Source organism: Candidatus Pelagibacter sp. PS_34 (assembly GCF_059417845.1).
In genome coordinates this window covers 698845-812572 of sequence record NZ_CM182068.1, presented here as the reverse complement: position 1 = coordinate 812572, position 113728 = coordinate 698845, and the positions used below count along the sequence as shown (strand labels likewise).

The 113728-nt window shown below is 29.9% G+C and carries 132 protein-coding genes and 3 tRNA genes (2 of these 135 running past the window's edge); 91 read left to right on the top strand and 44 right to left on the bottom strand.

What is annotated here, in order from left to right; genetic code table 11:
- Positions 1-1012, top strand: partial view of a peptide chain release factor 2 gene (prfB, locus tag AC5SL3_RS04420; protein ID WP_494578783.1) — the 3' portion only. 38 nt of this gene lie to the left of the window's left edge; only the last 1012 of its 1050 coding nucleotides appear in the window; the start codon falls outside the window, past its left edge; its stop codon occupies positions 1010-1012.
- Positions 1012-3204: a hypothetical protein gene (locus AC5SL3_RS04415; RefSeq protein ID WP_494577627.1), complete on the top strand. Its 2193-nt coding sequence runs from the start codon at positions 1012-1014 to the stop codon at positions 3202-3204. Before prfB ends, AC5SL3_RS04415 begins: the two co-directional genes overlap by 1 nt.
- Here the strand turns inward: AC5SL3_RS04415 and tyrS are convergent.
- Positions 3201-4430, bottom strand: coding sequence for a tyrosine--tRNA ligase (gene tyrS, locus AC5SL3_RS04410; RefSeq protein WP_494577626.1), 1230 nt, complete (start codon positions 4428-4430; stop codon positions 3201-3203). The genes AC5SL3_RS04415 and tyrS overlap by 4 nt on opposite strands.
- Positions 4431-4474: 44 nt before the next feature.
- On the opposite strand from tyrS, the gene AC5SL3_RS04405 reads away from it, so the two are divergent.
- Positions 4475-5602 (top strand): anhydro-N-acetylmuramic acid kinase, encoded by a 1128-nt coding sequence (locus AC5SL3_RS04405; RefSeq protein WP_494577625.1) that lies wholly within the window; start codon positions 4475-4477, stop codon positions 5600-5602.
- Between the two features lie 2 nt (positions 5603-5604).
- Here the strand turns inward: AC5SL3_RS04405 and AC5SL3_RS04400 are convergent, their stop codons facing one another.
- Positions 5605-6261, bottom strand: a complete 657-nt coding sequence (locus AC5SL3_RS04400) for an alpha/beta hydrolase (RefSeq protein ID WP_011281905.1) — start codon at positions 6259-6261, stop codon at positions 5605-5607.
- Positions 6262-6397: 136 nt separating this feature from the next.
- Here AC5SL3_RS04400 and AC5SL3_RS04395 point away from each other — a divergent pair, with 136 nt between their 5' ends.
- The 9 genes from AC5SL3_RS04395 to AC5SL3_RS04355 are packed head-to-tail and all read left to right on the top strand — an operon-like array spanning position 6398 to position 12791.
- Positions 6398-6823, top strand: a complete 426-nt coding sequence (locus tag AC5SL3_RS04395; protein WP_006997175.1) for an RrF2 family transcriptional regulator — start codon at positions 6398-6400, stop codon at positions 6821-6823.
- Between the two features lies 1 nt (position 6824).
- Positions 6825-8267, top strand: coding sequence for a Fe-S cluster assembly protein SufB (gene sufB, locus AC5SL3_RS04390; RefSeq protein WP_006997174.1), 1443 nt, complete (start codon positions 6825-6827; stop codon positions 8265-8267).
- Positions 8267-9001: a Fe-S cluster assembly ATPase SufC gene (sufC, locus tag AC5SL3_RS04385; protein WP_494577623.1), complete on the top strand. Its 735-nt coding sequence runs from the start codon at positions 8267-8269 to the stop codon at positions 8999-9001. Before sufB ends, sufC begins: the two co-directional genes overlap by 1 nt.
- Positions 9002-10246, top strand: coding sequence for a SufB/SufD family protein (locus AC5SL3_RS04380; RefSeq protein ID WP_494577622.1), 1245 nt, complete (start codon positions 9002-9004; stop codon positions 10244-10246).
- Positions 10243-11460 (top strand): aminotransferase class V-fold PLP-dependent enzyme, encoded by a 1218-nt coding sequence (locus AC5SL3_RS04375; RefSeq protein ID WP_494577620.1) that lies wholly within the window; start codon positions 10243-10245, stop codon positions 11458-11460. The genes AC5SL3_RS04380 and AC5SL3_RS04375 overlap by 4 nt, the downstream gene beginning before the upstream one ends.
- Positions 11460-11930 carry a Fe-S cluster assembly sulfur transfer protein SufU gene (gene sufU / locus AC5SL3_RS04370; protein WP_018413975.1) on the top strand — a complete coding sequence of 157 codons (471 nt, stop codon included), beginning with the start codon at positions 11460-11462 and terminating at the stop codon, positions 11928-11930. Before AC5SL3_RS04375 ends, sufU begins: the two co-directional genes overlap by 1 nt.
- Positions 11931-11933: 3 nt before the next feature.
- Positions 11934-12230, top strand: a complete 297-nt coding sequence (locus AC5SL3_RS04365; protein WP_011281910.1) for an iron-sulfur cluster assembly protein — start codon at positions 11934-11936, stop codon at positions 12228-12230.
- On the top strand, positions 12230-12562 hold the full coding sequence (locus AC5SL3_RS04360; protein ID WP_006997168.1) for a HesB/IscA family protein: 333 nt from the start codon (positions 12230-12232) through the stop codon (positions 12560-12562). The genes AC5SL3_RS04365 and AC5SL3_RS04360 overlap by 1 nt, the downstream gene beginning before the upstream one ends.
- A 58-nt stretch (positions 12563-12620) precedes the next feature.
- The gene (locus tag AC5SL3_RS04355) at positions 12621-12791 is read left to right on the top strand and encodes a hypothetical protein (protein ID WP_006997167.1); all 171 of its coding nucleotides are present in this window, start codon (positions 12621-12623) and stop codon (positions 12789-12791) included.
- A 6-nt stretch (positions 12792-12797) separates the two neighbouring features.
- Here AC5SL3_RS04355 and glnA read toward each other — a convergent pair whose 3' ends face one another.
- A complete protein-coding gene (gene glnA, locus AC5SL3_RS04350; protein WP_011281912.1) occupies positions 12798-14204 on the bottom strand; it encodes a type I glutamate--ammonia ligase in 1407 nt (468 codons plus the stop codon).
- A 146-nt stretch (positions 14205-14350) separates the two neighbouring features.
- On the opposite strand from glnA, the gene AC5SL3_RS04345 reads away from it, so the two are divergent.
- The 3 genes from AC5SL3_RS04345 to AC5SL3_RS04335 are packed head-to-tail and all read left to right on the top strand — an operon-like array spanning position 14351 to position 15872.
- Positions 14351-14830, top strand: coding sequence for a YbaK/EbsC family protein (locus AC5SL3_RS04345; RefSeq protein ID WP_271617001.1), 480 nt, complete (start codon positions 14351-14353; stop codon positions 14828-14830).
- Positions 14827-15711, top strand: a complete 885-nt coding sequence (locus tag AC5SL3_RS04340) for a DMT family transporter (protein WP_271498882.1) — start codon at positions 14827-14829, stop codon at positions 15709-15711. The genes AC5SL3_RS04345 and AC5SL3_RS04340 overlap by 4 nt, the downstream gene beginning before the upstream one ends.
- Positions 15708-15872, top strand: a complete 165-nt coding sequence (locus AC5SL3_RS04335; RefSeq protein WP_494576323.1) for a hypothetical protein — start codon at positions 15708-15710, stop codon at positions 15870-15872. Before AC5SL3_RS04340 ends, AC5SL3_RS04335 begins: the two co-directional genes overlap by 4 nt.
- Here AC5SL3_RS04335 and AC5SL3_RS04330 read toward each other — a convergent pair.
- The 3 genes from AC5SL3_RS04330 to AC5SL3_RS04320 all read right to left on the bottom strand — a co-directional run bounded on the left by AC5SL3_RS04330 (position 15869) and on the right by AC5SL3_RS04320 (position 18643).
- Entirely contained in the window at positions 15869-16414 is a 546-nt protein-coding gene (locus AC5SL3_RS04330) for a hypothetical protein (RefSeq protein ID WP_494577618.1), read from the bottom strand. The two genes, AC5SL3_RS04335 and AC5SL3_RS04330, sit on opposite strands and share 4 nt — an antisense overlap.
- Positions 16415-16563: 149 nt before the next feature.
- Positions 16564-17922, bottom strand: coding sequence for an aminomethyltransferase family protein (locus AC5SL3_RS04325; protein WP_494577617.1), 1359 nt, complete (start codon positions 17920-17922; stop codon positions 16564-16566).
- On the bottom strand, positions 17915-18643 hold the full coding sequence (locus AC5SL3_RS04320; RefSeq protein WP_494577615.1) for a methylenetetrahydrofolate reductase: 729 nt from the start codon (positions 18641-18643) through the stop codon (positions 17915-17917). The genes AC5SL3_RS04325 and AC5SL3_RS04320 overlap by 8 nt, the downstream gene beginning before the upstream one ends.
- Before the next feature lie 101 nt (positions 18644-18744).
- On the opposite strand from AC5SL3_RS04320, the gene AC5SL3_RS04315 reads away from it, so the two are divergent.
- Genes AC5SL3_RS04315 through AC5SL3_RS04285 form a run of 7 tightly spaced genes read left to right on the top strand, consistent with a single transcriptional unit; the run spans position 18745 to position 22766 of the window.
- The gene (locus tag AC5SL3_RS04315) at positions 18745-19938 is read left to right on the top strand and encodes an aromatic ring-hydroxylating oxygenase subunit alpha (RefSeq protein ID WP_494577614.1); all 1194 of its coding nucleotides are present in this window, start codon (positions 18745-18747) and stop codon (positions 19936-19938) included.
- Between the two features lies 1 nt (position 19939).
- Entirely contained in the window at positions 19940-20347 is a 408-nt protein-coding gene (locus AC5SL3_RS04310) for a P-loop nucleotide/nucleoside kinase family protein (protein WP_494576315.1), read from the top strand.
- Positions 20347-20721 carry a cytidyltransferase gene (locus tag AC5SL3_RS04305; RefSeq protein ID WP_494577612.1) on the top strand — a complete coding sequence of 125 codons (375 nt, stop codon included), beginning with the start codon at positions 20347-20349 and terminating at the stop codon, positions 20719-20721. The genes AC5SL3_RS04310 and AC5SL3_RS04305 overlap by 1 nt, the downstream gene beginning before the upstream one ends.
- Positions 20705-21490 (top strand): enoyl-CoA hydratase, encoded by a 786-nt coding sequence (locus AC5SL3_RS04300; protein WP_494577610.1) that lies wholly within the window; start codon positions 20705-20707, stop codon positions 21488-21490. The genes AC5SL3_RS04305 and AC5SL3_RS04300 overlap by 17 nt, the downstream gene beginning before the upstream one ends.
- Positions 21490-21927: a CoA-binding protein gene (locus AC5SL3_RS04295; RefSeq protein WP_494577609.1), complete on the top strand. Its 438-nt coding sequence runs from the start codon at positions 21490-21492 to the stop codon at positions 21925-21927. The genes AC5SL3_RS04300 and AC5SL3_RS04295 overlap by 1 nt, the downstream gene beginning before the upstream one ends.
- The gene (locus tag AC5SL3_RS04290; protein ID WP_271626194.1) at positions 21928-22347 is read left to right on the top strand and encodes a YeeE/YedE family protein; all 420 of its coding nucleotides are present in this window, start codon (positions 21928-21930) and stop codon (positions 22345-22347) included. It abuts the gene before it with no gap.
- Complete coding sequence (locus tag AC5SL3_RS04285; protein ID WP_271626195.1) at positions 22344-22766, top strand: DUF6691 family protein; 423 nt, start codon at positions 22344-22346, stop codon at positions 22764-22766. Before AC5SL3_RS04290 ends, AC5SL3_RS04285 begins: the two co-directional genes overlap by 4 nt.
- Here AC5SL3_RS04285 and AC5SL3_RS04280 read toward each other — a convergent pair.
- Complete coding sequence (locus tag AC5SL3_RS04280) at positions 22724-22921, bottom strand: hypothetical protein (RefSeq protein WP_006998027.1); 198 nt, start codon at positions 22919-22921, stop codon at positions 22724-22726. The genes AC5SL3_RS04285 and AC5SL3_RS04280 overlap by 43 nt on opposite strands.
- A gap of 38 nt (positions 22922-22959) precedes the next feature.
- Between AC5SL3_RS04280 and AC5SL3_RS04275 the strand changes: the two genes are divergently transcribed.
- Genes AC5SL3_RS04275 through AC5SL3_RS04250 form a run of 6 tightly spaced genes read left to right on the top strand, consistent with a single transcriptional unit; the run spans position 22960 to position 29811 of the window.
- Positions 22960-23529 carry an NAD(P)H-dependent oxidoreductase gene (locus AC5SL3_RS04275; RefSeq protein ID WP_006998028.1) on the top strand — a complete coding sequence of 190 codons (570 nt, stop codon included), beginning with the start codon at positions 22960-22962 and terminating at the stop codon, positions 23527-23529.
- Positions 23474-23974, top strand: coding sequence for a hypothetical protein (locus AC5SL3_RS04270; protein ID WP_027307056.1), 501 nt, complete (start codon positions 23474-23476; stop codon positions 23972-23974). The genes AC5SL3_RS04275 and AC5SL3_RS04270 overlap by 56 nt, the downstream gene beginning before the upstream one ends.
- A 59-nt stretch (positions 23975-24033) precedes the next feature.
- Positions 24034-26466, top strand: coding sequence for an FAD-dependent oxidoreductase (locus tag AC5SL3_RS04265; RefSeq protein ID WP_271487213.1), 2433 nt, complete (start codon positions 24034-24036; stop codon positions 26464-26466).
- Positions 26466-27215 carry an electron transfer flavoprotein subunit beta/FixA family protein gene (locus tag AC5SL3_RS04260; RefSeq protein ID WP_494577607.1) on the top strand — a complete coding sequence of 250 codons (750 nt, stop codon included), beginning with the start codon at positions 26466-26468 and terminating at the stop codon, positions 27213-27215. Before AC5SL3_RS04265 ends, AC5SL3_RS04260 begins: the two co-directional genes overlap by 1 nt.
- Complete coding sequence (locus tag AC5SL3_RS04255) at positions 27215-28168, top strand: electron transfer flavoprotein subunit alpha/FixB family protein (RefSeq protein ID WP_271627271.1); 954 nt, start codon at positions 27215-27217, stop codon at positions 28166-28168. The genes AC5SL3_RS04260 and AC5SL3_RS04255 overlap by 1 nt, the downstream gene beginning before the upstream one ends.
- A 23-nt stretch (positions 28169-28191) precedes the next feature.
- Entirely contained in the window at positions 28192-29811 is a 1620-nt protein-coding gene (locus AC5SL3_RS04250; RefSeq protein ID WP_018414289.1) for an electron transfer flavoprotein-ubiquinone oxidoreductase, read from the top strand.
- Here the strand turns inward: AC5SL3_RS04250 and AC5SL3_RS04245 are convergent, their stop codons facing one another.
- Positions 29812-30030 carry a hypothetical protein gene (locus tag AC5SL3_RS04245; protein ID WP_494577605.1) on the bottom strand — a complete coding sequence of 73 codons (219 nt, stop codon included), beginning with the start codon at positions 30028-30030 and terminating at the stop codon, positions 29812-29814.
- Positions 30031-30133: 103 nt separating this feature from the next.
- Here AC5SL3_RS04245 and AC5SL3_RS04240 point away from each other — a divergent pair, with 103 nt between their 5' ends.
- A complete protein-coding gene (locus AC5SL3_RS04240) occupies positions 30134-31093 on the top strand; it encodes a MarR family transcriptional regulator (protein ID WP_494577604.1) in 960 nt (319 codons plus the stop codon).
- On the opposite strand, the gene AC5SL3_RS04235 is transcribed toward AC5SL3_RS04240, so the two are convergent.
- The 3 genes from AC5SL3_RS04235 to hisI all read right to left on the bottom strand — a co-directional run bounded on the left by AC5SL3_RS04235 (position 31090) and on the right by hisI (position 32863).
- The gene (locus tag AC5SL3_RS04235; RefSeq protein WP_494577602.1) at positions 31090-31935 is read right to left on the bottom strand and encodes a bile acid:sodium symporter family protein; all 846 of its coding nucleotides are present in this window, start codon (positions 31933-31935) and stop codon (positions 31090-31092) included. The genes AC5SL3_RS04240 and AC5SL3_RS04235 overlap by 4 nt on opposite strands.
- Before the next feature lie 85 nt (positions 31936-32020).
- The gene (locus AC5SL3_RS04230; RefSeq protein ID WP_494577600.1) at positions 32021-32395 is read right to left on the bottom strand and encodes a DUF2237 family protein; all 375 of its coding nucleotides are present in this window, start codon (positions 32393-32395) and stop codon (positions 32021-32023) included.
- On the bottom strand, positions 32396-32863 hold the full coding sequence (gene hisI / locus AC5SL3_RS04225; protein WP_026362735.1) for a phosphoribosyl-AMP cyclohydrolase: 468 nt from the start codon (positions 32861-32863) through the stop codon (positions 32396-32398).
- Between the two features lie 77 nt (positions 32864-32940).
- On the opposite strand from hisI, the gene folE reads away from it, so the two are divergent.
- The 3 genes from folE to AC5SL3_RS04210 are packed head-to-tail and all read left to right on the top strand — an operon-like array spanning position 32941 to position 35461.
- Positions 32941-33549: a GTP cyclohydrolase I FolE gene (gene folE, locus AC5SL3_RS04220; RefSeq protein ID WP_271627265.1), complete on the top strand. Its 609-nt coding sequence runs from the start codon at positions 32941-32943 to the stop codon at positions 33547-33549.
- Between the two features lie 20 nt (positions 33550-33569).
- Complete coding sequence (locus AC5SL3_RS04215) at positions 33570-34571, top strand: oxidoreductase (protein ID WP_494577598.1); 1002 nt, start codon at positions 33570-33572, stop codon at positions 34569-34571.
- Entirely contained in the window at positions 34571-35461 is an 891-nt protein-coding gene (locus AC5SL3_RS04210) for a LysR family transcriptional regulator (RefSeq protein ID WP_271479778.1), read from the top strand. The genes AC5SL3_RS04215 and AC5SL3_RS04210 overlap by 1 nt, the downstream gene beginning before the upstream one ends.
- Here the strand turns inward: AC5SL3_RS04210 and AC5SL3_RS04205 are convergent, their stop codons facing one another.
- Positions 35462-36895, bottom strand: coding sequence for a helix-turn-helix domain-containing protein (locus AC5SL3_RS04205; protein WP_494577596.1), 1434 nt, complete (start codon positions 36893-36895; stop codon positions 35462-35464).
- 111 nt (positions 36896-37006) lie between these two features.
- On the opposite strand from AC5SL3_RS04205, the gene AC5SL3_RS04200 reads away from it, so the two are divergent.
- From AC5SL3_RS04200 to AC5SL3_RS04155, 10 genes are all read left to right on the top strand, one after another.
- Positions 37007-37174: a hypothetical protein gene (locus AC5SL3_RS04200; RefSeq protein WP_018414280.1), complete on the top strand. Its 168-nt coding sequence runs from the start codon at positions 37007-37009 to the stop codon at positions 37172-37174.
- Between the two features lie 65 nt (positions 37175-37239).
- Positions 37240-38517 (top strand): isocitrate lyase, encoded by a 1278-nt coding sequence (gene aceA / locus AC5SL3_RS04195; RefSeq protein ID WP_494577594.1) that lies wholly within the window; start codon positions 37240-37242, stop codon positions 38515-38517.
- 435 nt (positions 38518-38952) lie between these two features.
- A complete protein-coding gene (locus AC5SL3_RS04190) occupies positions 38953-39972 on the top strand; it encodes a Fe(3+) ABC transporter substrate-binding protein (RefSeq protein ID WP_011282242.1) in 1020 nt (339 codons plus the stop codon).
- A gap of 74 nt (positions 39973-40046) precedes the next feature.
- Complete coding sequence (locus AC5SL3_RS04185) at positions 40047-41663, top strand: ABC transporter permease (RefSeq protein WP_011282241.1); 1617 nt, start codon at positions 40047-40049, stop codon at positions 41661-41663.
- 4 nt (positions 41664-41667) lie between these two features.
- Entirely contained in the window at positions 41668-42726 is a 1059-nt protein-coding gene (locus AC5SL3_RS04180) for an ABC transporter ATP-binding protein (protein WP_018414277.1), read from the top strand.
- A 19-nt stretch (positions 42727-42745) separates the two neighbouring features.
- Complete coding sequence (locus AC5SL3_RS04175; protein WP_011282239.1) at positions 42746-43444, top strand: AzlC family ABC transporter permease; 699 nt, start codon at positions 42746-42748, stop codon at positions 43442-43444.
- Positions 43444-43761 carry an AzlD domain-containing protein gene (locus AC5SL3_RS04170; RefSeq protein ID WP_018414275.1) on the top strand — a complete coding sequence of 106 codons (318 nt, stop codon included), beginning with the start codon at positions 43444-43446 and terminating at the stop codon, positions 43759-43761. Before AC5SL3_RS04175 ends, AC5SL3_RS04170 begins: the two co-directional genes overlap by 1 nt.
- Positions 43731-44678, top strand: a complete 948-nt coding sequence (locus AC5SL3_RS04165; protein WP_494578781.1) for a DMT family transporter — start codon at positions 43731-43733, stop codon at positions 44676-44678. Before AC5SL3_RS04170 ends, AC5SL3_RS04165 begins: the two co-directional genes overlap by 31 nt.
- A gap of 44 nt (positions 44679-44722) precedes the next feature.
- Positions 44723-45091, top strand: coding sequence for a thioredoxin family protein (locus AC5SL3_RS04160; RefSeq protein WP_271499634.1), 369 nt, complete (start codon positions 44723-44725; stop codon positions 45089-45091).
- Positions 45092-45230: 139 nt separating this feature from the next.
- On the top strand, positions 45231-45656 hold the full coding sequence (locus AC5SL3_RS04155) for a SprT-like family protein (protein WP_494577591.1): 426 nt from the start codon (positions 45231-45233) through the stop codon (positions 45654-45656).
- A gap of 9 nt (positions 45657-45665) precedes the next feature.
- Here the strand turns inward: AC5SL3_RS04155 and AC5SL3_RS04150 are convergent, their stop codons facing one another.
- The 3 genes from AC5SL3_RS04150 to AC5SL3_RS04140 are packed head-to-tail and all read right to left on the bottom strand — an operon-like array spanning position 45666 to position 48989.
- Positions 45666-46679, bottom strand: a complete 1014-nt coding sequence (locus AC5SL3_RS04150; RefSeq protein WP_494577589.1) for an MBL fold metallo-hydrolase — start codon at positions 46677-46679, stop codon at positions 45666-45668.
- A 39-nt stretch (positions 46680-46718) separates the two neighbouring features.
- Positions 46719-48035 (bottom strand): MATE family efflux transporter, encoded by a 1317-nt coding sequence (locus tag AC5SL3_RS04145; RefSeq protein ID WP_494577587.1) that lies wholly within the window; start codon positions 48033-48035, stop codon positions 46719-46721.
- Positions 48036-48989 carry an ADP-ribosylglycohydrolase family protein gene (locus AC5SL3_RS04140; RefSeq protein ID WP_494577585.1) on the bottom strand — a complete coding sequence of 318 codons (954 nt, stop codon included), beginning with the start codon at positions 48987-48989 and terminating at the stop codon, positions 48036-48038.
- Positions 48990-49040: 51 nt separating this feature from the next.
- On the opposite strand from AC5SL3_RS04140, the gene AC5SL3_RS04135 reads away from it, so the two are divergent.
- Both AC5SL3_RS04135 and AC5SL3_RS04130 read left to right on the top strand, forming a co-directional pair.
- Complete coding sequence (locus AC5SL3_RS04135; protein ID WP_271626214.1) at positions 49041-49754, top strand: class I SAM-dependent methyltransferase; 714 nt, start codon at positions 49041-49043, stop codon at positions 49752-49754.
- A complete protein-coding gene (locus AC5SL3_RS04130) occupies positions 49730-50434 on the top strand; it encodes a formylglycine-generating enzyme family protein (RefSeq protein WP_494577583.1) in 705 nt (234 codons plus the stop codon). The genes AC5SL3_RS04135 and AC5SL3_RS04130 overlap by 25 nt, the downstream gene beginning before the upstream one ends.
- Positions 50435-50437: 3 nt before the next feature.
- On the opposite strand, the gene AC5SL3_RS04125 is transcribed toward AC5SL3_RS04130, so the two are convergent.
- A complete protein-coding gene (locus AC5SL3_RS04125) occupies positions 50438-50980 on the bottom strand; it encodes a cytochrome b (protein ID WP_494577582.1) in 543 nt (180 codons plus the stop codon).
- Positions 50981-50983: 3 nt separating this feature from the next.
- Here AC5SL3_RS04125 and AC5SL3_RS04120 point away from each other — a divergent pair, with 3 nt between their 5' ends.
- Both AC5SL3_RS04120 and AC5SL3_RS04115 read left to right on the top strand, forming a co-directional pair.
- Positions 50984-51427, top strand: coding sequence for a c-type cytochrome (locus tag AC5SL3_RS04120; RefSeq protein ID WP_494577580.1), 444 nt, complete (start codon positions 50984-50986; stop codon positions 51425-51427).
- 50 nt (positions 51428-51477) lie between these two features.
- Positions 51478-53907: an FAD-dependent oxidoreductase gene (locus AC5SL3_RS04115; protein ID WP_494577578.1), complete on the top strand. Its 2430-nt coding sequence runs from the start codon at positions 51478-51480 to the stop codon at positions 53905-53907.
- Here the strand turns inward: AC5SL3_RS04115 and AC5SL3_RS04110 are convergent.
- Positions 53904-54128, bottom strand: coding sequence for a DUF2798 domain-containing protein (locus AC5SL3_RS04110; protein WP_271499606.1), 225 nt, complete (start codon positions 54126-54128; stop codon positions 53904-53906). The genes AC5SL3_RS04115 and AC5SL3_RS04110 overlap by 4 nt on opposite strands.
- Before the next feature lie 63 nt (positions 54129-54191).
- Here AC5SL3_RS04110 and AC5SL3_RS04105 point away from each other — a divergent pair, with 63 nt between their 5' ends.
- The 4 genes from AC5SL3_RS04105 (at position 54192) to AC5SL3_RS04090 (ending at position 58006) form a co-directional block, all read left to right on the top strand.
- Positions 54192-54707, top strand: coding sequence for a hypothetical protein (locus AC5SL3_RS04105; RefSeq protein WP_494577576.1), 516 nt, complete (start codon positions 54192-54194; stop codon positions 54705-54707).
- A 108-nt stretch (positions 54708-54815) separates the two neighbouring features.
- A complete protein-coding gene (locus AC5SL3_RS04100; protein ID WP_494577575.1) occupies positions 54816-56264 on the top strand; it encodes a sodium:solute symporter family transporter in 1449 nt (482 codons plus the stop codon).
- Positions 56265-56313: 49 nt separating this feature from the next.
- Complete coding sequence (locus AC5SL3_RS04095; RefSeq protein WP_494577573.1) at positions 56314-57249, top strand: ABC transporter ATP-binding protein; 936 nt, start codon at positions 56314-56316, stop codon at positions 57247-57249.
- On the top strand, positions 57239-58006 hold the full coding sequence (locus AC5SL3_RS04090; protein WP_006997105.1) for an ABC transporter permease: 768 nt from the start codon (positions 57239-57241) through the stop codon (positions 58004-58006). The genes AC5SL3_RS04095 and AC5SL3_RS04090 overlap by 11 nt, the downstream gene beginning before the upstream one ends.
- Before the next feature lie 28 nt (positions 58007-58034).
- Here the strand turns inward: AC5SL3_RS04090 and AC5SL3_RS04085 are convergent, their stop codons facing one another.
- Entirely contained in the window at positions 58035-58439 is a 405-nt protein-coding gene (locus AC5SL3_RS04085; RefSeq protein ID WP_018414011.1) for a carbonic anhydrase, read from the bottom strand.
- 118 nt (positions 58440-58557) lie between these two features.
- On the opposite strand from AC5SL3_RS04085, the gene rseP reads away from it, so the two are divergent.
- From rseP to AC5SL3_RS04070, 3 genes are all read left to right on the top strand, one after another.
- The gene (gene rseP / locus AC5SL3_RS04080; protein WP_011281967.1) at positions 58558-59691 is read left to right on the top strand and encodes an RIP metalloprotease RseP; all 1134 of its coding nucleotides are present in this window, start codon (positions 58558-58560) and stop codon (positions 59689-59691) included.
- A gap of 140 nt (positions 59692-59831) precedes the next feature.
- Positions 59832-60107 (top strand): HU family DNA-binding protein, encoded by a 276-nt coding sequence (locus tag AC5SL3_RS04075; RefSeq protein WP_006997102.1) that lies wholly within the window; start codon positions 59832-59834, stop codon positions 60105-60107.
- A 146-nt stretch (positions 60108-60253) separates the two neighbouring features.
- Positions 60254-61555, top strand: a complete 1302-nt coding sequence (locus tag AC5SL3_RS04070; protein ID WP_494577571.1) for an ammonium transporter family protein — start codon at positions 60254-60256, stop codon at positions 61553-61555.
- Positions 61556-61608: 53 nt separating this feature from the next.
- Here the strand turns inward: AC5SL3_RS04070 and bcp are convergent, their stop codons facing one another.
- Entirely contained in the window at positions 61609-62076 is a 468-nt protein-coding gene (gene bcp / locus AC5SL3_RS04065; protein ID WP_494577570.1) for a thioredoxin-dependent thiol peroxidase, read from the bottom strand.
- Complete coding sequence (locus AC5SL3_RS04060) at positions 62069-63070, bottom strand: glycosyltransferase family 2 protein (protein ID WP_494577568.1); 1002 nt, start codon at positions 63068-63070, stop codon at positions 62069-62071. The genes bcp and AC5SL3_RS04060 overlap by 8 nt, the downstream gene beginning before the upstream one ends.
- Before the next feature lie 32 nt (positions 63071-63102).
- Here AC5SL3_RS04060 and AC5SL3_RS04055 point away from each other — a divergent pair, with 32 nt between their 5' ends.
- Positions 63103-63486, top strand: coding sequence for a rhodanese-like domain-containing protein (locus AC5SL3_RS04055; protein WP_271499457.1), 384 nt, complete (start codon positions 63103-63105; stop codon positions 63484-63486).
- Between the two features lies 1 nt (position 63487).
- Here the strand turns inward: AC5SL3_RS04055 and AC5SL3_RS04050 are convergent, their stop codons facing one another.
- Both AC5SL3_RS04050 and AC5SL3_RS04045 read right to left on the bottom strand, forming a co-directional pair.
- Positions 63488-64066, bottom strand: coding sequence for a 2-hydroxychromene-2-carboxylate isomerase (locus AC5SL3_RS04050; RefSeq protein WP_494577566.1), 579 nt, complete (start codon positions 64064-64066; stop codon positions 63488-63490).
- Complete coding sequence (locus tag AC5SL3_RS04045) at positions 64059-64532, bottom strand: ABA4-like family protein (protein WP_271499464.1); 474 nt, start codon at positions 64530-64532, stop codon at positions 64059-64061. The genes AC5SL3_RS04050 and AC5SL3_RS04045 overlap by 8 nt, the downstream gene beginning before the upstream one ends.
- 37 nt (positions 64533-64569) lie before the next feature.
- Between AC5SL3_RS04045 and AC5SL3_RS04040 the strand changes: the two genes are divergently transcribed.
- Positions 64570-65124 carry a regulatory protein RecX gene (locus tag AC5SL3_RS04040; protein WP_494577564.1) on the top strand — a complete coding sequence of 185 codons (555 nt, stop codon included), beginning with the start codon at positions 64570-64572 and terminating at the stop codon, positions 65122-65124.
- Here AC5SL3_RS04040 and AC5SL3_RS04035 read toward each other — a convergent pair.
- The 3 genes from AC5SL3_RS04035 to AC5SL3_RS04025 are packed head-to-tail and all read right to left on the bottom strand — an operon-like array spanning position 65116 to position 66199.
- On the bottom strand, positions 65116-65262 hold the full coding sequence (locus AC5SL3_RS04035) for a hypothetical protein (RefSeq protein ID WP_494577562.1): 147 nt from the start codon (positions 65260-65262) through the stop codon (positions 65116-65118). The two genes, AC5SL3_RS04040 and AC5SL3_RS04035, sit on opposite strands and share 9 nt — an antisense overlap.
- On the bottom strand, positions 65262-66032 hold the full coding sequence (locus AC5SL3_RS04030) for a 3'(2'),5'-bisphosphate nucleotidase CysQ family protein (RefSeq protein WP_494577560.1): 771 nt from the start codon (positions 66030-66032) through the stop codon (positions 65262-65264). The genes AC5SL3_RS04035 and AC5SL3_RS04030 overlap by 1 nt, the downstream gene beginning before the upstream one ends.
- A complete protein-coding gene (locus AC5SL3_RS04025) occupies positions 66029-66199 on the bottom strand; it encodes a DUF3553 domain-containing protein (protein WP_271499474.1) in 171 nt (56 codons plus the stop codon). The genes AC5SL3_RS04030 and AC5SL3_RS04025 overlap by 4 nt, the downstream gene beginning before the upstream one ends.
- Positions 66200-66241: 42 nt before the next feature.
- Here AC5SL3_RS04025 and mnmA point away from each other — a divergent pair, with 42 nt between their 5' ends.
- A complete protein-coding gene (mnmA, locus tag AC5SL3_RS04020) occupies positions 66242-67357 on the top strand; it encodes a tRNA 2-thiouridine(34) synthase MnmA (RefSeq protein ID WP_494577558.1) in 1116 nt (371 codons plus the stop codon).
- Here mnmA and AC5SL3_RS04015 read toward each other — a convergent pair.
- Positions 67354-68052: a hypothetical protein gene (locus AC5SL3_RS04015; protein ID WP_494577556.1), complete on the bottom strand. Its 699-nt coding sequence runs from the start codon at positions 68050-68052 to the stop codon at positions 67354-67356. The two genes, mnmA and AC5SL3_RS04015, sit on opposite strands and share 4 nt — an antisense overlap.
- A gap of 166 nt (positions 68053-68218) precedes the next feature.
- Here AC5SL3_RS04015 and AC5SL3_RS04010 point away from each other — a divergent pair, with 166 nt between their 5' ends.
- From AC5SL3_RS04010 to AC5SL3_RS03955, 12 genes are all read left to right on the top strand, one after another.
- The gene (locus tag AC5SL3_RS04010) at positions 68219-69394 is read left to right on the top strand and encodes a trans-sulfuration enzyme family protein (RefSeq protein ID WP_494577555.1); all 1176 of its coding nucleotides are present in this window, start codon (positions 68219-68221) and stop codon (positions 69392-69394) included.
- Entirely contained in the window at positions 69391-70611 is a 1221-nt protein-coding gene (locus AC5SL3_RS04005) for an MFS transporter (RefSeq protein WP_494577553.1), read from the top strand. The genes AC5SL3_RS04010 and AC5SL3_RS04005 overlap by 4 nt, the downstream gene beginning before the upstream one ends.
- 3 nt (positions 70612-70614) lie before the next feature.
- Positions 70615-71778, top strand: coding sequence for a chorismate-binding protein (locus tag AC5SL3_RS04000; RefSeq protein WP_494577551.1), 1164 nt, complete (start codon positions 70615-70617; stop codon positions 71776-71778).
- Positions 71775-72332: an aminodeoxychorismate/anthranilate synthase component II gene (locus AC5SL3_RS03995; protein ID WP_494577550.1), complete on the top strand. Its 558-nt coding sequence runs from the start codon at positions 71775-71777 to the stop codon at positions 72330-72332. Before AC5SL3_RS04000 ends, AC5SL3_RS03995 begins: the two co-directional genes overlap by 4 nt.
- Positions 72295-73065, top strand: a complete 771-nt coding sequence (locus tag AC5SL3_RS03990; protein ID WP_494577548.1) for an aminotransferase class IV — start codon at positions 72295-72297, stop codon at positions 73063-73065. Before AC5SL3_RS03995 ends, AC5SL3_RS03990 begins: the two co-directional genes overlap by 38 nt.
- The gene (locus tag AC5SL3_RS03985) at positions 73034-73468 is read left to right on the top strand and encodes an HIT family protein (protein ID WP_494577546.1); all 435 of its coding nucleotides are present in this window, start codon (positions 73034-73036) and stop codon (positions 73466-73468) included. Before AC5SL3_RS03990 ends, AC5SL3_RS03985 begins: the two co-directional genes overlap by 32 nt.
- Before the next feature lie 104 nt (positions 73469-73572).
- Entirely contained in the window at positions 73573-74367 is a 795-nt protein-coding gene (locus AC5SL3_RS03980) for an adenylyl-sulfate reductase (protein ID WP_494577544.1), read from the top strand.
- 20 nt (positions 74368-74387) lie between these two features.
- Complete coding sequence (gene aprB / locus AC5SL3_RS03975; RefSeq protein WP_011281984.1) at positions 74388-74858, top strand: adenylyl-sulfate reductase subunit beta; 471 nt, start codon at positions 74388-74390, stop codon at positions 74856-74858.
- Complete coding sequence (gene aprA / locus AC5SL3_RS03970; protein ID WP_271564760.1) at positions 74858-76717, top strand: adenylyl-sulfate reductase subunit alpha; 1860 nt, start codon at positions 74858-74860, stop codon at positions 76715-76717. The genes aprB and aprA overlap by 1 nt, the downstream gene beginning before the upstream one ends.
- Before the next feature lie 18 nt (positions 76718-76735).
- Positions 76736-77086: a hypothetical protein gene (locus AC5SL3_RS03965; protein WP_006997079.1), complete on the top strand. Its 351-nt coding sequence runs from the start codon at positions 76736-76738 to the stop codon at positions 77084-77086.
- A 67-nt stretch (positions 77087-77153) separates the two neighbouring features.
- Positions 77154-77288, top strand: coding sequence for a hypothetical protein (locus tag AC5SL3_RS03960; protein ID WP_494577543.1), 135 nt, complete (start codon positions 77154-77156; stop codon positions 77286-77288).
- A 28-nt stretch (positions 77289-77316) separates the two neighbouring features.
- A complete protein-coding gene (locus AC5SL3_RS03955; protein ID WP_494577541.1) occupies positions 77317-78399 on the top strand; it encodes a sulfite exporter TauE/SafE family protein in 1083 nt (360 codons plus the stop codon).
- A 7-nt stretch (positions 78400-78406) separates the two neighbouring features.
- Here the strand turns inward: AC5SL3_RS03955 and AC5SL3_RS03950 are convergent, their stop codons facing one another.
- From AC5SL3_RS03950 to AC5SL3_RS03935, 4 genes are read right to left on the bottom strand one after another with little or no spacing between them, the layout of a single operon-like run.
- Entirely contained in the window at positions 78407-79420 is a 1014-nt protein-coding gene (locus tag AC5SL3_RS03950; RefSeq protein WP_494577539.1) for a GDP-mannose 4,6-dehydratase, read from the bottom strand.
- 33 nt (positions 79421-79453) lie between these two features.
- A complete protein-coding gene (locus AC5SL3_RS03945) occupies positions 79454-80530 on the bottom strand; it encodes a YeiH family protein (protein ID WP_494577537.1) in 1077 nt (358 codons plus the stop codon).
- Positions 80531-80548: 18 nt separating this feature from the next.
- The gene (locus tag AC5SL3_RS03940) at positions 80549-81715 is read right to left on the bottom strand and encodes a UxaA family hydrolase (protein WP_006997075.1); all 1167 of its coding nucleotides are present in this window, start codon (positions 81713-81715) and stop codon (positions 80549-80551) included.
- A gap of 5 nt (positions 81716-81720) precedes the next feature.
- Positions 81721-82005, bottom strand: coding sequence for a UxaA family hydrolase (locus AC5SL3_RS03935; RefSeq protein WP_006997074.1), 285 nt, complete (start codon positions 82003-82005; stop codon positions 81721-81723).
- 111 nt (positions 82006-82116) lie between these two features.
- Between AC5SL3_RS03935 and xsc the strand changes: the two genes are divergently transcribed.
- Positions 82117-83901, top strand: a complete 1785-nt coding sequence (gene xsc / locus AC5SL3_RS03930) for a sulfoacetaldehyde acetyltransferase (RefSeq protein ID WP_018414029.1) — start codon at positions 82117-82119, stop codon at positions 83899-83901.
- Positions 83902-83940: 39 nt separating this feature from the next.
- The gene (locus AC5SL3_RS03925; protein WP_494577535.1) at positions 83941-85245 is read left to right on the top strand and encodes an NAD(P)/FAD-dependent oxidoreductase; all 1305 of its coding nucleotides are present in this window, start codon (positions 83941-83943) and stop codon (positions 85243-85245) included.
- Here the strand turns inward: AC5SL3_RS03925 and AC5SL3_RS03920 are convergent, their stop codons facing one another.
- Positions 85246-87831: an ABC transporter permease gene (locus tag AC5SL3_RS03920; protein WP_494577533.1), complete on the bottom strand. Its 2586-nt coding sequence runs from the start codon at positions 87829-87831 to the stop codon at positions 85246-85248.
- The gene (locus AC5SL3_RS03915; protein WP_006997068.1) at positions 87767-88432 is read right to left on the bottom strand and encodes an ABC transporter ATP-binding protein; all 666 of its coding nucleotides are present in this window, start codon (positions 88430-88432) and stop codon (positions 87767-87769) included. Before AC5SL3_RS03915 ends, AC5SL3_RS03920 begins: the two co-directional genes overlap by 65 nt.
- Here AC5SL3_RS03915 and AC5SL3_RS03910 point away from each other — a divergent pair.
- Positions 88431-89045: an arylesterase gene (locus AC5SL3_RS03910; RefSeq protein WP_494577531.1), complete on the top strand. Its 615-nt coding sequence runs from the start codon at positions 88431-88433 to the stop codon at positions 89043-89045. The two genes, AC5SL3_RS03915 and AC5SL3_RS03910, sit on opposite strands and share 2 nt — an antisense overlap.
- Before the next feature lie 101 nt (positions 89046-89146).
- On the opposite strand, the gene AC5SL3_RS03905 is transcribed toward AC5SL3_RS03910, so the two are convergent.
- The 7 genes from AC5SL3_RS03905 to AC5SL3_RS03875 form a co-directional block, all read right to left on the bottom strand.
- On the bottom strand, positions 89147-89863 hold the full coding sequence (locus tag AC5SL3_RS03905) for a DUF5672 family protein (protein ID WP_494577529.1): 717 nt from the start codon (positions 89861-89863) through the stop codon (positions 89147-89149).
- Between the two features lie 64 nt (positions 89864-89927).
- Entirely contained in the window at positions 89928-91079 is a 1152-nt protein-coding gene (locus AC5SL3_RS03900) for a M24 family metallopeptidase (protein WP_494577528.1), read from the bottom strand.
- Between the two features lie 119 nt (positions 91080-91198).
- Positions 91199-91975, bottom strand: coding sequence for a fumarylacetoacetate hydrolase (locus tag AC5SL3_RS03895; protein WP_494577526.1), 777 nt, complete (start codon positions 91973-91975; stop codon positions 91199-91201).
- A complete protein-coding gene (locus AC5SL3_RS03890; protein ID WP_018414037.1) occupies positions 91975-92775 on the bottom strand; it encodes a M23 family metallopeptidase in 801 nt (266 codons plus the stop codon). Before AC5SL3_RS03890 ends, AC5SL3_RS03895 begins: the two co-directional genes overlap by 1 nt.
- Complete coding sequence (locus tag AC5SL3_RS03885; RefSeq protein WP_018414038.1) at positions 92760-93518, bottom strand: SDR family NAD(P)-dependent oxidoreductase; 759 nt, start codon at positions 93516-93518, stop codon at positions 92760-92762. Before AC5SL3_RS03885 ends, AC5SL3_RS03890 begins: the two co-directional genes overlap by 16 nt.
- Positions 93519-94109 (bottom strand): TerC family protein, encoded by a 591-nt coding sequence (locus tag AC5SL3_RS03880; RefSeq protein ID WP_271564767.1) that lies wholly within the window; start codon positions 94107-94109, stop codon positions 93519-93521.
- A complete protein-coding gene (locus AC5SL3_RS03875) occupies positions 94109-95704 on the bottom strand; it encodes a GMC family oxidoreductase (RefSeq protein WP_494577524.1) in 1596 nt (531 codons plus the stop codon). Before AC5SL3_RS03875 ends, AC5SL3_RS03880 begins: the two co-directional genes overlap by 1 nt.
- Positions 95705-95858: 154 nt before the next feature.
- Here AC5SL3_RS03875 and AC5SL3_RS03870 point away from each other — a divergent pair, with 154 nt between their 5' ends.
- The 6 genes from AC5SL3_RS03870 (at position 95859) to AC5SL3_RS03845 (ending at position 102081) form a co-directional block, all read left to right on the top strand.
- Complete coding sequence (locus AC5SL3_RS03870) at positions 95859-96953, top strand: TRAP transporter substrate-binding protein (RefSeq protein WP_494577522.1); 1095 nt, start codon at positions 95859-95861, stop codon at positions 96951-96953.
- A 69-nt stretch (positions 96954-97022) separates the two neighbouring features.
- Positions 97023-97670 carry a TRAP transporter small permease subunit gene (locus AC5SL3_RS03865; RefSeq protein WP_034391601.1) on the top strand — a complete coding sequence of 216 codons (648 nt, stop codon included), beginning with the start codon at positions 97023-97025 and terminating at the stop codon, positions 97668-97670.
- Positions 97670-99004 carry a TRAP transporter large permease gene (locus AC5SL3_RS03860; RefSeq protein WP_018414043.1) on the top strand — a complete coding sequence of 445 codons (1335 nt, stop codon included), beginning with the start codon at positions 97670-97672 and terminating at the stop codon, positions 99002-99004. Before AC5SL3_RS03865 ends, AC5SL3_RS03860 begins: the two co-directional genes overlap by 1 nt.
- 25 nt (positions 99005-99029) lie before the next feature.
- Entirely contained in the window at positions 99030-100487 is a 1458-nt protein-coding gene (locus AC5SL3_RS03855) for a cytosine permease (RefSeq protein WP_494577520.1), read from the top strand.
- Between the two features lie 4 nt (positions 100488-100491).
- Complete coding sequence (locus tag AC5SL3_RS03850) at positions 100492-101238, top strand: SDR family NAD(P)-dependent oxidoreductase (protein WP_494577518.1); 747 nt, start codon at positions 100492-100494, stop codon at positions 101236-101238.
- A gap of 201 nt (positions 101239-101439) precedes the next feature.
- Positions 101440-102081 (top strand): DUF3047 domain-containing protein, encoded by a 642-nt coding sequence (locus AC5SL3_RS03845; protein ID WP_494577516.1) that lies wholly within the window; start codon positions 101440-101442, stop codon positions 102079-102081.
- 2 nt (positions 102082-102083) lie between these two features.
- On the opposite strand, the gene AC5SL3_RS03840 is transcribed toward AC5SL3_RS03845, so the two are convergent.
- Entirely contained in the window at positions 102084-102221 is a 138-nt protein-coding gene (locus AC5SL3_RS03840; RefSeq protein WP_006997047.1) for a hypothetical protein, read from the bottom strand.
- 57 nt (positions 102222-102278) lie between these two features.
- Between AC5SL3_RS03840 and AC5SL3_RS03835 the strand changes: the two genes are divergently transcribed.
- Complete coding sequence (locus AC5SL3_RS03835; RefSeq protein WP_018414049.1) at positions 102279-102704, top strand: YbgC/FadM family acyl-CoA thioesterase; 426 nt, start codon at positions 102279-102281, stop codon at positions 102702-102704.
- On the opposite strand, the gene AC5SL3_RS03830 is transcribed toward AC5SL3_RS03835, so the two are convergent.
- Positions 102697-103371 (bottom strand): uracil-DNA glycosylase, encoded by a 675-nt coding sequence (locus AC5SL3_RS03830; RefSeq protein ID WP_484013828.1) that lies wholly within the window; start codon positions 103369-103371, stop codon positions 102697-102699. The two genes, AC5SL3_RS03835 and AC5SL3_RS03830, sit on opposite strands and share 8 nt — an antisense overlap.
- A gap of 2 nt (positions 103372-103373) precedes the next feature.
- Between AC5SL3_RS03830 and AC5SL3_RS03825 the strand changes: the two genes are divergently transcribed.
- Both AC5SL3_RS03825 and AC5SL3_RS03820 read left to right on the top strand, forming a co-directional pair.
- Positions 103374-103925, top strand: a complete 552-nt coding sequence (locus AC5SL3_RS03825) for a histidine phosphatase family protein (protein ID WP_006997044.1) — start codon at positions 103374-103376, stop codon at positions 103923-103925.
- Between the two features lie 18 nt (positions 103926-103943).
- Positions 103944-104081, top strand: a complete 138-nt coding sequence (locus AC5SL3_RS03820; RefSeq protein WP_018414052.1) for a hypothetical protein — start codon at positions 103944-103946, stop codon at positions 104079-104081.
- Here the strand turns inward: AC5SL3_RS03820 and AC5SL3_RS03815 are convergent.
- The 3 genes from AC5SL3_RS03815 to AC5SL3_RS03805 are packed head-to-tail and all read right to left on the bottom strand — an operon-like array spanning position 104078 to position 104913.
- Positions 104078-104512, bottom strand: coding sequence for a hypothetical protein (locus AC5SL3_RS03815; RefSeq protein WP_494577514.1), 435 nt, complete (start codon positions 104510-104512; stop codon positions 104078-104080). The two genes, AC5SL3_RS03820 and AC5SL3_RS03815, sit on opposite strands and share 4 nt — an antisense overlap.
- Positions 104499-104669: a hypothetical protein gene (locus AC5SL3_RS03810; RefSeq protein ID WP_006997042.1), complete on the bottom strand. Its 171-nt coding sequence runs from the start codon at positions 104667-104669 to the stop codon at positions 104499-104501. The genes AC5SL3_RS03815 and AC5SL3_RS03810 overlap by 14 nt, the downstream gene beginning before the upstream one ends.
- Positions 104662-104913 (bottom strand): DUF1289 domain-containing protein, encoded by a 252-nt coding sequence (locus AC5SL3_RS03805; RefSeq protein WP_018414054.1) that lies wholly within the window; start codon positions 104911-104913, stop codon positions 104662-104664. Before AC5SL3_RS03805 ends, AC5SL3_RS03810 begins: the two co-directional genes overlap by 8 nt.
- Positions 104914-105014: 101 nt before the next feature.
- On the opposite strand from AC5SL3_RS03805, the gene AC5SL3_RS03800 reads away from it, so the two are divergent.
- The 11 genes from AC5SL3_RS03800 to AC5SL3_RS03750 form a co-directional block, all read left to right on the top strand.
- Positions 105015-105099, top strand: a tRNA-Leu gene (locus tag AC5SL3_RS03800).
- 16 nt (positions 105100-105115) lie between these two features.
- Positions 105116-106549 (top strand): trigger factor, encoded by a 1434-nt coding sequence (tig, locus tag AC5SL3_RS03795; RefSeq protein ID WP_018414055.1) that lies wholly within the window; start codon positions 105116-105118, stop codon positions 106547-106549.
- Between the two features lie 31 nt (positions 106550-106580).
- Complete coding sequence (clpP, locus tag AC5SL3_RS03790; protein ID WP_006997039.1) at positions 106581-107192, top strand: ATP-dependent Clp endopeptidase proteolytic subunit ClpP; 612 nt, start codon at positions 106581-106583, stop codon at positions 107190-107192.
- Positions 107193-107283: 91 nt separating this feature from the next.
- Positions 107284-108552 carry an ATP-dependent Clp protease ATP-binding subunit ClpX gene (clpX, locus tag AC5SL3_RS03785; RefSeq protein ID WP_006997038.1) on the top strand — a complete coding sequence of 423 codons (1269 nt, stop codon included), beginning with the start codon at positions 107284-107286 and terminating at the stop codon, positions 108550-108552.
- A 62-nt stretch (positions 108553-108614) separates the two neighbouring features.
- Positions 108615-110996, top strand: a complete 2382-nt coding sequence (gene lon / locus AC5SL3_RS03780) for an endopeptidase La (protein ID WP_494577513.1) — start codon at positions 108615-108617, stop codon at positions 110994-110996.
- A 49-nt stretch (positions 110997-111045) separates the two neighbouring features.
- Positions 111046-111121, top strand: a tRNA-Val gene (locus AC5SL3_RS03775).
- 13 nt (positions 111122-111134) lie between these two features.
- Positions 111135-111211, top strand: a tRNA-Asp gene (locus AC5SL3_RS03770).
- Positions 111212-111299: 88 nt separating this feature from the next.
- Positions 111300-111668 (top strand): NADH-quinone oxidoreductase subunit A, encoded by a 369-nt coding sequence (locus tag AC5SL3_RS03765; RefSeq protein WP_006997036.1) that lies wholly within the window; start codon positions 111300-111302, stop codon positions 111666-111668.
- 11 nt (positions 111669-111679) lie between these two features.
- Positions 111680-112201, top strand: a complete 522-nt coding sequence (locus AC5SL3_RS03760) for a NuoB/complex I 20 kDa subunit family protein (protein ID WP_006997035.1) — start codon at positions 111680-111682, stop codon at positions 112199-112201.
- A 5-nt stretch (positions 112202-112206) separates the two neighbouring features.
- A complete protein-coding gene (locus AC5SL3_RS03755; protein ID WP_494575614.1) occupies positions 112207-112815 on the top strand; it encodes an NADH-quinone oxidoreductase subunit C in 609 nt (202 codons plus the stop codon).
- Positions 112799-113728 carry the 5' portion of an NADH-quinone oxidoreductase subunit D gene (locus tag AC5SL3_RS03750; RefSeq protein WP_006997033.1) on the top strand. It continues 246 nt past the right edge of the window, so 930 of the gene's 1176 nt are visible here — the first part of the coding sequence; it begins with the start codon at positions 112799-112801; its stop codon lies off the right edge, out of view. The genes AC5SL3_RS03755 and AC5SL3_RS03750 overlap by 17 nt, the downstream gene beginning before the upstream one ends.

The following is a 113728-nucleotide window of genomic DNA, read 5'->3' as shown; positions in this document are numbered from 1 at the left end:
TCATAAAAAATTAGAAAAGAATAATCAAAAAATATTAGAAGCTAATTTTTGGCAAGATAAAGCAAATTCTCAGAAAGTTATTAAAGAAAAAAAATTATATGAAGAATTAATAAATTCATATGAAAATTCATCTAAATCAATAATTGATCTTGATGAATTGAACGAACTTGCTTTAGAAGAAAAAAATCAATCTGTCATAAACGAAGTTCTTGAGAGTATTAAAAATTTAAAAAAATTAGCTAAAAAAAATGAAACTAAATGTTTTTTGTCAAATGAAACTGACAGTTTAGATTGCTATATAGAAATTCATGCCGGTGCTGGTGGAACAGAGAGCCAGGATTGGGCAGAAATGTTAAGAAGAATGTATTTAAAATGGTCAGATATTAAGAATTTTAAATCAGAATTAATTAGTGAACATAAGGGAGAGGAAGCAGGCATAAAATCATCAACTATTAAAATTGAGGGTGATTATGTTTTTGGATGGTTAAAAGCTGAGTCAGGAATTCATAGGTTGGTTAGAATATCTCCTTTTGATTCTGGAGCTAGACGACATACTAGTTTTGCAAGTATCTGGATTTATCCAATCGTAGATGAAAATATTGAAATAGAAATTAATGAAAAAGATTTACGTATTGACACCTATCGATCAAGTGGAGCAGGAGGGCAGCATGTGAATACTACAGATAGTGCGGTAAGAATAACCCATCTACCTTCTAAAATAGTAGTTCAATGTCAAAATGAAAGATCACAACATAAAAATAAAGATACCTGTATGAATATGCTTAAGGCAAGACTATATGATTTTGAATTAAAAAAAAAAGAACAAGAAAGCCAAACAGTAGAGTCTTCCAAGTCAGAAATTGGTTGGGGTCATCAAATTAGATCTTATGTACTTCACCCGTACAGAATGGTAAAAGATAACAGAACTAACTTTGAAAGCTCAAACCCTGATAAAATCTTAGATGGCGAGATTGATGATTTTTTAGAAAGTTCGTTATATAAAGTGAAATAATGAAAAGAATAGTTAAAATTCTTGTAATATTAATAATAACGCTTGCAACAATTGTTATTTACTTGAGCCTCTATGGAGTAAAAACTGACAAGTTTAATAAAGAAATTATAAAGAATGTTTCAAAAATTAATAAAAAAATTAACCTTTCATTAAATGAGGTTAATTATCTATTAAACCCACTGAATTTTAGTATTAATATTTCAACAAAAAACCCTAAAATATTATTGGAAGATAAAAGTCTATATTTAAAAGACATTACTAGCAATATTTCATTAAAATCTTTTATAAGTAATCAGTTTTCTATTGATGATTTAAAAATTTCAACAAAAGAAATTAAAATCAAAGATTTAATCTCATTAACAAGAGCAGTTGAAGGCTCACCACAACTTTTTGTTTTAGATAACATCACTAAAGAGGGATTAATTTCTACAGATATAGATCTTAAATTTGATATAGATGGAGAAATAAAAAACAACTATCAAATAACTGGGACTGTCAAAAAAGCAAAATTTAATATTTTTAACAAGGTTGAAATTGATGATTTAAACCTTTCATTTAATATAAGCAACAATCAGCTAACATTAAAAATGATAGAAACAAATTTTAATAGTATAAAATTAAAATCGCCCTTAATCAAAATTGAAAAAAAGAAAGATATATTTTTTGTTGATGGAGAGGTGGCAAATGAAGAAAAAAATTTTGATATAAACAAATTAAAACCTATATTTGGTGATTTACTAAATAATATAGAGATAGAAAAAATTGACTTTAATTCTATAAATATTTTTTCTTTCAATGTTAACAAAAAATTAAAATTAAAAGATTTAAAACTAGAGACCAACTTAAGCTTAGAAAATTTTCAAATAGTTAAAAATCCCCTTAATTTAAAAACTTTTTTACCTAATTATACAGAGCAAATTAAATTTATAGATCATAAAATTAAAATTAAATTAATAAAAGGTATATTTGATATTAGGGGAGATGGAGATATCTATATTGGTGACAAGTCTGAACAATTATCTTACAGTGTTATTAAAGATGATGGAAAGATAACATTTGATACAAACCTTAATATTAAAAATAATCCATTAATAATAAATTTTTTAGATTATAAGAGGAAAAAGGGAAACAATTCAGAAATTTTATTAAAAGGTATTTACAAAAAAAATAAAGAATTGATATTAAAAGATATTTCTATAACAGAAAAAAATAATCAAATTTTAATTAAAGATTTATTGTTTAGTAAAAATTTTAAAGTTAAAGATTTAAGTTACATTAAACTTAATTATCGAAATAAAAATGATCTTCTTAACAATTTAGAGCTAAAAAAAAATAAATCTAATTTTTCCATAAATGGTAAAAGTTTTGATGCAACACAGTTAATTAACAACAGCATGAGTAATGATGAAAGTACTTCAATTTTTGAAAATTTTAATTCTAAATTTGATATTAAAATAGACACAACTTTTATAAATAAAAACGATTATACTAAAAACTTAGCTGGATACTTCACTTTTAAAAATAATAAATTAGATAAATTAAATCTAGCATCTACTTTTTCTAACAATAAAAAAATGAACTTATCTATTGAAACTAATAACCAAAATGAAACTGTTACAAAATTCTCTTCAGACTATCCAAAACCTTTAATTAAAAGATATGATTTCATTAAAGGATTTGAAGAAGGTTATCTAAATTTTAATTCTATAAAAAAAGATGGTGTTTCTAATTCTGTATTAATTATTGATAACTTTAAAGTTAAAGAGGTACCTGTTTTTGCTAAGCTTTTAAGCCTAGCGTCACTTCAAGGTATTGCAGATCTTTTAACGGGTGAGGGAATAAGATTTACCGATTTTGAAATGAGATATTCAAGTCAAAAAGGTCTTACTAATATTGAAGAAATGTATGCAATTGGACCTGCTATTTCTATATTAATGGATGGCTATATTGAATCAAAGAAATTGGTTAGCTTGAGAGGAACATTGGTTCCAGCAACAACTATAAATAGATCTATAGCCTCAATTCCACTACTGGGTAAAATACTAATAGGAGAAAAAACAGGTGAAGGTGTTTTTGGTGTAAGTTTTAAAATAAAAGGACCTCCAAAGAATTTATCCACAACAGTTAATCCAATTAAAACTCTAACACCTAGATTTATAACAAGAACTTTAGAAAAAATTAAAAAGAACTAAATTAACTCAACTTTAATATGTTTTTTTTTACCAAGTGAAAGTTTAATTAAACTACTCTTAAATAAATCTTTAGTAATTAAAAACTTTTCATCAGAAATAGCCTGACCATTTATTTTAATTCCATTCCCTTTAATTAATCTTCGAATTTCACTTTTAGAACTTTCTAATTTTGATAAAATTACCAAATCTAGAATACTTATATTATCATCTAACATTTTTTTATTAATTTGAGTGGTTGGCAGGTTATCCCCTAACGAATTTTCAGAAAATGTTCGTTTGGCTGTTTCTTGGCATTTACTTGCCTCATCTTCTCCATGCAACATAGAAGTAGCTTTGTTGGCAAGTAAAATTTTTAGCTCATTAATATTATCATTTTTAATATTTTCAATTTCATCAACATTAATATCTGTAAAAATTTTTAAAAACTTTAAGACATCTCGATCATCAATATTTCTCCAAAATTGCCAGTAGTCATATGATGAAAGAAATTTTTTATCTAGCCAAACAGCTCCAGATTCAGTTTTACCCATTTTTGCACCTGATGCCAATGTAATAAGAGGTGTCGTTAAACCGTAAACATGATTATTTGAATATCTTTTTATAAGATCAACTCCATTAACAATATTACCCCATTGATCAGAGCCACCAATTTGAAGCATACATTTTTCTTTTTTGTTTAATTCTAAAAAATCGTATGCTTGTAAAATCATATAGTTAAATTCCATATAACTTAATGACTGCTCTCTCTCTAATCTAATTTTGACACTATCAAAACTCAACATTTTGTTAATTGTAAAATGTTTTCCAACATCTCTTAGAAAAGAAATATAATTTAAATTTTTAAGCCACGAGTAGTTATTAACAAATATAGGTTTTGTCTCTGGATCTTTATCATCTAAAAAATTTTTTAGAATTTTTTCAATATTATTTATATTTTTTTCTATTTCTTTTTCAGATAAAATTGTCCTAGTTTTATCTTTTCCAGATGGATCACCTATTCTAGTAGTACCCCCTCCTAATAAAACAATTGGTTGGTGGCCATGTTTTTGGAGCAATCTAAGACACATAATTTGAAGTAAGCTACCAACGTGAAGACTTTCAGCTGTACAATCAAAACCAATATAAGCTCTGATTTTTTCTTTATCTAATAATTGAGATAGATTTTCTTCACCTGTACACTGGTAAAAGAAACCACGATCTTTAAATTCTTTTAAAAATTTATTCATAAATATGCTATCTAGAATATACAATATTTACTTTAAAAATAAGAATGGAAAAATTTTATACTTCTTTAGGGTTAATGAGTGGCACATCTATGGATGGGGTTGATGCATCAATTATTAAATCAGATGGTGAAAGTAACTATGAGCCTATATTTGATAAATATTTTGAGTATGATGCGGTAATTTATTCAAACTTACTAAATCTCAGAGATAAAATAAATTCAATAAAAGATATAAAAGCTAATTCTTATCAAATTAACGAGCTCGAGAGAAAAATTACCTTATTTCATGCAAAAATTAGCAAAGAAATTATAAAGAATGCAGGAGTAGATGTAGATATAGTTGGGTTTCACGGTCAAACAATTTTTCACAATGCTCAGGAAAAAATATCAAAACAAATAGGAGATGGCAATTTACTATCAAGTCTTTTAAAAAAAAATGTAGTTTATAACTTTAGAGAAAATGACATTCATAATGGAGGCCAAGGAGCTCCATTAGCTCCAATCTTTCACAACTTACTTATAAACCAGAATAAAATAGAGAAACCTGCTTGTGTTTTAAACATAGGAGGTATCGCAAATATTACTCTTGTTATCTCAAAAAATAATGAAGATTTAAAAAGTTTTGATGTAGGTCCTGGTAATTGTCTTTTAGATGAATGGGTTAGAAGACACACACAAATGAAATATGATGAAAATGGAAAAGCATCAAATATAGGAAAAACAAGTGAAGTTATTCTAAATCAAGCGATTGATAATTTTGACAATATAAGTAATCAAAAAAAACTTTCATTTGATATAAAAGATTTTGATTTAAGTTTTGTAAAAGGTCTCACATATGAGGATGGCTTATCTACATTAGTAGATTTTACAGCAATAATAATTTATCAATCAATTTTAAAATCAATCAACAGTGAAGAAAATAAAAAGTTATTAATAATAGTTTGTGGTGGTGGAAGAAAAAATCTTTCATTAATGGAGAGTATAAGAAAAAGACTACCAAAAAATATTTGTTTAAAAATAATTGATGATTATAAGATTGATGGTGATTTCATCGAGTCCCAAGCTTTTGCTTATCTTGCAATTAGGTCTGCACTTAAAAAAGTAATTTCATTCCCCAATACTACAAATGTCAAAAAACCGTCAATAGGTGGAGTTTTAGTTAAAAACTATTAAGATTAAAATAAAGCAGATTCTTTTTTGATATATTTATCTAAACATTTTACTAATACGTCTTCTGTTTTAGTAAAAAAATGATTAGCATCATTTATAGCCTGAAAGTCAACTTTAATACCTTTTTGGGCACTCAATCTTTTATCTAGATCTGTAATATGTTCTAAGGGAACTAACTCATCCTTTTTTCCATAAATCATTAAACCTGAAGTAGGACATGGAGATAAGAATGAAAAGTCATAAACATTTGGTTGTGGCGAAATTGCAATAAATCTATTTATTTCTGGTCTTCTCATTAACAATTGCATTGCAATTAAAGACCCAAAAGAAAATCCTGAAACCCAACATTGTGAGTTATCAAAATTTTCACGTTCTAACCAATCTAGGGCTGCAGCAGCATCAGCTAGTTCACCTTGACCATTATCAAACTCACCATCACTTTTTCCAACACCTCTAAAATTTACTCTACATACAGAAAATCCATTTTCCATAAAAGTATGAAATGTATCAACTACAACTTTATTATTCATTGTTCCTCCATATTGAGGATGAGGTTGTAATACTAACGCTATTGGTGATGTAATTTTTTCACTTTTGTAATACTTGGCCTCCATTCTTCCAGCAGGCCCAGGTATAAAAACTTCAACTATTTTATTGTCCATAAATGATATTGATTATTATTCTCAAAAAAAAATACACATATCATAACTAAGCGACAATATGTTATCTTTTTTATGTATTGTATACTTGACTAATTTAGTCAGGTTTGTATAAAAAGCCCACTTAAATAAGGATAATATGAAATTAACTTCAAAAGGTAGATACGCAGTAATGGCTTTAGCTGATCTTGCTAAGTTCAATAGTGTTAATCCAGTATCTTTAAGAGATATATCGTTAAGACAAGGTATTTCTTTGGATTTTTTAGAACAAATTTTTTCTAAGTTAAAAAAATATAATATCGTAAAAAGTATTAGGGGTACCAATGGAGGTTATATCTTAAACAAAGAACCAGAAGAAATTAAATTAGCTAACATACTTAGTGCCGTAGATGAAGAAGTTAAAACTGTTCAATGCAAGAAGGAATCTAAAAAAGGATGCAATAGTAAGACTACGAAATGTATCACTCATAATTTATGGGACGAACTTGAAGTTCATATCAATCATTTTTTCGAACAAAAAAATTTAAAAGATCTTATAAGCAATTCTTCAGAAAGTAGAAATTAAAATGGATGCAAGAGAAAAAGAAATAGAAAAATTAAAAGATTATAAATATGGATTTTCAACTGATATTGAAAATACTAGAGCACCCAAGGGTTTAAATGAAGAAGTAATTAAGTTTATTTCAAATATTAAAAAAGAACCACAATGGATGCTTGATTGGAGATTGAAAGCCTTTGAAAGATTAAAGCAATTAAAAGAACCTAATTGGCAAAAACCTAAATATCCCAAAATAGATTATCAAGATCTTTATTATTATTCAGCACCGAAAAGCATGGATGACAAACCAAAAAGTTTAGACGAGTTAGATCCAAAATTATTAGAAACTTATAATAAACTTGGAATACCTCTTCAAGAACAAGCAAGACTTAATGGAATAGCAGTTGATGCTGTATTTGATTCAGTTTCTGTTGCAACCACATTTAAGGGTGAACTAAATAAAAAAGGAATTATTTTTTGTTCTATGTCTGAAGCTATACAAGATCATCCCGAATTAGTAAAAAAATATTTAGGGTCTGTAATTCCAATATCAGATCATTATTTTGCAACACTTAATTCTGCAGTATTTACTGATGGGTCATTTGTATATATTCCTGAAGGTGTAAGATGCCCGATGGAACTCTCAACTTATTTTAGAATTAATGCTACAGAAACAGGTCAATTTGAAAGAACTTTAATCATTGCAGATAAAGGAAGTTATGTAAGTTATCTAGAAGGGTGCACAGCACCAATGAGAGATGAAAATCAATTACATGCAGCAAATGTAGAATTAGTTGCACTAGATGATGCTGAAATAAAATATTCAACTGTACAAAATTGGTATCCTGGAGACAAAGATGGAAAAGGTGGAATTTATAATTTTGTAACTAAAAGAGGTTTGTGCAAAGGAAAAAATTCAAAAATATCTTGGACACAAGTTGAAACAGGTTCAGCAATTACATGGAAATATCCAAGCTGTATATTGATGGGTGATAATTCTGTAGGAGAGTTTTACTCAATAGCAATAACAAACAATCATCAAAAAGCAGATACAGGTACTAAAATGATTCATTTGGGTAAAAATACAAAAAGCAAAATAATATCAAAAGGTATTTCAGCTGGATTTGCAGATAATACTTATAGAGGCTTAGTGGATATTGCAAAAAATGCTGACAATGCAAGGAATTTTACTCAATGCGACTCTCTTTTGATGGGTAATAAGTGTGGAGCGCATACTGTTCCATACATAAAGAATAAAAATTCTAGCTCAAATATTGAGCATGAAGCAACCACATCTAAAATTAGTGATGAACAACTGTTCTATTGTAATCAAAGAGGTTTAAATCAAGAAGAGGCAGTAAGTTTAATTGTTAATGGTTTTTGTAAAGAGGTTCTGCAACAATTGCCAATGGAATTTGCTGTTGAAGCTCAAAAATTAGTAGGAATTAGTTTAGAAGGGAGTGTTGGTTGATGTTAACAATTAAAGATCTTAAAGCGAATATTGATAATAAAGAAATTTTAAAAGGTTTAAATTTAGAAATTAAACCAGGAGAGGTACATGCAATCATGGGTCCTAATGGATCTGGAAAAAGCACTCTATCAAATGTTCTTTCAGGTAAAAAAGGATACACTGTAACTGGCGAAGTAAAGTATTTTAATGAAAATCTTTTAGATTTAGAAATTGAAGAAAGAGCTCATAAAGGAATATTTTTAGCATTCCAATATCCATTAGAAATACCAGGGGTTAATACCAATATATTCTTAAAAACATCTTTAAATGCAATTAAAAAAGCTAAAGGTGAAAAAGAATTAGATGCTATTGAATTCTTAAAGTTAGTTAAACAAAAAGCTGGAGAATTAAAATTTGATGAAAAAATATTAAGTAGACAATTGAATGTAGGTTTTTCTGGTGGAGAAAAGAAAAAAAATGAAATACTTCAAATGTCTATACTAAATCCTAAGCTGTCTATTTTAGATGAAACAGACTCAGGACTTGATATTGATGCTTTAAAAATAGTATCTGAAGGTGTGAATGCATTAAGAAGTAAAGACAGTTCTTTTTTAATTATTACCCACTATCAAAGATTACTTGATTATATTAAACCAGATTTTGTTCATGTTTTAATTGATGGTCAAATTGTTAAATCTGGAGGATCTGAATTGGCAATGGAATTAGAAAGCAAAGGTTACGAAACTCTTAGTTAAATGATTGAACAATTAAAATCAGATTTCAATAAGATGACTGAAAATTTAAAATTTTCTGAAAATAATGTTGAGTTTAGAAAAAAAAATTTAAAAATTTTTATTGATAAAGGCTTTCCAAATAAAAGAATTGAAGATTGGAAATTTTCTGATTTAAATCAAATTATCTCATCTAATATTGAAAATTTAAGTTTTTATGATGATAAGACTTACGAGCCTAAAGATCAAATATCATTAATTAATAAGTTCGAACATAATAAGATTATTTTTATTAATGGAGTTATTTCAAAAGTAGACATCAAGTATGAGGATGACACTAAAGTTTTAATTAATAATGGTTTAGATTTAAGCAACAATACTAATGAAATTAATCCATTAGTATCCTTAAATCATGCTCTAGCTAGTGCACATATTGGTATTATCGTTAAGGAGAATTATGCATTAAATAAGCCATTAATTTTATACAATATTACTACTGAGGATGTTAATTCAACAGCACTCAATTTAAGAACAGATATTAAGTTAGAAAAAAATAGTAGCTTGAAATTAGTTACTATATTTGATGATCACTCTCAAAATAATTTCATTAATATTAATCAAAATTTTGATATTGCTCAAGATGCAATCCTTAAAAGCTATAAAATTGATCATAAAACTAATTCTAATATTAAATATTTTTATAATAATATTAATCTTGAAAAAAATAGTATCTCTGAAAATTTTATTTTTTCAACAGGATCTAAATTTATCAAAAATGAAGTAAATTGTAATTTAAATGATCAATACAGTTCAGCATTTATTAATGGTGTGATAAATTTAAAAAACTCACAACATCATGAAATTAAAACAAACATAAATCATTTGGCAGAAAATACAAAAAGCTATCAATTAATCAAAACGGTTTTAAATGATAAATCCAAAGGTATTTATCAAGGTAAAATTTTTGTTGATCAAAAAGCACAGAAAACAAATGGGTACCAACTAAGTAAAGCTTTACTTTTAAATGAAAATACAGAATTCGATGGTAAACCTGAACTTGAAATTTATGCAGATGATGTAAAATGCTCGCATGGATCAACTTCGGGTAACTTAGACGAAGACTCAATATTTTATCTAATGTCTCGAGGTCTAAGTCATCAGCAATCAAAAGAATTATTGATTAATGGTTTTCTAATGGATGCAGTTGAAACAATTACAGATTTAGAAATCAAAAATTTAATCAAAGATATGATGGGAGTTGCAGAGTGAGTATAGAAAATATTAAAAAAGAATTTCCAATATTTAATAATAAAGTTCATAATAATGATCTTGTATATCTTGATAGTGCTAACTCATCTCAAAAACCACAATCTGTAATTGATAGAGTTAATGATTTTTATACAAATGAATTTTCAAACACAGGTAGAAGCGTTCATTACTTAGCAGTAGCTGCAACTAATCTTTATGAAAATACAAGATCTTCTGTTCAAAAATATATTAACGCTAAAGATAAAAATGAAATTGTATTTACAAAAGGTGCAACTGAGGCAATTAATCTTGTAGCTAATACCTATGGTCAAAAATTTTTAAAAGAAGGTGATGAAATACTTATAACAGAACTTGAACATCATTCTAATTACGTACCTTGGCATTTTTTGAGGCAATCTAAAGGTATAAAGATTGAGTTTGCTGAAATTAATGATGATGGAGAAATTACTTTAGAAAGTATTGAAAAAAAAATTACATCAAAAACAAAATTAATTGCTATTACACACTTATCAAATGTAACAGGATCAGTTTTACCAGTTAAAGAAATAACAGAATTTGCTCATTCAAAAGGTATTGCGGTTTTAGTTGATGGATGCCAAGGTGCTCCTCATTTAAAACTTGATATGCAAGACATAGACTGTGATTTTTATGCTATTTCTTGCCACAAAATGTATGGGCCTACTGGTCTTGGTGTTTTATATGCAAAGAAAAAGTGGCTAGAGGAATTACCACCCTATCAAGGTGGTGGTGGAATGATTCAAGATGTAAAAAAAGATAGCATTTCATATGGTGATTTACCTAATAAATATGAAGCTGGAACAATGGCTACAGCACAAGTTATAGCATTTGATCAATCTATAAAATTTTTAGAAAAAATCGGAATTGAAAACATGATTAAACATGAGCAAGAATTAATCCAGTATGGTCAAGAAATTTTAAGAAAAAATAATTCAGTTAAATTAATTGGTAACCCAAAACATAGGTCAGCAGTCTTATCTTTTACTATAGAAGGTGTTCATCCACATGACATAGCTACAATATTGGATGAAGATGGTGTTGCTATTAGAGCAGGTCATCATTGTTGTCAAATCCTACATGACAAATTAGGAATACCGGCAAGTGCACGTGCTTCATTAGGTGTTTACAATACAAAAGATGATTTAGATCAACTTAATAATTCTATCAATAACTGTAAGAAAATTTTTAACCTCTAATGAATATAAAAGAACTTTATCAAGAAATAATTTTAGAGCATGGTAAAAATCCACGCAACTTAAGAAAAACTGAAAATTTTAATAAAGATGCAATGGGTAAGAATCCATTATGTGGTGATAATGTACATGTATTTTTAAAACTTGATGAGAATAAAAAAGTAGAAGATATTTCATTTGAAGGTAGTGGCTGTGCAATTTCAATGGCCTCAGCATCAATTATGACTGATTTAATTAAAGGCAAAGAAGAGGTAGAAGTTAAAGAAATTGTAAATGACTTCTTAGGTATGATTAAGGAGAATCCTGAATTAAAATCAAAAAACCTAGAAGAAGATGAAAAAACTAAATTAATGTGCTTGTCTGGAGTAAAACAATATCCAATGAGAGTAAAATGTGCGACTTTATCATGGCATACTTTAATTTCTGCAATTGACAATACTCAAGAAGAAATTAATACTGAAAAATTAGATTAAATTATGGATTTAAGAGAACAAGTAATAGCTGAAATTAGAAAAATTTATGACCCAGAGATACCGGTCAATATTTATGAATTAGGTTTAATTTATGATGTTAAGGTAAACGAGTCTAAAGCTAAAATAATAATGACCTTGACTACACCAAATTGTCCTGTTGCAGAAAGTTTACCTCAGGAAGTTAAGGATAGTGCAATGCAAGTAGAAGGCATTGAAGAAGTTGATCTAGATTTAGTTTTTGAACCGCCTTGGGAAAAATCAATGATGTCGGAAGCTGCTAAATTGGAGTTAAATCTATAATGAGTCCTATCATTAAATTAAGTGATAATGCTGCAAGTCGTATTAAAGAAATTATGTCTGGAGTAGAGTCGAATTCAATTGGCGTTAGAGTTGCAGTTAAGTCTGGTGGTTGTGCTGGCATGTCTTATGTAATGGAATATGCAAAAGAAATAAATCCTTCAGACGAAATAATTGAAGACAAAGGTGTTAAGGTTTTTGTTGATGCTGCAGCTGTTATGTACTTATTAGGCACTGAAATGGACTATAAAAAAGAGGAATTTTCATCATCATTTGTATTCAATAACCCCAATGAATCTGAACGTTGTGGTTGTGGTGAGTCATTTAAAGTATAACATTACTTAAACGCATATCAGTATTGCAAATATCACATATCTGTGGTATTAAATAGTTATGAATAAATTTGAATTTAAAAATCTTGTTAAATCTTTAGAAAAGTCACTTAAAGAAAGAACTTTTTTCAAGACTCTTAGAAAAGAAGTAAACACTGGTGCTAATGGCACACAGGATTACGTTGTTAAAAAAGGAATTAACAAAGATACAATCGCAACAACTAGACAGTAATTAGTCTTAGCTGCTGTAATACATCTCAAACTCTACAGGATGAGGTGCGTGTTCAAATCTATGTATCTCTTCAAATTTTAATGCAATGTAAGCATCAATTTGATCGTCAGTAAATACACCACCTTCAGTTAAAAATTCTCTATCTTTATCTAAACTTTCCATTGCTTCTCTTAAGGATCCACAAACAGTCGGAATGTTTTTAACTTCTTCTGGAGGTAATTCATAAAGATCTTTATCAAAAGATTCGCCTGGATGTATTTTATTTTTAATTCCATCTAAACCAGCCATAAGCATAGCAGCAAAAGTTAAATATGGATTTCCTGAAGCATCAGGAAATCTTATTTCACATCTTGCACCATTTTTACTTAATGAAATTGGTATACGACATGAAGCAGATCTATTTCTTGCAGAGTAAGCAAGTAGAACAGGGGCTTCAAAACCTGGAATTAATCTTTTGTAACTATTTGTTGTAGCATTTGAAAAAGCATTAATTGCTTTTGCATGTTTCAAAATACCACCAATATAGTGAAGTGCTGTTTCAGATAACCCTGCATAAGCATCACCAGAAAAAACTGGTTTGTCGTCTTTCCAAATTGATTGATGAATGTGCATACCTGAACCGTTATCTCCTGCAATCGGCTTTGGCATAAAAGTTGCTGTTTTTCCAAATGAATGTGTAACCATTTGAACTACATATTTATATAATTGAACATTATCAGCTTGATCAACAAGTGTTCCAAAGTACATACCAAGTTCATGTTGACTTGGTGCTACTTCATGGTGATGTTTTTCAACTTTAATACCTACCTCTTTTAAACTTTTTAAGTATTCACCTCTCATATCTTGTTCACTATCAACTGGAGGGACTGGAAAGTAACCACCTTTTACTGGAGGTCTATGACCCATATTTCCATTTGCATACTCTGTTCCAGAATTATAAGGACCTTCTTTACTATCTATTTTAAAACCAGTGTTGTTTGGATCATTATTAATTCTAACATCATCAAAAACAAAAAATTCAGGTTCAGGACCAAAAAAAGCTTTATCACCAATGCCAGATTTTTTTAAATATGCTTCTGCCTTTTTAGCTGTTCCTCTTGGGTCTCTCTCATAAGGAGATCTTTTAACAGCATCTAAAATATCACAAAAAAGGATTAGAGTATTATGAGATGTAAAAGGGTCCATAATCATTCTAGAAGTATCAGGTATTAAAATCATGTCAGACTCGTTAATTGCCTTCCAACCAGCAATAGATGAACCATCAAAAAATACACCTTCATTTAACATTTCTTCATCAACAATAGTGTGATCCATTGTTAAATGTTGAAGTTTTCCTCGAGGGTCAGTAAACCTTAAATCAACAAATTCAACTTCTTTTTCCTTCATGAATTTTAAAACATTGGCAGCAGTCATAGTTTCTCCTTTTTTAAATTTTGTGGTCAATTAATAACAAATGTTTCTTTAATAATATTGCTTGAATAATAAATATCACCTATGCGTTTTTTACATATGAATTACAACATTATTTGTTAAATTATCAATCAATTATTAGTTGAAATATGAGCTTATTAGATAAAGAACCTGTTAAAAGAGCTGAAAAATTTCTTAAAAACTTTGACCAATCCTTAGAGGTAATAGTTTTAGAAAATTCAGCAAGAACAGCACAGGATGCAGCAACAGCTTTAGCTTGTGATGTAGGTGCAATTGTCAAAAGCTTATTATTTAAAGCGGAAAATACTTTTATATTATGCTTAGTAGCAGGCGATAAGAGGTGTTCATTAAATAAACTAAAAAAAGTTAAAGATAAAAAAGATATTTCAATGGCATCACCAGAAGAAGTTAAGACACAAACGGGCTATACAATAGGGGGTGTATCGCCCGTTGGTCATTTAGAGAAAATTGAAATTATAATAGACAATTCTTTAGAAAGGTTTAATGAATTGTTTGCAGCAGCAGGACATCCAAACTGTGTATTTAAAACAAACTATAACGATATTCAAAAGATTACGAATGGAAAAGTTGAAGATATAATTGAATGAGACAACCTAGATTAATTGATTATACATTATTAGTAATCTTAGCTTTAATATGGGCATCAGCTTTTTTTAATATCAAAATTGCAACTGAATCTTTTGGACCAATTACAATAGCATTCTTGAGAGTTTTTTTCGGATCTATTCCAGTATTGTTATTATGTTTTTACAAAAAAATAAAAATAGAAGCATTTTCTAAAGATTGGTATTGGTTTGCTATAATAGGATTTGTCAATTTGGTATTACCTTTTTTCTTAATAGCTTACGGTGTAAAATCTGTACAAAGTAATTTAGCTGCAATATTAATGTCTACAACACCATTAAGCTCAACTGTATTAGGTCATTTTTACACAAAAAATGAAAAATTTAATGCCCTTAAAACATTTGGAATTTTAATTGGTTTTTCAGGAATTATTTATCTGTTTTCAGATAATATATTAATCAATGACAATAATTTTATTTCTGCGTTATTAATATTACTTGGGTCAACTTGTTATGTTGTTGGTGGTGTTTTAACTCTTAAAATTAGTAAGAAAAAAAATGAAAACGTAACAGGATCTATATTAATTTGGGCTGTTATAATTTTATTACCATTAGTTTGTTTTATTGAAAAACCATGGAACTCAACTCCTAGTATTCAATCTTCAATCTCTGTTGTATATTTAGGAATGGTTTCAACTGGTATCGCTTGGTTGTTAAGGTTTAAAATTTTAAAAGATAATGGGTTAATATTTCAATCACAAGTTTCTTACTTGATACCTATTTTTGGAATTATTTTAAGTTATATATTTTTAGATGAACTAATCACAGACAAAGTTTTAGTTTCATTATTTGCAGTACTAGTTGGACTTTATTTTGTAAAAAAAGCTGGATTAAAAAAGTCATGAATGAAGATGACCTGAGTAAAATCAAAGAGAATTTTGAAGAAATTGATAATTTCTGTGAAGAATGTAAAAAAGAAGATGAAAGTGTTTCTCAAAATTTAATTTTAACAGGATTTAAAACCTGTAACTCTTGTAAACTTTCAAAAACTATATTTCCAATTTAACTAATATTGCTAATGGGTAGAGCATTCATTTTACTCATCACAAATGATATTGAAAGAAAAGCAATTATTAAAAAAGCTAAAAAGACTATTCCAAAAGATTTAAAATTAGACTTTAGATTTAAAACTTGTTTTGTTGAAATGATTAATCCAGCAAATATCCAAAACTGAGTTAAAAATATTATTGGGATCATTAAATCTGGTGTGACAGCAAAAAATCTTAAAAGCCCCGGTGCATGAGCAAACCCAACAGCTGTTAATACTTTTTTAAATGAAACTTTAGTGTCTTTATCTGGAAATAATTTTACACCGATCACATAAATAAATAATCCCCATACAAACCAAGTAAGAATGGCTGTTAAGCCAGACATTGCAATAGCAGTTTTAATAACAGTGTTTGCAGCAACTGCTCCTGCTAACCCGTCTAATATCATGATAAGCCCTGCAAAATATATTGCAGCTTCACCAAAGTTTTTATTATCTTTGTAAAGAGATTTATCTAATTTAATAGACTGAACAACTATATTTAAAAATTGACCAAACATTATTTATTTTTTTTACTATTTTTCTGTGCTTTGTAAGAAACAAATAGTGGAAAGAGTATTAAAGCAATTACTATTATTATGCAAATTACGATTAGGAATGATTTTGTCATTATTAGTGGGGGAGAATTAACCTCCCCCAAATAATTAATTTAACCTTTAACGACTTCTCTTGTGTTTGCGTTAAACGATTCTGTAAATGGAATATCTACTACCACAGCATCAACAGGCGTTCCTGGTGTGTCAGAATATTTAGCGGGTAAGTGAACTTTGTACTTAGTTCCAACTTTACCTTTAGGGAAACCATTAGCATTTAATGTTCCATCAAATGGCACATATCCCATTGCTATATTTTGACCTTTTTCAGGGTGATACCACGGTGATGTGATAAATCCTACAGGATCTCCACTACTCTCAGGGGACACTAACCAAAAGTCAGGAGCATATTCTTCAATTGGTTTTCCACCCAACTCAAGACCTACTAACTGAAGTTTGTAAGGTTTTTGACCAGCCTTAAGATCTGCACCCATTTTCTCTAATGCAGCTTTTCCAACATAGTCAGTTTTTTTATTCCACTCACCTTTGCCAGATAGTGAAACTTGGTAACCAAGGTTACACTGGAAAGGATTGTGTTGATGATCCATATCTTGTCCCCAAGAAAGAATTCCAGCTTGAATTCTTCTGTGGTGAGCAGGGGCGATAACCATTAGGCTATGTTTTTTTCCAGCTTCAAGAACAGCATTCCACATATCATCAGCGTATTTAGTTGCTTCTCTTAAGTAGATTTCATATCCAGCTTCACCTGAGAAACCAGATTGTGAAATAACACAACTTCTGCCACCAACTTTTGCTTCAGCTAAACCATAGAAAGGCATGTTATCTAGATCCACTTGATCTCCAATAAGATCCTTCATTAAAGCTTTTGATTTAGGTCCTTGAATTTGCACTGGGCAAACATCAATTTCCTCAATAGTACAATCAAATCTTCCATCAGCGTTAACACCTTGAAGATACATTCCAATATCAGAGTCCGATAGTGAGAACCAAAATTCATCTTTTGAAATTCTAAGAAGAATAGGATCATTTAAAACACCACCATAAGCATTACATAAAATTACATATCTTGCTCTCATAGGTGAGATTTTAGTTGCATCTCTAGTTATAACGTAGTCAGTAAACTTTTCTGCATCCGGACCTTTAACTCTAATTTGTCTTTCAACAGCAACGTTCCACATTGTAACGTGATTTTTAATTGCCTCATATTCAACCATCGCTCCACCATCTTCGGGTTTTACATATCCTCTTGGGTGATAAATACGATTGTATACAGTTGCTCTCCAACAACCTGCTTGCATTGATAAATGCCAATACGGAGATTTTCTTACTCTTGTTGAAATTAACATTTCAACTTTTGTAGGCCCACTCTGTCTTAAGTTGTATGGTACTTCACGATCTGATTGATCAACTGAAGTTACATGATTTAGTTTAGTATAGTCAAATTCATTAGACATAACCGTTCTCCTTCAACCACTTGTTTGTTTCCTTCAAGCCGCCGAATGTATAAATGTGGAAGTTACCAGTAAACTCTTTCACTTTCCCAATTAATTCATTAGGGTCTTTAGGTTTCAATAAATCTAATGCCTTACTAAAATTAGACTTAAGAAAATTTATAGAATTTTTCGCCCCGACAATATTAGCAAATTTAATTAAGCTAGTTATTTTCATTGGCCCAGTAATTCCTACATGCACTGGTACTGACTGCTTAGAAATGAAATCTACGATAGGTTGACTTTCTAATAACCACTGGGTCACTATATAGTCGGCGTAAGGTTTTTTATCTATCATAGCCTTTTCTAATTCTTTATCAGAAATATCCTGACTTCCCTCTGGATGTCCTGCTATTCCTATTTTAATTCCATCAAAAAATCCTGTTTCTAAAATTTGAATTGAACTATCAAATTTTCCAACTGGCTCTCTACTTCCTCCAATAACTAAAGCTTGTTTAGCACCCACATCTTTACATCTTGCAATGTAATCTTTAAGCTGAGCATCATCCGTAATTGATCTTGCTGGAAAATGTGGAACTGGATTAAATCCTTTTTTAACTAACGCCGCTGTTTGGTTAGCTGTCTCTTTATAGTCTCCTCCTGGGAGCATAGTTACATAAACATCCTTAACGGGAGGCAGTGTATCAAGATCTGTTTGAGGTCCAACCTCAAGTGAAAAATTCATTTTTCCTGATGATTATCTTTTTTGTATATGCTGTCAAAGAAATTCATCTTGTGGATAAAGATATTTGTTGCCAAAAATTGAGTGGATGATAATTTTTTTTAATGTCTGAAAATCTTAAAAATCTTGAACTTTCAAAAATCTTGGACTTGGAAAAAATTAGAGTGGTTGGGAACCCAATCGATAAAGCCCATGGCCTACCAAACGAGTGCTACACTAGCCCTGACTATCTAAGAATTGAAAGAGAGAAGATTTTCAAGGATAAATGGACGGTGATTGGTGTTGGAAGTTCTGTGCCAAATGTAGGAGACGCTCAACCTTATAATTTACTAGGCATCCCTCTTATTATTTTAAGAGATAAAGAGAAAAAAATAAGGGTATTTCACAATGTCTGCAGCCATAGAGGCTTCAAGCTTTTAGATGAACCTTGTGCTTTGAAAAATGTCTTAAGATGTCCATACCACTCCTGGTCCTACGATTTTGATGGAAAGTTGGTTGCGACACCTCACATAGGAGGCCTAAATATTCATGAGACAGAAAAATTCGATAAATCATCAAGCAATTTAAAAGAGGTTAAAACCAAAATTTGGATGGATATAATATTTATCAATATAAATGGTAATGAATTAGAGTTTGATGAATATATCAAGCCTCTCGAAGAAAGATGGTCAAAATTTATATCTAAGGAAGATCAAAAATTACTTAAGCACTCAAAAGATCATGGACACTTCAGTCTTGATGTTAAGTGTAATTGGAAGTTTGCGATAGAAAATTACTGTGAAAGTTATCATTTGCCCTGGATACATCCTGAATTAAATAAAGTTTCAAATATTAGTAATCATTACCATATTCAAGGTTTACCAAATAGGTTTGCTGGCCAAGGAACAAATAAATACGATCAGCCTGTCAAAGGAAATCAAAGTTTCAATAATTTTCCAAATTGGCCTAAAGACTTATCCAGTAAAGCTGAATATATTGCTTTATTTCCAAACGTAATGATTGGTCTTCATGTAGACCATTTTTATGTTTTTTGGTTAGAGCCAAAGTCTATTAGTGAGACTAAAGAGCATTTAATAATGTATTATGTTGGCGATGATAGTGCAAATGGATCTGAGTTTGCTGAGATGAGAAAAAAAAATTCAGAATTTTGGAAAGAAGTAATGATTGAGGATATAAAAGCTATTGAGGGTATGCAAGAAGGTAGAAATTCACCAGTATATAATGGTGGGAATTTTTCACCAATAATGGATAACCCCACACATGAATTTCATAAATGGGTTGCAACAAACTTAGTTTAAAATGAAAATAATATTAATTATGGGTCTTCCAGGATCTGGCAAAACAACTTTAGCAAATGAAATTGCTCCATTACTAAATGCTAAAAGACTTAATGCTGATGAAGTAAGAAAGGAAGCTAATGATTGGGATTTTTCAGAAGAAGGCAGAACAAGACAAGCAAGTAGAATGGCAGATTTTGCAAAAAAATTAAAAGATGATGGAAATTATGTTGTAGCAGACTTTGTTTGCCCAACACCAGAGGCAAGAAACTTATTTCCTGCAGATTATATAGTTTGGGTAAATACAATAAAAGAAGGACGTTTTGATGATACTAACAAGATGTTTGTAAAGCCTGAAAAATTTGATTGTCAGGTTACAACTCAAGATGCTAAACATTGGGCACCAATAATAATAAAGGAGATAAAATAATGACTTACGAATGGGATAATAAAAAACCAACAGCACAAATGCTTGGCAGATGGCAACCATTTCATGATGGTCACTATGCTTTATTTCAAGAAATTATTAAAAAAACGGGTCAAGTTTGCATTCAAATAAGAGACGTTCAAGGTGTTGACGATAATCCATTTGATTTTGACACAGTTAAAAAAAATATTGAAGAAAAGTTAAACCCAGAATTTGAAGGAAGATTTAAAATAATGATGGTTCCTAATATTACTAATATTTGTTACGGAAGAGGAGTTGGTTACAAAATAGAAGAAGTTGTTTTGTCAGAAGAAATTCAACAAATCTCTGCAACAAAAATTAGAGCCAAAATGAGAGAAGATGGCAAACTTAAGTAATATTAAAATTAAACTTTTAAATAAAGATATTGCTTCAATCATCCTAAATGAGCCAAAAACATATAACGCTCTTTCATTAAAAAATTTAGGAGATTTAATTAAAGCTTTTAAAAAATTATATGAAGACAAAAATATTAAGGTAATAATTATTGAAGGGTCTGGAAAAGGTTTTAGTGCAGGTCACAATTTAAAAGAAGTAAGTGGATTAAAGAAAAGAGAAAAATATCAAAAACTTTTTAATCTTTGTTCAAAGTTGATGCTTCAAATAGTTGAAGGAAAAAAACCAGTTATTGCAAAAATTCATGGAGCAGCATTTGCAGCAGGTTGCCAGTTAGTTGCAAGTTGTGATCTAGCTTATAGTTCTAATGATGCAATTTTTGCAACACCAGGTGTAAATATAGGCTTATTTTGTAGCACACCGATGGTTGCTGTTAGTAGAAAGGTTAATAGAAAAAGAATGATGCATATGCTGTTAACGGGAGATCCTATTAAAGCAAATTATGCAAAAGAAATTGGACTAATTAATAATCATTTTTCTAAATCAAAATTAAACAATGAAGTGCTAAAAGTTGCAAAAACTATTGCTTCAAAATCAAGTCTTACAATTAAAATTGGAAAACAAACTTTTTATAATCAATTAGAAATGCCATTGAGAAAAGCTTACGCGTACACTAGTAAAATGATGACTAAAAATATGATGGCAATGGATGCTAAAGAAGGCATATCAGCGTTTCTACAAAAGAGAAAACCTAAGTGGAAACATAAGTAGTGAACGATAAAATAAAAGAAATTCTCTCAAAGTATAAAACAATAGCGATGGTGGGTGTTAGTAAAGATGATAAAAAGCCATCAACAATAGTGATGAAGTACATGCAAAAATATGGCTTTAAAGTTATTCCAGTTAATCCAAGTGCAAAAGGTCAAAAGATTTTAGGAGAAGAAGTTTTTGAAAAACTTGAAGATATTAATATACCTATTGATATCGTAGATGTATTTAGACCATCTGCAGAAGCTAACAAGTATGCTGAAGAGAGTGTTAAAATTGGAGCTAAAGTTCTTTGGTTACAACTTGGAATTAGAAGCATTGATGCTAAAGAATTAGTGGAGAGTAATGATATTGAGTATATTGAAAATAGATGTACAAAAATGGAATATCAAAAGCTTTTTTTAAATATAAACCCAGCTTTTCCAGTGTTACAAAGTTAAATGAATATAGTTAATTTTACCCCAATCTCTGCATTTCTAGGTGGATCCTTAATTGGTTTAGCAGTAGTTATTTTTTTTGTATTTAATGGTCGATTAATCGGAATAAGTGGAATTGCCAGTAATTTTTTAACCTCTAAAGATAATAGATTTGATAATTTTTTATTTTTAATTGGATTAATTATCGGACCTATTGTTTATAAAATATTTACTCAACAGGAAATCAATATCACAATTTCAAACTCATTTTATTTATTAGCAGTTGCAGGTTTATTGGTTGGAGCTGGTACAAGAATAGGGGGAGGCTGTACTAGTGGACACGGCATCAGTGGTATTGGAAGATTTTCTTTAAGATCAATTATTGCAACAGTAACATTTATGATTGTTGGAATTTTAACTGTTTTGGTAAAAAATTTAATATGAATAAGATTATGTCTTTAATTTGTGGAATAATTTTTGGAATAGGTCTTACTGTTTCACAGATGATAGATCCCGCTAAAGTCTTAGGTTTTTTAAATATTTTTGGAGAATGGGACCCATCACTAGCATTTGTTATGATTGGAGCTTTAATAATATCTTCACCATTTTTTCATTTATTTAAAAATAATAAGAAACCAATTTTTGCTGATAAATTTTCTTATTCAGATAATAAAGAATTAAATAAGAAATTAATTATAGGTTCATCGCTTTTTGGTGCAGGCTGGGGCTTAGCTGGATTATGTCCAGGACCTGCAATAGCTTCACTGGCTTTATTAAATTTAAATTCTGTAAGTTTTGTAATCTTTATGTTTGTTGGGTTTTATTTGGTTAAATTATTAGATTTAACAACCCAAGCACGATGATAAAAATCATCTATATTTTTTTGAATTAAACTCTTAGCTAAATTATTAGCTTCAATCTCCTCAAAAGGTCCAAATTTTTTTTCTGTATCTTTAATGATAGTTTCAATTTTATTTGGATCTTTATGAATACCAGCAACTACGTAAAAATTTTTCATAGATTTTTAATTTTTCTAGTCTATACACCCTTAATGTAATGAAAAAAATATTTCTTTTATACGGGCACTATAATGAAAAGTCTTTTAATGCAGCTATTAGAGATACATTTATTAAAACAGCAGAAAAAAACGGTAATACAGTTGATTGTGTAGATTTATATAAAGATAAATTCAACCCAGTTTTTGCTGGTGAACAAGCTGGAGAAGACGTTCTAGATCATAGAAGACGTATTGAGAAATGTGATACTATTGTTCTAATTGCACCTATTTGGAACTTTAGAATGCCAGCTATTGTAGAAGGCTGGATAGATAAAGTTTTGTCACCCCCATGGGCTTACACATTTAAAAAATTAGTTGGAAATTATGGTTATCCAATGGGAAACTTAAAAGATAAAAAAGCTATAATCTTTTGTACCTATGGATCCCCAAGGTTAGCGGTTACAACATTTTTTTTAAATTTACCTATTAGAAGGCTAAAAAGAGGTGTGTTTCATATGTGTGGCATTTATAATATTGTATACAGAAGATATTTTGCAGTACCGTTTGTAACAGATGAAAAACGAAAAGAATTTCTTGAGGACGTTAAAAAGACAGCAAATAATATATAAAACCTTATTAATTTACTTTCTAAGTCTTACAATTTCACAAGCAGAATTAATAAAGCCTAATAGTAATATTGAGCCATACCAGGTTGTGGAAATTCAGTTGAAAAGTTTACAAAAAAACAACTCTCCCACCATAGATAATGGCATTGAACAAACCTGGGAATTTGCTCATCCCAGTAATAGAAAAAGCACAGGACCTTTAGATAGATTTAAGACCATGCTGAAGGGCAAGTCATATAAAATATTATTAGATCATTTAGATCATGAAATTGTTCAAGAAAACCTTAACAATTCAGTAGCCTTGTTTGAAGTTAGTGTTCTTGGAAAAGACAAATCCTATTACAAATTTAAATGGCAGGTTGAAAAGTATAAAATAGATGGTCCCTTCAAAGATTGCTGGTTGACCACAATGGTGTCCGCTCCAATGCCCCTAGGATCTTCAATTTAATTTAGAGGGTAAACGAATTTTGTTTCGTTCGTAATGAAAATTTAGTAGGAATCGTGTTAATGAAATCTAAAGCTAAAGTTGTTGTAGTTGGTGGTGGTGTAGTAGGAGTTAGTGCTCTTTATCACTTAGCAAAAAAAGGCTGGTCTGATGTTGTTTTAATTGAGAGAAAAGAATTAACATCTGGATCTACTTGGCATGCAGCAGGTCTACTTCCATTATTTAATATGAGTTATTCGGTTGGACAGCTTCATAAGTATGCAGTGGATCTTTATAAAAAATTAGAAGAAGAGACAGGACAAAATGTTGGTTTCAGTGTCGTGTCAAATATTCGTTTAGCAAGCACTAAAGATAGAATGGATGAGTATCATCAATATGCAGGTGTTGCTCAAACAATTGGTGTGGATGTAAAATTTTTAACACCAGATCAAGTAAAAGAAATTTGGCCATTGTGCCGTACAGAAGATTTACTTGGAGCAATCCAACACCCTGAAGATGGATACATTCAGCCAGCTGACTTAACACAAGCAATGGCAACAGGTGCTAGAAATTTAGGTGCAGAGATTTATAGAAACACAGCTGTAGTTGGAATGAAACAAACTAAAGATGGCTGGATTGTTGAAACAGATAAAGGTGCTATTGAATGCGAACATGTAATTTCTTGTTCTGGAAACTTTGCTAGACAAACTGGAAAAATGGTTGGATTAGATATTCCAGTAATACCAGTTGAACACCAATATATTGTAACAGAACCTCATCCAGATATCGTAAAAAGAAAAAAAGATGGCTTACCTGAAATGGGAGTTTTAAGAGATAGCGACAGCAGATGGTATATGAGAGAAGAAGCAGGTGGATTAATATTAGGACCATACGAAGATGGTGCACCAGCTTGTTATGTTGATGGGCCATCAAAAGATTCAGAGTATGAATTATTTCAAGAAGATTTAGATAGATTAGCACCACATATAGAAGGAGCTATTCACCGTGTACCAGCTTTTGGAGAAGTTGGAGTTAAGAAAGTTTATAATGGTGCAATTTGTTATACACCAGATGGAAACCCAATTGTTGGACCTGCATGGGGATTGAAAAATTTTTGGATTAATGAAGGACATAGTTTTGGAATAACTGCAGCAGGAGGAGCGGGTTGGCAACTTGCAGAATGGATAATTGATGGTGAGCCTACAATAGATATGCTTGGTGTTGAACCAAGAAGGTTTGGTGATTATGCAACAAAATCTTATTTAAAAGAAAAAAACGAAGAAGCTTATAATCATGTATTTAAAGTTCACTACCCAGATGAAGAAAGAGAGGCTGCTAGAGAATTAAGAACATCACCTTGTTATGACAGAATGAAAGCATTAGGCGCAGTATTTGGTCAAAAATTTGGTTGGGAAAGACCTAACTTCTTCGCAATCGATGGGATGGAGCAAAAAGATGATTGGTCATTTAGAAGATCAAAATGGTTTAAAGCAATTGAGCAAGAATGCAAAAATGTAAAAGAGAATGTTGGTCTTTTAGATATGACGGCATTTGCTAAATGTAGAATTAAAGGACCTGGTGCTGAAGAGTTTTTAGATTATTTAGTTGCAAACAAACTTCCTAAAAAAATTGGAAGAATTGGATTATGTCATGCACTTAATACTAAGGGTGGAGTGCACTCTGAATTTACAATCATGAAAGAAGCTGAGGGAAGTTACTATTTAGTTTCTGCAGGAGCAAACCAAAGATTAGATCATGACTGGATTCAAAAGTGGATGCCAACTGATGGTAGTGTTCAATTTGAAAATTTAACAAACAGTATGGGAGTTCTAGTTGTATCTGGTCCTAAAGCTAGAGAACTAATGAAAAGAGTTTCAAGAGATGATTTTTCAAATGAAAATTTTAAATGGTTGAGTGCAAAAAATATTGATGTTGGTAATGCACCAGTTAACGCTATGAGAGTAAACTTTGTAGGTGAGCTTGGCTGGGAATTGCATCATCCAATTGAATATCAAAATCACATCTTTGATAGATTAATGGAAGCTGGAAAAGATTTAGGTCTTAAGCCTTATGGAATTAGAGCAATGAATAGTTTGAGACTTGAAAAATCTTATAAACTTGTTGGCACAGAATTATCAATTGAATATTCACCTTACGAATCTGGGTTAGATAGATTTGTTCATCCCAACAAAGGAAATTTTATAGGATTGGATGCTTTGAATAAATGGAGAGAAAAAGGATTTTCAAATCAATTGGTTACCTTGGAAGTTCACAATATAGAGGATGCAGATGTTTTAGGGAATAATCCAATTTATGATAATGAAAAAGTTATAGGACGTGCAACTGGTGGAGATTTTGGATTTAGACTTGGAAAATCAATCGCATTAGGAATGGTCAAACCAGAGATTGCGACACCAGGGCAAAAATTGAAAATTGATATTCTTGGTAAAATGTACGATTGTACAATTTTAGAAGAAAGCCCATATGATCCTGAAAACAACTTATTAAGAGCATAATGAAAATATTAGTCGCTGTAAAAAGAGTTATTGATTACAATGTTCAAATCAGAGTTAAAGATGATGGCACAGGAATTGTTACGGATAATGTTAAGATGTCAACCAACCCACCTGATGATAATGCAACTGAAGAGGCTGTAAAAATTAAAGAAGCAGGTAAAGCAACAGAAATAGTTGCGGTTACTATTGGTGAAGAAAAAGCACAAGAAACAGTTAGAAAAGCATTAGCTGTTGGTGCTGATCGAGGAATTCATGTTAAAGTAGATGGCGTAGTCGAACCCTTAGCAGTAGCTAAAATATTACAAAAAATTGTTGATAAAGAAAAACCTGATCTAGTATTTATGGGTAAACAAGCAATTGATGATGATTGCAACCAAACAGGACAAATGTTGAGTGCTTTATTGAACTGGCCTCAAGCAACTTTTGCATCAAAAATTGACATTAAAGACAATAAATTAGAAATAATTAGAGAAATTGATGAAGGCTTAGAAACTATTGAAGTTAACGTTCCAGCGGTAGTTACTTGTGATTTAAGATTAAATGAACCGCGTTATGCATCTCTACCAAATATTATGAAAGCTAAGAAGAAACCAATAGATCAAATGACAGCTGCAGATTTAGGTGTTGATGCAACACCAAGAGTTCAACAAATTAAAGTTGAAGAGCCACCAAAAAGAAAAGCTGGAATTAAAGTATCAAGTGTAGCTGAACTTGTGCAAAAGCTTAAAAATGAGGCGAAAGTTATATAATGTCAATTTTATTAATTGCTGAACATAATAATAAAGAATTAAGACCTTTTACTCTTAACGCTATTACAGCCGCATCACAAATTGATGGTGATGTTCATGCATTACTAATAGGAAACAATTGCTCTGATGTTGCAAAAGTTTTATCTGAAATACCCTTGGTTAAAAAAGTAATACAAGTTGAAGCCACTCATTATGAAAATTTTCTACCGGAAAATTTTGCACCATTGATTGTTAAAGTTTCTGAAAATTATTCACATGTAATTAGTTCGGCTAATACATTTGGTAAAAACTTAATGCCAAGAATAGCAGCTTTAATGGACACATCACAAGTTAGTGACATAATCAAAGTGGTATCTCCAGATACATTTATCAGACCTATTTATGCGGGAAATGCATTTGCAACTGTAAAAAGCACTGATACAAAAAAATGTGTAACTATTAGACCAACTTCATTTGAACCTTGTGAAACTTCAGGTGGATCAGCACCCATTGAAAAAATGGATTCGGTAAAAGAGTTTACGTTATCTAAATTTATTAAAAGAGAAGAAGTTAAATCAGACAGACCAGAACTTGGAACTGCAAGAATTGTGATCTCAGGTGGAAGAGGTATGCAAAATGGTGACAATTTTAAATTAATTACTGATATTGCAGATAAATTAAATGCTGCAATAGGAGCTTCGCGTGCGGCTGTTGATGCAGGTTACATAAGTAACGAACATCAAGTTGGTCAAACGGGTAAAGTTGTAGTGCCAGATCTATATATTGCAGTTGGTATTTCTGGAGCAATTCAACATTTAGCTGGTATGAAAGAAAGTAAAATTATTGTCGCAATAAACAAAGATGGAGAAGCACCTATTTTTAGTGTTGCTGATTACGGTTTAGAAGCTGATTTGTTTGAAGCCCTTCCTCAATTCCTAGAAGAATTGAATAAATTAAACACTATACAAAAATAACAAATAATATAAAAAATTACCATATGCCTAGAGAAGCAATGGAGTATGACGTGGTAATTGTTGGTGGTGGCCCATCAGGACTATCGACTGCTATTAAACTCAAACAATTAGATCCAGAATTAAATATTTGCCTACTTGAAAAAGCATCCGAAATAGGAGCTCATATTTTAAGTGGCAATGTTTTTGAAACTAGAGCATTAGATGAGTTATTACCAAACTGGAAAGAACTTAATTCACCTATAAAAACTAAGGTTTCTAAAGAAAAATTCTTATTTTTAGGAAAATCTAAATCATTAAGCTGGCCAACATGGCTGCTTCCATCAGTTCAACAAAATCATAATAATTACATAATTAGTTTAGCAAATCTATGCAGATGGCTAGCAGAACAAGCAGAAGCTTTAGGTGTTGAAATATTTCCAGGTTTTCCCGCAAGTGAAATTTTATACAATGAAGATGGATCTGTTAAGGGAGTTGCAACTCAAGACATGGGAGTTGATAAAAATGGAAATAAAAAAGATGGCTTTGAACCAGGCATAGAACTATTAGGAAAAGTTACTGTGTTTGCAGAAGGATGTAGAGGGCATCTTGGAAAACAATTAATAGAAAAATATAATTTATCAGAAGGTAAAGATCCTCAACAATATGGAATAGGTTTTAAAGAAATCTGGGAAATCAGTGAAAAAAATCATGAAGAGGGAATGGTCATGCATACTGCAGGTTGGCCACTTGATAACAATACTTATGGTGGTAGCTTTATGTATCATGCAGAAAACAAACAAGTTTTTTTAGGATATGTAATTGGTCTTGATTATAAAAACCCACATCTTTCACCGTTTGATGAATTTCAAAGATTTAAAACTCACCCTGCAATTAAAAAGATAATTGAAGGTGGAAAACGTATTTCATATGGAGCAAGGGCTTTAATTGAAGGTGGACTTCAGAGTTTACCAAAAATGTTTATGCCTGGAGCTTTATTAATTGGTTGTGATGCGGGAACTTTAAATATGCCTAAGATTAAAGGATCACATACTGCAATGAAAAGTGGAATGATTGCTGCAGAAACAATAAACGAACATTTAAAAGAAAATAAAGATTTATCAATTTATGAGGATAAATTTAAAAAAAGTTGGATTTATGAGGAGCTCCACCAAGCTCGAAATGTTAAACCAAGTTTTAGCTGGGGTTTAATTCTTGGAATAATATTTACAGGAATTGATCAAATATTATTTAGAGGAAAATTACCTTTTACCTTAAGACATAAGCATGCTGACCATGAAACATTAAAACCAGCAAATGAAATGCCAAAAATTGATTACCCTAAACCAGATAATGTGATTACATTTGATAAAACAAGTTCTGTTTATTTAACAGGAACCAATCACACTGATAATCAACCTGTACACTTACAATTAAAAGATCCGAACTTACCGATAAATTATACTTTAGAAAAATTTGATGAACCTGCTCAAAGATATTGCCCCGCAGGCGTTTATGAAGTTCAAAATGAAAATGGTGTAAATAAATTTGTTATAAATTCTCAAAATTGTATTCATTGCAAAACTTGTGATATTAAAGAACCTTCTCAAAATATTACTTGGGTAACACCCGAAGGAAGTGGTGGGCCTAAATACGGAAATATGTAGTTAAAAGGATAAGATAATACCGGCAACAATAATTAGGCAAGACGTTAATCCAACAAAAACTAGGTTTGTTAGATTTTCTTTTTCTTTTTCTTTTCTAGCTCTATTTAAAAGAATATTAATATCTACTCTTCCAGATGATGAAACTTCCTCACTCTTTTCAGGGGTCTCTAAAGGAGGAAGACCATTAATTTCTCTTTTAATTATTTTTTCAGTACTCATTGATGTCAACAAATCATCTTTTCTGAGAAATTAAAATAATCCAAATGTCCAAAATGGGTTGACTCTTACACATCGATTGTTCAAATTGGGTCTTTTAATAATTATGAACACTATACCAAGTATATCATCTCAAATTGATGAAAAAATAATCTTCAAAGTAATTGATAAACACTTTAGTAGATTAGCACCCCATTATTACAAATGGATAAATACTTGGATGATTGGGGCTTACGAAAACTATGCAGATATAGATAAATATATAATTTTAATTTACATAATTAACAAAGATTTCATATTCTTTAGAAGAAATGGATTTATAGTTGATTATGATTCATTCTATAAGGATAAATCGTTAGAAGTAGATAAAAATAATATCAGTGATATTTCAAAAGATCTTCAAATTCCAAAAGAGACCGTAAGAAGAAAAGTTGAAGAACTAGAAAAAGCAGATGTCATTCAAAAAAAGGGTAAAAAAATTTTTATAACTAGAACAGCTTTTACTACAACTCAAGCAAATTTAACTTTAAAGAATATGACAACTTTATTGTATGAGTTTAATAAAATTCTTGAAGAAGAAAAAATTATCAAGATAGCTTACCAGTCTACAGAAATTTCAGATTCAATTAAAAAAAACTTTTCTTTTGTCTGGTATCAATTTTATAAGTTCATATTCATCTTTACTAACAGATGGAGAAAAGAACTTGGAGACTTAGAAACTTTTATCATTGGAGTTTTAGTTTTTATTAATGCAGTTGAGAATAAAACTTTTAAAATAAAAGAATTTAATAGAAAAAAATATATAACTTCAATTCAAGGTTCTGATGAAAGGGGAGTTAACGCAATGTCTCTTGCTGAGATAACAGGAATTCCAAGATCAACAGTTATTAGAAAATTAAAAAGTTTGATAAAAAAAGATATTCTTCAAATTAATGAAAAAAATTTAATTACTGTAAACATGAAGGGTGAAAGCTTTAAAACAGCACAAAGATTACAAGATAAAAATATGTTATCTTTAAGTAATTTCATTTCTAGAGTTTTTAATCAGTTGAAAATTACAAACTAATTAGATTTTCTTAAAATATAAATAAAGATAAAACCAGTTATATACATCAATAGTGCATAAGCACCTGTTGGAACTACATATGTAATATCATCAAAAATTAATGTTGCAACAAACACTGCTAAAGTTCCGTTTTGTAAACCACACTCTAGTGCTATACATTTTTGTTGAGGAATTCCAGATACAAATTTTTTAGCTATAAAATAAGCTAACGTCATCATTACAACATTTAAAATTAAAACTGCAAGGCCTGCTTGTGCTAAATAAGTAAAAATATTATCTTTTTCTTCAACCCAAATTGCTGCAAAAACAACTACAAATAACCAACCCGTTAATTTATTAATGATATTAATTTTTGACGAAATAAAGTTTTCTGCAAAACTTCTAATAATCATTCCAATAATTACAGGCACCGTAACAACTAGTGCCATTTTCAATGCAATGCCAACCATTGAGACATCACTTGAAATAGTAACACCTAGTAAATTTGCCGATGTAATAACGATAAATGGAACTGATAAAATACTAAGTAAACTTACAACAGCAGTTAAGGTGATAGATAGCGCTACATCACCATTTGCAAATTTTGTTAACACATTCGATGTCACTCCCCCTGGAGCTGCAGCTATTATCATTAAACCAATTGCAATTGGTGTTGGTAAATTAAGTGATATTGCTACGCAAAAAGCAACTATTGGTAAAAGTATTAACTGACAAATAAATCCTACAAAAAAATCTTTTGGGTATTTTAATATTCTTGTGAAATCTTTAATTGAAAGGCCAAGTCCAAGTCCCAGCATAATTATAGCCAAAACAAGTGGTGCAATTTTTGTAACTATTTCCATAGCGATAATTGTTCAAGTTAGTGTAAATTATTTTGATAAGAAATAATAGTATACAAAAAAAGTAAGTAAGAGTTGTGTTGCTATTTTATGAGAGATCTATTGCATGTTTCTTTAGATTTTCCATAGAAACTAGCTTTAAAGTTTTTTCATGTGTTCTTTTTAAATAAATAGGACAACCTTTACCTGAATCAACAGCTCTTGCGTACCAGCTAGCACAAACACACCAACCATCTCCAGCTTTTAGTCCTGGAAATCCAAACTCAGGATGAGGAGTTATTAAATCGTTACCAGCTTCCTTACACCATTCTAAAAATTCCGTTGTAACTTTTGCACAAACTGTGTGAACACCGTGATCATTTTTATCAGTACTACAACAGCCATCTCTGTGCCATCCTGTTAAAGGATCGTTAGAGCATTCTTCTAGATCCTCACCTAGAACATTCTTTTGTTTATCACTCATTTAAATTTTTGTAGGATTGGGTTGACCTTTATAGACAACCTCAGGATCAAAAGATTTTTCTTTTTCTTCAAATTTCATTTCAACTTCTCTACCATTTTCAATTGGTCCCAGTGGAATTGATCTATAAAAACATGATCGATAACCAACATGACAACTTGAACCATCACCAATATCGACAGATAACCAGACTGAGTCTTGATCATCATCAATTCTAATTTCAGTTACTTTTTGAGTAAAACCACTTGTTTTACCTTTGTGCCAAATCTGCTGTCTCGATCTACTAAAGTAATGAGCCTCTTTAGTCTCAATGGTTTTTTTAAAAGCTTCAACATTCATATAACCGTGCATAAGAATATCTTTAGTTTTTGAGCACATAGTAATAACTGGAATTAACCCATCATTATCAAATTTTGGTGAAAGGAGTTTCCCTTCTTCAATTTCGACTATATTTTCTCTTTTTTTAAACATAACTAGGTGATTATGTAGCATATTGAGGAATATATTAAATATTTTAAAAACAATGATTTACTGTATAAACTTGCCTTATGAAATTAGTAGAAGACACAGATAACAAAATTTTAGATACCAAAAAAGTTTCTGATAAAGAAGCTGAAGAGGCCTTTAAAACTATTTTAGCTTGGATGGGTGAAGATCCTAGTAGAGAAGGATTATTAGAAACTCCAAAAAGAGTTGTTAAAGCATTTAAAGAATATTTTGGTGGATATACTGAGGACGCAAATAAAATTTTAGAGAAAACTTTTGGTGATGTTGAAGGTTATGATGACATGGTTGTTGAAAAAAATATTTCAGTATCAAGTCATTGTGAGCACCACATGGCACCAATAGTTGGGACAGCACATGTTGCCTATATTCCAAATGAAAGAGTTGTAGGTTTAAGTAAACTTGCAAGAGTAGTAGAAGTTTTTTCAAAAAGATTACAAACACAAGAAAGATTAACAATGCAGGTTGCTCAAGCTTTAATGACCTCATTAGATGCAAAAGGAGTTGCTGTTACAATTGATGCAGCACACCAATGTATGACAATGAGAGGTATTAAAAAAGAAAATGCAACAACCGTTACAAATTATTTCTTAGGAGAATTTAAAAAAGATTTAAGTATTCAGAATAGATATTTAAGATTTATTAGTAAGTAACCTTCCTAAGGGGGAAAAGCATGTCGGATAATTTTAAAGCACTAATTGTTAATCAAGAAGGTGAAAATTTTACACGAGAAGTAAAATCAATTGATAAATCATTTTTAAAACATGGTGATGTACTTGTTCAAGTAGATTATTCAGATTTAAATTATAAAGATGCACTTATTTTAAACAATGGTGCAAAATTAGTAAAAGAATTTCCACATATTCCAGGTATTGATTTTGCAGGAACTGTTTTAGAAAGTGATAATTCTAAATTTGTAAAAGGGGATGAAGTGATCCTTACAGGTTGGAGAGTTGGCGAAATTTACTTTGGTGGGTATTCTCAGTTAGCAAAAGTTAACGGAGATTACTTAGTTAAAAAACCAAAAGATATTACATCTAAACAGGCAATGATCTTAGGGACTGCTGGACTAACAGCATTATTATGTTCTTTTGCAATCAAAGCACGAGAAGAACTTCTATTAGGTGAAAAAGTTAAAGATGTTTTAGTTACTGGTGCATCTGGCGGTGTTGGAAGTATAGCAGTGATGATTTTAAATAAATTTGGTTATGATGTAACAGCTGTTACAGGAAAAGCAGAAAATGAAGATTACTTAAGGTCATTAGGTGCTAAAAACATAATAAATAAAACAGATTTAGATAAAGACGCTAGACCATTAGACAAAGGTTTGTGGGACGGTGTTGTTGATACAGTTGGTGGAAAGATACTTGCTAATGCACTTGCTCAAACTAGAGATAATGGAATTGTTGCAGCTTGTGGAAACGCTTCTGATTATAAATTAAATACAACAGTTATGCCTTTTATTATTAGAGGTGTTAAACTTTGGGGAATTAATTCTGTTACAGCATCTATTAAAAGAAGAGAGTTTGTTTGGGGTGAGGTTAAAAGTCTTATCGATTTTGAACAATTAGAAAAATCAATAAAGACAGTAAGCTTAGAAGATTTAATAGATATATATCCAAAAATGTTAAAAGGTGAAACATCCGGAAGATATATAGTCGATCTTAATAAATAATGGATTGGGATAAATTAAAAATATTTCATGCAGTTGCAGAAGCGGGAAGCTTCACTAACGCAACAATAAACCTAAACTTAAGTCAATCAGCAATTAGTAGACAAATTCAATCTTTAGAACAAGATCTTAAAGTGCAACTCTTTGAAAGGCACGCTAGAGGTCTTACATTAACTGAAAATGGTGAATATTTATTTAAAACAGCCCATGATGTAATTAGTAAATTAAAAGAAGTTGAGTCAACCTTAGGAGATCAAAAAAATAAACCAACAGGTAAATTAACCATTACAACAGTTAGAAGTTTTGGTACCCACTGGTTAACACCTCGTATTCAAGAATTTATGACTTTAAACCCTGAAATAGAAATTGAATTAATTTTTGAAGATAAGGAATTGGATTTAAGTACGAGACAAGCAGACATAGGTATTTTCATGAGAAGACCTAAGCAGCTCAATTATATTCAAAAAAAATTAGTGGATTTAAAATATTATATTTATGGCTCTAATAAATATTTAGAAAAACATGGTATGCCGAAAACCATTTCAGATCTTAATAAACATAAATTTATTTCATTTGGAAAAGGAGCACCATCTCCCGTCTATGATCCAGATTGGGCTTTAAAGCTTGGAATTAAAGATGGTAAAAAAAGAAAACCAGTAATGAAAGTTAATAGTGTTATGGGTTTACTTTTGGCAGTTGAAGCTGGCGTAGGTCTTGCAGCACTTCCAGAGTATTTAGTTTCAAATTCAAATAATATAATAAAAGTACTTCCTAATTCTGAAGGACCTATAACAGAGGCTCACTTTGTCTATCCTCAATCACTTAAAAACACAGCAAGAATAACCGCTTTTAGGAATTTTTTGTTTAGTAAAATTGGTGATTGGAAGTCTTAATTAACTAGACTTATCGTTAACATAAACTGAAACACCTCTTGAATTGATATCTACATCAAATTTTTTGTGTAAAGGTGGAAACGCTCTTTGAGGACAATCCAATCTATCACAAGTTCTGCAAGATACACCAATAGGAATTTCAGTAGTTTTATCACTTACATTAATGTTTTCAGTGTAGACAAAGTCTTTTGCATATTTGGCATCACAACCAAGACCAATTGATAATATACTTTTCGATCGACCAAAACGTCCGACACCTTTCTCTACAGTTCTTGCAATACAAATATATTTTTCACCATTAGTCATTTTACTAACAGCTGCTTGAATAACACCGGGTCTTGTAAAGGCTGAATAAACATTCCATCTAGGACATGCTCCACCATATCTTGGTATATCAATTCCTGACAAAGAAAATCTTTTTGAAATATTTCCTGCCATGTCAACTCTTAACATGTGAAAAGGAATTCCAGGTAATTTTGGATCTTGTAAACATGTTACACGGTGAGCAACTTGTTCAAACGAAGTTGCAAATGTATTTTGTAATAACTCTAAATCGTATTTTAATTTTTTACATTCAGCATGAAAGGGCTTGTAGGGCATTAAAATTGCAGCACCACAATAATTTAATAAAGCAACTTTAGTTAATTTTTTAGACTCATCTGATGGAAAAGAAAATTTAGATAAATAATTATCAATATCTTTCATTGCACCTTCTTGTGCAATTTGAGCAGCAGCATGAAGTTTTTTTGTTTCTAAAGAACTATAATCACTTAACAAAAGTTCTTTTTTACTTTTATTATAGATTTTAGAAAAAGGCTTTCCTTCTTCGGGTAAAATATCTTTTACTGTAATTGAATATTCTTTATTTAAATACTCACATAACGCAATATATCGAGTTCTGTTATTTTTTTGAATTTTATCAAAAACTTTATTTGCAAATTCTTCTAATTTTGGAAAATAGTTTTTATGTTGTTGAAGAAAGTCAGATATCACTTCACCAGGAAAAGAGTTTTTTCTATTATCAACTATTTTACCTGAAATTTTTTCTATTTTATTAATTAGTTCGTGATCTTTTTTTTTAAGAATATCTCCTAATCTAACAAGAGCTCTACCGATTTTGGGGTTTGTGCCAACAAGATCTTTAACTTCAGGACCAAGAATATCTAAATCTTCAAATAATTTATCATCTAAAATTTCTGAAATTGTATTTTCTAAATTAATATCTGATTTTGAAGTTAAGTCTGAAAGTTGAATATTTAATTTTTCACAAACCTTAAGTAATAAATCTCCATCTATTTTTCTTTTTCCACTTTCAATTAAATTCAAATAGCTTGGAGAAATTCCTAGATCTTCTGAAAGTTTATTAGCTTGCAGACCTAACTGTCTTCTAAAAGCTTTTATTTTTGGACCTATTTTTATATCTAATTGACTCATATTAGTTATTTGTAAATTTTGTAAATTTAAATTTACAATAAATTATGTTGTTTTACAAGGCTTTTAACGATTTTTCTGGAATTTGTAAATTTAGTAAATTATAAAGTTTACATGAACAATAAAAATACAAATAAAAATCAAGAAAATCAAAGAGAAATTAACGAAAACAACAATCAGAATCAATTTAGTCAATCAGGTATTTACCTAAGAGACGATCATTGTGATTGGGGTTCTAGTGGGATGAATGAATTCACTCAAGAATTTAGTGAAAAAAAATAAGTCCTCTTACCGTTAATTTATACACGATTTAATTTTCTTAATACATAATTTAGAAAGACCTACATATGAGCTCAGAAGCTAAAGTTTCATACGATTTAAAAAGATTTTTGGGAATTAAAAAAGACTACACTCCAGAAGAAGTAGAGCGATTAAGAGGTTCTATCAAAATTGAATATTCGATGTGTAAGCATCAATCTAAAAAATTATGGGATCTGTTAAATTCAGAAAATTATATTAATACATTAGGATCACTTTCTGGAAATCACGCTATTCAACATGCTAAAGCTGGATTAAAAGCAATTTATTTAAGTGGATGGCAAGTAGCAGCTGATGCAAATACGGCTGGTGAAATGTATCCAGATCAATCTTTATATCCATATGATAGTGCGCCAAAATTAGTTGAGTCAATGAACAATGCTTTAATCAGAGCAGATCAAATTCAACATATGGAATTACAAGATGGTGATATGAAATCAAAAGATAGAACAGATTATATGTTACCTATTATTGCAGATGGAGAAGCAGGATTTGGTGGCCCATTAAATGTTTTTGAATTAACAAAAAAATTTATTAAAGCTGGAGCTGCTGGAGTTCACTTTGAAGATCAATTAGCTAGTGAAAAAAAATGTGGTCACATGGGTGGAAAAGTTTTAGTTCCAACTGGTACAATGATTAAAAATTTAAAAGCTGCAAGACTTGCAGCGGATATTGCAGATGTACCCTTAATAATTTTAGCAAGGACTGATGCTAATGCTGCAAAATTAATTACGAATGATTTTGATGAAAATGATAAACCATTTTTAACTGGTGAAAGATCACCAGAAGGTTTTTATTATGTTAAACACGGAATTGATCAAGCAATCTCCAGAGGTTTAGCATACGCACCTTATTCAGATTTAATCTGGTGTGAAACTGCAACACCAAACTTAGAAGAGGCAAAAAAGTTTGCAGATGCAATTCATAAAAAGTTTCCTGGTAAATTATTAGCTTACAATTGCTCTCCCTCGTTCAATTGGAAAAAGCATTTATCAGATGCTGAGATTGCAACATTTCAGCAAAAAATTAGTGAGATGGGTTATAAATTTCAGTTCATTACTCTTGCAGGATTTCATACTCAAAATATTGCAATTTTTGAACTTGCTGAAAAATATAAAACAGAAGGAATGACTGCTTATTCTAAAATCCAAGAGCTTGAGTTTGCTAGAGAAAAAGATGGCTATACAAGTGTTAAACACCAACGAGAAGTTGGAACATCTTATTTTGATGCAGTTTCAAATACCATAAGTAGTGGAAAAAGTTCTACAACTGCTATGGCAGGATCAACAGAATCTGAGCAGTTTTAATTGGTCTTTAATAACCTTTCTAAATATGATTATATATTTAGATGCTTATAAGTAGTATACTTTTAGTCATTCTTTATATTTCTCACAGATACATTGTTGCTTGGATTATCTACTACAATAAGACAGATGAACGTTTTGGTAATTCTGTATGGCGTTGGTCATATGACTATCAAGTAATTGGAGAAAGAGATGTTTCAGACCTTGATGATAAGCCATTTGTAAGAAAAAGAAGAGTTAGAAACCGGGCTGTTTCAATAATGTACTGCAATTTCTTTATAGGGTTTTATGCATTCATGTCTTTCCTAAGTAATCTGCTTATCCGGATATTAACTTAATTAACCATTGTAAACTGCGTCAATAAATGCGATTGATAATCATTCGCAATGTTAATAATAAGCATTCTAAACTAATCAAGGGTAAAAAATAAAGGAAAAAATGAAAAAAATTATACTTATTATATTAACCTTGAGTTTTTTTAAAAGCATGACATTAGCTAATGAAGTTAATGTTTTTAGTGCAAGACATTACGATTCAGATATCCAGCTTTACAATAAATTTACATCTCAAACTGGAATTAAAGTGAATGTCATATCCGGCAAAGATAAATCTCTTCAAAAAAGAATTATAGAAGAAGGAAAAGATTCAAAAGCTGATCTTTATATTACAGCTGATGCTGGAAAGTTAGGACTTTTCGATTTAAAAGGGATGTTTCAAAACTCTATGTCGCCAGCAATTAAATCTGCAGTACCGGCAAACTTTAGATCTAAAAATTGGACAGGAATAGCTAAAAGAGCACGAATAATTTATTACTCTCCAGAGAGAGTAAGTGACAATGATCTTAATGGATTGACTTATGAAGGTCTTGCTGATCCTAAGTGGAAAGGTAGAATTGTTATAAGACAATCTAATAATATTTATAATCAATCTCTAGTAGCTTCATTAATAGATAATAATGGAAAAGAGAGAACTACTATTTGGGCAGAAAATTTGGTTAAGAATATGGCTAGAGACTCAAAGGGAAATGATAGAGCTCAGATTTTAGCTGTAGCAGCTGGCGAAGCTGATATTGCTGTTGCAAATACTTATTATTACGCACTTATGCTTTCTGGTAGTAAAGGTGCAGAGCAACAAGAGGCTGCAAAAAAAGTATTACCATTTTTCCCAAATCAGGGTGATAGAGGAACACATATGAATATTAGTGGAGGTGGAATATTAAAATATGCTCCAAATAAAGATAACGCAATTAAACTGTTAGAGTTTTTATTAACTAAAGATGCTCAACAACATATTGTTAATAATACGTATGAATATCCAATGATTGAAGGTGTTGAGCCTCATGGATTAATTACACAAATGGGGTTTAATTTTAAACAAGACCTTAAAACTAAAGTAGCTAATTACGGAAAAAATCAAGCTATCGCATTAGAGATAATGCTTAACGCGAAGTGGAAATAAAGAGGTTATAACACAGCGCGCTTTTAATATTAAGTTAATTACCCTGCTTGATGTTATTAGTGCGTTGTTAAAAAATGGGTAATAAGATTAACATTTGGTATTTTAGTTCTTTTGTCATATCCATAATTGTAGCTGTACCCATTATAACTGTATTCAGTAGTTTCTTTGAAACAACTGGAGGCTATGTAACAGTTTTAAAAAATACTTTTCTTTTAGATTATATTTATAATTCATTAATACTTTTGACAGGTGTTTTAACCTTAACTTTTATTATAGGAGTTGGTTGTGCTTATTTAGTTTCATTTTATAAATTTCCTGGTGTTAATTTCTTTAAATGGGCTTTAATCCTATCTTTTGCAGTACCAGCCTATATTTATGCATATTCATTAACTGCTTTTTTTGAAAACTATGGAACGGCTTTTTCAATTTTAAAAAACTTATTGGGCGAGGGAAATTACAACGCTCATATTCCAAAGTTTGATGGAATGTTAGGCGCAATAATTTCAATATCATTTTCGTTATTTGGTTATATTTACGTATTAACTAGAGCATCATTTCATTATCAGTCACAAAACTTAATAGAACTTGGTAAAAACCTTGGCTTTTCTAAGCAAAAATCATTTTTTAAGATAATCTTACCTTCAGCAAGACCTGCAATAGTTGCTGGCCTTTCGTTGGTTGCGATGGAGACCTTATCAGATTTTGGTTCTGTTTCATTTTTTGGAGTGTCGACTTTAACAACAGGTATTTATAATGCATGGATATCTTTTGACGATCTTACTTTAGCAAACAGGTTATCATCTTACTTGTTAATTTTTATACTTGGACTTTTTGTTATAGAAAATCTATCTAGAAAAAAAGCTCAATATCACACATCATCAAAAGGAGGGTTTAAATCAAAATCTGTAGTTCATTTATATAATTATAAATCAATTTTAGCGTTTTTATTTTGTACGTTAGTATTTTTCTTAAGCTTTTTATTTCCAGTTTTTCAAATGTTATATTGGACAATTATTTTTCCAAAACACTTTTTAGATTTAAATTTAATTGAATTATTCTCAAATACAATGTTGTTAGTTTTTTTATCGTGTTGCTTATTAATATTATTAGCCTTTATTTCAAACTATGGAAACAGAGTTTCAAAAAGTAAATTTTTAGAAGCATTAAATACATTTTCTATTTCTGGATATGCAATACCTGGAATTATTTTAGCAGTTGCTTTTATAACATTTATTTCATGGTTAGATCTAAATATGATTAATTATCTTGGAACAGAAACGATTAAACCTATTTTTATTGGATCAATTTTTGGTCTGATTTTAGTTTACTTTATAAGATTTTATTCCTTAGCAAATAATGGAATTAAATCTGGCTACCTAAAGATTAATTATTCTATAGATGAAAGTGCTTATCTTCTTGGTTATTCAAAACTTAAAACATTTAAAAATATTCATGTTCCTTATTTAAAGAATTCTGTTTTATTAATAGGTATTTTGTTAACTATAGAGATAATTAAGGAATTACCCATTACTCTAATTATGAGACCATTTAATTTTGAAACCTTTGCAACAAAAGCATACATTTATGCTTCCCAAGATTTACTTGAAGCTGCAGCGGCCCCATCATTACTGCTTATTCTTATTGCAAGTTGCTTTATTTTAATTACATCTAGATATATCCTTAAGGATTAAAATTATGACAAAAAATTTTTTAGAAATAAATAATGTAACATTTGCAGCAAGTGCTCAGAGCAAAGTAAATAATGTGTCTCTTACAATCGAAAATCAAGGAGACATTGTTTGTTTATTAGGCCCATCAGGTATTGGTAAAACTACTATTCTTAGAACAATTGCAGGTTTGGAAAAAATACAATCAGGAAAGATTATCTTAAAAAATAAAATCTTATCATCTGATAAAACTCATATTGAACCTGAAAATAGAAATATTTCTATGGGGTTTCAAGACAATTCACTTTTTCCCCATTATACGGTTTTAGAAAATATAAAATTTGGTGCTGATAGAAATAAAAAGAAGAAGAAAGGCTTAAATTTAAATGAAATAAATAAGCTTCTTCATATCGAACACATTGCTGATAAATATCCACATCAGATAAGTTCTGGAGAAGCTCAAAGAGCTTCATTAGCAAGGTCTTTGCTATCTAATCCTGATTTATTGTTATTAGATGAACCTCTTTCAAATGTTGATCAGAACTTTAAAGAAGAAATACAGGTTAAATTAAAGCAAATTTTAACAGAACATAAAATTACAACAATTATTGTAACGCACGACTCATACGAAGCTTTTTATTTGGGAACAAAATGTGGAATAATTTTAGATGGTCAACTTAAACAATACGATGATCCGTATAATGTTTACCATTTTCCAAACTCAATAGAGGTGGTTAATTTTTTAAATCGAGGCATATTAATCCCAGCAAAAGTTACAGGTGAAAATAGTTTAGAAAATGATGATCTTGGAACAATAACTGGAGATTTTATAAAACATTATCCAAAAGGGTCTGAAGTTCAACTTTTATTGCAGCCTGAAGATCTAGAACATGATGATCAAAGTAACTTAAAATTAGAAGTAGTAGATAGAAAATTTAGGGGAACAAATTTTATCTACACCCTTAAAACTACAAGTAATAAATTAATACCAGTGTTTGTCCATTCCCACCATATTCATCAACATGAAGTAGATGAAAAATTTGGTATCAAGCGTCCTATTAATATTGATCATATAGTTTGTTTCTAATACAAAATCTTAAATTAAAATGAATAATAGATTAAAAACATTATCCAAAGGGATTATTGATGTAAGTCCTTTAATGATACCGGTAGTTCCATTTGGAATTATATATGGTGTTATTGGAATGGAGCTAGGTTTGAGCGCGTATATGACATTTGGTATGTCTATTATAATTTTTGGTGGAGCCTCTCAAATTGTCTTATTGCAATTATTTTCTGGAGGTGCATCATCATTAGTTGCAATAACATCAGTTACGGCAGTAAACTCTAGACATTTGTTGTACGGTGCAGTTTTTTCTGAATATCTATCTCACTTAAGGCTTACTTGGAAAATTATATTATCCTATGTGTTAATTGATCAAGCGTTTGCGGTCTCAAATATTTATTTTAAGAAAAATTTAAATAATAAGTATAAACATTATCACCTATTAGGTGCTGGATTTACTTGTTGGACAATTTGGCAAATTTCAACAATTTTAGGAATAGTTCTTGGATCAGTAGTACCTGAAGAGTTAGGGTTAAGTTTTACGATTTCCTTAACCTTTCTTGCTTTGTTGATTAATGATTTTAGAAAATTTAAGAACGTAATTGTAATGCTAGTATCAGGTATTGTGGCAACCATTGGTTATAATGCTATTCCATTTCAAGCTTACATTATTGTAGCAGCACTATCAGCCTTATCAGTTGCTACTATAATTACATTAATTGATAAGAAGAAAAAATAATGCATTGGACAACAATTATATACTGTGGAATTTTGACTTATATGACAAGATTTTCTATGATCTTTTTTTTAAAGAGAGATATTTTGAATGAAAAGACAAAAAAAGTTTTATCCTATGTTCCATCAGCTATTTTTCCAGCAATAATATTTCCTCCTATATTTCTTAATGCTACAGGGTCTATAGACATTGATAGTAATCCAAAATTACTAGCAGCCATATTTGCCATTATCGTTGGTTATTTTAGCAGAAGTATTATTGTTACAATTTTAGCAGGCCTAGCTTCTTACTGGTTTCTAATTTTTGTATATTATCAATAAAAAAGCCTATATTTACTCCCAAAATGTTTGCAAAAGTTAAAATTAACAATGAGTTATTGGGCATACTATATATGCTTTTATGTCAGTTTTCATTTGCAACAAATGATGCTTTTGTAAAAAACATATATGAACATTTCGATGAAATATTTGTTTTAAATCAAATAATTTTTATAAGAGGGATCTTTACACTACTATTTATTTTATTATTTCTTTACATAAAAAAACAATTAAATTTTAAGTTAATTTTTTCTTCGACAGAACTAAAGATAAGAGGATTTCTTGAGTCTTTAGCCGCATTATTTTTTTTTATAGGTATTGCCTTACTACCTTTTGCAAAAGTTTATATTCTATTAAGTATGGCGCCAATTATCTTAACTGCATTTGGGGCAATCTTTATGAATGAAAAAGTAAGATGGAGAAGATGGAGTGCTGTAATTTTAGGTTTTATTGGTGTGGTAGTAGTTGTTAATCCAGGGAAATTAGAGTTTGGTTATTATTTTATATTTCCAATTTTAGCAGCAATCATGCTTTCAATTAGAGATATGTACACAAAAAATTTTAAAAAAGATTATCATAGTCTTCAAACTGCATTTATGACGTGTTTTGTTGTGACTATTTTTTTTGGAATATTAAGTATTTACAAATTTTATGATTTTACCTTAAAAGATATTTTTATTTTATTCATTTCAGCTTTTTTTTTAGCAATGGGTTATATTTTTTCAATTGCAACTATCAAGATTGCACTTGTGTCTGTTACATCAACTTTTAGATATTCAGTGATTTTATGGGGCATTATTTATGGATATTTTTTATTTGATGAAGTTCCTTCAACTAATAGTTATATTGGTGCATTAATTATTATAATTAGTGGTTTAATTATCATATCAAGACAGAAACAAATTGGAGTTATAAAATAAAACAATGAGTTGTTAATTAATCTTGTATCTTATATATTAAGATTATGAAAAAAATACTCATCATAATTTTTACACTGATTTCATTCAACTCATTTGCTGTAGATAAAAGTACTACTTTTAATAATGAAATTTTTGAAAAAGCGCAACTTGATGGAAAAATAGTTGTCATAAACTCTTGGAATGAAACATGCACAACATGTAAGGCTCAAATTAAGATCCTAAATCAAGCCGAAAAAGACTTTGAGGACATCCTCTTTTTAAGCTTTGAGCAAGAAAAGGATAAGACTATTGCAAAACAATTAGGAATTGACTATTGGACAACAATTGTAATTTACCAAAATAACAAAGAGGTCTATAGAAGCATCGGTCAAATGAATAAAGACAAAATTTATTCTGCTATTAAATCTCTTTAATCTTTAAATAACATCATCATAATAAAGTTAAAAACATTCGTATTTTTAAAGATTTTATTATCTTGTATATTACAGTTTTAGTAGTAGATAATCAGAAATTATACCCATTTAATAACACTTATTTACACACTCTATAAAAATGAAAAAAAAGAAAATTGTTAAAGATAGCTACATTGTAAGAACAAAAAAAAGAATACTTAGAGACACAATAGAGTCTGAGAAAAAATATACTACTAATTTTAAAGACATTAGAAATTACTTTAAGATTTTTAATAAATCTTTATTTAATAATAAACTCAACCCTTTTAATGATGTAATGATTAAAAGAATAGTAAGAGGATCAGGGCAATGTGTTGAATATATCTCTTATAGAAAAGGTACAAATAAATTTGTACTTGAGATGATGCCTAAGTATAAAAATAAAATGGAGTTTTTAAATACTTTATCTCATGAAATGGTTCACTTATGGCAACAAACAATTAAAAAAGATACTGGTAATCATAATAAATTATTTTTTAGCTTTAGAAATAAATTTAAAAGATTAAATTTAAAGTTAAGTTATTAAATTCTAATTTTATAAATCTAAACCTTCTTTTTTCCAATTCTTAAGACCACCAATTAAGTGAAAACAATTGGTAAATTGATAAGATTTTGATAATTGAACTGCTAGAGTCGATCTATGACCATGTGCGCAATAAAATAAAATTCTTTTATCTTTTAAAGTATTTTTGTTTTGTTGTAGATACTCGTTAATTTCTGGAAAACGAACCACTGTACTATTTTTAATCATACCATCTTTATCTATTTCATTTTGCTCTCTAAGATCAATTAAAATTGACTGAGCATCATTTTTAATTTCATTAAATTTTTCTGGTTCGACACCGTTATTTACTTTTTGTCTATTAAAATCTATTCCTAATTGTAAATTACTAGGAACTGCTACATCCATCATACTTGGATTGGGCAAATTTAAATTATTCATAATTTCGATATATTGATCTGCAGAACTTACCTGCAGTCTTGGGTTGAATTTTTTTTCTTCTATTATGGTACTGACCATCTCTCCTTTATAATCATGAGCAGGGTAAACTAATGTTTCATCTGGAAGTTTTAAAAGTTTATTAAAAATAGAATTATACGAATCTCTTGCATTTCCATTTTGAAAATCTGTTCTACCAGTTCCTCTAATTAATAATGCATCTCCAGTGAAAACCCTATCATTCAATAAGAAGCTAAAACTTTCTATGGTGTGACCTGGGGTATAAATTGCCTGTAATTCCAAGCCATCAATTTTAATTGTCTCTTCATCGGCAACTTGCATTGCAACCACATCAGCAGGGGTTTTGTCACCCATTACTGTAACGCAATTTGTTTTATCTCTTAGTTCGGCAATACCTGAGATATGGTCAGCATGGATATGAGTATCAATAACTTTTACTAACTTTAAATCTAGTTCTTTAAGAAGTTTAATATATTGTGGAACATTTTCTAACACAGGATCAATAATAAGTGCCTCTCTGCCTTTTGCAGAAGCTATTAGGTATGTAAATGTGCTTGAAGCTTTATCAAAGAGTTGTCGAAATAACATTTATTTATAATATCATCATATTGGTGCTAGTTAAATTTATTAAACTTTACGAAATCTTAAATAAATTCTGTCTAAGTAATAAAATAAAGATAAAGCTCTTAGCACCATAAATAAGCATAAAGATATCCAGATACCAGTATTACCCATTAATTTTGTTAAATATAAAGACATTAATAGATAAGAAAATACAGAAAAAATCATGGCATTTCTAAGCTCTTTTGTTTGTGATGCACCAATAAATATTCCATCAAATTGATAACAAAATGATGAAATTAAAGGCATTAGTATTAGCCATACTGCATAAGAAGAACTTAGATTTCTAATAGTTTCAATATCAGACATTAGTGTAATGACGTGTTTGTTAATAAAAAAATAAATTATCGAAATAATTAATCCAGTAAGGGTGCTTAAAATAAAAGAGTTTTTAACAATTTTTTTAAACAAGCTTATATCTTTTTTACCTAAGGAATAACCAACCATACCTTCGGTTGAAAATGCATAAGCATCAAGAATGAAAGCAGACAAAAAGACCAGGTTAATAAGAATTGCATTTGCTGCAATGTAATCTTCACCTATTTGACTGCCAAGGTAAGTAAACCAAAAAAATGAAAAAGTTAATAAAATGGTTCTAATAAATATATTTAGATTAATATTAAAAATGTTTTTAAGTTTATTTAGATCTATTAATTCATTAATATTGATATTGATTTTAGACATTTTATTTAGATACCAAAATGTATAAATTAAAAAAGTGGTTGAAATTATAAGTGCTGAGATTAAAGTTCCATAAGCAACCCCTTTAATATTTAAATCAAATATTGAAACTAAAATAATACTTAAAATTATATTTAGAATTGAAAAAAGACCAACCGCTAAACTTGAAATTTTAGTCTTCTGTAATCCGACAAATAAACCAGTTATAATATAAAGGGTTAGCTCTCCAGGCGCTGAATAAATTCTTATTTGAAAGTAATCCTGGTAAAATTCCCCAGTAGTGTCTGATAAATTAAAAATACCCACACTTAGATTGAATATATAGCTTTGTAATAAAATTAAGATCAATGAAATTAGTAAAACAAAGAATAAATTTCGAATAACAATATTAAATACTTCTGTATAATCTCCTTTACCATACGCTTGTGAAACCAGACCCACAGTTCCCATCCTTAAAAACCCAAAGCTCCAAAAAATCATAGAAAATAAATTAGCAGCAACAGAAGTTGCTGATAAGTATGACAAGTTACCAAGATTACCCATTAAACCAGTATCAATAATACCAACTAATGGAATAGCCAAATTTGCAAAGAAAATTGGAATAGATAATTTTAAAATGTATTTAATGGATGGGTTTTGCATTTAAGCAATAAATTTCAGTATAGATTTTGCAGGATTTGTTTTTTTTATCCAATCCTGAGGAATACCTTTTAAACCTTTATAAGCTGCAAAATAAGCACCGACAAAATTAGCACGAGAACAATTGCATCCACCAGCTTTAATTGTTTTAATAACCGCAGTTTTAAAATTTTTAGAGGTTATGATTGCATGTATTCCTCCATTAAAAGTACCTGGATAACTACATGCTTTACCAAATTTCTTTACAACAAAATTGTGGGGTTTTGATTTTACCTTTTTAACTTTTTTGATGTTTTCAATGACATTTTTAAAGTATTTATTTTTTATATTTTTTCTTAAAAAGCTATTAACTGGATCCTTGTCCCCCTTATCAGCTAAATCAATAATCTTAAGTTTTGCCAACGCAAATTGTTCGCTAATTTTGCCATTAGCAACCGTTTTTATAACTTGTTTTGTTTTCTGCTCTGAATTATTTGAAAAATAAAAGGGTAGGCTTGCACAATATCCATCAGACTCGTTAACTTTAGTCCCACCTGTGATAGTTTTTTTTAATTTAATATTTTTGATAGTTTCTAAAATATTTTGATGGATCCATGGACCTTTCATGGCTGTTTTCCACTTAATTTTTTTGTATTTTTTTCTTAAAGATAAATTTTTCCAATATTTTGACCCTGGTCCAAAATTTTTGACAATATTCTTTTTAAAAAGTTTAATAACCTCTTTATGATTAGTGGTCTTAGTTAATGTTTTAAACATTACTTGACCCACATCATTGTAACCAGAAACTTCTCCTGTTTTTATAGAGTAGAACGGAGATCTATTTTGTTTAAAGAATGCAATATTTTTTTTTCTTTTAATATAAGATTTTAGTTTTTTTTCATCATAGACCCAATGCAAAGGTCGGGCTGCTGCATCTGCAACAGTTGCGCCAAGAAATATATGCAACTTTTTAAACATGAGTTACTAATACTTTATTTAAATATAAGTTAAAATGTTTTAAATTAGGTAATGTTAAGTATAAAAAATTGGGATAACAAAACTTGGATTTCATCAGCTAAATATATCCAATCATTCAATAATTTTTTATTAAAACAAAAAAAACTAACTAAACACTCAAAAATTCTAGATATTGGTTGTGGCCGAGGTAAGATAATGGGTTCGTTATCCTCTAAACTCAAATTAATTAATAAGCCTGTTGGACTTGATATTGAAAATCACAAAGATTTTGACAAAAGAATCATTTTTAAAAAAACAAATGCAATCAAATATCTCAAAAATAATAAAAAAAAATTTGATTTAATACTGATCAAGCAAACTATTCATTTGTTTAATTTAAAGGATATTAAGAAGATTTTAGCCTACTCATATTCTAGTTTGAACATTGGAGGAATTATTTTAATCTTAACCTTAGATACAAAAGATAATGAAATACCCACATTTTCTTTGATGAAACAAAAACTTACTCAATCATTTAAAAGAGACAATCTTATTTGGAAAAAACTACTTCAACTTAATATTAAAAAAACTATCATCAAATTTAATTTTAAAGTTAATATCAAAAAAAATATTTACTTAAAGATGATAAGACAACGCTATATATCAACTTTATTAAAGTTTAGTTCACTTCAAATTTTAAATGGTATTAATGAAATTAACCTAAAATATAAAAAAAATATTTTATTCAACGATAAGCTTAAATGCATAATATTTACAAAAGTATAAAGTATTTCTCGATATTTATATTAATCTTGCCAATTAAAGTATTTAGTTTTGAAAATGAGAAAATTAACTTTGGAAAATTTTCACTAAATAAATATGAAGTAACAATTATGGAGTTTAATAATTATACAATTAAAAACGAAGTCATTACAGAAGCTGAAAAAAATGGTGGAGGTTACGAATGGGGTGCTGGTTGGGTTAAACGTGATAATTGGAATTTTAAAACACCTTATGGAAAAAAACCTGATAGTGAATTAGAGCCCGCTGTTCATCTAAGTAGATTTGAAGTTGAGAATTATTGTAAATTTATGAATGGCCGATTACCTACATTTGAGGAATGGTCCTATGCTGCCTACACTCAAATATTTGAGTCTGATAAATTTATTAAAGAAAAAACTTATAGATACCCTAGTGGAGATATAGCTAAAGAAATGAACTCCCAAGGTTTATTAAATTATGACAAGCATGTAGATGTCACAATATTGCCAGAAGGCGTAAATGGATTAGTTGCTATGGGTGGTAATGTTTGGGAGTGGGTGGATGATCAAGAAAAAAATAATTCTTTAACAGCGGGGGCCTCCTGGTGGTATGGAGGTTCAAAGACCAGTATTAATGGAGTTCAATATAAACCCTCGAACTTTTATGCAATCTATGTTGGTTTTAGATGTGCATTTGATAATTAAAAATTACAAAATTCTCTTTAAAATATTCTCTTTTAATAAAAATTTATGAAACAGTACCGCTAGAATATGAAGACTTATTAAACCAATTAGAATGTAGTTTGCTAATATGTGAATTGAATAAAACTGTTCTGAGAGTTCAAAATTATAAGTTAGATTAACTTTTTTGAAAAAAATAACTAAACTTTCACCATTAAATAATTTCTTAAAAATACCCGATATAGTTATTGTTAATAAAGCTAAATATAAAAAAAAGTGGTTTAACTTTGCTAGAAGTTTTTGACCAGGAAAAGCATTGTCATTAAAATTTGATGTAGGAGATAATAGTTTAAAAGTTAGCCTTATTAGAGTTGTGTAAAATAGGATTAATCCAAATAATATATGATAATTTTCTATATCAACCCTAGTTTGATCAAAGTCTAAATCTACCAAGTAAAAGCCTAGCGGTATTTGAATTAGTAATCCTGCGGCAGTTAGCCAATGGATTAATTTGGCAAGTAATCCATATTTTGATATGTTATTAAATATAGACATGTTTAAATTAAACATATTATGACATTAATTAAAAACACTTTATTTTTTATCTTTATATTATTTTATACTTTCAGTGCTTTTTCTGAGCAAACAGTAGAAGAGATCATTAAAGAAAGACAATCTATTTTTAGTAAAAATTACAAAACGGCAAAAAGAATTAATAGTCTTGCATCTAATGGAAGTTTAGATGAAGCAAAAATATTAATGATTGAAATGAGTGATAATTATAAAAGATTATTAGATCTCTTTCCTGAAAATTCAAAAACTGGATTTGAAACAGAAGCTTTGCCTTCTATTTGGGAGAATAAAGATGAATTTAATTTATTAATGACAAAAGCTTCAAGTAATATGATTGAGTTAACATCTGCTATTGATGGAGCAGATGATGTTAAAGCAACTCTTGGAAAATATATGTGGAGTAGCTGTAAATCTTGTCACTCAAAATTTAGAGCTGAGCACTAAATAAAATTTAAATAGTAAATCCATTTCTTGAATGATATCTTTTATTGATCATGGATAAAATTCAGTCTCATGCAAAATTAGCCATTATAGGTGGTGGTATAATGGGTGTTAGTCTTTTATATCATTTAACTAATGAAGGTTGGACAGACATTGTTTTAATTGAGAAGAGTGAACTTACTTCAGGATCAACTTGGCATGCAGCTGGGCAATGTCCTCATATGTTAAGCAGTTTAAGCCTTGCAAAAATCCATTTACATTCAACAAATTTATATAAATCTTTAGAAAAAGAAACTGGTCAAGCAACAGGTTTTCATGAAACGGGTAGTTTAAGGCTTGCTTACAAGAAAGAAGACCTTGAATGGTTCCATCACACAAAAGGTATATTAGACGTAGTAGGCTCTCCTTGTGAAATTATTACCACAAATGAAATTAAAAAATATCATCCATTTATTAAATTAGATGGAATCGTTGGTGCATTTTACACACCAGAAGATGGATATACAGACCCCACAAGCACAACGAACGCAATGGCAAAAGGTGCAAGAGATGCTGGTGCTAAAATTTATCGTAACAATAGAGTAACAAACATTAAACAATTACCATCAAAGGAATGGAAGTTAATTACTGAAAAAGGTGAAATTACTTGTGAGCACGTTGTAAATGCTGCGGGAAGTTTTTGTCCTGAAGTGGGTGAAATGGCTGGACTAAAAAACATTCCAAGTATTAATATGGTTCACCAATATTTAGTAACTGAGTCTCATCCAGCAATTGAAAAATTAGAAAAAGAACTTCCTGTTGTAAGAGATCCAGATTCCTCATCTTATTTAAGACAAGAAGGAAAAGGATTATTAATTGGTCCTTACGAACAAGATGTAGAAGCTTGGGCCTTAGATGGAATGGATTGGAAATTTGACATGGAATTACTTGAGCCTGATCTAGATAGAATTGAAAAACATCTCGAAAAGGGGATGGATAGAATTCCTGAATTTAAAGATGTGGGTATTAAAAAGATAATTTGTGGACCAATCACACACACACCAGATGACAATTTTTTAGCAGGACCTGCACCAGGTCTTAAAAATTTTTGGATGTTTTGTGCAGCTAGTATTGGAATAGCTCATGGTGGAGGAGCTGGAAAATATATGGCACAACAAATTGTTCATGGAGACTCTGAAATTAATATGCTTGAATTTGAACCTCGTAGATACATGAGTTGGGTTAATAAAAATTATTCAATTGAGAAATCAAAAGAGCAATACAGAAGAATGTATGTAACACCTATGCCTCACGAGACAGTTGCAGCTGGAAGACCAATGAAAACATCAGGTATTTATAAAAAATTAAAAGATCAAGGAGCTGAATATTACGATTTATATGGCTGGGAAAAACCTGCTTGGTTTAATAAAGAAAATATAACAGAAGAGTTAAGCTATAGTAGAAACAACATACATTCTATAATTCAAAAAGAATGTGAGCATGTTTCAGAACATGTTGGAATTATAGATTTAAGCACTTTTTCTAAATATGAAATAACAGGGGAGGATAGCTCCACTTTTCTAGATAGACTTTGCTCAAATATTATTCCAAAAAAAAATGGCAGTATAGCCTTAACACATATAAATAATAAAATTGGTAGAATTCAAAGTGAGCTAACTATCACTAAAGTAAAAGAAAATCATTACTATGGCTTATCTGCAGCATTATCTGAAATAAGAGATTTAGATTGGTTTAATCAAAATAAATTAAAAAATGAAAAAGTTGATATTAAAAATATTACCAATGAATATGGTGTTCTTGGATTAATTGGTCCAAAATCAAGAGAAGTACTAGCAAAAACCACAAAGGAAAGTATTGAAAATGAAAATTTCCCTTGGTTAAAAGCAAAAGAAATTGAAATTAATAATATAAAAGTTTTAGCTTTAAGAGTGAATTACATGGGAGAATTAGGTTGGGAACTTCACGTTTCAATGAATAAATTAGAAGAACTTTATGATTTGTTAATGGACGCAGGTCAAAATTTAAAAATAATAAATTTTGGATCTCATGCTATGAATTCAATGAGAATGGAAAAAGGATATCGTGGTTGGGGAACTGAATTAACTCCTGAAATTAGTATAGTTGAAGCAGGTTTAGATCGGTTTTTTAACTTAGATAAAAAAAGTGAATTTATTGGATCAAAAGTAATTGATAAAAAATTAAAAGAAGGAATTAAAATAAAACTAGTTTATTTAGAGGTAGAGACAAATACAGCAGATGTTTTGGGTAATGAGCCAGTGTACCATAACAATGAAAGAGTTGGCTTAACTACTTCTGGTGCTTATGGATTTAGGGTGAACAAAAGTTTAGCCTTTGCATATGTGAATTCTAATTTAGTAAAAGTTGGAACTGAATTTCTAATAGATATTCAGGGACAAAAAATAAAATCAAAAATTATTGAAGAGCCAGCATTCGATCCTAAAAATTTAAGATTGAAAAGTTAAGATTTAGTTAGTTTATCGGTAAGCTTTCTCGAGATTGGTGAAAAAAAATTTCCAGCTAAGAAAGCAAGTGGAAAAGCAAATAGCCAAGCAGTACCCCAACGATGAAGAAAATCTCCTTCAAGACCAGTGTTAACAATGGTAATTACACAAGACATAAATACTGACATTCCCAAACTAATAAAAAATACAAAAATAATTGAATAATATTTTTTTGAAATCATTAATGCTTGTCTATATTATTTGATGAATTATACAATTAAGCTTATTAAGTAAAAATTTATAAAATGCTATCTGATAAAATTAAAGAGTATCTAAATGAGTATATTAGTCAGGAAGTTTACGTTCAAGTAGCAGTTGCTAAGGGGAAGAATAAAATTTCAACCAATGCTGCAATCAACAAATACTTTGAAAGTAATCACTTTCAAGGTTTAGCTGAAGGCAAACCTTACAATACCTTTTTAGATGATCTTAAGGATAAGTGTTTAGGAAAATTAGTTAACTCTCCAATGAAAGATAGTAAAACAAACGATGAGATTATTATTGAACTCCAGAATAAACTTAATACTTTAGATATTGGTAAATTAAATGATACCTACTGGGAAGTTGAAACTGGTGAATATTTAAGAGGAGCAGATATTAAAGAAATTGAACTCGAGAGAGATACTTTAATTAAATTTTTAACTTCAAAAGATGAAGCACATGAAACAGTAAGTACTCTTTGCAAAAATTATGAAAAATTGTGTAAGGAAAAGTACCCTGAAGCACCATTACCTTTAGAAATATTAGATACTAAACACTAAGTTTCTCTTTAATATTCTAAATTATAGTCTATAAAAATTGTCAGGGGTGTCGTAACTGACTGAGAATAAACCCTAATAACCTGTCCGGTAATTCAGAAAGGGAGAACAATGGATAAAGCATACTTTATAAGTCAATCAACATCATTAACACTCGTCATAACTATAAGCTTAATCTTTACAATAGTTGGATTAATTTACTCTAAAAAATATCAAGGAATTAACAATTATCTAACTGCGAATAGAAACATTGGTTTCTTTTCACTAACAACAAGCCTAATTGCATCTGCGCTTGGGGCTTGGATTTTATTTGGTCCAGCATCTGCTGCAACATGGGGTGGAATTGGAGCTGTGATTGGTTATGCATTAGGCACCGCTTTTCCAATGATCTTTTTAATTTCACTTGGAAAAAAAATAAGGACAGAATTTCCGAAAGGTTCAACGTTAATTGAATTTTTAAGAAAAAGATTTGGTAAGAGTTTATTTAAACTTATTTTGCTTATGACAGTATTTTATATGTTCGTCTTTTTATGCGCTGAAGTTACTGCAGTTGCAATATTGATAAATTATATTTCAGGAACTGAACTTTGGGTCACCTCTTTAATTATTCTGATCGCAACGCTTGCTTACACTTTATACGGTGGATTAAGAGCTTCAATTTTTACAGATAATATTCAAATGATAGTAATTGTAACTTTATTATTAATTTCAGTATTTTATCTAACATCATTCACAGGAGATCAGTTTTCTTTCTCATTTATTAAAGAAAAAAGTCCTCACTTATTAAGTGCGAGTTATATTCCAAACTATACTGCAGGATTAACGTTCTTTATCGCGGTTGCTGCAACTAATCTTTTTCATCAAGGAAATTGGCAAAGAGTTTATGCAGCAAAAAATAACGAAGTTTTAAAGAAAAGTTTGATTGTTGCATTTATTGTAATTATTCCAATTGTTTTTTTTATGGGCTTTAGTGGTTTAGTTGCAGTATCAGCTAATCCAAAAGTTATTCCCGATCTTGGTTTCTTTTCTTTATTATTAAGTGAACAGACAGAATTTTTATCATTAATAATTGTGATCCTTGGTTTATCATTGACAATTAGTACTGTTGATACATTAGTCAATGCAATATCAAGCTTAATAGTGGTTGATGGTAAAGCAACTTTTAATTTAAATAAGAAAACTAATTACTTAACTCTTTCAAAATATTTTATAGTAGTACTTTCAATTATAGCTTTTGCAATTGCTTCAAAAGGGTTCAGTGTTTTATACTTATTCTTATTAGCTGATTTATTTTGTTGTGCGTTTGTACTTACTGTTTTTTATAGTTTCTATAATAAAAAGTTGAATGAAAAAACGGCATATATTTCAATTATTATTGGATTAATTGGAGGGTTTCTTTTATTTCCAGCTCCTGATTTTTCAAAGAGTTTGTTAGTTGGTATAATTTTACCAGCAGATACTTTTCCAGCTTTTGTCTCTCAATCATTGTTGTTTTTATCTTTTATAATTGCAACTTTTTTGCCCGTAATATTTTGGAAAATAAAAGGATCTAAAAAATAGACCTAATAATTTGTAAAAGGTGTATAAGTAACTATATACACCTTAACAAATGTCTGAGATTCAAATATCCATTAACAACTTATCAAAAGTTTATGATAATGGCTTTAAAGCCCTTAATAATGTTAGCCTTAAAGTAAAACAAGGTGAAATTCTTGCAATGCTTGGACCAAATGGTGCGGGCAAAACTAGTTTAATCAGTATTATTTGTGGAATTGTTACACCTACTTCAGGAACTGTCACAATTGATAATTATGATATTATAAAAGATTATAGAGAGACAAGATCAAGAATAGGGCTTGTTCCTCAAGAATTAAATTTAGAATCTTTTGAAACTGTTTTTGATACCGTATCTTATTCAAGAGGACTGTATGGAAAAGCAACTAAACTAGAACACATTGAAAAAATTTTAAAAGATTTAAGTTTGTGGGATAAAAAAGATCAAAGATTAAGACAATTATCAGGCGGAATGAAAAGAAGAGTTTTAATTGCAAAAGCTTTATCTCATGAACCTAAAATATTATTTCTTGATGAACCAACAGCCGGAGTTGATGTTGAGCTTAGAAGAGATATGTGGATGGTTGTTGATGACCTTAGAAAAAAAGGGGTCACAATTATTTTAACTACTCATTACATTGAGGAAGCTGAGGCCATAGCGGACCGTGTAGCTGTAATTAATCAAGGTGAAATTATTGTAGTTGAGGATAAAAAAGAATTAATTAAGAAAATGGGACACAAAAAACTAACCATTGAATTGCAGAAAAAAATTACAGAAATTCCAGAAGATTTATCTAAGTATAATCTTGAAATAAGTGAAGAGCAGATGTCATTAATTTATACTTATAATGTTCAGGCTGAAAAAACGGGTATTACTGATTTATTGCAAGATATAAAAGATACTGGCTTAAAGTTAAAAGATTTAAAAACAGAACAAAGTACATTAGAGAAAATATTTGTTGATTTAGTAAAGGAGAATAATGAAATTTAACTATTACGGCTTTAAAGCTATTTATGTTCATGAGATGAATAGATTTATAAGAACTATAGGTCAATCTCTTCTCTCACCTGTAATATCAACATCATTATACTTTGTTGTTTTTGGTTCAGTTATTGGAAATTATATTCAAAAAATTGATGGGGTTAGTTATGGGTCTTACATTGTACCAGGTTTATTAATGTTAACACTCCTTACTCAATCAATTAGTAACACTTCGTTTGGAATCTTTTTTCCAAAATTTAATGGAACTATTAATGAAATTTTAGCAGCACCCATTTCAACACTTGAAACCGTTCTAGCTTTTGTAGGGGCAGGAGCCACTAAAACTTTAGTCGTTGGTGCTGTAATTTATGCAACCGCCTCTTTTTTTGCTGATGTGAGTGTTATGCATCCAATGTTAATGATATTTTTATTAGTATTAGTTTCTTTTACTTTTGCTTTATTTGGATTTTTAATTGGTGTAGTTAGTAAAAACTTTGAGCAGATGTCGATTATTCCATCATTAGTCATTACTCCAATGGTATTCTTAGGGGGCAGTTTATACTCTCTTGATATGCTGCCACCATTTTGGCAAACAATTTCATATTTTAATCCAGTAGTTTATCTAATTGATGGCTTAAGATTTTCTTTCTACGGCGTCTCTGATTTTGATATTTGGATTAGTATTAGTTCGATGGTTTTCTTTTTAATTGTTTGTATTACCCTTGTGTCTATCTTGCTTAAAAAAGGCTATAATATTAAAAGTTAATTCGCTTTCATTTTAAGATTAATAACTACTAAAGTTTTATAATTGTTTGATTTAATTTCATGATATGAAATTCTAATCGAAGCTTAGGAAATTTTTTATTTAATAGTTGTTTTAGTTTTTGATAAGAAGTTTTGTGAATTTCATCTTCATCTAAATCTTTTTTACCTTCGGCAATTTTAATCGCCCCACAGTCTTCATGATTTATAACAATGAGTTTGCTTATTTTGTGAAGCTCAATTGAAGCTGATAAATTATCAATAAAAGTTTGATGCCATTTTTTAAATTTATTATGAGTAACACCGATGGCTCCACCTGCAATAGTAAATGAGCTATATTTTCCAGTTAAGTTCTTTTTTTTTGTAAATTTATAGACTAGGGATTGGAACCTTGGATCCATACAAGAAAGAACCATTGCTTTAAATTTTTTTTGCATAAAAATTAATTAATAAAATTTAAATACAAAATTTTTTTTTATTTGTCATTAATTTGTTTATTTTTTAAATGAATTGACTATTGAGAATGACCTTAAAGTCAGTTAGAATATGATTATTATGCTATCTTATATATTGCCTTTTATTGCTTTAATTGTTGTGGTGGTATTTATCCATGAATATGGACATTATTATTTTGCTAAACGATACGGTGTAGGAGTTACTGATTTTTCAATTGGTTTTGGCAAAGAAATGTTTGGTTGGAATGATAAATCAGGAACTCGTTGGAAGGTTTGTGTCATACCTCTTGGGGGATATGTTAAGTTTTTTGGTGATAGAAATGTTTATAGCCAAGCTGATAATGACAAAATTATAAAAGAATATAGTAAAGAAGATCAGGATAAACTGTTTGTACTAAAGCCTTTATATCAACGAGCTTTAATTGTATTTGGTGGCCCTTTAGCTAACTTTTTATTAGCTATTTTAATATTTTTTTCAGTTTATACCTTTTTTGGAAAAGATTTTACACCAGCTGTAATTAACGAAGTTCAAAAGGATAGCCCTGCAATGGTAGCTGGTCTTAAAGACAATGATATTGTGGTTTCTATTGATGGTAATGAGGTTACAAGCATTATGGATGTTTCAAAATATATTATGATGTCTACTGATGAATTTATCAATTTTACAGTAAATAGATTTGATCAAGATTTAACCTTTAGAGTAAAACCGAATATTGTTGAAGGCGAAGATAATCTTGGAAACAAAATCAGCAAACGTATGGTTGGCATTAAACTTGGTGCTTATAACAATGAGGTAAATCACGTTAAACTCGGTCCTACCAAAGCGCTGTTTTATGCGGTTAATGAAGTTTATTATGTAAGCACTTCTTCTCTTAAATATATTGGAAGCATGCTCACTGGAAATGGTGATACTTCACAGTTGGGTGGGCCAATTCGAATAGCAAAAATTAGCGGACAAGTTGCAGAATTTGGAATTTTACCTTTTATAAGCCTTATGGCTTATATTTCTATTAGTTTAGGGTTAATAAACTTGTTCCCAATTCCAATGTTAGATGGTGGGCACTTAATGTTTTATGGAATTGAAAAGGTATTAGGGCGTCCATTATCACAAAAAACTCAAGAAGGTTTTTTTCGAATCGGAATGTTTTTATTGCTATCATTGATGTTTTTTACAACGTTTAATGACCTAAAAGACGTTGGTTTATTTAAGTTTTTTAATAATTATATTTCTTAAATAATCCTTTGAAATCAACGTTTATTTAATAAATCACTATATATTGGGGTTTTATTTTTAAGAGACACTAACAAAAAGCTTGATTTATGAGGTTTAATGTCAATTATGTGGAAATAACCAATAAAACCGGAGCTAAATAAATGAACAAAAAACAATTAATAGCACAACTTTCAGGTTCTTTAAACCTAAGTAAAGCTGATGCTGAGCGTACTTTTGATACTATTACAAACACTATTCTAGATGCTTTAAAAGGTGACGATACAGTGAAAATTGCTGGATTTGGAACTTACAAAGTAGCAAAAAGAAAAGCTAGAGTTGGAAGAAATCCTAGAACTGGAGAGCAAATCCAAATCGGAGCTTCTCAAAAAGTTAAGTTCTTACCAGCTAAAGCACTTAAAGAAATATTTAATAAGTAATTAAATAGTAAATTCATTAACAGCCTTTTACAGAAATGTAATAAGGCTGTTACTATATGCAATCACTGCATAGCTAAATTTCCTAATCAACATTAGTTTTTAAGTTCATCCAAAATATAAGTGAAAACTTAAACATGGAGGTCTTAATGATAAAAATAATAAAAAAAATATCAGTACCACTTATTAGTTTATTTTTTTTAATAAACATGAGTAGTGCTGGAATAGCAGAAACAACTATTTCTGCTGAAGTAGGGTTTGTATTTAATACACTCCTATTTTTAATTTGTGGTTTTTTAGTAATGTTCATGGCGGCAGGTTTTGCAATGCTTGAGTCGGGAATGGTTACTTCTAAAAGTGTTTCTGTAATTTGTGCAAAAAATATTGGTTTGTATGCAATTTCAGGAATTATGTTTTGGTTAGTTGGTTACAATTTAGCATACGGTATACCAGAAGGTGGATATATAGGCACTTTTACACCTTGGTCAGACTCTAGTTCACTTGAGGCAGGTTACTCTGCTGGATCAGACTGGTTTTTCCAAATGGTATTTTGTGCAACAACAGTTTCAATTTGTTCAGGAGCAATGGCTGAAAGAATTAAGTTATGGCCATTCTTTTTATTTGCAGCAATTTTATCTGGTGTTATTTATCCTATAGTAATGGGATGGCAATGGGGTGGAGGCTGGTTAGCAACTATCGGATTTTCTGATTTTGCTGGATCAACCCTAGTTCACTCAACTGGGGGTGCTGCTGCACTTGCTGGTATTATAATACTTGGTCCAAGATTTGGAAGATTTGATAGTAAAGGCAATCCAAAGGCTATTCAACCATTTGCAGCATCATCAATTCCATTAGTAACTATTGGTGTGTTTGTATTATGGTTAGGTTGGTTTGGATTTAATGGTGGTTCTCAATTAGCATTAGGTTCATTTGCTGATGCAGTGGCTATTTCAACAATCTTTATTAATACTAATTTAGCAGCTTGTGGAGGTGTGTTAGCTGCAGCCGTAGTTACAAGATTATTGTTTGGTAAAACTGATGTAATACAAATGTTAAATGGTGCAATTGGTGGGTTAGTTGCAATAACAGCTGAACCATTAGCACCATCTCCATTAGCAGCAATATTAATTGGTGCTGTAGGTGGTGTGATAGTTGTATTTGGAACTAAACTACTATTTTCATTTAAACTTGATGATGTAGTAGGTGCAATTCCAGCTCACATGTTTGCGGGTATTTTTGGAACTTTAATAGTGCCAATGACAAACGCAGACGCAACATTCGGAGCACAGTTAATTGGTGTTTTATCAATTAATATTTTTGTTTTTGTAGTGGCTTACATAATCTGGTCGATTATGAATAGTCTCTTTGGAATTAGATTGAGTAAAGAAGCTCAAGCCAAAGGTACAGATGTTACTGAAACAGGAGTAATTGCTTACGCAATCAGAGACTAATAAAAAACTATCTCTCTTATAGTTAGAAAATAGGCCCCTTAATTGGGGCCTTTTTAATTTATAGAGTTTTTTAGGGTATCAAACACTTCTTTAGCGTGATCCTTAACTTTTACATTGTCCCAAATTTTAACTATTTTACCATTTGGATCAATTAAGAAAGTTGTTCTCACTATTCCCATAAACTCTCTACCCATAAATTTCTTTTTAGCCCAAACTTTGTATTTTTTTAAAATATTAAGCTCCACATCAGATAAAAGATCAAATTTGATCTTAAATTTTTCTTTAAATTTATGGTGGCTTTTTAGATCATCCTTGGAAATACCAAAAATATCACAATTCAGTTTTTTAAATTTAGGTAATAATTTATTAAAATCATTAGTCTCAATTGTGCATCCTGGAGTGTCATCTTTAGGGTAAAAATAAAGAACCACATATTTACCAAGTGAATCTTTTAAAGAATAAATCTCACCATCTGTTGAGTTTAGTTTAAACAAAGGTGCTTTAGAATTAATTTTAAGCATTGGTTATATCGTTTTCATCCCATAATTTTTTATAATCAATAAATGGTGATAATCCATAACTAGAATTAACATTAGTTAAATGTAAAGATAAACTTTTTATAGGTGAAATACAAAATTCTTTTTTATAAATATTATTTAAATATTTTTCAAAGGGCTCATGTCTATCTAAACAAGTGTTATAAAAATTTTCCCAATATTTATTGAGCAAACTTTTTGTTGTCATGAATGTACATAAAGTTTGATTAACTGTTCGCCAGTGACGTTTATTACCAATTAAAATATTAGTTTTTTCATTATTCATGTAAAGGTATGGATAATCCGCAGGACACATAAAGATATCCCTATTTAATTGTGAAGCAATTCTTTCATAAGATGCAATCATTTCTTCCATCATAGGTTCAAAATGTAAGTAATCATCTTCAACAAAGAAAACTAAATCCTCACTATATTCTTTTGCTAACTCAAAAGACTGAAGTAGGCTCGCTAAATTAGAAAAAGTTTGATCATTTTTTTGTTGTTTGATTGTATCTTTGTATTTTTCATGGTTTAAAGGAGTAATACTTATATCTAAACTACTTTGATCTATAAGCTTCTTTAATTTATTTAGATTTTCTTCTTTAGAGTTATCATCAACAATTATTGTCTTAAATTTAATGTTTGGGTATTTTTTTATAGAAAAGTTAACTGACTTTATTAATGAATTTAAAGCTTTTAAAGCATATTCAATTTTTGGTTGTTCAAATAATCTTCTTTTATTCTGATCCCATATTTCCACATCAGTATTAGTTCTAAATATAATTAATACAGAGCTAACTTTTTTAGTAATTTTTACCTCACCAAGCGGTAAAATAATTGAGTTTTCATTAATAATTGAAAGATTTTCATTTAATTGTTTCTCGAGTGTAGGTGAGCTAAAGTCACTTTGATCAATTATCTCGTAACCAAGAATTTTTGAAAGTTTAATAAATAATTTTTTAAGGATGTTTTTTTTCATGTAATTGTTTATAATTATTTCTTTATAATATTATGACTATTAAATCATCACAAACTCTAGTCTCTGAAGCTTTAAGTAAGGTTAAAACTATTACTGCCGACGAAGCATTAAAGTTATCGAATGAGGATAAATGCACTTTAATTGATATTAGAGAAAAGGGTGAACTGGATAAAACAGGTAGAATTGAAAATTCAAATCATATACCTCGTGGAATGTTAGAGTTTTGGTTAGATCCAGAAGGTCCTTATTTTAAAAGTGGAAAAATTGACATGAATAAAGAAATGGTTTTGTTTTGTGCTGGTGGCCTAAGATCTGCTCTTGCAGCCAAATCTTTAAAAGAAATGGGTTTTGAAAATGTATCCCACATTGATGGGGGCTTTGCAGCAATAAGCCAAAGTGATTTTAAAATAGTTTAAACTATTTATTATATTCGTCTAAAGCAAATTCTAGACGATCTTGTCCCCAAAATATTTTATTATTAACAATAAAAGTGGGTGCTCCAAAAACTTCTTTTTCATGAGCATTTTTAGTGGCATCTTTTAATTTTTCTTTAAAAATAGGATCTTTAATTGTTTTAAAAAAAATATCTTTATCAATTTTACACTGTTCAAGTATTTGTATTAAAATTTCTTCATTAGAGATATCTAAATCATCCTTCCAATAAGCATCAAACATTATTTTAATATATTGATCTTTCTTTGATGAATTAATATTAAAATATCCACGCATGATATTTAATGAGTTTATAGGAAATTTAGAATTCCACTTAAAATCAAAATTATATTTTTTTGCAATTAATAGGCAGTCATTAATCATATGTTTTAACTTATGCTTGTTAAATGCTGGAGCTGTTATTCCTTCTAAATTATGAAGACCACCTAATAAAATTGGTTTATAATTTATTCTAATATCTTTTGGTAACGACTGGATCTTTTTGTAAGCTAAATATGCATAAGGACTTATGAAATCAAAATAGAAATCTATTTCTTTAGTCATATAGATTAATTCTTTTTGCGTAAAAAATTCTTATAATCCAATAAAGAGTAAGTCCAATAGGACCAATAAAATATGTTATTAATAATGGAAAAGACATTATTATTTTATTGATACCAAATTTTTGTGAGTCCTTAACAATCCATCCACCACAAAATAAATTGATAGATAAAAAATGAGTCCAAAATAAAATTAAGAAGGATTTATCATTGAATAAATAACCAATTGAATCTAAGCCCAAATATAATTCAAAGTTTTTAATAAAGTCATAGCCCTCGTTAAACAGCACATAAGTTAAATAACCGTAGGCAAAACTTAAAATAATAAAAGGAAAAATTGACGTAATAAAAACTCTACATATCTGTGACTGTGGAAAGAAGACTAATATCAACCAAAAAGGCAAGACACCTAGATTTAACCAAAGAAAAATCATTTCAATTGTAAAGTATGTATAGATTTGATCGATCATTTTTTAGTGTATTATATAATAAGCTATTAAGATTCATATGAGAAATAGAAAAAAAACATTAAAAGCTACGGTAGAGGAGATGAGAAATTTCTCGTTTGCATATATTGAAAGATATGCCCCGTCAAAACAACAGCTTAGAACCTATCTATTAAAGAAGTATCTAAAAGCTAATTTAGAAAATATTAAAAAACAAGATATTACAGATTTAATTGATGTTGTTTTACAAGATCTTGAAAAAAGTAAGTTTATTAATGACAAATTCTATTCTGAAAGCAAGTCTAGAAGTTTAATTCAAAAAGGTAGTTCGGTTAATAAAATCAGAAACTATCTAATGACAAAGGGAATTAATGATCGTTACATTAAAGAAACAATAGATAAGATTAAAGAGGATAACTCTGACCAAGATTTTTTTTCTGGAATAAAAATATGTAAAAAAAAGAGAATTGGACCAGCGAGAGTAGAGGATAATCGAGTATTATTTTACAAAAAGGATATTGCTTTACTAGCAAGAAATGGTTTTGATTTTGAAACCTCTAAAAGGATCATGGATATTGATCAAGCTGACTATATTAAAATAATTAGATTACTTTAATTTTTTTTCTTTTTCTTCTTCTTCAACAAGAGACTGAATTCTATTTTTAATAACATTTTTAACAAATATAAAAACTAATAAACCAAAGATCGAAACTGATACTATAATTATTAAAATTATTCTTAATTGCTCATCCATTATAATACGTTTTTACTTTTTAAAATTAAACTTGGGTTTTTAAATTCAGTTTTTCCATAGAGTATTTCATTATAATTAAAATCAGTCACTTTCCCCCCTGAGTGATCAAGGATCGCATGACCAGCTGCAATATCCCACTCACAAGCTCTTGGTTCAGCTACATACATATCAAATTCACCAGCAGCAATTACACAAAATTTTAATGAACTCTTCATTTTTTGAAAAGATTGTATCTTATATTTTTTATGAATTTCTAAAATTTCAGGTTTAAGTTCACTTGAATAGCTTACTGCCGTATACCCCTCAAAGTCTTTTTTTTTATTCATTAAAGAAATTTCTTGATTGTCAATTATTTCATAACTATGAGATAGGCCATAAGAATAAAATACTCTTTTCTTTGCTGGAGCTGTTATAATTCCAATTGCAGGTTTTTTGTCTAAAATTAATGCTGCATTTAAAGTAAACTCATCACGATTATTAATGTAATCCCTAGTGCCATCTATCGGATCGATTAACCAAAAATTATTTAGATTAATATCCATTTTGTGGTTTGCACTTTCTTCTGAAACAATTGAAATGTTAGGAGTTATTTCTTTTATTTTATTTGTTAATATTTTATTAACCTCAATATCACCATTACTCACTGGGGTATTATCTGACTTAATTTCTTTTTTTAAGCCAGCCTTTCTTAAATCTAAAGCTACCTGACTTGCTTTATTAAAAGTATCTATAAGTGAAAGGGTAATTTTCTTTTTTTCTTCAAGGTTCATTTATATAATTTTTCTAATTGAATTACTTTTGAGTTGATCACTTTTTTTCCAGCATTTTCAAAATTTACAGTAACTTTACCATTTATTATTGATTGTACCTGACCTATGCCCCAATCTTTGTTATTTTTGTTGGTAACCTTGTCACCTGGCTCATAATCTAAAATCATTTAATTTACTTATAGTGAATATACTAATAAATATCACTAAATATGACAAAATTGAATTCAATTGGAATAGCAAAAGAACCCAAAGATACTTTAATTGTTGTTGCAATGTCAGGAGGAGTAGATTCTTCGACAGTAGCAGCAATGATGAAAAATGAAGGGTATAATGTCATAGGCATAACTTTAAAACTTTATAACGATAGTAAAGAAACGGCATCTTCAAAACAATGTTGTGCAGGACAAGACATCATGGATGCCAAAAGAGTGGCTGACAAATTAAAGATAGAACATAAAATTTTATATTATCAAAACAAATTTAAAGAGGGTGTAATTGATAATTTTATAGATAGTTATTTAAATGGAGAAACACCAATACCTTGTGTACAATGTAATAAAACAGTTAAATTTACTGATTTGTTTGAAGAAGCTAAGAGATTAAAAGCTGATGCTTTAGTTACTGGTCATTATGTAAAAAGTATCACAGATGAAAATAACACAGATATGTACAGAGGAATTGATTTAAATAGAGATCAAAGTTATTTCTTATTTAACACAACAAAAGATCAATTAAATTTTTTAAGATTTCCACTTGGCAACCTTCTTAAAGATGAAACAAGAAATATAGCAAGAGATCTAGATCTTAATGTTGCAGACAAACCTGATAGCCAAGATATTTGTTTTGTACCAAATGGAGATTACGCCTCAGTTATAGAAAAATTTAGACCAAATTCTTTTAGTAAAGGTAATATTAAAAACATGAATGGTGAAGTAATAGGAGTTCATGATGGTATTATTAACTATACAATTGGTCAAAGAAAAGGAATTCGTGTCTCTGACAAAAACCCATTGTATGTAGTAAAAATCATTGCAGATAAAAATGAAATTATTGTTGGAACTAAAGAATATCTTGTTAAAACAAAAATAAATTTAAAAGATTTAAATATTATTACGAACGACCGAAAAGATTTTGAAAAAGAATTATTTGTGAAAGTTAGATCTACTGGAAGATTAATCAAGGCTAAGATAAATATAGATAATACTTCAGCTAATGTTAATTTATTGGAAGAAGAACATGGCATTGCACCAGGTCAAGCATGTGTTTTTTATTCAAAAAATAATAAAGGTTATAAAGTTCTTGGTGGTGGATGGATTACAAACTAATTTTTCTTTTTCCACATGAAATAAGTTAATAAATAAAAAGTTATAACACCTAAAAAATAATCCCACTCCAGTGCATGTTTGACAAACTTAAATGTATTTCCTGGCCAACTAATTATTGGAATAGCAATTACAGCAACAACAATTAATGTTGAAACTAAAATTAATTTTAATTTTAGAATTTTAATATTTATAAACTTAGATAGTTTTTCTTTAACTGAATATAGTGCGACCACTAGATAAGCTTGTGCTGTAATTTCGAATATAATGAATACTAGCATTATTACTCTTCTAAATAATTTATATAAATTATTATCAAATTCAATTCCAAGAAATATTGAATGAATAGTCAGAGCCACAGCTGAGCCCACACCAAAAAAAATTATTTTCTTAAGATGTTTAAAGTCTTTGTTAAAGTTTAATATTATGTCTCGGTTAAAATACCAGTATTTGATAAGTAAAAATGATGTCAAAAACATTGCTGGTTTAAATATCAACCAGCTTGGGTAAGGCCTAGCCGCTCGACTAATAGAAAGACCACCATCTATATAAGGCCATAACGAATTATGGACTATGTGTTCTTGGTTAGGGAATATCGCGTGAAACTGCGTAATTAATACTAGACAGGTATTTATTGCAACGAATGGAACAATGAACACCCAAATGCTTATGGATTTAACTTTTTTAATCTCGTCCATTACAAAGAGCTATTTTTTCTTATTTTTTCTCTTAGCTCTTCTTTTTTTAGAACCCTGTTTTCTTCGGCCTCTATGTTTTTTTGGGTAACCCATATTATCCTATTATTAATTTTATTGACGTAATTCGAGGGATATAGCATTGTCCCCTTAACTTATCAAATTTTTTATGACTAAATCATTCAAGACTTTCCTTAAACATACGGCAAAAGATTACCACAATCAGTCAGTTAACCCTCCTGTAGTGAGAGCCTCAACTATTATCTTCAAATCCATGCAAGATATTAGAAAAATGCAGGATAAGAGCAAAAAAGATCCAACAGGCGGACATTTTGATTATGGAAGACAAGGAACATCAACAACCCATGTTTTGTCACAAATACTTAAAGAAATGGAAGAATGTTACCATGTATTTTTAACACCAACTGGATTCGGATCAGTTTTTTTATCTATTTTTAGCGTTGTTCGTCCTGGTGATGAAATTATTGTGGCAGATCCAACATATTCACCTACGAGAATTTTAACTCAAGATTTTCTAAAAGAATTTAATATAAAATCTGTTTTTTATGACCCACATGATTTGAAAACTTTAGAAAAAGCAATTACAAAAAAAACAAAATTAATTTTTGTTGAAAACCCTGGAAGCAATACGTTTGATTTTCAAGATTTAGGTAAAATAGTATCAATTGCAAAAAAGAATAAAATTTTTTCAGTAATTGATAATACATGGGGAACCCCTTATTTTCTAAAACCAATTAAACTTGGTTTTGATATGTCAATTGTATCGGCTACCAAATATTATTCAGGTCATTCAGATGTTATGGGTGGAAGTTTAGCTGTTAATAAAAAAGTTTTTAAACAAGTTGATAAAGCGAATAAGATTACTGGTTTAAGGCTTGGTCCTGATGATGCGTATTTAATAACAAGAGGACTTAGAACTTTAGATGTTAGATTAGACAAACATGAAAAAAGTGCAAAACAAGTAGCTGAGTTTTTATCTAATTACAAAAACATAAAACTTTTATATCCTCATAAAAAAGATTCATTTAATTTTAGAATGTGGAAGAAATATTATTCTGGTGCCTCAGGATTGATGGGTCTAAAAATTAAATCAAAAAACAAAAACTCTGTAATTAAGTTTGTTAATTCTTTAAAATTATTTGGTTATGGATATAGTTGGGGTGGATTTGAAAGCCTTGCGTTATATCAAGATAAACGTGAACAAGGTAATAGAGAATATCTAAAATTAGCAAAAGATGAACATTTAGTTAGATTACATATTGGTTTAGAGGATCCAAAAGACCTCATAGATGATTTAAAAAAATCTCTTAAATACGTTAAATGAATTCAGAAAAATTTATTCAAAATAAAACAGCTTTAATAACGCTGATTGCAGCCTGTGTTGTTGTTTTAATCTCTCTTGGAGTTAGACAAACTTTTGGTCTGTTTTTCATGGATTTTAAAAATGACCTAGATATCTCAATAACTCAATCTGGATTAGCAATTGGTATTCAAATGTTAATGTGGGGTTTAACAGGTCCTATATTTGGAGCCATTGCAGATAAATATGGTGGACATAAAGCAATTTGCTTAGCTTTTGTTTTTTATATTTTAGGGATTTACTTTTTATACGCTGGTCCAAATACTGGAATTTTTTTTCAAATCGATTTAGGACTTTTAGTTGGAATTGGTTTAGGTGGAACTGCAATTAGTATTCCAATGTCAATTGTTGGAAAGCATTTTCCATTATCAAACAGAACAATAGCAATGAGTATTGTGACTGCTGTTGGTTCTTTGGGGTATTTTATCTCTCCTCTTTATACGAGTTATTCTTTAATTAAAAATGGATGGGTCGATACACTTTTTGTATTCACAATATTCCTCATTATTGGACTTATAATAGCTTTTTTTGTGAGATCTCCATCTGCTGCTCAGTCTATTGAAAAACCTAACGACCAAAGTACTTTTGACGCTTTAAAAGAAGCTTTTAAAAACAAAAGCTACATATTGCTTATATCTGGCTTTTTTGTGTGTGGTTTTCACATAACTTTAGTTGGAACCCATGTCCCAAAATATGTAATCGATAGAGGTTTAGAAAGTTGGACTGCTGCTGCAATTTTATCATTAATTGGTCTCTTTAATATATTTGGTTCTTTATTAAGTGGATATTTATCTACGAAAATTAGTAAAAAAATTATCTTAAGCTCTATTTATGCGTTGAGAGGAGTTTCAATTATATTATTCATATTTCTACCAGCGAGTAACATTAATGCATTTATCTTTGGTGCAAGTTTTGGTTTTCTGTGGCTATCAACAGTGCCTGCAACAAGTGGTATAGTTGCTCATATTTTTGGAACAAAATATTTAGGTGTATTATATGGAATAGTTTTTTTAAGCCATCAAGTAGGCTCATTCTTTGGAGCTTTCCTTGGAGGATTATTTCATGATTTATATGGCTCTTATGATTATGCTTGGTATTTAGCAATTGTTTTATCTATTTTTGCAGCAATAATACATCTACCAATTAAAGAAGAAGCAGTTCTAAGATTAAAAACAGAATAAAAATTGAATAAGAAAAACTACTTACTAGATTTAAATAATTCAAAAAAACCCTTTATAATCTATAAATCAGATAAAGGGTTTGATCTTTATACAAACTTTTCAAAAAAGATTATTTTAAACAATAATAATATTGAAAAATTTATTAACAAAAATAATAGGTTAAAATTTCCCTATAAAGAAACTGATCTGTTTATTGGTTTTTTTGGCTATGAAATATTAAATAATTTAATTGACGTAAAAATAAAAAAACAAAAAACAATAAATTTCCCTAAAGGCATATTTTATAAACCTGAAACAAAAATAAAACTTCCAAACAACCTTGAGTATAAAAAAACAAGATCATTAAAGTCTAATGATTTATTCAAAATAAATATTAATAAAAAATCCTACAAGGTAATATTTGATAAATTTAAAAAGAAAATAAAATCTGGAGAAACATATCAGATTAAAATTTGTACTAAATATAGCAATAAATCAGAAATAGATGCTTTAGACTTTTTTTGCAGACTTGTAAAAAGCAATATGGCACCTGAAGCCTTTATGATTAAGGATAAAAATTATTCAATAATAAGTTGTTCTCCTGAAAATTTGATAACAAAAAAAAATAATTTTATAACCACAAAACCAATTGCAGGCACTTTAAAGAAAACTAAAAAATTAAATAAAAATAAAGCCCTTACTTTTTTTAGAAAAAACTTAAAAGAATCCAAAGAACACAACATGATTGTTGACATGGAAAGAAATGACTTATCTAAAATTTGTAAACCAGGTTCAGTAAAAATTTTAAAAAAGAAGATAGTTGAAGAATATAAAGATCTTTATCATTATGTGAGTTTAATTGGAGGACAACTCAAGAGTAGAGTTACCTCATTAGAGATTATAAAGGCAATGATGCCTGGAGGATCTGTAATAGGATGTCCTAAAATTAGTACATTAAATTTGTTAAACAAACAGGAAAAACAAAGTAGAAATATTTATACAGGTAGTTTTGGTTACTTAAAGTTCAATGGAGATATGAGGTTTAATATCATTATTAGATCAATATTAAATTTTAAAGGTAAATCAGAAATCTCTGTAGCCTCTGGTGTTGTAATTGACAGTAATGCAGCTCATGAATTTAATGAAAATTATATTAAAGCAAAGTCATTAATGGATCTTTACAAATGATATACATTATTGATCATCATGACTCTTTTACCCAAAACGTTGTACATCAATTTCAAAATTTTGATGAAGTCGTTTGCACTAATTTTAATAAAATAAATCAAAATAAATTAAAAAAAGCTGATATTATTGTTTTTTCACCAGGTCCAGGTGCTCCAAAAGATTATCCAATTAGTTCTGAGATTTATAAAAAATTTAAAGGTAAAAAAAAAATTATTGGAATTTGTCTTGGGTTTCAACAAATTCTTTATTGTGAAAATGGAAAAATAATTGAACAAAAAAAGATTTATCATGGTTTCCAATCTAAAATTAAAGTAACTAGCAAAAATTCATTGTTTAAAAAAAACAGTCAATTTACTGTAGGCAGATATCACTCTCTAAAATTAAAAGAACCGTTTGCTGCAAAAAATTTTGAAATTACAATGAGGTGTGTTATTTCAAATACAGCAATGACAATAGAAAATAATAAAGAAAAAATATATGGCTTTCAATTTCACCCTGAATCTTTTTTAACTGAAAATGGTAACTTACTTATTAAAAAAATCTTATCAGCATAAAACTTACAAAGAGATTAATTTTAAAGATCTTTGGGGGGATAATGGTGTATTTACTACGATGTGGATTTTTGGTAAACCTGCTAAAATACTTTTTTTTAAAAAACATATTAAAAATTTAATAAAATCTTTAGAAGTTTATAAATTAAATAATCCAAACCTTGAAAAAAATATTCTTAAATTAATCAAACTGAATATTGATAAAAAAAGATCTTATAATCATCTTCTTAGAGTTGCAGTAAATAAAAAAATGATATCAATTTCTTTGAGAAATCGAAAAACTCCTAAATTAGATTTTAATTTAAAACTTATCCGTCACAAACGATTTGACCCTAAATTCAAAAATCTTAAATATAACTTTATATTAAAATATTTATCTAAAATGGATAATACCACTTCAGATGTTGGTCTTTGTTACAAGAATACGATTTTAGAAAGTGGAACTTCAAATATGCTGTTTATAAAAGATGATAAAGTATACTCTCCAATAAATAATATTTATAAGGGCATTACCTATAAATTTTTTAATAAAAAATTAGGTAAGATTATTAACAAAGATATATTGATAAAAACTTTATCCGAATTTAGTGAAATTCTTCTCATTGGTTCTGGAAAAGGTGTTGCATCAATAAAAAATATTAATGAAATTAAGTGGAAGAGAAAAAGTTTTAAATTTTATAAAAAACTATCTAATTTTTATAAAAATGAAGTTAATAAATGTTCTATCTATAGATAAAATTATGTTTGACCCAAATAATCCTTGTTTATTCTGTAACTCCAAACAAAGTGGGCTAGCTGCTGAAAATGATTTGGCTTATGCTAGTTATGACACATATCCCGTGTCCGAATTCCATTGTTTAATTATTCCAAAACGGCATGTTATGGATTATTTTGATTTAAATGACGATGAAGTGATTGCGTGCAATAACTTAATCAAACAAATTAAAGAGGAAATATTGATAAAAGATCCTTCAGTTAAAGGATTTAATATTGGAACAAACGCTGGAGTTATTGCTGGACAATCAATCTTGCATTGTCATATTCATTTAATTCCTCGTAGAGAAGGCGATGTTAATAACCCACAAGGAGGAGTTCGGTCGGTTATAGCAAAGAAACAGCATTACAAGCGTAAGGTGTAAAACCTTATATGGTAAAATAACCCATATAAAACGGTTGATCTATTATTTCATCTGTACTAAATAATCACAATCAACACAGATTCTAAATAAAGGTATTACTAATTATGATGTCAATTAACCCTTTTTCAGTTTTAGCTGAAACTATATCTCCTGCAGCCATACAATTTTTTGTTTTAGCTATGATTGCTTTAATTATTATTGGAACAATAGTTCAGATGATCCATCATAAAAATGTAACTTACTTTTTTAATAACGCAAAAAAAGCAAAATTAGCAGCTGAAAGAGAATTAGGAGCTGGAGAAAAAACATCAATTATTTTAAAAACTGTAGCTCATGATATCGCAACTACTGCAGAGCTTGGAGTTGGAAAAAGAAGAGTTGCACACGTTATGGGAATGTATGGAACTATTTTATTTTGGGTTGCATCTGTTGTAATGGTTTTTTGTTATACGGCACAAGGAACTACCACACCGATAGTTTGGCCTATGATTTGGCATATCGGAGCAATTATGACTTGTGTAGGTGGATACTGGTTTTGGTTATTTTTAAGAGTGGATGTGTTAGCAGAAGCTCATCCTTGGTATAGAATTATTAAAGCTGACTTATTTGTTTTAGCACTTCTTGCATGTGCTACTACTGGACTTGCTTGGTCATACTTTCAATCTTCAGGGTCAGCTGGATTAGGATATTTATTTTTAATTTTATTTATTACCTCAAACATTGTTTTATTTGGGGGAGTTTATTGGTCAAAATTTGCACATATGTTTTATAAACCTGGTGCAGCAATCCAAAAAAACTTAGCAGAAGCAGACGGATCAAGAGACAATCTTCCTCCACTTGCAGATGCACCAAAACAATTTGGACTAGGAATTAAAAGAGAACAACCAAAACATTATTAAAAAGAGAGAGGTAAAATAATATGTCAACTTTTGTATACATGACGAGATGTGACGGATGTGGTCACTGTGTGGATATTTGTCCATCAGATATAATGCACATCGATGAAAATATTAGAAGAGCAGTAAATATTGAACCAAATTTTTGTTGGGAATGTTATTCTTGTGTAAAAGCTTGTCCTAATCATGCAATTGACGTTCGTGGTTATGCTGACTTTGCTCCTATGGGTCACAGTGTAAGAGTTAGACGTGAAGAAGAAAAAGGAACTATTTCTTGGAAAATTAAATTTAGAAATGGAACTACAAAAGATTTTGTATCTCCAATTACAACAAAACCTTGGGGAAAATTTATTCCTAAATTAGCAGAAGGTGAAAAACCTAATCAAGGTGAGATCAATTCTCAAATGCTTTACACTGAGCCTAATGGTTTAAATATTGATGGTAAATTACCAGTAGTGCCAAAAGATTCATTTAAAAAAGGGGTTTACTACTAATGGCTAAGCATAAAACACATTTTGAAGATTGCGATGTTCTAGTTGTTGGTGGCGGTATGGCTGGAACTGGTGCTACTTTTGAAGCTAGACACTGGGGAAGAGACATGAAAATTATTTGTGTTGAAAAAGCTAATATCGATAGAAGCGGAGCGGTTGCTCAAGGTTTATACGCTATTAACTGTTACATGGGTATGCAGTGGGGTGAAAACCAACCTGAAGATCACGTAAGATATGCTCGAAATGATCTAATGGGAATGGTTAGAGAAGATTTAGGTTATGACATGGCTCGTCACGTTGATTCAACTGTTCATATGTTTGATGAGTGGGGTCTACCAATGATGAAGAATGAAAAAACAGGTCGTTACCTTAGAGAAGGTAAATGGCAGATCATGATTCATGGTGAAAGTTACAAACCAATCGTTGCAGAGGCTGCAAAAAAATCAGCTGACAAAATTTATAATAGAATAATGATTACTCATCTTTTAATGGATGAGGCTCAAGAAAATAGAGTAGGTGGAGCTGTTGGTTTTAATATGAGAACTGGTGACTTCCATGTATTTAGAGCAAAAACTGTAATTGTTGCAGCAGGTGGAGCATCTCACATTTTCAAACCAAGAGCAGTTGGTGAGGGAATGGGAAGAACTTGGTATGCACCATGGAGTAACGGTTCTGCTTATGCATTACCTATCGCTGTTGGAGCTAAAATGACACAAATGGAAAACAGAATTGTGTTATGTAGATTTAAAGATGGTTATGGTCCGGTTGGAGCATACTTCTTACACCTTAAAACATATACTCAAAATGCAAATGGAGAGAATTATGAAAAGAAATGGTATGACCAAACTAAAGAATTAGTTGGTGAGTATATTGATCACCATCCAACACCGACATGTTTAAGAAACCACGCATTTATACAAGAAACTATTGCAGGTGGTGGACCTATTCATATGGTGACTACTGAAGCCTTTCAAGATCCACATTTAGAAACAGTTGGTTGGGAAAACTTTTTAGGTATGACCGTTGGTCAAGCTGTTGTTTGGGCATCTCAAAACATAGATCCTAAATACACAAATCCAGAATTAACTACATCTGAGCCATATGTTATGGGTTCTCATGCAACATGCTCTGGAGCTTGGGTTAGTGGACCTGAAGATTTATCTCCACCAGAATATTTCTGGGGTTATAACAGAATGTTAACAATTGATGGTCTTTTTGGTGCAGGTGATACTGTAGGTGGAAGTGCCCATAAGTTTTCTTCTGGATCGTTTACCGAAGGTCGTTTAGCTGCAAAAGCTGCTGTTAAATATATTCAAGATAAAAAAGCAGAAGGTATTAAAGTTACTGATAAACAATGTGAAGACTTTAAAACTGCTGTATTCAAACCTTTAGAGACCTATCAAGTAGCTCAAAATGAGATCACAGGTGGAACAGTTTCACCAAGTTATATTTCTCCTATTCAAGGTCTTCAACGTTTACAAAGAATTATGGACGAATATGTTGGTGGTATTGCAACTAACTACATGACAAATGGTAATATGCTTAAAAGAGGCCTAGAATTACTTGCTTGGTTAGAGGAAGATTTAGAAAAAGTAGGAGCTGAAGATTTGCACCAACTTATGAGAGCTTGGGAATTAAAACACAGAGCTTTAACTTCTCAATGTGTAACTGAACACACAATGTTTAGAGAAGAAACACGTTGGCCTGGTTACTATTACAGAGGTGACCATATGAAACTTGATGATGATAATTGGCATTGTTTAACAGTTTCTAGACGTGATCCTGAAACTGGTAAATTCTCTCTTGAGAAAGTGCCGGTTTACCACATAGTTGACGAGAACGAGAAGAAAAAAGCTTCTTAAAACAGTTAAACTTAAATTATGAATCTTTTAGAGAAATCTGATGATGAGATTATAGCAATTGCTAATCCTATTTGGGATAATCTTGTTAAAACTTCCAATATGAAAGATTATGGGGGTTTTACTAAAGACTTTGGAACTCAAATGTTATTTGGAGCAAATGAAGTAGAGCTTGGAAAACAGTGGGCTAATAATAAGCTTTTAACAAGCCTAAAAGAAGACTACCAAGCATTTGGTTGTTTAAGACGAGGTCAAAACATCACCGTTCTATTTAAACAAAGAAGTAAAGAGATTGAAGGTGAGTTCCTTGGAAGATTGGTTCTTGGTATCGAGGGTGATGATGTTAAGGTTTTTGGAGCAACAATCTACTAATAAAAAAAATCACTTTATATTAAATATTTATTTGACAAATAATTAACTGGGTGTATTGACGGTTGTAATGTCAATTTCCAAGATAAAAATATTAAAAAGAATTTTAGATTTTAAGGCAACTATTATCAAAACAGGTATCTTTTTTAGCTTAGCTGCTTATTGGGGTGTTATTTTAGTTGGAACTTTTATCACATTTAATTAGTTTGTTTTTTAACAACTAATAATTTTTTATGGATGTATTTTTACCAATAGCTCAAGTATTTGTTAACCCGATTGAAATACTTTTATTGAGTGCAATCGTTGGAGTACTTTCTGGTCTATTTGGTGTTGGTGGTGGTTTTTTAATGACGCCATTCTTAATTTTTTTAGGTGTGCCCCCTGCATATGCAGTTGCAAATGAAGCTAACAATATTCTTGCAACATCAGTATCAGGATCAACAACTCATTATTTAAAAAATACTTTAGATTACAAAATGGGTCTTATGATTGTAATTGGTGGAACAATTGGAACTGCCTTAGGTATTTATACTTTTACATATTTTAAAGGTATTGGAAAAATTGATACGGTTATTTCTTTAGCCTACATGTATATACTTGCAATTGTTGGTACATTAATGTTGGTTGAAAGTCTTAGAGAAATAGACAGAGCAAAAAGAAATCTTTTAGTTAAAAAAAAATTACACGTTCATTATTGGATACATGGTCTTCCATTAAGAATGAGGTTTCCAAAATCAAAATTATACGAAAGTATTTTTACTCCAATTATAATTGGTTTAGTTGTAGGATTTATTGCCGCTATAATGGGGATAGGCGGTGCTTTTATATTAGTACCCGCAATGATTTATATAATTAAAATGCCAACAAAATTAGTTCCAGGAACTTCTTTGTTTGTGACAATTTTTGTCAGTGTCATAGTTACTTTTTTGCATTCAATTAATTTTGGTTCTATAGATTTAATGTTGGTATTTATGTTAGTTATTGGATCAATTGTAGGGGTTCAAGCGGGACAGAAACTTGGTGAAAAAATTGATAGTTCAGGTTTAAAAGCATTACTGGCAATTTTATTATTGATAGTTGGAATAGTTATTGCCTATGAAACTTTTTTTGCAGAACAAACTGAAAAAGAAATAATACAAGTTTTAAATGCAGATTTGAATTTTTTCTCATTATTTATTTTAGAATTTTCAGAAGACATGCCATTTTTTTATGGATTATTTTCAATTATGTTTGCAATTCTTTTGGGCGTAGGTGCTGCTCTTATTAGACGTATTTTTTCTAATTTCAAAAAAAAGATGTTGCTAAAAAAATCTTAATTAGATTTTATTTATAATATTTTTTATACCACTCAACAAAAGTAGATATTCCATTAATATAGTTTACTTTTGGTTTATATTTAATTATTTGGTACAAAAGATTTGTATTTGATAATGTTTTTTCAACATCACCTTTTTGCATAGACATATTATTTTTATTAGCTTTTTTATTTAATTTCTTTTCTAAGGCTGATATAAAATCTTTTAGATAAACTTTCTTTTGATTGCCAATATTAATTATTCTAAATGGAGCAACATTTGATAAGCTATCATTTTTATAATTACTTTTCTTATATTGCGAAGGTGCTTTATTAATTAGTAGTTCGATAGACCTTGTCACATCATCAATATATGTGAAATCTCTGTACATCTCACCCTTGTTGTATACATCAATTTTTTTATTTTTAATTATTGCATTTGTAAATTTGAAATAGGCCATGTCTGGTCTGCCCCAAGGGCCATATACAGTAAAAAAACGTAACATGGTAATTGGTATTTTCCAAAGTGACGAATATGAATGAGCAATACTTTCTGTTGATTTTTTAGTAGCAGCATAAATGCTTAATTGAGTATCTGTTTTATCCGTTTCTTTAAAAGCAGATTGTTTATTTGCTCCATAAACAGAAGAACTTGATGCTATCAGTAAATGTTTAACTTCAATTTTATGCGCAATTTCAATTATATTGAATGTTCCGATTATATTTGAAGATAGATATTTCCTAGGTGCATCCAAACTATATCTAACACCTGCTTGGGCTGCTAGATGAATGATTATTTCAGGTTTAAAGCTTAGAACATTTTTATTAAGTTTTTTCTGATCTTCTAGCTCACCCCTTATAAAGCTAAAGTTTTTAAATTTTTTTAATATTTTATTTCTAGAATGTTTAAGATTAATATCATAATAATCATTAATAGAGTCGTAGCCAAGAATTTTATGTCCCTTTTTAAGCAAGTTTAAAGCTAAAGAGAAACCAATAAAACCTGAACTACCTGTAATTAATATTTTTTTATTTTTATTCATTCAGTTAATTTAAATAATATTATATTATTGTTGTTATAGAAACAATTCAGCAAAAGTTTTCATTGCAACAATACTTACTAATCCAATAGTTAACATTGCTATAAACCCTACAACAAAAGGTTTATAACCCATAGATTTTAGGTCTTTCAAGTTAGTTGATAGTCCAACTGCAGCCATTGCCATACTTAAAAATATTTTTGCAGAATCTTTAATAGTTGATACTGAGTTTTGCCAAATAATCTGAGAACCTTCTGTTAAAAATATCTGATCTCCAATATTTCGAAATATAATCATTCCAATAAAACCTAATACAAAATATGGAAAAATGTTTAGTAAAGAATAGTTTTTAGTCTTAGTTTCATTTCTATTATATAGATAAGCAAATAGGGGGATCATAATTACTAAAAAAGTATTTCTAATTAACTTTGTAACGGTTGCAATATTTAATGTTTCAGGACTATTAAATTGTTGGTCATAAATTAATCCAGCTGCTGCAACTTGAGATGTTTCGTGAATAGCAGTTCCTAAAAAAAGTCCCACAAACATCGGATCTCCATTAAAATAAATATTTGCAAAATATGGATAAACTAACATTGAAATTATTCCAAAGACTGTGATATTTGCTATTGCATAAGCAACCTCACCCTTGTTTGCTCTAATTATTGGAGCGGTTGCCATAATTGCTGTTGTTCCACAAACAGTACTTCCTATTGATATTAAGTAAGCCATTCTTGTTGAGATTTTTAATTTTTTAATTAATAATTTAATTACAATTAATACACTTATAATGCAGACAATAATTAATGGTATAGCAATAGAACCAAATTTTAAAAATTCAAACGGCTTTAATTGAATACCAAGACAAATTATTCCAAGTTTTAAAATATATTTTTGAGTAAAATTTATCCCAAGTGAAAAACTTTCTCTCATTTGAAAAATATTTCCAAGTACAATTCCTAATAGAATTGCAATCATTGCTGTTGATATTGGGCTTTTAACGTAACCTAATAATTCAATACCAATAATATTATTTAAACCCTGAGATAAACTGTAGAGAACAAATGCTAAAATAATACCTGGCAAAATAACCAGATATTTTTTAAATAACATTACTTTATAGATAAATTTTTAAGCACTTCTGTAAAGTTTAGTCATAACAAACTCTTTATGACCTAAAGCTTCAGCACAAGTTAATCTACCGTTAGCAACTCTAATCATTGATTTGATTAATTCGTCACCAGCTTGTGATAAATTCATTTCACGAGATAGAATTTTCGATACATCACAATCAATATGCTCACCCATACCTTTTACAGTTAATGGGTTGGCAGTTAACTTAACAACAGGTTCAATTGGATTACCTACGATATTACCTTGACCTGTTGGGAATAAATGAATGTTAAATCCAGCAGCTGCTTGAAGTGTAATACACTCTGCTGCAGCAGATGAAGTATCCATAAAGTATAATCCTTTTCCTTTAGTAGGCTCTTCAGCTGGTTCTAAAACATCAATAAACTTACAATTTCCAATTTTTTGGAAATTACCAAATGCTTTTTCCTCAATTGTAGTTAATCCACCTGCAATATTTCCCGCAGTTGGTTGACTTTCAGAAAGATCATCTGTTGCTTCTTTTAAAATAAAGTCGTTGTAATCGCTCCAAGTTTTCATGAATTTTTCTGAAGCTTCTGGAGTGGCACCACGTGTAGCACAAACTTTTTCAGCACCAGTTAACTCTGAGGTTTCACCAAAACATAAATGAACTCCTAATGGCTCTAATTTATCCATTAAGTTTCCAACTGTTGGGTTAGCAGCAAGACCTGATGTTGTATCAGATTCACCACATTTAACCGAAATCCATAAATCGCTTAAAGGACATTCTTCTCTTTGTTTTTCAGAAGCCCACATTGCAAATTCTTGAGCTTTTTTAGAAGCTTTCATGATTGTTCCAATGTCACCAGTTCTTTCAATGTGAAATCCTTCAACTGGTTTTCCAGTTTTAGCAATTTCATCAACAATTCTTTTTGTCCATTTAGGTTCAATTCCAATAACAATTACAGCAGCAACGTTAGGGTTTTTTCCAGTCCCAATCATTGTTCTAAAGTGTAGATCTAAATCAGCACCAAATTGAAGTCTTCCGTACGAGTGAGGAAGAGCTATTGTGCCTTTAATATTATTTGCTACAGCTTCAGCACAAGCGTTTGAGATATCATCTACAGGTAAGATGATTACGTGATTTCTAGTACCAACTCTGCCATTTTCTCTTTTATAACCTAAAAAACTTTTTGGAATTTCCATATTTTTTACCACTTCTTCGTTTTTACATTGTGAACATGAACATGCTCACCTTTTTTGATTGATTTAACTACTTTTCCAATATCATGACCATATTTCAAAATAGTATCACCTTCATTAAGGTCAACCATTGCAATTTTATGTCCTAATTGAATTTCATCTACTGATTGAATTTGAACTGTTTTATCATTCTCCATAATCCAACATGCGCAATCTTGTTTTGGAGTAATCTTATCAATAACAACCACTCCTACGTTGTCTTTCTCGTCGTGTATAATAATATCTGTAGCCATAATTGTGTCGATTTGTTTGTTTGAAATTTTTTAAATCTTATATATTAATCTTTAAAATTAACAAATTATTTATAGATTTTTTAACAACTTAAGCAGGAAGGCCTAATTATTATGACTAAAATGACAACAGAAGAAGCTTTTGTAAAAGTTTTACAAATGCATGGAATTGAACACGCATTCGGAATTATTGGTTCAGCTTTTATGCCTATTTCAGATATTTTTCCTGATGCTGGAATTACTTTTTGGGATGTTGCTCATGAAACAAACGGTGGATTAATTGCAGATGGTTACACAAGATCAACTGGTAAAATGTCAATGGTTATTGCTCAAAACGGTCCTGGAATTACAGGTCTTGTAACACCAATTAAAACTGCATACTGGAACCACACACCATTATTATTAGTAACACCTCAAGCTGCCAATAAAACTATGGGTCAAGGTGGTTTTCAAGAAGTAGAACAAATGAATTTATTTAAAGATATGGTTTGCTATCAAGAAGAAGTTAGAGACCCTTCAAGAATGGCAGAAGTATTAAATAGAGTAATTGAAAAAGCGATCAGAGGATCAGCTCCAGCACAAATAAATGTTCCAAGAGATTATTGGACACAAGTAATTGATATAGATCTTCCTCCAATTGTTAGACTTGAAAGGCAAGCAGGTGGAGTTGATGCAATTAAAAAAGCAGCTGACTTATTATCAAACGCTAAGTTTCCAGTAATACTATCTGGTGCAGGTGTTGTTATTGGTGGGGCAATTGAAGATTGTAAAAAATTAGCTGAGAAATTAGATGCTCCAGTTTGTTCAGGGTATCAACATAATGATAGTTTTCCAGGAAGTCACCCATTAGCAGCTGGACCTTTAGGCTATAATGGATCAAAAGCTGGAATGGAATTAATTAAGAAAGCTGATGTTGTTCTTGCACTTGGTACAAGATTAAATCCTTTCTCAACTTTACCAGGTTATGGAATGGATTACTGGCCTAAAGATGCAAGTATCATTCAAGTTGATATGAATTCAGATAGAATTGGTTTAACTAAAAAAGTCACAGTTGGTATTTGTGGGGATGCAAAATTAGTATCACAACAAATTTTAGCTCAACTTTCTCCAACAGCAGGAGATACAAATAGAGAAGAGAGAAAAAATACAATTCACCAAACTAAATCTGCTTGGTTACAAGAGTTATCAAGTTTAGATCACGAAGATGATGATGAAGGTACAGTTTGGAATGCAGAAGCAAGAAAAAGAGATGCAGATAGAATGTCTCCTAGAGAAGCATGGAGAGCAATTCAAGCAGGTATGCCTGATGATGTAATTATCTCAAGTGATATTGGTAATAACTGTGCAATTGGAAATGCTTATCCAACATTTGAAAAAGGTAGAAAATATTTAGCACCAGGATTATTTGGTCCTTGTGGTTATGGTTTTCCAGCAATTCTTGGAGCAAAAATTGGATGTCCTGATACACCAGTAATTGGTTTTGCAGGTGACGGTGCATTTGGTATTAGCATGAATGAGATGAGTTCATGTGCTAGACCAGAATGGCCAGCAATTTCAATGGTAATCTTTAGAAATTACCAATGGGGTGCTGAAAAAAGAAATACTACTTTATGGTTTGATGATAATTTCGTTGGAACAGAGCTTGATCCAGAATTAAGTTATGCAAAAGTTGCTGATGCTTGTGGATTAAAAGGTGTCACTGTTCGAACCATGGAAGAGACTACTGCTGCTATCAAGCAATCATGTGAAGATCAAAAGAAAGGGATTACAACATTTATTGAAGTAATTCTTAACCAAGAACTGGGAGAGCCTTTCAGAAGAGATGCTATGAAAAGACCAGTCAAAGTTGCAGGGATCAAAAAAGAAGACATGATCAAGCAACCTTCTTTGGTATCTTAAGATCTTTCAAAAATATCTTATCTGTCATAATCTAACTACATGAAAGTAGTTAATGATACTAGCTGTAGTTGGATTAATGACCTTGATAGAAGATCTAATATAAAATTTTTAGATAAAGAAAAATCCTGTGACTGGCTAATTATAGGTGCTGGTTATACAGGCTTGTCTGCTGCTAGAAAATTATCAGAACTACACCCAAATCAAAAAATTATTATTGTTGATGCTCAATTAGCAGGTGAGGGTGCAAGTGGAAGGAACTCAGGATATTTAGTCGATACTACCCTTAATGATGGTTTCACCTCAAATAAAGAACTTTCTAATTATAAAAAGAAAACTGACATTTATAAATTAGGAATTGATGTTGTGAAAAAGTTTATTAAAGAGCATCAGGTAGATTGTGATTGGAATGAATGTGGAAAATATTTTGCCTCATCAAATGAAAAAGATAGAAAGATACTGGATAATTTTAGCAAAACTTTATCAAAATTAAATTTTGAGCATAATATTTTAGATAAAAATGATTTAGGTAAAAGATTAGGTACGAATTTTTATAACTTAGCACTTTATACTAAGGGTGGAATTTTATTACATCCTGGAAAATTAGTCAGAGCTATGATTGACACGTTGCCAGATAATGTTGAGCTATTAGAAAACACTCAATTAAATGAATGGTCAAAAAATAAAGATACGATTATTTCTAGATTTAATAATCATAAAATAATTACTAAAAAGATTATTTTTTGCACAAATGGATTTTTAAAATCACTTGGTATTAAGAATAATTATAATTTCCCCTTAACCTTAACTGCAAGCATGACAAGACCATTAACTGATACAGAGTATAAGTCTATTGGTGAGCCTAGAGAATGGGGTGTGCTGCCTGTTAGACCAATGGGAGCAACTATTAGAATGACAAAAGATAAAAGAATTTTAATTAGAAATACTGCAGAAGCTCATAGTCCTTTTAAAATGTCAAAAATAGAGTTAGATAAAAGATCTTTAAATCAAAAACTTGGTATCAAAAAAAGGTTTCCAAGTTTAGCAGATAATATTATTGAATCTAGTTGGTCTGGGGTTGTATCTAGAACTAGAAATAGTTCACAAATTTTTGAAAAAGTAGAAGACAATGTTTTTGTGGCAGGCTGCTATAATGGTTCTGGTATTGGAGTTGGAACTTTATTTGGTGAACAGATAGCAATTAAAGCAAGTAATGAAAATAGTGATGAAATTAATATAATAGAATCTAGAACTAAACCTACTTGGCTTCCACCTCAGCCTTTTTTAAATATTGGGGTTAAAACAAGATTGATGTTTGAGAGGTTTAGATCTCGATCTGATGTGTAGTTATTGATTTCTTATAAGTGGATAAACCTTAGGGCTTAAATATTTAAAATTAGTAATCATAATTAAGATTAAAGTAGCTAGTCCAATTCCAATAGCTACCTGCAAAAATATTACTAAATCAAACTTCCAAGTGATTTGAAAAATATTTTCAATGATAAATTGTGAACCTATGACCGCAAAAAAGAGAGCTATTAGAATTATGGATGTGAATATTATAAAAAACTCAATAATTGAAGAAAGTATAACCTCAACTTTGGAAAAACCTAAAATTTTGAATATTAAATTTTGAAATTCTTTAATTTTACCCTGAACTATAATTGCACTTGAGATGACAATTAAACCAATGACTATAGTTATTGCAGAGATAACGGTTACAGCAATAAACACTTTGTTTAAAAGATCTGTTACTTTCTCCAAGTAATCAGTAATTTTTATAATAGAAAGACTAGGCATTTTATCTAGTAAAGCAGTTTCGTTAAAATTCTCTAAACTTTTAAACTTTGAAGTAGCCAAATATTCGTGAGGTATATTTTTTGCAAATTGAGGATTTAATAACATTGCAAAGTTAATAGTAAAATCTCTGTAGTCTACTAATCTAAAATTTACTATTTCACCTTCAATTTCACGTCCATAAATATTAAGAGTAAAAATATCACCAATTTTAATATCAAAATCTTTAGCAATTTTACTATCAAGTGAAATTTGAAGTTTATCAGGTCTATCTAGATCCCACCATTTGCCTTCTACAATTGGGTTATCTTTTAAAATTTTATCAGCCCAAGAAGACCTTCTGTCATTTCTGATCACCCAGTGGCTATCATTACTTGAATCGATATAAGTATTTGGATCTATTCCATTTATTTTTACAATACCTGTTGAAACCATTGGAACAATTTCAAGGTTAGCTTCTTTATCCATTTTAAAAATCAAATCTTCAAATATTTGTCTTTCATCACTTTGAATACCAATGAAAAAATAATCAGGCGCAAGTTCTGGTATAGATTTAGCAATTTCTCTTTTAAAATTTGAACCTACAAAAGCTAAAGTTAATAGTAAAGTGACCCCTAAACCTAAAGACATAATAGTTATAGGGGTAATACTTTTAGTTTGAGTAATATTTTTAACTGATACTTTAATTGAAATATTTGGATGCTCTTTAAGTCCTTTAAACAATTTAATGATTAAGTTTGATAATAAGTAGAAGACTAATAAACAAACAAAGAAAGCTCCAAAATAACCCAAACTATAAACAGGTCGAGCAGAACCGATGGTAAATAAAGAAATTAAAATTGATAATAGTAACAGACTTAAAAGAATTGATTTTTTTGAATAATAAAATTGAAGGTTTTGAAATACATTTCTAAATAAGTTTGATGCCTTAACTTGATCAATTGCATTAATGGTTGGTATAGAAAATATGATTAATACTAATAACCCTACTAAAAATACTTTGAAATAATTAAGAATAGAAAAACTACCTTCAATATTTAATCCAAGACCAGCTGACAGATAAACATCAACAATAGGAACTAGAAAGAAACTAAAAGAGTAGGCGGCAGTGGATATTAAGAATAATAGAATGAGTAATTGTAGATAGTAGACTATTTTAATATCTTTTGAGAAAAAGCCTAGAGACTTCTTAACTGCTATAGACATATTGTTCTGATTAATGAACGAAAGTAGAGTGTTAGCAATTCCAATTCCTGCAATTAACATTGCACTGATTGATACAAGAGATAAAAATTGAGAGAAATTATCAATTATTCTCTTTAAAGGACCGTCAGATTTTTCGTGATATCTAAGTCTAACCTTCTTTTCATTTTTGAATAACTGCTCAATTTTTTTAGATAAAGTATTTGGATTATCTCCCTCATTAAATTTTACTTTATACTCATAATTTAAAAAGCTCCCTAGATTATTAAGTTTTAATAATTCTAATGTTTGTTTGCCAGCTAAAGCAAAATCACCAAATACAAAAGCACCCCCAATATCAGGTACTGATTTTACGATACCAATTACAGTAAACAACTGATCTTGAACTTTGATTTTATCATTAATTTTTAAATTGAGATTTTTGAAAATGTTTTCATTAACAAGGATTGTATTCTCTATAGTTTGTAATTTTTCAAATGCACCACTTGGCTCATAACCTACCTTGCCAAATAATGGGTAATTTTGATCTACTGTTTTAATTCTAGAAAATATTGATTTATTTTTAGATTGATTGGTAGTTGAGATCATGGTGCTAAACTCAACCATTTGTGAAACAGTAGCAAATTCTTTAACTTGGTTAATTAATTCTAAGTTGCCAACATTACGATTATAGTCAATTTCAATATCTCCACCTAAAAGTGCTCTTGAATTATTATTTAATTCTTTATTCAAACTATCTTCAATGGTGAAAATTGAACTTAGGATAAATAGGCTGATAAAAAGTGTTAGAATAATACTAGAAATTTTTTTATAATTTCTACTCAAGTCTCTTAAGGCATATATCAAAGTTAACTTGTACTTCGAAAGCTTAGACAATTTTTCCATCTTTGATTTTAATTTTTCTTTTTGCTTTATTTGCAAGTTTTGGGTCATGGGTGACCATAATTAAAGATGATTTTTCTTCTTTAATATATTTGAATAAAATATCTGCAATCATTTGTGAATTTTCACTATCTAAATTTCCCGTAGGTTCATCTGCCAAAATTAGTTTAGGTTTCATGGCTATAGCTCTAGCAATTGCCACACGTTGCTGTTCACCACCTGAAAGTTGACTGGGTAAATTATTAAATCTATTTTTTAGTCCAAATCGATCCAACAACTCTTTGGCTCGTTCAGTAGGGTTTTTTAAATTATTTAACTCTAAGGTTAGAGCAACATTTTCAACAGCTGTATAATTTGGAATAAGATAGAAAGATTGAAAAACAATACCAATATTTTTTCTTCTAATTTTAGAAACTTCATCTTCACTCATTTTAGATATTTCTTGATCTTCAAAAAATATCTTACCAGAGGTTGCTTTCTCTAGTCCACCAGCAAGCATGATTAAGCTAGTTTTTCCAGATCCACTTTCACCCACTATTGAAATAGACTCATTTTTTTTAGTTTCTAAATTAACATTCTTTAAAACCTTAATAGTATCATTACCAGTTTGGTATTTAAGATTAACGTTTTTTAGCTTAAGAAGACTATCCATGATTAAAAGATTTATTATTAAAATTATTGCCGTCTGTCTAGTGAGCATAAACGTCAATGCTCTAGAAAACGTTATCTTATTTGGTGATAGCTTAATGGCAGGCTATGGTCTTCCACAGGAAAAACATTTAGCCATTGTCCTTCAAAATAATCTTAATGATAGTGGCTATGATATTGGGATTATTGATGGAAGTGTATCTGGAAGCACATCTGCTGGAGGATTAAATCGAGTTGAATGGTCTTTATCTCAACCTAATATTGACTTAATGATCTTAGGATTAGGTGCTAATGACATGTTAAGAGGAATAAGACCAATCGAGACTGAAAAAAATTTAGAAAAAATTATTCAAATAGCAAAATTAAAAAATATAGAAATAATTTTAGCAGGAATGATTGCACCAACAACTCATGGAATTAGTTATAAAAAAAAATTTGATAATATTTATCCAAGTTTAGCTCAAAAATATGAGTTAAATTTAATTCCTTTTTTATTAGAGGGAGTTGCTTTAAAACCTGAACTTAATCAAGATGACGGTATGCACCCAAATGAAAAAGGAACTTTAATTATAAGTGATACGCTTACAAAAAGTATCGTCACCTTTATAAAAAAATAGTATATTGTTTTAATTTTTTTAAAACTATACTAGAGTCCAAATAAAACAATGAAAATGTCACTATATATCTTTTTTTTTACAATTAATTTTTTTTTATTAATTTATTGTTCAATATCAATAATGTTAAATAGTTCATTATAGAATCTATTAGAGGTATAGTATTTATCAGTTCCATGAATTCCTTTTGCTAATAACTTATTACCAATAGACTCTATAGCAAAATTATTGCAGTCTTGAATATTAGGCATTAATTCAGGGTAGTATTTCCTTAACTGTTCTGTAAAAAAATAATCTTCAATATGTGAGTTAATAATTTTATTTTTAGATAGTTCAATCATTAATTTTTTATTTCTAAAACTAAAGCCTCCATTAATTATAAATTTTTTATCATCTTCAAAATTTACGCAAACAGGACCAATCATTGAAAGATCTTGAAATTCATTATTATTTATTCCTCTTAAGAAAATAGTATCTGATTGAAAAACTAATACTCTTTCACCAGGAATTTTTTTCCACAGTTCTTGATTTCTTAAAATTTCTGAATATTCATTTAAATTAATCTTTGATTTATTCAATAAGGCCTTGTGTGTGATTTTACCGAAAATTGACTCAAGGTATTCAAGGTTATTTTTTGTACTAATAACCATCAAATTAAAATGTGGTAATTTATGTAATGCATTTTTTATAACAAGAATTAAATTTAGTGATAATCTTGTATCTATAATTAACATTGTATTTTTTGAATCTTTATTATCTTTAATAAAAATTTTTTTATCTAAATATTGATTAAGAAATTTTTGACAATTAAGTTGAATCATTTGATTGAAACGTATTCTATAGTAAATACAAATATCAAGCAATCAACTGAGGTACTAAAGTTAGTTAAAGAACAACTAAATCCAACTTTTGCTTACCTAATCTTTTGTTGCCATTCTCTGTCACAAGGTAGGTTTCCCCTAAATTCATTGCTAGTTTACTATCTGAATCCATTAATATCATGTGCATGAAGAAGACATTACCTGGAACAATTTTATAAGGATTACCAGTGTATAGCATTGGCCAGTCCATCCAATTGGGTGAGAAGGTTGTCCCTAATGAATAGCCACAAGCATTCATTCTTGATTTATTGTACCCAAGATCATCAAAAGTTTTAGCATGTACATCAAATACATCACCTGCAGTTTTTCCTGGTATTAGGGTTTTTGCACAATTAGTTAAAGCCTCAAGACATGCCTCATGCATCTTAATATGCTTTGGATCAGCTTTACCAATAGGAATAGTTCTAAACATTGCAGAGTGATAATGTTTATAAGTACCAGCCCATTCAATAGTTAACTGATCAGTATCTGATAAAATTCTTTTCTCGGATTGATATCTGCATAATAATGCATTGTGTCCAGAGCCTATAATATATTCATTTGCTGGATAATCACCGCCACCTTCTAAAACAACTCTTTGCATTTCAGCTAAAATTTTTGCTTCACTAGCACCAGTTTTTGCATATTTCCAAGCCTCATCAAGCGCTTGATCTGCAAGTTCTGCAGCTTTTTTTACATAAACAATTTCTTCAGTAGATTTAACAACCCTATGTTTGGTGATTAATTCTGATTGATCTTCTACCTCACAATAACCTTCTAGCGATTTATTAAGTCTTAAAGCATTACGACCTGTCATACCGTAAGCTTCGTATTCAACTCCGATTTTTTTATCTTTTAGATTTAATTCATTTAAAATTATTTTAAGATTATCTGTAGGGTTAGACTGGTCTTTATCTACCCAAATTCTTATGTCTTCAATGTTTGATGTATTTTGTGCTTGTCTTAAATCTGGAGCCCTTGTTAAAAGAATAATATCTCCTTTATTGTCCAATATTAATGTTTGAAAGAAAACATAACCAAAGGTATCGTAGCCTGTAAGCCAAAACATAGATTCTTGACGAAACATTAAAAGAGCATCAAGATTATGCTCTTTCATTGATTTTAATGTAGCCAGTTTTCTTTTCTCAAATTCTTGTTTGCTAAAATGAAGTGCCATAATAAAAACTATAACTTTTAAAAATATTAATCACAAGTAGCCATAAATTAAGATTTTTTTTGGTAAAACGAACCCAAATTATTGTTAAATACTAAGGTTTTTTAAATGATAATCTAAAATTAATGAATAATAGCTTTAGCTGAACCTAGTTGATCAACTTTTCCAGTATAAAGACCTTTACCAAGGATTGGAACAACACCAACAGTCGATCCTGTAAATACATAAAAATCTTTATCAAGAGTGACTTTATCTTTTTTTAATTCATTCAAAACAAATCTAAGTGAGTTTAATGGGTTTATATAAACGGTATTTGTATTTCCATTAATACTTTGTCCAATTTTTTTATTAGCAATATTTGTCTTTAAATTTCCAATATTAATTTTTTTATATTTTTTCTTTTGCCCAATTAAAAACTTAACATTAGCACCAAAGTCACTACATAAATCTCCAAAACTAGTAATGCCTTTTTTCTTTTGCCTGTAACCAATAACCTCAATACAAGCTGCCATGTGAGAAATATGTTTTGTTATATTTTTCGTTGTAATTAATCCTTTTGATGAGAAAAAGTTTTTCTTAATTAGGTAACAAACCTCAAGTTCTATCCCTAAAGTTGATTTATTAATTTTTACTTTTTTTCCACTTTTTATAAAATTCTTTTTAAAGATTGCAGCATAGAAAGGTTTTTTTTCTTTAAGTTTTTTCATGACGGGTATACCTGTCCCTGCAGCTTTAAATCCTATTATTGGATCTTTAACTTTACTCTCGCATAATTTTCTTAGCTTTTGAGCTTCATTTAATGTTTTTGTAAATTTTATTGGGAGTGGTGCAATAATTTTATTGTTAACAAATGCATTAACTAATTTATCTGCTGTTTTTTCTAATATGGTTTTTTTCATTATTGAATGTTTAATATAGTTGCAGGATCTAGTCTAGTACCAAACCAATTAAGTCTTACATCAAGATGAGGTCCTGTTGATCTACCAGAGGAACCAACTGTAGCAATGATATCTCCTTTTTTAACATGGTCACCTACATTTACAAAAATTTCATCCATATGCATGTAAAGAGTTGAAACACCATGACCGTGGTCAAATATTAAAGTTGCTCCAGTATAAAATAAGTCCTTTTCAGCTAGAGTAACAACACCGTTATTCATTGCTTTAACTGGAGTACCTTTTTTTTGAGCAAAATCTAAACCATAATGAGGCCATTTGGGTATGCCATTTAAAATTCTTTGACTACCATAAACACCAGTAATTATTGCATCATCAACTGGGATAATAAACTTTTCTTTAAAAAACTGTAAGTCACTTTCAATTTCTCTTGCATCAGCTATTAATTTGTTTTCCTTTTTTATTCTTGCATAAAATTCTTCAGGTGGTGTAACTTTTTTTTTAGGTAAGCCTTCAATTTTTTGAATATTATATTTTCTTTTTTTAATTTTTTTTATAATTTTGTTATTATTTTCAGTAATTGTAATGTCAAATTTTCTATCTTTTTCAATTCCAAATGCAAAATAACCATCTTTTGTGACTTTAACTTTTTTTTTATCTACAAAAATTGATGAACCAGGCTCAGTTTTTCCAATAATGTAATGTCCTTGAATGAATTTTCCCTGAAACTCTACTGCAAAAGATTGAGTTGAAAAAAATAACGCTACTAATGAAAGTAATCTATATATTACTTTGCTGTCCATCCACCGTCTACTAGGATTGATGTGGCTGTAATCATCGATGAAGCGGATGAAGCTAAAAAACAAACGCTTGTTGCAACATCACTTTCTGTTGCTAATTTTCCCATAGGAATATTCCCTAAAGCTAGTTTTTTAAATTCTTTATTTTTAAAAAATCTTTTAACCATTGGTGTAGCTACAAAAGTAGGGGCCACCGTATTTACTCTAATATTGTTTTTTGCAAGCTCAACACCCATACCCTTAGTCAAACCTTCAATACCAAATTTTGTCATATTATAAACATTTCTACCAGACATTCCAACATGACCAAGTTGAGATGACATATTGATAATAGATCCACCTCTTTTTTTATTCTTTAACATTTTTTTAACAACTAATTGAGCAACATTAAAAGCAGCTTTAAGGTTTAAATCTACTAAGTAGTTCATACTTTCTTGTTTAATTTTTTCAAAAGGTTCTGGAATATTTGTCCCAGCATTATTAACCAAAATATCTATAATCTTAATCTTATCTAGTTTTTCTTTAAGATCTTCATAATTCATTACATCACAATTAACTTTGATAACTTTACCTTTTATCTTTTTTATTTCTTTTTCAAGTTTATCAAGATCTGATTGAGTTCTACTTAAAGCAATGATTGTAGCTCCAGCTTCAGCTAGAGCAATTGAGCAGGCTCTTCCCAATCCTTTGCCAGCACCTGTAACTAATGCATATTTGTTTTTAAGATTTATTTTTTGTAAGTACATTTAAATAAATAACTTTAAATCAGTATAAATTAATTCGATAGCAACAACCAGTATAGCAATTAAACCAATCCAGGCTATCCATTTATATTCATTAATCCATCTTGAAATTACAGTAGCTGCTGTTGCCATAAGAATTATTGATAAAGCTAAACCAAATATTAATAATACATAGTGATCACCAGCAGCACCAGCTACACCTAAAACATTATCCAAACTCATCGTAAAATCAGCAAGTAAAACTGTCCATATAGCTTTCATAAAGCTTGAATTATCTACTTTAATATCTTCTTCACCTGACTGACCTTTAATTACATCTGTGTAGAGTTTGTAGACTATATAAAGAAGAAGCAATCCTCCTATTAATCTTAATCCTGTTATTTGTAATAAATAAGCAGTTAACATGGTTAAGATAATTCTTAAAATTACTGCACCACCTATCCCCCAAAAAATTACTTTTTTTCTTTGTTCGGGTGGAAATTTAGAGGCAACCATTCCAATAATAATGGCATTATCACCAGCTAATACTAAATCGATAAATATAATTTGGCCTAAAATTACAAGTTGTTCAGGTCCGAATAATTCTGCAAACATCAGCTGCTTAGTATCATATCAGCACCTTTTTCTGCAATCATTATTGTTGGTGCATTAGTATTACCAGAGGTGATATTGGGCATGATTGATGCATCTATTACTCTTAAATTTTTAATTCCATGAACTTTTAGCTGATCATCAACAACGGCCATATCATCTTGACCCATTTTACATGTTCCAACAGGATGAAAAATAGTTTGAGCATAATCTGCTGCTGCTTTTAAAATATCTTCATCTTCTGTTAAATGAATTCCAGGTCGGTATTCTTCTGGGCTAAATTTTTTAAATGTCTCAGATTCTAAAACAATTTTTCTTGTTAATTTAAGACCAGCTGCTGCAATTCTTCTATCTTCATCTGTGGATAAATAATTCATTTTTATTTTTGCGTAAGTTCGTGAATCTTTATCTGTTATACTAATATGACCTCTACTAGTTGGTCTAATTTGTGAAACCGTTGGAGTGAAACCATGAAAATCATGGTTTTTGGTTGCACCTAATGTATCCATACTCATAGGCTGAACATGCCATTGTAAATCTGGTAACTCTAAAGAAGGGTCACTTTTTGCAAACATACCTAGTTGGCTTGCACCTATAGTCATAGGACCACTTCTATTAAAGACATACTCTAATCCAATTAACAAGTTACCAAATAGGCTATTAATTTTTTTATTTAAGGATTTGATATTTTGAATTTTATAAATTGGTCTAAACATTAAATGGTCTTGTAAATTTTCACCCACACCTTTTAATTCATGAACTATTTTAATTCCTAATTCTTTTAATTTATTAGAATTTCCTATTCCAGAAACTTGTAATAATTGAGGTGAGCCGATTGCTCCTGAAGATAAAATTATTTCTTTATTCGCACTTACAGTAAATAATTCATTTTCAATCCAATATTCAACTTCTTTAGCAACTTTATTTTCAAAGTTAATTTTCTTAACATGAGCTTTTATAATTATTTTTAAATTAGATCTCTTTTTAACAGGGTTTAAATAACCAACAGCAGTGCTACATCTAAATCCACTTTTCTCTGTTACTTGATAATATCCACAACCATGATTATCACCTGTATTAAAATCTTTTGTCTTTGGAATGCCAAATTCTTGAGCAGCATTTTGAAATTCATTTAATAGAGGAAGACTCATTCTTTGATTTTCTATTGAAAGAGGCCCACCAACACCATGGAATTCATTTTCTCCTCGTTCTTGATTTTCAGCTTTGATGAAATAAGGTAATACATCTTCCCAACTCCAACCTTTATTTCCTAGCTGTCTCCAAACATCATAGTCTCTGTGTTGACCTCTTATATAAAGTAATCCATTTATTGATGAGCTACCTCCAAGAGTTTTTCCTCTAGGATACCTTATGGACCTATTGTTCATAGTTTCATCCGGTTCTGTATTATAACACCAATCAACATTGGGGTTATGCATAGTTTTGAAATATCCTACTGGTATATGAATCCATGGGTAATTGTCTTTGCCACCTGCTTCAATTAAAAGAACTTTGTTTTTTGGATTTTCTGACAATCTATTTGCAAGAACACAACCTGCTGATCCAGCTCCTAAAATAATATAATCAAAATTTTCCATCAATTTAGAATGTTTATAATCACAAAATCAAAAAATTCTAGTGTTACCAGTGTTAATAGAGTGAAAATTTAAAATATTAACTCTTGTTTAAAATATAGTTTTTTGAGAAGGTTCTTTTTTTATAAAAAAACACAACAAGAGGGAAAATATAAATATGAAAAAAATCATATCTTTGTTTGTTGGATCGCTTCTACTTACTGTAATGACAGTAACGGGTGCATCTGCACAAACTCTTAAGTGTCAAACAGTAATTAGTTCAAAAGCTGATGAAGTGATAATGTTGAAAGACTTCACTGATACAGTAACAGAATTAACTGGTGGATCGCTTAAGTTTGAAATTATGCCAGCTGGATCTGTAGTGGGTGTAAAAGAAACTTTAGATGCAGTTGATAAAGGATTAATCGATTGTGGTTTTGCTTGGACTCACTATTGGTCAGGCGATCACCCAGCAGCTATGTTATTTGGTTCGCCAGTAGCAGGTGCAGGTGTTGGTATCGATAACATCGCTTTTTTATCTTGGTTCCAATATGGTGGTGGTAAAGAACTTTACGACCAACTATGGTCTGAGATGGGAAGAGACATCAAAGGATTTATGTTACAACCAGTAGGACCTGAAGCTTTAGGTTGGTTCAAAGAGCCAATTAATAGCATGGCCGACTTTAGAAAGTACAAGTTCAGAACTCCTCCGGGAATTCCTGGCCAAACTTATAAAGACATTGGTGTAGCTTCTGTTGCAATGGGTGGTGGAGATATTTTACCAGCACTTGAAGCAGGAACAATTGATGCTGCTGAATGGTGTTGTCCTAAGCCAGACATGACATTCGGTTTCCAGAAAGTTCTAAAACATTACTATCTACAAGGTCTTCACCAAGTAGTAGTAAATGCTGATTTCTACATTACAGGATCTAAGTATAAAAAGATGTCTGCTTTAGAGAAAAAAGCTTTAGAAGTTGCTGCGAATGCATCTCTATCAAAATCTATGAGTTACAGAATATATGAAAACGGAAAAGCTCTTGCTGAGTTGACTGGAAAACACGGTGTGATTTTACATGATACTCCAGCAGATTATTTCCCAGCATATATGGCTGCTGCAAAAGCAAGTCTAGAAAAAAATGCTAATGAGAACAAATTCTTTAAAGAAGTTTGGGACTCTCAAAAAGCGTTTGCTGATATTGCAGTTCCTTTCTGGTCTGGATCTCAAATGTCTAATGCTAAGCTAGGAATGGCTCACGCAGCTACTTTAAAGTAGTATTTAGATAAAAAATAAATATAACTAGAGCGGATTTTACGATCCGCTTTAGTTTTTTTTTAAATATTTATGCCAAGAAACCACAAATCTAAAAAACCTCTTAAATCTATAAAGCCTATGAAACTAGACATTTCAGATGAAATGATTGCTGAAAGAAGAGGTGGTTCAGGTAAAATGCCAAGAAATATGCCTAAGTGGATGGCATTAGCAATTACAAAAATTGATTTATTTAATAAATGGGTTGGCAACACAGTTTGCTGGATTACTATACCGTTAATATTTGCAATGGTTTATGAAGTTTTAGCCAGAAAACTTTTCAATGCACCGACTATGTGGGCTTATGACATGAGTAGATTTATGTATGGAGCCTTATTTATGTTGGGAGCTGGTTATGCGCTTTCAAAAGGTGTTCATATAAGAGCAGACTTTTTATACAGAAATTTTAAAACCAAAAACCAAGGAAGAATAGATTTTTGGCTTTACCTAATATTTTATTTTCCAGGACTAAGTGTATTTCTTTACATGTCAACTGGCTTTCTTCAAGAGTCTATCATGAGAGGTGAAAAGGGTATGGACACAGCATGGATGCCTTATATGTGGCCAATTAAAGCTTGTTTGTTTGTCGGAATTATTCTTTTGATTGTTCAAGGGATATCGGAATTATTTAAAAGTTATTGGGCAGCTACTAAAGGTAAGTGGCCTGGAGAGGAGAAATAATGTTAGCTGAATTTATGGATCCTGCTTTATTAGGATTTATTCTTATAGGAGTAATGCTTTTTTCAATTTTTGTAGGTTTTCCAATTTCTTTTACCTTAATTTTCTTAGGTTTTGTATTTGGTTATTTGGGATTTGGTAAATTAGTATTCTATTTAATGACCTTGCAGTTTTCTATGGTCATGACAGAGCAAACACTTGCTGCAGTTCCCCTCTTTGTCTTTATGGGAATTATGATGGAACAAGCTGGATTAATGGAAAGATTATTCTCAGCTTTCCAACTCATGCTAGCTAAAGTAAGAGGCTCACTTTATTATGCTGTGCTTTTCGTTTCTGTAGTTTTTGCTGCAGCAACCGGAATTGTTGGTGCATCAGTTACCATTCTTGGGATCATGGCTGCAAAATCAATGAATAAGTCAGGATATAATGTGAGATTAGCAGCTGGAACTATTACTGCTGGTGGTACACTTGGAATTTTAATCCCACCTAGCATTATGCTTGTTGTGATGGGTCCAATAATGGAAATTCCTGTAACAGATTTGTTCGCTGCAGCAATAATACCAGGTGTATTGCTTGCAACTCTTTATGCGGCATACACAACAATTAGATGTTGGATAGATCCAAGTTTAGGACCCGTATTACCAAAAGAATTAAGAGCAACAAGTATGAAAGAAGTTTGGGTTGAATTTTTCTTAGGATTAGTTCCACCTGCAGCATTAGTGTTTGCTGCTCTTGGAAGTATCTTGTTTGGATTTGCAACACCAACAGAGGCTGCAGGGTGTGGAGCTATGGGATCTTTACTTTTAGCTTTAGCTTATAGAAAATTAACTTTCAAAAAATTACAAGACTCTCTTGTTAAAACATTAGAAATAGCAGCATTAATTATGGTTTTAGTTGCTGCATCTAACTTCTTTGGAGCTGTATTTTCAAGACTTGGAACACCCATGCTTCTTACAGAATTTTTACTTGGTCTAGAGATGAACAGATACTTAATTCTTGCAATGATTATGGTTATAATTTTTCTTTTAGGTTGGCCTCTAGAATGGGTACCAATCGTAATGATAATAGTTCCAATCATATTGCCTTTAGTAGAAGCGCTTGGTTTTAATTTAACTTGGTTTGCAATACTTGTTGCAGTTAATCTCCAGACAGCCTGGCTCTCACCACCAGTCGCCTTATCAGCATATTTTCTTAAAGGTGTTGTTCCAGAGTGGGATCTTAAAGATATTTACTACGGCATGATGCAATTTATGGTAATTCAAATTATAGGATTGATTTTAATAATAATCTTCCCACAAATAGCTTTATGGTTACCAACCTATCTATATGGACAGTAGAACTTATTAGTTTATTATAGTTTTAGTGAATCAGATCAAATCAAAAAATACTCTAATTAACTGGGAATTAGTTGCAGTTAATCCAAATGATAAAAATTGGAATTGGAAAGATCTGTTTTGTTTTTGGGCAAATAATATCCAAAGTTTGATTGCTTTTTCTTTAATTGCCTCACTTTATTTAGTTTATGAATTAAATGTTTTTGTAGTTTTAACTGGAAGTTTAATTGCTTCAATATTTGTTTATTTCTTTGCAAATTTAATTGGTAAACCATCTCAAAAATATGGACTTCCTTTTCCAGTAATTTTAAGAACCTCGATTGGAATAAAAGGAGCTAAATATTTTGCTCTATTAAGAGGATTGGTTGGAATTTTCATGTTTGGAATTCAAACATATTTTTTATCAAAACTTTTTAGCTACTTAATTAGAATAACCTTATATTCTATTGATAGTTCACTTTTAGATCAGGATATTTTTTTAGTATTTGTTTTTGGTTTAAATTTAATTGATTGGATAGCATTTGTTTTTGCAATTTTATTACAAGCTTTTTTATTTAGTAAAAGCCATCAGTTTAATAGACTTATAATAAAAGTTTCTGCGATTACCGTTTATTCAGGAATGCTTATATTTTTTTTAACAGTTTTTCTTTATGATGTTAAGGTTACTTCTGCTGCATTTGTTGATATTTTTTCGATACAAAACATTTTAAATAGTAGCAATGTTGCTCCATTGATTACTGTGGCAGCAACTTTATTTGCTTATTTTTCAGTAGTTATAGTCAACTATGGTGACTTTAGTAGATATGTAAAGAATGAGAGTGAATTAAAAAAAGGAAACTTAAGCTTAATATTAAATTTGATAATTTTTTCTTTCTTTGCAGTTTTTATAGTCATTGGATCGGATATTTTTCTAAACAAAAATTTAGAACTTATGGAAAGAATTTTAACAAATCCTACAGATATCATTGGTAAAATTGACAATTCTCAGTTAACTGTGATTGTCTTATTTTTTATTGTTTTTGCATCTGCATCAACAAATTTAATAGCAAATTATGTTCCAGCTCAAAATTCATTACTGAATTTTTTTCCTCAAACTCTTGATTTAAAAAAATCTGCTATTGTTATTACTGTTATTGGTTTTATTGTTGGTATGTTTTGGTTACCATTATTAAGTCAGATTGGAATATTAGCATTTGTAGATACCCTTGGTTCTTTTTTTGGCCCATTATTTGGTGTTATGGTTGTTGATTATTATCTATTAAAAAAAACTAACTTAAATAACAATGAGATTTTTTCTTTAGACGACAAGGGCATGTATTTTTATTCTAAAGGCTGGCATTTGAAAGCTATCTACTCTTTAGTTTTAGGTTTTATTTTTGCAGCCTCAACTATCTGGAATGAAAGTTTAATGAGTTTTCACTCTTATTCTTGGATCATTGGAGCATTTGTATCATCTTTGACTTATTATCTTTTAGCTAGTAAATAAACTAATGCATCAGTTTGATTTAAATAATAGAACAGCAATTATCACAGGTGGAGCTCAAGGTTTTGGTCTTGATATAGCAAAAAGATTTTTAAGTTCAGGTGTTAAAACTATTATTTGGGATATAGATGAAAATGAACTTAAAAAAGCTACTAAAGAACTAAACAACCCAAATCTGTCTTATAAAGTTGTTGATGTTTCTAATTATAAAAATGTTAAAGAAACTGTAGATGAAATAACAAAATCTACGAACATTGATATTTTAATTAATAATGCTGGTATTACAGGTTCGACATCCTCTCTATGGGATTATGATGTTGATGAGTGGAATAAAATAGTACAAATTAATTTAATGGGGACTTTTAATTGTTGCAAGTGTGTTGTGCCCAATATGATTAAAAATAATTATGGTAGAATCATCAATGTTGCATCTGTAGCTGGTAAGGATGGTAACGCTAATGCTAGTGCCTACAGTTCAGCTAAAGCAGGAGCTATTGGTTTAACTAAATCATTAGGTAAAGAACTGGCTGATAAAAATATAGCTGTAAACGCTGTTACCCCAGCTGGTGCAAAAACAAGAATTCTTGATCAAATGTCAAAAGAACATGTTGCCAGAATGCTTTCTAAGGTTCCTAGAGGTAGATTTTTAGAGATAGAAGAGTTTACTTCATTAATTTGCTGGCTAGCTTCAGAAGAAAACTCATTTTCAACAGCAGCTGTTTTTGATATTAGTGGTGGTCGTTCTACTTACTAACTAGCACTTTAGAATCAACATTAGGAGACTTACTTTCTTTAGAAATAACTGGTGCCAGTAGAATTATGGACCAATATATTAATAAAACAAATATAGAAATTAATTTCATTCTATTTATATATTATCCAATATTGATAATTTAATGCTTAAAGTGTGTTCAAATATTGTTTTAAAATTAAATTTAGATATACCCTCAGACTGATGAAATTTTTTTTAATATTATTAGGATATTTATTTTTAACAACAAAACCTTTGTTAGCTGAAAATGTTTACGTTTTCGATTTTACTAACGATGAGCTAAATACATTAAAAGTTAAAAAAGTTAAAGGAGAGACCAGCTGGGCTGTTGGGTCTAACGAAAATGGTAACTTTATAAGAGCAGAGGCTGAAGGTGTTGGGTCAGGCTTGGGAAAAGAAATTAGAATTGATCTTAATAAAACTCCTATTATTAATATTACATGGAAAGTTGAGAAAGATTTATCTGGAATTATTGAAAATAGTAAAAAAGGGCACGATTATGCTGCTAGAGTTTTTGTAATAAAAAAAACAGGTTCTACACCATTATCTAACAGGGCAATTAATTATGTTTTTTCAAGCAATAATGATGTTGGAAAATATTGGCCAAGTCCATATACAAAAAAATCTATTGATTATGTTCTCTCAACTACAAAAAATAACAAAAATACATGGGTTACTGTTAAAGCAAATGTGCAAAAAGATTTTAAGAAACTTCATGAAATTGATGTTACAGAAATTTCAGGTATAGCTATAATGACTGACACTGATAATTCGAAATTAAAAGCTATCTCTTATTATCAAGATATTTATTTTTCAGCTGAATAAGATTATTTAAATACTTTTTTAAGACCAATACTTAAAAAAGATAAAAGTACCGCAACAATTACATCTTCAATGGGTGCAGCATTAGGGACCAAATAATTCCAAGCAATTACACCTAAAAGCCAAATAATATAAACTTTCATTGTTATATTATATCTTAGTTTGATGCTAAAAATATTTATTTTTGATAGTATAAGTTCATGCACGAAAATTTTTTTCACAATATAAAGGTTTATTATGAAGACACTGATGCAGGTGGAGTTGTTTATTATGCAAACTATTTGAAGTTTCTTGAAAGAGCAAGAACAGAAGCATTGTTTACAATCGGATTTAATAATAAAAAAATTAAAGAAGATTATGGAGCCTTAATTGTTGTTAAATCTTGTAACATTGAGTACAAAAAACCCTCTTATCTTGAAGACGAGTTAAAAATTAGATCCTTTGTTAAATCTATTACAAAAACTTCTTTTTTTATGTCACAATTTATTTCTAGAGATGACGAATTAATTGTTGAGGCAAAAGTACATTTAGTTTTTGTAGATAAAAATGGAAAACCTATAAAAGTTCCAGAGGACATTTTTAAAGTTTTTAAACCTTATTTTTGCGATAGTATAAAAATTAAATAATTTTCTTAGCCTTCTTTAACAAGCTTACCATTTTTTGTGTATTAATTATTTTTCTATTAACATTTCTTGGACTAGGGTGATAACTAGGAATTAGAATTTTATTATCAGGTAATAAATATTTTACACCGTGAATGAAGATTAATTTTTTATCAAAATGATAATTTTTTTTATAAAATTCTATACAATTATCAAATGAAACTTTACCTAATGCTATAATAACTTTTAAATTTTTTAATAAGGTCAATTCATTTTTAAAAAATGTTGAACAGTTGGATAATTCATTTTTTAAAGGTTTATCTTCTGGAGGGACACATTTAAGAATATTTGTAATATAGGTTTTATTTAATTTTAAACCATCATCAATATGCGTAGAAGTTGATATATTCGATATGTTAGCTTTAAATAAACAGTTAAATAGAAAATCTCCAGATTTATCTCCAGTGAACGCTCTGCCTGTCCTAGTACCTCCGTGAGCTGCAGGCGCCAGACCTACAATTAATAATTTAGCTTTAATATCACCAAATCCGGTAACTGGTTTAGCCCAATAAGTATCTTTCATATTTTGTTTTCTTTTTTCTATAGAAATTTTTTTACTAAATGCAATTAACCTCGGACAACTTTTACATTTAACTATTGAATTATTTAATTTTTTGAATTTTATACTCATATATGAAATTTATAAAATTTTTTTTATTAATACTTTTATCTTTCAATATTTCAGTAAAAGCAAATTCAAATGATGAAATACAAAGTTTGTTAAAAGAAGGTAAAAAATTAATATTTATAAGACATGCAATTGCACCAGGTGGAGGTGATCCGTTAGATTTTGATATATTAAAATGTGAAACCCAACGAAATTTAAGCATAGAGGGTATTGAACAATCTAAAAATATTGGGAAGTTTTTTTCAGAAAATAATATTAAAATTGACAAGGTGTTATCAAGTGAGTGGTGTAGATGCAAACAAACTGCTCAACATGCTTTTGATAAATATGAAACAAAAAGTTTCTTAAATTCATTTTTCAGTGCAAAATTTGCAAGTAATAAAAATAAACAAATTTATGATTTAAAAAAATATATTAATGAATGGAACGGTGATAACAATTTAGTGTTAGTTACACATTATGTAACAATTCAAGAAGTACTAAATATTTCACCTTCTTCTGGAGAGATAATCATTTCAGATAAAAATTTTGATGTTCTTGCTCGACAAAATTTTTAAAAAATATAAACTAATAAAATGTCATCTAAAAAAGCCATGAAGTTAGCTCAAAAACAGGCTTATGCTAAACATAGAAGTAATATAACTAATAGTAGATTTGGTTCAAAAAAAATAAATTTTACAAGTAAAGTCAATAAGAAAAGTAAAAAATCTTAACTTTCTTTTTCGAAAACTTCCACTTTATCACATGTTGAAATTTTTGAGATACCTTGCTCTCCATTTATGACTGTTTTGATTTTAATTAATGGTTTATTTTTTTCAAAGACTAGTTGGGTATAAAATTGAGGGTAACCAATTTTGTCTGTTAATATTAAGTTCTCATCTTCATAGATAAATCTTTCAATTAAATTTTCTTGTTTAACACTAAGATCAGTAGATTTATATTTTTTAAAAGTTTTACTGTCATAAATATAATTTCTCTTCATTAAAGACTTTTTTAAATCTAAAATATATTCATTTTTAATAAAACCATCTTTTAAATTCTTACAGCCTGTTAAATACATAATTTCAGATAAAGCAAATGTCTGGAAGCTCACTAATAAGGTCGAAAAGATACCAAAAAAAATTATTTTTTTACTTTTTTTCATGTTTGTCAGCATAAAAAAGTGCAATTAATAAAATTGCTGTCCAAATTATCCCTATAAAAGCTTTGGGTCCAGTTTCTGCACTCCATATATTTAAAACCAATGCTCCAAAGATTAACCCTGCAACATAAATTAATATAGCCAAAGTAGATTTACTCATTATTTAAATTCTTTTTATAAAGTGAAATTCCATTTTCAATCTTATGATCATAAGATTCTTTAAAACTCTCTAATTGCCAGCCACTCAGACGTGTTTGAATGATTGTTAAGTTTGATTTTTTCCATTCTTCTGTAGTTTCTTGCTTTTTCCACATTTTTTTTTCCTCATTATTTCTTGCACATCCATAACAATATCCTGTTTGAGGATCTGTTTTACATATGCTTATACATGGAGAAATAATCATTTTTTTTAAATTACTAGTAAATATAATTGATTATTAATATATTTCATTATTATTGTCATTGGACAAATAGAAACTATCCTATATAAAGCCACAAGAATTGTGGGCGAATGGCGGAATTGGTAGACGCGCTGGTCTTAGGAACCAGTATCGCAAGATGTGAAGGTTCGAGTCCTTTTTCGCCTACCAACAAGCTTAAAAAATTATGAAAGTTACAGTAGAAAATAAAAAAGGTTTAAATAAAGACATTAAAGTTTTCATAGATAAAGAAACTATGAATTCTTATATGGATGAAAAATATGAAGAAATTAAAAAAACTGTTAACTTAAAAGGTTTTAGACCTGGCAAGGTGCCTAAAGAAGTTTTAAAAAGACAATTTGGCCAAGCAATTTTTAGTGAAGTGCTAGATAAAGTTCTTAAAGATACATCAGTTAAAGCTTTAGAAGATAATAAAATTAAACCAGCTGGACAACCAAAGCTCGATCTTAAAACCTATGGTGAAGATAAAGATTTAGAATATGTAATGTCGATAACAGAACTTCCAAAGGTAGAGTTAAAGTCTGTTGAAAATATTAAATTTGATGAATATTCAGTTAAAATTGACACAAACGAAACAGATAAAAGAATTAAAGAAATAGCCAAAAGTCAGAACAATTTTAAAGAAGTTGCAGCAGATGTTAAAGCAGTAGAGGAAAATTTAGTTATTTTTGACTACAAAGCAACGATTGATGGAAAAGATTTTACTGGTGGTGAAGGAAAAAATACTCAATTAATTCTAGGTAAGGACTTATTTATTAAAGGCTTTGATAAGCAGCTTATCGGCGTTAAAAAAAATGATGAAAAATCTGTTGACGTTACTCTGCCTGAAAATTATCCACAAAAAGAATACGCAAATAAGAAAGCTAATTTTATTTGTAAAATTACAGAAGTAAAAAAATCAGAGGAAGTAAAAATAGATGATGTTTTTGCTAAAAACTTAGGTGCAAAAGATCTTGCTGATTTAAAAGTATTAGTTAGTAAACAAATTAATGATGAATATAAAAATTCTCTAGATAAATTGGCAAAAACTCAAATCTTAAAAGAAATTGAAAATTTTAAAGTAGATGAAATTCCGGAAAACTTAATTGAAGAAGAAGTTAAGATTTTATCTCAAGGTATGACTGAAGAAGATTCTAAAAAAAGTAGAAAAAATTTTGAGGAAATCGCTAAAAAAAGAATTAAAGTTGGGTTGATCTTAAATGAATTCGGTGAACAAAATAAAATCAAAGTAACTGAACAAGAAGTTCAAGCTGAAGTTCAAAAACAACTTAGAATGATGCCTGGCCAAGAAAAGATGGTTATGGAATTTTATCAAAAAAATCCATCAGCATTAGCTAGCTTAAGAGGAACCGTGTATGAAGAAAAAATTATCGATTTAATTAAAACTAAAGCAAAACCATCTAAAAAAGAAATTAGCAAAGAAGAAGCAGAAAAAATTTTAAAGGAACATCAAAAACAAGATCATAATCATGAACATGACCACAATCATGACCACGATCATCCTGAGGAAAAAAAAGCTTCAAAATCTACTAAAATTGAAAAAAAACCAAAACCCTCAGCATCTAAAAAACCTTCAACAAAAAAAGTTAGTAAAAAGTAATCACAAGTTGTATAAGTAAGAGAATCAACTTATGACAACAAATTTATTAGATCAAATGAATACTCTTGTACCTATGGTTGTTGAACAATCAAATAAAGGTGAGAGAGCTTATGATATTTATTCAAGACTTCTCAAAGAGAGAATTATTTTTTTGGTAGGACCAATAAATGATAACGTAGCATCTTTAGTTACAGCTCAACTTTTGTTTTTAGAGTCTGAGGATCCAAAAAAAGAAATCAATTTATATATCAATAGTCCTGGAGGACTAGTGACAGCAGGTCTTGGAATTTATGATACTATGCAATACATTAAACCAGATGTTTCAACATTATGTATTGGTCAAGCTGCATCAATGGGTTCATTTTTATTAGCTGCAGGTAAAAAAGGTAAAAGATTTTCTTTGCCAAATTCTAGAATTATGGTTCACCAACCTTCTGCTGGTTTTCAAGGACAAGCTACAGATATTGAAATTCATGCTAACGAAGTTTTAGCCTTGAAAAAAAGACTTAATGAGATTTATTCAAAACATACTGGAAAATCTGTTGATGATGTGAAGAAAGCACTAGAACGTGATAACTTTATGACTCCAGATACTGCAAAAGAGTTTGGTTTGATAGATGAAGTAGTTGAAAATAGATCTTAATACACAACATCTTGACACCCCATTAAACTGATACTTGATTAGTATGAGTCTTCTATATTAAAGTAACTGTACTGATTCGTTTATAAATTATATGACAACAAATAATAAAAATATTCTTTACTGTTCTTTTTGTGGAAAGAGCCAACATGAAGTTAGAAAACTTATTGCGGGTCCAACTGTATTTATATGTGATGAATGCGTTGAACTATGCATGGATATCATCAAAGAAGAAAGTAAAGACACATTTGTTAAACATCAAGATGGGTTACCACCGCCTAAAGAAATTTGTGCTGTATTAGATGATTACGTTATTGGGCAGCCTCACGCAAAAAAAGTTTTATCAGTTGCTGTTCATAATCATTATAAGAGACTTAATTATGAGACTAAAACCAGCAAAACAGTTGAACTTTCAAAATCAAATATTCTTTTAGTTGGTCCAACTGGTTGTGGAAAAACTTTATTAGCTCAAACTCTAGCAAGAATCCTTGACGTTCCTTTCACAATGGCAGATGCAACCACTTTAACAGAAGCAGGTTATGTTGGTGAAGATGTTGAAAATATAATTTTAAAATTATTACAAGCTGCTGATTACAACGTTGAAAAAGCACAACGTGGAATTGTATATATCGATGAAGTTGATAAGATTAGCAGAAAGTCAGAAAACCCTTCTATAACTAGAGACGTGTCTGGTGAAGGTGTACAACAAGCTCTATTAAAAATTATGGAAGGGACAGTGGCGAGCGTTCCACCTCAAGGTGGCAGAAAGCATCCACAACAAGAATTTTTACAAGTAGACACAACAAATATTTTGTTTATTTGTGGTGGAGCATTCGCTGGCTTAGATAAAATAATATCTCAAAGAGATAAAGGTACATCAATAGGATTTGGTGCAAATGTAAAAAAAACAGATGATAAAAAAACAGGTGAGTGGATGAAAACTTTAGAACCTGAAGATTTGTTAAAGTATGGCTTAATCCCAGAATTTATTGGAAGACTTCCAATGATAGCTACATTGGAAGATCTTGATGAAAAATCTCTAGTTAAAATACTACAAGAACCAAAAAACTCGCTAATTAAACAATACCAAGAATTATTTAAATTAGATGGAGCTAAGTTAAGTTTTAAAGAAAATGCGATCAAAGAGATTGCACAAAAAGCAATTAATAAGAAAACTGGGGCTAGAGGCCTTAGATCAATCTTAGAAAATATTTTATTAAAAACAATGTACGATCTTCCAAGTCAAGACAATGTGGAGGAAGTTATTGTAGACGCTAGTGCGGCCAAAGGACTATCTCAACCAATCATAGTTCATTCAAAAAATAGTAGCAAAACAAAGACTGACAAAACTTCTGCTGCCTAATTTCACGTTAATAAGTAATAAATAGCTATTGCAATATCATATTTAATATCCATATTTAGTTGATGGATGTAAAAATTGAACGACCTTTATTACCGTTAAGAGATATTGTTGTATTTCCAAATATGGTAGTTCCATTATTTGTTGGTAGAGATAAATCTATTGCCGCTTTAAATGAAGTTATGAAAAAGGACAAAAAAATTGTTCTAGTTACCCAAAAAAATTCAGAAATAGATGACCCTAAAAAAACTGATGTTTTCATGTATGGTTGTGAAGGTAATATTCTTCAGTTATTAAAATTACCAGACGGTACAGTAAAAGTTTTAGTTGAAGGAAGTAAAAGAGTAAAAATTTTAGATTTTAAAGATAATGAGAAATTTATTATTTGTGAATATGCTCATCACCATGATGTAGTGACTAAAGATGAAGACTTAATACCACTAGCAATGACTGCTGTAAGAAGATTAGAAAAACTAACTTCAATTAATAAAAAAGTATCAAGTGAAACGATTAATAATATTAAAAAGTTAACTAATGCATCACACATTGCTGATAATATCGCATCTCACCTAACAGCTACAATTTCAGAGAAGCAACAAATATTTGAAACTATAGATGTTAAGAAAAGACTTAATTCTATAATTAAAATAATGGAGAATGAAACCAGTATTATTGGAGTTGAAAAAAGAATTAGAGGAAGAGTTAAAACTCAAATGGAGAAAACTCAAAGAGAATATTATTTAAATGAACAACTTAAAGCTATTCAAAAGGAATTGGGTGAAATCGAAGATGGAAAAGATGAAACTTCAAGTTTGAATAAATTAATTATTAAAGCAAAAATGCCAAAAGATGTTGAGAAGAAATGTATGGCTGAGCTTAAAAAATTAAAAAATATGAGCCCAATGTCTGCTGAGGCTACTGTTATCAGAAATTATCTTGATTGGATGACAGATCTTCCTTGGTATAAAAAAAGCCAAGTTGATATTGATCTGAAAAAAGCACTTGCAGTTCTTGATGCAGATCATTTTGGTTTAGAAAAAGTTAAAGAGAGAATTATTGAATTTTTAGCAGTCCAAAAAAGAATGGAAAAGATTAAAGGTCCAATTTTATGTTTAGTTGGTCCTCCAGGTGTTGGTAAAACATCATTAGGAAAATCAATTGCAAAAGCTACTAACAGAGAATTTGTAAGAGTTTCTGTAGGTGGTATGAGAGATGAAGCGGAAATAAGAGGACATAGAAGAACTTATATAGGCTCTTTACCTGGTAAAATTATTCAAATGATGAAAAAAGCAGGTACAAAAAATCCACTTATTCTTCTTGATGAAATAGATAAAATTGGAAATGATTATAGAGGAGATCCATCTTCTGCTTTGTTAGAAGCATTAGATCCAGAACAAAACACAACATTTAATGATCATTATCTAGAAGTTGATTATGATTTATCTGACGTCATGTTTGTTACTACAGCTAACACTTTGAATATTTTACCACCGTTATTAGATAGAATGGAAGTCATTAGATTAGCTGGTTATACAGAAGATGAAAAAATTAATATTGCAAATAAGTATCTACTACCCAAACAAGTTAAAGATAATGGAGTTAAAGAAAATGAAATGACTTTATCTGAGGATATAATTAAAGAAATTATCCAAAGCTATACAAAAGAGTCTGGTGTAAGAAACCTAGAAAGAGAAATTTCAAAAGTAGCCAGAAAAGTTGTTAAGAAAGTGGTTTCTGGAGAAGAGAAAGAAGTTAAAATTGATTTAAAAAATTTACCAGACTATTTAGGAATTCAAAAATTTAAATTTGGTGAACTTGAAAGTAAAGATAAAATCGGTGTTGTTACTGGTTTAGCTTGGACTGAATACGGTGGGGAAATTCTTAAAATTGAAACTGTTATAATGCCAGGAAAAGGCAGAATGCAAATTACAGGAAAATTAGGTGAGGTTATGCAAGAGTCTATCAAAGCTGCAAAATCTTTTATTAGATCAAAAAGTTTAGATTATGGAATCATTCCTCCTTTATTTGAAAAAAAGGATTTTCATATTCATGTTCCAGAAGGAGCTACTCCTAAAGATGGACCCTCAGCAGGTATTGGTATGGTCACTTCAATAGTTTCTGCAATCACAAATAACCCCGTCAGAAGAGATGTTGCAATGACAGGCGAGGTAACATTAACAGGTCAAGTATTGCCAATTGGTGGATTAAAAGAAAAACTATTAGCAGCACACAGAGCTGGGATAAAACAAGTTATAATTCCGAAGGAAAATGAAAAAGATCTTGTTGATATGCCTAAGAAAATTATTGATGATATAAAAATTACTCCTGTTGAGCATGCTGACGAAGTATTAAAAATAGCTTTAACAAAAGAATTAAAAAGAGTTGAGTGGGTCGAGGTTGAGAAAATTTCTCAATCTAATGATAAATCTCAAGCCAGTATTCAATAATTACCAATTTACATTATCTATTCCTTGATGTAATAGTAGCGCTTGTTTTGGGCGGTTAGCTCAGTTGGTAGAGCATCTCGTTTACACCGAGGGGGTCAAAGGTTCGAGTCCTTTACTGCCCACCAAAACAACTAAAGTGGGGGTGTAGCTCAGTTGGTTAGAGCGATCGCCTGTCACGCGATAGGTCGAGGGTTCGAGTCCCTTCACTCCCGCCACTTTTTCCCTATTAATTAACATTTATATTATTAAAAATGTGACGTAAGTACCCTTCAACAAGAGGTAAAAACTGCTATATAGACTCAAATGCTTTCAGAATTTTTAAAAGATTACTTACCAATTATTATATTTTTGATTATTGCACTTGGTCTGAGTTGTGCTTTTGTTGTTGTAAACTTAATATTATCACCAAAACATCCAGATCCAGAAAAATTATCTGCGTATGAATGTGGTTTTGAACCCTTTGAAGATTCAAGAATGGAATTTGATGTAAGGTTTTATTTAGTGGCAATTCTATTTATAATCTTTGATTTAGAGATAGCTTTCCTTTTTCCTTGGGCAATATCATTGGGCAATATTGGAGGTCTTGGCTTTACTTCAATGATGATATTTTTATTCATTCTTACGGTTGGATTTATTTATGAATGGAAAAAAGGTGCACTAGACTGGGAATAAAATTTTAGATTATGAACTTAGAAAATAAAAATAAAGAAATTCCTGAAGAATTTAAAAAACTTGCTGAAGACTTTAGTAAAAATGGTTTTATCACAACTTCACTTGATAATTTAATAAACTGGTCAAGAGCTGGTTCATTACACTGGATGACTTTTGGTTTAGCTTGCTGTGCTGTTGAGATGATGCAAACAGCAATGCCAAGATATGATTTAGAAAGATTTGGTGCTGCACCAAGAGGGTCACCAAGACAATCTGATGTTATGATTGTAGCTGGAACTTTAACTAATAAAATGGCACCGGCATTAAGAAAAGTTTATGATCAAATGCCTGAACCGAGATATGTTATTTCGATGGGTAGTTGTGCAAATGGTGGTGGTTATTATCACTACTCTTATTCTGTAGTCCGTGGTTGTGATAAGATAGTACCTGTGGATATTTATGTGCCAGGATGCCCTCCATCAGCTGAAGCATTACTTTATGGAATTTTGCAATTACAAAAAAAAATTAGAAACAAAGGATCTTTTGAAAGGTAATTTATATGCAAAATTTAATAGATCTTGAAAAAAAAATTAACTCGGAACTTACAACTAAAATTAAAAAAACTGAGATTAGACATGAACAGTTATATATTAATATTGATAATGAAGATTTGATAGATGTAACGTTATTTATTAAAAGTAACGAGAATACAAAATTTAGACAGTTAATTGATATTACAGTTGTTGATTACCCTGAAAATGCTCAACGTTTTAAAGTTGTGTATTTGTTTTTAAGTCATGAATTTAATCAAAGAATTATATTAAGTTACCTAATAAGTGAAAATGAAGTTATTCCATCACTAACACCCATTTATCCTGCAGCAAATTGGATGGAGAGAGAAGTTTTTGATATGTATGGAGTTAAGTTTAAAGACCATCCAGATATGAGAAGAATACTTACTGATTATGGCTTTGAAGGACACCCCTTAAGAAAAGATTTTCCTTTAACTGGTCATACTGAAGTTAGATATAGCGAAGATCAAAAGAAAGTTATTAGTGAACCAGTTAAGTTAGAGCAAAATTATAGAAATTTTGATTACGAAAGCCCTTGGGAAGGAACAAAATATATTAAAGATCAAGCTGACCTTGAAAATGACAAAAAAAATTAAAACATTAAATCTAAATTTTGGACCTCAGCACCCCGCAGCTCATGGTGTGTTAAGATTAATTTTAGAATTAGATGGAGAGGTTGTTGAAAAAGCTGATCCACATATTGGTCTTCTACACCGGGGAACAGAAAAGTTAATAGAAAATAAAACGTATATGCAAGCAGTCCCTTATTTTGACAGACTTGATTATGTTGCTCCAATGAATCAGGAACATGCTTTTGCTTTAGCTATAGAAAAAATTTTAAAGATAAATGTTCCAATTAGAGCCCAATTAATCAGAGTAATGTTTTGTGAAATTGGAAGAATATTAAGTCATATATTAAATGTTACAACTCAAGCTCTTGATGTAGGCGCTTTAACTCCATCACTATGGGGTTTTGAAGAACGTGAAACATTAATGACATTTTATGAAAGAGCATCTGGTTCAAGACTACATGCCAATTACTTCAGGGCCGGTGGTGTTCATCAAGATTTACCGATGGGTCTTGAAGAGGATATAGGTAATTTTTGTGAGTCGTTCCCGAAGATAATAGATGATCTAGAAACATTATTGACTGACAACAGAATATTTAAACAGCGAAATGTTGATATAGGAATTGTAACCAAGGAAGATGCGTTAGATTATTCTTTTAGTGGTGTTATGATTAGAGGCTCTGGAGTTCCTTGGGATCTAAGAAAATCTCAACCTTATGACTGTTATGAACAACTAGAATTTAAAATTCCAGTAGGAAAAAATGGAGACTGTTTTGATAGATATTTATGTAGAATTGAAGAAATGAGAGAAAGTGTTTCAATAATCAAACAATGTTTAAGTAAAATGGAAAAAGGACCAATTAAATCATTAGATGGAAAAATTAGTCCTCCACCTAAAAAAGATATTAAACAATCAATGGAAGCTTTAATTCATCACTTT

Coding starts and splice junctions, on each gene's coding strand:
- AC5SL3_RS03875 (WP_494577524.1), bottom strand. CDS start 95,704: ATGGAAAATTTTGATTATATTATTTTAGGAGCTGGATCAGCAGGTTGT.
- AC5SL3_RS03980 (WP_494577544.1), top strand. CDS start 73,573: ATGATGTCAATTAACCCTTTTTCAGTTTTAGCTGAAACTATATCTCCT.
- AC5SL3_RS03850 (WP_494577518.1), top strand. CDS start 100,492: ATGCATCAGTTTGATTTAAATAATAGAACAGCAATTATCACAGGTGGA.
- AC5SL3_RS03990 (WP_494577548.1), top strand. CDS start 72,295: ATGGTAACTTACTTATTAAAAAAATCTTATCAGCATAAAACTTACAAA.
- AC5SL3_RS04240 (WP_494577604.1), top strand. CDS start 30,134: ATGAACACTATACCAAGTATATCATCTCAAATTGATGAAAAAATAATC.
- AC5SL3_RS04365 (WP_011281910.1), top strand. CDS start 11,934: ATGGATTTAAGAGAACAAGTAATAGCTGAAATTAGAAAAATTTATGAC.
- AC5SL3_RS04290 (WP_271626194.1), top strand. CDS start 21,928: ATGAATATAGTTAATTTTACCCCAATCTCTGCATTTCTAGGTGGATCC.
- AC5SL3_RS03860 (WP_018414043.1), top strand. CDS start 97,670: ATGTTAGCTGAATTTATGGATCCTGCTTTATTAGGATTTATTCTTATA.
- AC5SL3_RS04085 (WP_018414011.1), bottom strand. CDS start 58,439: ATGCAAAAAAAATTTAAAGCAATGGTTCTTTCTTGTATGGATCCAAGG.
- AC5SL3_RS03925 (WP_494577535.1), top strand. CDS start 83,941: ATGAAAGTAGTTAATGATACTAGCTGTAGTTGGATTAATGACCTTGAT.
- AC5SL3_RS03915 (WP_006997068.1), bottom strand. CDS start 88,432: ATGGATAGTCTTCTTAAGCTAAAAAACGTTAATCTTAAATACCAAACT.
- AC5SL3_RS03940 (WP_006997075.1), bottom strand. CDS start 81,715: ATGGAAATTCCAAAAAGTTTTTTAGGTTATAAAAGAGAAAATGGCAGA.
- AC5SL3_RS04245 (WP_494577605.1), bottom strand. CDS start 30,030: ATGAGTACTGAAAAAATAATTAAAAGAGAAATTAATGGTCTTCCTCCT.
- AC5SL3_RS03870 (WP_494577522.1), top strand. CDS start 95,859: ATGAAAAAAATCATATCTTTGTTTGTTGGATCGCTTCTACTTACTGTA.
- AC5SL3_RS04315 (WP_494577614.1), top strand. CDS start 18,745: ATGTCTGAAAATCTTAAAAATCTTGAACTTTCAAAAATCTTGGACTTG.
- AC5SL3_RS03755 (WP_494575614.1), top strand. CDS start 112,207: ATGCAAAATTTAATAGATCTTGAAAAAAAAATTAACTCGGAACTTACA.
- AC5SL3_RS03905 (WP_494577529.1), bottom strand. CDS start 89,863: ATGATTCAACTTAATTGTCAAAAATTTCTTAATCAATATTTAGATAAA.
- AC5SL3_RS04180 (WP_018414277.1), top strand. CDS start 41,668: ATGACAAAAAATTTTTTAGAAATAAATAATGTAACATTTGCAGCAAGT.
- AC5SL3_RS03960 (WP_494577543.1), top strand. CDS start 77,154: ATGTCAATTTCCAAGATAAAAATATTAAAAAGAATTTTAGATTTTAAG.
- tig (WP_018414055.1), top strand. CDS start 105,116: ATGAAAGTTACAGTAGAAAATAAAAAAGGTTTAAATAAAGACATTAAA.
- AC5SL3_RS03910 (WP_494577531.1), top strand. CDS start 88,431: ATGATTAAAAGATTTATTATTAAAATTATTGCCGTCTGTCTAGTGAGC.
- AC5SL3_RS04235 (WP_494577602.1), bottom strand. CDS start 31,935: ATGGAAATAGTTACAAAAATTGCACCACTTGTTTTGGCTATAATTATG.
- glnA (WP_011281912.1), bottom strand. CDS start 14,204: ATGACTGCTGCCAATGTTTTAAAATTCATGAAGGAAAAAGAAGTTGAA.
- AC5SL3_RS03950 (WP_494577539.1), bottom strand. CDS start 79,420: ATGAATAAAAATAAAAAAATATTAATTACAGGTAGTTCAGGTTTTATT.
- AC5SL3_RS04075 (WP_006997102.1), top strand. CDS start 59,832: ATGAACAAAAAACAATTAATAGCACAACTTTCAGGTTCTTTAAACCTA.
- AC5SL3_RS03830 (WP_484013828.1), bottom strand. CDS start 103,371: ATGAGTATAAAATTCAAAAAATTAAATAATTCAATAGTTAAATGTAAA.
- AC5SL3_RS03820 (WP_018414052.1), top strand. CDS start 103,944: ATGTCATCTAAAAAAGCCATGAAGTTAGCTCAAAAACAGGCTTATGCT.
- aceA (WP_494577594.1), top strand. CDS start 37,240: ATGAGCTCAGAAGCTAAAGTTTCATACGATTTAAAAAGATTTTTGGGA.
- AC5SL3_RS04105 (WP_494577576.1), top strand. CDS start 54,192: ATGCTATCTGATAAAATTAAAGAGTATCTAAATGAGTATATTAGTCAG.
- AC5SL3_RS04345 (WP_271617001.1), top strand. CDS start 14,351: ATGAGCTTATTAGATAAAGAACCTGTTAAAAGAGCTGAAAAATTTCTT.
- AC5SL3_RS03845 (WP_494577516.1), top strand. CDS start 101,440: ATGAAATTTTTTTTAATATTATTAGGATATTTATTTTTAACAACAAAA.
- folE (WP_271627265.1), top strand. CDS start 32,941: ATGAAATTAGTAGAAGACACAGATAACAAAATTTTAGATACCAAAAAA.
- AC5SL3_RS04125 (WP_494577582.1), bottom strand. CDS start 50,980: ATGTTTAATTTAAACATGTCTATATTTAATAACATATCAAAATATGGA.
- tyrS (WP_494577626.1), bottom strand. CDS start 4,430: ATGAATAAATTTTTAAAAGAATTTAAAGATCGTGGTTTCTTTTACCAG.
- AC5SL3_RS04320 (WP_494577615.1), bottom strand. CDS start 18,643: ATGAATTTTTCACTTGAGGTTGGACCTCAAACAGATCTTGATACACTG.
- AC5SL3_RS04415 (WP_494577627.1), top strand. CDS start 1,012: ATGAAAAGAATAGTTAAAATTCTTGTAATATTAATAATAACGCTTGCA.
- AC5SL3_RS04025 (WP_271499474.1), bottom strand. CDS start 66,199: ATGATTTTAGATTATGAGCCAGGTGACAAGGTTACCAACAAAAATAAC.
- AC5SL3_RS04310 (WP_494576315.1), top strand. CDS start 19,940: ATGAAAATAATATTAATTATGGGTCTTCCAGGATCTGGCAAAACAACT.
- AC5SL3_RS04355 (WP_006997167.1), top strand. CDS start 12,621: ATGAATAAATTTGAATTTAAAAATCTTGTTAAATCTTTAGAAAAGTCA.
- AC5SL3_RS04215 (WP_494577598.1), top strand. CDS start 33,570: ATGTCGGATAATTTTAAAGCACTAATTGTTAATCAAGAAGGTGAAAAT.
- AC5SL3_RS04170 (WP_018414275.1), top strand. CDS start 43,444: ATGCATTGGACAACAATTATATACTGTGGAATTTTGACTTATATGACA.
- aprB (WP_011281984.1), top strand. CDS start 74,388: ATGTCAACTTTTGTATACATGACGAGATGTGACGGATGTGGTCACTGT.
- lon (WP_494577513.1), top strand. CDS start 108,615: ATGGATGTAAAAATTGAACGACCTTTATTACCGTTAAGAGATATTGTT.
- AC5SL3_RS04255 (WP_271627271.1), top strand. CDS start 27,215: ATGTCAATTTTATTAATTGCTGAACATAATAATAAAGAATTAAGACCT.
- AC5SL3_RS04400 (WP_011281905.1), bottom strand. CDS start 6,261: ATGGACAATAAAATAGTTGAAGTTTTTATACCTGGGCCTGCTGGAAGA.
- AC5SL3_RS03935 (WP_006997074.1), bottom strand. CDS start 82,005: ATGGCTACAGATATTATTATACACGACGAGAAAGACAACGTAGGAGTG.
- AC5SL3_RS03825 (WP_006997044.1), top strand. CDS start 103,374: ATGAAATTTATAAAATTTTTTTTATTAATACTTTTATCTTTCAATATT.
- AC5SL3_RS03840 (WP_006997047.1), bottom strand. CDS start 102,221: ATGAAAGTTTATATTATTTGGCTTTTAGGTGTAATTGCTTGGAATTAT.
- hisI (WP_026362735.1), bottom strand. CDS start 32,863: ATGTTTAAAAAAAGAGAAAATATAGTCGAAATTGAAGAAGGGAAACTC.
- AC5SL3_RS04110 (WP_271499606.1), bottom strand. CDS start 54,128: ATGATTTCAAAAAAATATTATTCAATTATTTTTGTATTTTTTATTAGT.
- AC5SL3_RS03835 (WP_018414049.1), top strand. CDS start 102,279: ATGCACGAAAATTTTTTTCACAATATAAAGGTTTATTATGAAGACACT.
- AC5SL3_RS03890 (WP_018414037.1), bottom strand. CDS start 92,775: ATGGACAGCAAAGTAATATATAGATTACTTTCATTAGTAGCGTTATTT.
- AC5SL3_RS03885 (WP_018414038.1), bottom strand. CDS start 93,518: ATGTACTTACAAAAAATAAATCTTAAAAACAAATATGCATTAGTTACA.
- AC5SL3_RS04090 (WP_006997105.1), top strand. CDS start 57,239: ATGAAATTTAACTATTACGGCTTTAAAGCTATTTATGTTCATGAGATG.
- AC5SL3_RS04060 (WP_494577568.1), bottom strand. CDS start 63,070: ATGAAAAAAAACATCCTTAAAAAATTATTTATTAAACTTTCAAAAATT.
- AC5SL3_RS04115 (WP_494577578.1), top strand. CDS start 51,478: ATGGATAAAATTCAGTCTCATGCAAAATTAGCCATTATAGGTGGTGGT.
- AC5SL3_RS04380 (WP_494577622.1), top strand. CDS start 9,002: ATGATTGAACAATTAAAATCAGATTTCAATAAGATGACTGAAAATTTA.
- AC5SL3_RS04100 (WP_494577575.1), top strand. CDS start 54,816: ATGGATAAAGCATACTTTATAAGTCAATCAACATCATTAACACTCGTC.
- AC5SL3_RS04270 (WP_027307056.1), top strand. CDS start 23,474: ATGAAAAACGAAAAGAATTTCTTGAGGACGTTAAAAAGACAGCAAATA.
- AC5SL3_RS04360 (WP_006997168.1), top strand. CDS start 12,230: ATGAGTCCTATCATTAAATTAAGTGATAATGCTGCAAGTCGTATTAAA.
- AC5SL3_RS04120 (WP_494577580.1), top strand. CDS start 50,984: ATGACATTAATTAAAAACACTTTATTTTTTATCTTTATATTATTTTAT.
- AC5SL3_RS04175 (WP_011282239.1), top strand. CDS start 42,746: ATGAATAATAGATTAAAAACATTATCCAAAGGGATTATTGATGTAAGT.
- AC5SL3_RS04145 (WP_494577587.1), bottom strand. CDS start 48,035: ATGCAAAACCCATCCATTAAATACATTTTAAAATTATCTATTCCAATT.
- AC5SL3_RS03900 (WP_494577528.1), bottom strand. CDS start 91,079: ATGGCACTTCATTTTAGCAAACAAGAATTTGAGAAAAGAAAACTGGCT.
- AC5SL3_RS03810 (WP_006997042.1), bottom strand. CDS start 104,669: ATGAGTAAATCTACTTTGGCTATATTAATTTATGTTGCAGGGTTAATC.
- AC5SL3_RS04135 (WP_271626214.1), top strand. CDS start 49,041: ATGTTAAGTATAAAAAATTGGGATAACAAAACTTGGATTTCATCAGCT.
- AC5SL3_RS04155 (WP_494577591.1), top strand. CDS start 45,231: ATGAAAAAAAAGAAAATTGTTAAAGATAGCTACATTGTAAGAACAAAA.
- AC5SL3_RS04005 (WP_494577553.1), top strand. CDS start 69,391: ATGAATTCAGAAAAATTTATTCAAAATAAAACAGCTTTAATAACGCTG.
- AC5SL3_RS03760 (WP_006997035.1), top strand. CDS start 111,680: ATGAACTTAGAAAATAAAAATAAAGAAATTCCTGAAGAATTTAAAAAA.
- AC5SL3_RS04340 (WP_271498882.1), top strand. CDS start 14,827: ATGAGACAACCTAGATTAATTGATTATACATTATTAGTAATCTTAGCT.
- bcp (WP_494577570.1), bottom strand. CDS start 62,076: ATGCTTAAAATTAATTCTAAAGCACCTTTGTTTAAACTAAACTCAACA.
- AC5SL3_RS04305 (WP_494577612.1), top strand. CDS start 20,347: ATGACTTACGAATGGGATAATAAAAAACCAACAGCACAAATGCTTGGC.
- AC5SL3_RS04200 (WP_018414280.1), top strand. CDS start 37,007: ATGAACAATAAAAATACAAATAAAAATCAAGAAAATCAAAGAGAAATT.
- AC5SL3_RS03985 (WP_494577546.1), top strand. CDS start 73,034: ATGAAGTTAATAAATGTTCTATCTATAGATAAAATTATGTTTGACCCA.
- AC5SL3_RS04040 (WP_494577564.1), top strand. CDS start 64,570: ATGAGAAATAGAAAAAAAACATTAAAAGCTACGGTAGAGGAGATGAGA.
- AC5SL3_RS04045 (WP_271499464.1), bottom strand. CDS start 64,532: ATGATCGATCAAATCTATACATACTTTACAATTGAAATGATTTTTCTT.
- AC5SL3_RS04275 (WP_006998028.1), top strand. CDS start 22,960: ATGAAAAAAATATTTCTTTTATACGGGCACTATAATGAAAAGTCTTTT.
- AC5SL3_RS04160 (WP_271499634.1), top strand. CDS start 44,723: ATGAAAAAAATACTCATCATAATTTTTACACTGATTTCATTCAACTCA.
- AC5SL3_RS04325 (WP_494577617.1), bottom strand. CDS start 17,922: ATGTCTAATGAATTTGACTATACTAAACTAAATCATGTAACTTCAGTT.
- AC5SL3_RS03895 (WP_494577526.1), bottom strand. CDS start 91,975: ATGAAAAAAACCATATTAGAAAAAACAGCAGATAAATTAGTTAATGCA.
- AC5SL3_RS03815 (WP_494577514.1), bottom strand. CDS start 104,512: ATGAAAAAAAGTAAAAAAATAATTTTTTTTGGTATCTTTTCGACCTTA.
- xsc (WP_018414029.1), top strand. CDS start 82,117: ATGACTAAAATGACAACAGAAGAAGCTTTTGTAAAAGTTTTACAAATG.
- AC5SL3_RS04395 (WP_006997175.1), top strand. CDS start 6,398: ATGAAATTAACTTCAAAAGGTAGATACGCAGTAATGGCTTTAGCTGAT.
- sufU (WP_018413975.1), top strand. CDS start 11,460: ATGAATATAAAAGAACTTTATCAAGAAATAATTTTAGAGCATGGTAAA.
- AC5SL3_RS04070 (WP_494577571.1), top strand. CDS start 60,254: ATGATAAAAATAATAAAAAAAATATCAGTACCACTTATTAGTTTATTT.
- AC5SL3_RS04205 (WP_494577596.1), bottom strand. CDS start 36,895: ATGAGTCAATTAGATATAAAAATAGGTCCAAAAATAAAAGCTTTTAGA.
- AC5SL3_RS04185 (WP_011282241.1), top strand. CDS start 40,047: ATGGGTAATAAGATTAACATTTGGTATTTTAGTTCTTTTGTCATATCC.
- AC5SL3_RS04015 (WP_494577556.1), bottom strand. CDS start 68,052: ATGGACGAGATTAAAAAAGTTAAATCCATAAGCATTTGGGTGTTCATT.
- AC5SL3_RS04285 (WP_271626195.1), top strand. CDS start 22,344: ATGAATAAGATTATGTCTTTAATTTGTGGAATAATTTTTGGAATAGGT.
- AC5SL3_RS03995 (WP_494577550.1), top strand. CDS start 71,775: ATGATATACATTATTGATCATCATGACTCTTTTACCCAAAACGTTGTA.
- AC5SL3_RS04050 (WP_494577566.1), bottom strand. CDS start 64,066: ATGACTAAAGAAATAGATTTCTATTTTGATTTCATAAGTCCTTATGCA.
- AC5SL3_RS03865 (WP_034391601.1), top strand. CDS start 97,023: ATGCCAAGAAACCACAAATCTAAAAAACCTCTTAAATCTATAAAGCCT.
- AC5SL3_RS03965 (WP_006997079.1), top strand. CDS start 76,736: ATGAATCTTTTAGAGAAATCTGATGATGAGATTATAGCAATTGCTAAT.
- AC5SL3_RS04230 (WP_494577600.1), bottom strand. CDS start 32,395: ATGAGTGATAAACAAAAGAATGTTCTAGGTGAGGATCTAGAAGAATGC.
- AC5SL3_RS03805 (WP_018414054.1), bottom strand. CDS start 104,913: ATGATTATTTCTCCATGTATAAGCATATGTAAAACAGATCCTCAAACA.
- AC5SL3_RS03920 (WP_494577533.1), bottom strand. CDS start 87,831: ATGACCCAAAACTTGCAAATAAAGCAAAAAGAAAAATTAAAATCAAAG.
- AC5SL3_RS04130 (WP_494577583.1), top strand. CDS start 49,730: ATGCATAATATTTACAAAAGTATAAAGTATTTCTCGATATTTATATTA.
- sufC (WP_494577623.1), top strand. CDS start 8,267: ATGTTAACAATTAAAGATCTTAAAGCGAATATTGATAATAAAGAAATT.
- AC5SL3_RS04265 (WP_271487213.1), top strand. CDS start 24,034: ATGAAATCTAAAGCTAAAGTTGTTGTAGTTGGTGGTGGTGTAGTAGGA.
- mnmA (WP_494577558.1), top strand. CDS start 66,242: ATGACAAAATTGAATTCAATTGGAATAGCAAAAGAACCCAAAGATACT.
- AC5SL3_RS04140 (WP_494577585.1), bottom strand. CDS start 48,989: ATGTTTAAAAAGTTGCATATATTTCTTGGCGCAACTGTTGCAGATGCA.
- AC5SL3_RS04150 (WP_494577589.1), bottom strand. CDS start 46,679: ATGTTATTTCGACAACTCTTTGATAAAGCTTCAAGCACATTTACATAC.
- AC5SL3_RS04250 (WP_018414289.1), top strand. CDS start 28,192: ATGCCTAGAGAAGCAATGGAGTATGACGTGGTAATTGTTGGTGGTGGC.
- rseP (WP_011281967.1), top strand. CDS start 58,558: ATGCTATCTTATATATTGCCTTTTATTGCTTTAATTGTTGTGGTGGTA.
- AC5SL3_RS03945 (WP_494577537.1), bottom strand. CDS start 80,530: ATGTTATTTAAAAAATATCTGGTTATTTTGCCAGGTATTATTTTAGCA.
- sufB (WP_006997174.1), top strand. CDS start 6,825: ATGGATGCAAGAGAAAAAGAAATAGAAAAATTAAAAGATTATAAATAT.
- AC5SL3_RS04190 (WP_011282242.1), top strand. CDS start 38,953: ATGAAAAAAATTATACTTATTATATTAACCTTGAGTTTTTTTAAAAGC.
- AC5SL3_RS04035 (WP_494577562.1), bottom strand. CDS start 65,262: ATGGATGAGCAATTAAGAATAATTTTAATAATTATAGTATCAGTTTCG.
- AC5SL3_RS04330 (WP_494577618.1), bottom strand. CDS start 16,414: ATGTTTGGTCAATTTTTAAATATAGTTGTTCAGTCTATTAAATTAGAT.
- AC5SL3_RS04300 (WP_494577610.1), top strand. CDS start 20,705: ATGGCAAACTTAAGTAATATTAAAATTAAACTTTTAAATAAAGATATT.
- AC5SL3_RS04030 (WP_494577560.1), bottom strand. CDS start 66,032: ATGAACCTTGAAGAAAAAAAGAAAATTACCCTTTCACTTATAGATACT.
- AC5SL3_RS04095 (WP_494577573.1), top strand. CDS start 56,314: ATGTCTGAGATTCAAATATCCATTAACAACTTATCAAAAGTTTATGAT.
- AC5SL3_RS04210 (WP_271479778.1), top strand. CDS start 34,571: ATGGATTGGGATAAATTAAAAATATTTCATGCAGTTGCAGAAGCGGGA.
- AC5SL3_RS04010 (WP_494577555.1), top strand. CDS start 68,219: ATGACTAAATCATTCAAGACTTTCCTTAAACATACGGCAAAAGATTAC.
- AC5SL3_RS03880 (WP_271564767.1), bottom strand. CDS start 94,109: ATGTTTGCAGAATTATTCGGACCTGAACAACTTGTAATTTTAGGCCAA.
- AC5SL3_RS04055 (WP_271499457.1), top strand. CDS start 63,103: ATGACTATTAAATCATCACAAACTCTAGTCTCTGAAGCTTTAAGTAAG.
- AC5SL3_RS04405 (WP_494577625.1), top strand. CDS start 4,475: ATGGAAAAATTTTATACTTCTTTAGGGTTAATGAGTGGCACATCTATG.
- AC5SL3_RS04335 (WP_494576323.1), top strand. CDS start 15,708: ATGAATGAAGATGACCTGAGTAAAATCAAAGAGAATTTTGAAGAAATT.
- clpP (WP_006997039.1), top strand. CDS start 106,581: ATGACAACAAATTTATTAGATCAAATGAATACTCTTGTACCTATGGTT.
- AC5SL3_RS04280 (WP_006998027.1), bottom strand. CDS start 22,921: ATGAAAAATTTTTACGTAGTTGCTGGTATTCATAAAGATCCAAATAAA.
- AC5SL3_RS04260 (WP_494577607.1), top strand. CDS start 26,466: ATGAAAATATTAGTCGCTGTAAAAAGAGTTATTGATTACAATGTTCAA.
- clpX (WP_006997038.1), top strand. CDS start 107,284: ATGACAACAAATAATAAAAATATTCTTTACTGTTCTTTTTGTGGAAAG.
- AC5SL3_RS03765 (WP_006997036.1), top strand. CDS start 111,300: ATGCTTTCAGAATTTTTAAAAGATTACTTACCAATTATTATATTTTTG.
- aprA (WP_271564760.1), top strand. CDS start 74,858: ATGGCTAAGCATAAAACACATTTTGAAGATTGCGATGTTCTAGTTGTT.
- AC5SL3_RS03955 (WP_494577541.1), top strand. CDS start 77,317: ATGGATGTATTTTTACCAATAGCTCAAGTATTTGTTAACCCGATTGAA.